This is a genomic window from Mesorhizobium sp. BR1-1-2 (assembly GCF_020165435.1).
In the GTDB taxonomy this organism is placed as follows: domain Bacteria; phylum Pseudomonadota; class Alphaproteobacteria; order Rhizobiales; family Rhizobiaceae; genus Mesorhizobium.
The window spans coordinates 1-110260 of record NZ_JAIUID010000004.1; the positions used below are offsets into that span (position 1 = coordinate 1).

The 110260-nt window shown below is 63.8% G+C and carries 116 protein-coding genes, 2 tRNA genes and 1 riboswitch (1 of these 119 cut by a window edge); of the genes, 60 read left to right on the forward strand and 58 right to left on the reverse strand.

What is annotated here, in order from left to right:
- A partial coding sequence (locus LB551_RS09555) for a hypothetical protein (RefSeq protein ID WP_224659023.1) occupies nt 1-259 on the forward strand: 259 nt, incomplete at its 5' end.
- A gap of 142 nt (nt 260-401) precedes the next feature.
- On the opposite strand, the gene LB551_RS09560 is transcribed toward LB551_RS09555, so the two are convergent.
- Together LB551_RS09560 and LB551_RS09565 are read right to left on the reverse strand one after the other, a co-directional pair.
- Nucleotides 402-478, reverse strand: a tRNA-Arg gene (locus tag LB551_RS09560).
- Nucleotides 479-563: 85 nt separating this feature from the next.
- Nucleotides 564-1727 carry a M20 aminoacylase family protein gene (locus LB551_RS09565; protein WP_224659024.1) on the reverse strand — a complete coding sequence of 388 codons (1164 nt, stop codon included), beginning with the start codon at nt 1725-1727 and terminating at the stop codon, nt 564-566.
- A 201-nt stretch (nt 1728-1928) separates the two neighbouring features.
- Between LB551_RS09565 and LB551_RS09570 the strand changes: the two genes are divergently transcribed.
- Both LB551_RS09570 and LB551_RS09575 read left to right on the forward strand, forming a co-directional pair.
- A complete protein-coding gene (locus LB551_RS09570; RefSeq protein ID WP_224659025.1) occupies nt 1929-3089 on the forward strand; it encodes a D-alanyl-D-alanine carboxypeptidase family protein in 1161 nt (386 codons plus the stop codon).
- A gap of 67 nt (nt 3090-3156) precedes the next feature.
- Nucleotides 3157-4254, forward strand: coding sequence for a CobW family GTP-binding protein (locus LB551_RS09575; RefSeq protein ID WP_224659026.1), 1098 nt, complete (start codon nt 3157-3159; stop codon nt 4252-4254).
- A 12-nt stretch (nt 4255-4266) separates the two neighbouring features.
- Here the strand turns inward: LB551_RS09575 and LB551_RS09580 are convergent, their stop codons facing one another.
- The 5 genes from LB551_RS09580 to LB551_RS09600 form a co-directional block, all read right to left on the reverse strand.
- Nucleotides 4267-4497, reverse strand: coding sequence for a sulfurtransferase TusA family protein (locus tag LB551_RS09580; protein ID WP_224659027.1), 231 nt, complete (start codon nt 4495-4497; stop codon nt 4267-4269).
- 11 nt (nt 4498-4508) lie between these two features.
- Complete coding sequence (locus tag LB551_RS09585) at nt 4509-5816, reverse strand: L,D-transpeptidase family protein (protein WP_224659028.1); 1308 nt, start codon at nt 5814-5816, stop codon at nt 4509-4511.
- 253 nt (nt 5817-6069) lie between these two features.
- Nucleotides 6070-7020 (reverse strand): acetyl-CoA carboxylase carboxyltransferase subunit alpha, encoded by a 951-nt coding sequence (locus LB551_RS09590; protein WP_140500751.1) that lies wholly within the window; start codon nt 7018-7020, stop codon nt 6070-6072.
- Between the two features lie 98 nt (nt 7021-7118).
- Entirely contained in the window at nt 7119-8036 is a 918-nt protein-coding gene (locus LB551_RS09595) for a site-specific tyrosine recombinase XerD (protein ID WP_140553340.1), read from the reverse strand.
- Nucleotides 8037-8058: 22 nt separating this feature from the next.
- Entirely contained in the window at nt 8059-8211 is a 153-nt protein-coding gene (locus tag LB551_RS09600; protein ID WP_140553359.1) for a histidine kinase, read from the reverse strand.
- Between the two features lie 207 nt (nt 8212-8418).
- On the opposite strand from LB551_RS09600, the gene LB551_RS09605 reads away from it, so the two are divergent.
- The 3 genes from LB551_RS09605 to LB551_RS09615 are packed head-to-tail and all read left to right on the forward strand — an operon-like array spanning nt 8419 to nt 11122.
- Nucleotides 8419-9030 carry a shikimate kinase gene (locus LB551_RS09605; protein ID WP_140553339.1) on the forward strand — a complete coding sequence of 204 codons (612 nt, stop codon included), beginning with the start codon at nt 8419-8421 and terminating at the stop codon, nt 9028-9030.
- A complete protein-coding gene (aroB, locus tag LB551_RS09610) occupies nt 9027-10232 on the forward strand; it encodes a 3-dehydroquinate synthase (protein WP_224659029.1) in 1206 nt (401 codons plus the stop codon). Before LB551_RS09605 ends, aroB begins: the two co-directional genes overlap by 4 nt.
- Complete coding sequence (locus tag LB551_RS09615) at nt 10229-11122, forward strand: HlyC/CorC family transporter (protein ID WP_224659030.1); 894 nt, start codon at nt 10229-10231, stop codon at nt 11120-11122. The genes aroB and LB551_RS09615 overlap by 4 nt, the downstream gene beginning before the upstream one ends.
- 89 nt (nt 11123-11211) lie before the next feature.
- On the opposite strand, the gene LB551_RS09620 is transcribed toward LB551_RS09615, so the two are convergent.
- The 3 genes from LB551_RS09620 to LB551_RS09630 are packed head-to-tail and all read right to left on the reverse strand — an operon-like array spanning nt 11212 to nt 16046.
- Nucleotides 11212-12756, reverse strand: a complete 1545-nt coding sequence (locus tag LB551_RS09620; protein WP_224659031.1) for a SpoVR family protein — start codon at nt 12754-12756, stop codon at nt 11212-11214.
- Nucleotides 12757-12766: 10 nt separating this feature from the next.
- On the reverse strand, nt 12767-14077 hold the full coding sequence (locus LB551_RS09625; protein ID WP_224659032.1) for a YeaH/YhbH family protein: 1311 nt from the start codon (nt 14075-14077) through the stop codon (nt 12767-12769).
- A 19-nt stretch (nt 14078-14096) separates the two neighbouring features.
- Nucleotides 14097-16046: a PrkA family serine protein kinase gene (locus LB551_RS09630; RefSeq protein ID WP_140500854.1), complete on the reverse strand. Its 1950-nt coding sequence runs from the start codon at nt 16044-16046 to the stop codon at nt 14097-14099.
- Between the two features lie 340 nt (nt 16047-16386).
- Here LB551_RS09630 and LB551_RS09635 point away from each other — a divergent pair, with 340 nt between their 5' ends.
- On the forward strand, nt 16387-17193 hold the full coding sequence (locus tag LB551_RS09635; protein ID WP_224659033.1) for an alpha/beta hydrolase: 807 nt from the start codon (nt 16387-16389) through the stop codon (nt 17191-17193).
- 48 nt (nt 17194-17241) lie between these two features.
- On the opposite strand, the gene LB551_RS09640 is transcribed toward LB551_RS09635, so the two are convergent.
- On the reverse strand, nt 17242-17544 hold the full coding sequence (locus tag LB551_RS09640; protein WP_224659034.1) for a BolA family protein: 303 nt from the start codon (nt 17542-17544) through the stop codon (nt 17242-17244).
- A gap of 183 nt (nt 17545-17727) precedes the next feature.
- On the opposite strand from LB551_RS09640, the gene LB551_RS09645 reads away from it, so the two are divergent.
- The 4 genes from LB551_RS09645 (at nt 17728) to LB551_RS09660 (ending at nt 22393) form a co-directional block, all read left to right on the forward strand.
- A complete protein-coding gene (locus LB551_RS09645) occupies nt 17728-18348 on the forward strand; it encodes a J domain-containing protein (protein ID WP_140553331.1) in 621 nt (206 codons plus the stop codon).
- A 123-nt stretch (nt 18349-18471) separates the two neighbouring features.
- Nucleotides 18472-19458 carry a cobaltochelatase subunit CobS gene (cobS, locus tag LB551_RS09650; protein ID WP_140500761.1) on the forward strand — a complete coding sequence of 329 codons (987 nt, stop codon included), beginning with the start codon at nt 18472-18474 and terminating at the stop codon, nt 19456-19458.
- An 11-nt stretch (nt 19459-19469) separates the two neighbouring features.
- Nucleotides 19470-21368 carry a cobaltochelatase subunit CobT gene (cobT, locus tag LB551_RS09655; protein WP_224629299.1) on the forward strand — a complete coding sequence of 633 codons (1899 nt, stop codon included), beginning with the start codon at nt 19470-19472 and terminating at the stop codon, nt 21366-21368.
- The gene (locus LB551_RS09660) at nt 21365-22393 is read left to right on the forward strand and encodes an esterase-like activity of phytase family protein (RefSeq protein ID WP_224659035.1); all 1029 of its coding nucleotides are present in this window, start codon (nt 21365-21367) and stop codon (nt 22391-22393) included. The genes cobT and LB551_RS09660 overlap by 4 nt, the downstream gene beginning before the upstream one ends.
- Before the next feature lie 15 nt (nt 22394-22408).
- Here LB551_RS09660 and LB551_RS09665 read toward each other — a convergent pair whose 3' ends face one another.
- The 3 genes from LB551_RS09665 to rpmB all read right to left on the reverse strand — a co-directional run bounded on the left by LB551_RS09665 (nt 22409) and on the right by rpmB (nt 24289).
- On the reverse strand, nt 22409-23080 hold the full coding sequence (locus tag LB551_RS09665; RefSeq protein ID WP_224659036.1) for a spermidine synthase: 672 nt from the start codon (nt 23078-23080) through the stop codon (nt 22409-22411).
- Between the two features lie 65 nt (nt 23081-23145).
- Nucleotides 23146-23829: a queuosine precursor transporter gene (locus LB551_RS09670; protein ID WP_224629305.1), complete on the reverse strand. Its 684-nt coding sequence runs from the start codon at nt 23827-23829 to the stop codon at nt 23146-23148.
- 163 nt (nt 23830-23992) lie between these two features.
- Nucleotides 23993-24289 (reverse strand): 50S ribosomal protein L28, encoded by a 297-nt coding sequence (gene rpmB, locus LB551_RS09675; RefSeq protein ID WP_140500766.1) that lies wholly within the window; start codon nt 24287-24289, stop codon nt 23993-23995.
- 251 nt (nt 24290-24540) lie between these two features.
- Between rpmB and LB551_RS09680 the strand changes: the two genes are divergently transcribed.
- From LB551_RS09680 to LB551_RS09690, 3 genes are read left to right on the forward strand one after another with little or no spacing between them, the layout of a single operon-like run.
- The gene (locus tag LB551_RS09680; RefSeq protein WP_224659037.1) at nt 24541-25329 is read left to right on the forward strand and encodes a DUF3108 domain-containing protein; all 789 of its coding nucleotides are present in this window, start codon (nt 24541-24543) and stop codon (nt 25327-25329) included.
- Nucleotides 25330-25356: 27 nt separating this feature from the next.
- On the forward strand, nt 25357-26307 hold the full coding sequence (locus LB551_RS09685; protein WP_224659038.1) for a DMT family transporter: 951 nt from the start codon (nt 25357-25359) through the stop codon (nt 26305-26307).
- Nucleotides 26304-26978, forward strand: coding sequence for a lysoplasmalogenase family protein (locus LB551_RS09690; protein WP_224659039.1), 675 nt, complete (start codon nt 26304-26306; stop codon nt 26976-26978). The genes LB551_RS09685 and LB551_RS09690 overlap by 4 nt, the downstream gene beginning before the upstream one ends.
- On the opposite strand, the gene LB551_RS09695 is transcribed toward LB551_RS09690, so the two are convergent.
- Together LB551_RS09695 and gloB are read right to left on the reverse strand one after the other, a co-directional pair.
- The gene (locus LB551_RS09695) at nt 26975-27415 is read right to left on the reverse strand and encodes a cupin domain-containing protein (RefSeq protein ID WP_224659040.1); all 441 of its coding nucleotides are present in this window, start codon (nt 27413-27415) and stop codon (nt 26975-26977) included. The genes LB551_RS09690 and LB551_RS09695 overlap by 4 nt on opposite strands.
- Before the next feature lie 23 nt (nt 27416-27438).
- The gene (gene gloB, locus LB551_RS09700) at nt 27439-28206 is read right to left on the reverse strand and encodes a hydroxyacylglutathione hydrolase (RefSeq protein WP_224659041.1); all 768 of its coding nucleotides are present in this window, start codon (nt 28204-28206) and stop codon (nt 27439-27441) included.
- 151 nt (nt 28207-28357) lie between these two features.
- Here gloB and LB551_RS09705 point away from each other — a divergent pair, with 151 nt between their 5' ends.
- The 4 genes from LB551_RS09705 to LB551_RS09720 all read left to right on the forward strand — a co-directional run bounded on the left by LB551_RS09705 (nt 28358) and on the right by LB551_RS09720 (nt 32508).
- Nucleotides 28358-29146: a class I SAM-dependent methyltransferase gene (locus LB551_RS09705; RefSeq protein ID WP_140553315.1), complete on the forward strand. Its 789-nt coding sequence runs from the start codon at nt 28358-28360 to the stop codon at nt 29144-29146.
- Nucleotides 29147-29283: 137 nt separating this feature from the next.
- Nucleotides 29284-31107 carry an ABC transporter ATP-binding protein/permease gene (locus tag LB551_RS09710; protein WP_224659042.1) on the forward strand — a complete coding sequence of 608 codons (1824 nt, stop codon included), beginning with the start codon at nt 29284-29286 and terminating at the stop codon, nt 31105-31107.
- Nucleotides 31108-31203: 96 nt separating this feature from the next.
- Entirely contained in the window at nt 31204-32007 is an 804-nt protein-coding gene (locus LB551_RS09715) for a DUF1194 domain-containing protein (RefSeq protein WP_224659043.1), read from the forward strand.
- A gap of 180 nt (nt 32008-32187) precedes the next feature.
- The gene (locus LB551_RS09720; RefSeq protein WP_140553310.1) at nt 32188-32508 is read left to right on the forward strand and encodes a DUF1330 domain-containing protein; all 321 of its coding nucleotides are present in this window, start codon (nt 32188-32190) and stop codon (nt 32506-32508) included.
- An 11-nt stretch (nt 32509-32519) separates the two neighbouring features.
- On the opposite strand, the gene metW is transcribed toward LB551_RS09720, so the two are convergent.
- A complete protein-coding gene (gene metW, locus LB551_RS09725; protein ID WP_140553308.1) occupies nt 32520-33134 on the reverse strand; it encodes a methionine biosynthesis protein MetW in 615 nt (204 codons plus the stop codon).
- 58 nt (nt 33135-33192) lie between these two features.
- Nucleotides 33193-34362: a homoserine O-acetyltransferase MetX gene (gene metX, locus LB551_RS09730; protein ID WP_140513895.1), complete on the reverse strand. Its 1170-nt coding sequence runs from the start codon at nt 34360-34362 to the stop codon at nt 33193-33195.
- 109 nt (nt 34363-34471) lie between these two features.
- A riboswitch (SAM riboswitch) is annotated at nt 34472-34549 on the reverse strand.
- A 135-nt stretch (nt 34550-34684) separates the two neighbouring features.
- Between metX and hisC the strand changes: the two genes are divergently transcribed.
- Both hisC and LB551_RS09740 read left to right on the forward strand, forming a co-directional pair.
- Nucleotides 34685-35794, forward strand: coding sequence for a histidinol-phosphate transaminase (gene hisC, locus LB551_RS09735; RefSeq protein WP_224659044.1), 1110 nt, complete (start codon nt 34685-34687; stop codon nt 35792-35794).
- 6 nt (nt 35795-35800) lie between these two features.
- Nucleotides 35801-36736, forward strand: coding sequence for a prephenate/arogenate dehydrogenase family protein (locus LB551_RS09740; protein ID WP_224659045.1), 936 nt, complete (start codon nt 35801-35803; stop codon nt 36734-36736).
- On the opposite strand, the gene LB551_RS09745 is transcribed toward LB551_RS09740, so the two are convergent.
- Together LB551_RS09745 and LB551_RS09750 are read right to left on the reverse strand one after the other, a co-directional pair.
- Entirely contained in the window at nt 36733-37662 is a 930-nt protein-coding gene (locus LB551_RS09745) for a sugar kinase (RefSeq protein WP_224659046.1), read from the reverse strand. The genes LB551_RS09740 and LB551_RS09745 overlap by 4 nt on opposite strands.
- 109 nt (nt 37663-37771) lie before the next feature.
- The gene (locus LB551_RS09750; RefSeq protein ID WP_224659047.1) at nt 37772-38770 is read right to left on the reverse strand and encodes a DUF2125 domain-containing protein; all 999 of its coding nucleotides are present in this window, start codon (nt 38768-38770) and stop codon (nt 37772-37774) included.
- A 138-nt stretch (nt 38771-38908) separates the two neighbouring features.
- Here LB551_RS09750 and LB551_RS09755 point away from each other — a divergent pair, with 138 nt between their 5' ends.
- From LB551_RS09755 to LB551_RS09765, 3 genes are all read left to right on the forward strand, one after another.
- On the forward strand, nt 38909-39430 hold the full coding sequence (locus LB551_RS09755; RefSeq protein ID WP_224659048.1) for a gamma-glutamylcyclotransferase: 522 nt from the start codon (nt 38909-38911) through the stop codon (nt 39428-39430).
- A 118-nt stretch (nt 39431-39548) separates the two neighbouring features.
- Nucleotides 39549-40496, forward strand: a complete 948-nt coding sequence (locus tag LB551_RS09760; protein WP_140553296.1) for an aldo/keto reductase — start codon at nt 39549-39551, stop codon at nt 40494-40496.
- Between the two features lie 86 nt (nt 40497-40582).
- Nucleotides 40583-41209, forward strand: a complete 627-nt coding sequence (locus LB551_RS09765; protein ID WP_224659049.1) for a LysE family translocator — start codon at nt 40583-40585, stop codon at nt 41207-41209.
- A gap of 38 nt (nt 41210-41247) precedes the next feature.
- Here the strand turns inward: LB551_RS09765 and LB551_RS09770 are convergent, their stop codons facing one another.
- Entirely contained in the window at nt 41248-42036 is a 789-nt protein-coding gene (locus LB551_RS09770) for a lysophospholipid acyltransferase family protein (protein ID WP_224659050.1), read from the reverse strand.
- Nucleotides 42037-42157: 121 nt separating this feature from the next.
- The gene (locus LB551_RS09775; protein ID WP_224659051.1) at nt 42158-43060 is read right to left on the reverse strand and encodes a LysR family transcriptional regulator; all 903 of its coding nucleotides are present in this window, start codon (nt 43058-43060) and stop codon (nt 42158-42160) included.
- A gap of 113 nt (nt 43061-43173) precedes the next feature.
- Here LB551_RS09775 and LB551_RS09780 point away from each other — a divergent pair, with 113 nt between their 5' ends.
- Both LB551_RS09780 and LB551_RS09785 read left to right on the forward strand, forming a co-directional pair.
- On the forward strand, nt 43174-43644 hold the full coding sequence (locus LB551_RS09780; protein ID WP_140553291.1) for a DUF1348 family protein: 471 nt from the start codon (nt 43174-43176) through the stop codon (nt 43642-43644).
- Between the two features lie 25 nt (nt 43645-43669).
- On the forward strand, nt 43670-44296 hold the full coding sequence (locus tag LB551_RS09785) for a pyridoxamine 5'-phosphate oxidase family protein (RefSeq protein WP_140553289.1): 627 nt from the start codon (nt 43670-43672) through the stop codon (nt 44294-44296).
- A gap of 18 nt (nt 44297-44314) precedes the next feature.
- On the opposite strand, the gene LB551_RS09790 is transcribed toward LB551_RS09785, so the two are convergent.
- The 3 genes from LB551_RS09790 to ftsE form a co-directional block, all read right to left on the reverse strand.
- The gene (locus LB551_RS09790; RefSeq protein ID WP_140553287.1) at nt 44315-45028 is read right to left on the reverse strand and encodes a YdcF family protein; all 714 of its coding nucleotides are present in this window, start codon (nt 45026-45028) and stop codon (nt 44315-44317) included.
- Nucleotides 45029-45127: 99 nt separating this feature from the next.
- Nucleotides 45128-46114 carry a cell division protein FtsX gene (locus tag LB551_RS09795; protein WP_140553285.1) on the reverse strand — a complete coding sequence of 329 codons (987 nt, stop codon included), beginning with the start codon at nt 46112-46114 and terminating at the stop codon, nt 45128-45130.
- The gene (gene ftsE / locus LB551_RS09800) at nt 46107-46766 is read right to left on the reverse strand and encodes a cell division ATP-binding protein FtsE (protein ID WP_224659052.1); all 660 of its coding nucleotides are present in this window, start codon (nt 46764-46766) and stop codon (nt 46107-46109) included. Before ftsE ends, LB551_RS09795 begins: the two co-directional genes overlap by 8 nt.
- 296 nt (nt 46767-47062) lie before the next feature.
- On the opposite strand from ftsE, the gene LB551_RS09805 reads away from it, so the two are divergent.
- From LB551_RS09805 to LB551_RS09815, 3 genes are all read left to right on the forward strand, one after another.
- A complete protein-coding gene (locus tag LB551_RS09805; protein WP_224659053.1) occupies nt 47063-47701 on the forward strand; it encodes a hypothetical protein in 639 nt (212 codons plus the stop codon).
- 88 nt (nt 47702-47789) lie between these two features.
- A complete protein-coding gene (gene hpt / locus LB551_RS09810; protein WP_023677924.1) occupies nt 47790-48332 on the forward strand; it encodes a hypoxanthine phosphoribosyltransferase in 543 nt (180 codons plus the stop codon).
- A 109-nt stretch (nt 48333-48441) separates the two neighbouring features.
- Nucleotides 48442-48813: a response regulator gene (locus tag LB551_RS09815; RefSeq protein ID WP_224659054.1), complete on the forward strand. Its 372-nt coding sequence runs from the start codon at nt 48442-48444 to the stop codon at nt 48811-48813.
- Here the strand turns inward: LB551_RS09815 and LB551_RS09820 are convergent, their stop codons facing one another.
- Nucleotides 48814-49755, reverse strand: coding sequence for a DMT family transporter (locus tag LB551_RS09820; protein ID WP_224629358.1), 942 nt, complete (start codon nt 49753-49755; stop codon nt 48814-48816).
- Nucleotides 49756-49977: 222 nt separating this feature from the next.
- Here LB551_RS09820 and LB551_RS09825 point away from each other — a divergent pair, with 222 nt between their 5' ends.
- Complete coding sequence (locus tag LB551_RS09825) at nt 49978-50859, forward strand: LysR family transcriptional regulator (protein ID WP_224629360.1); 882 nt, start codon at nt 49978-49980, stop codon at nt 50857-50859.
- Here the strand turns inward: LB551_RS09825 and LB551_RS09830 are convergent.
- The 3 genes from LB551_RS09830 to LB551_RS09840 all read right to left on the reverse strand — a co-directional run bounded on the left by LB551_RS09830 (nt 50838) and on the right by LB551_RS09840 (nt 54913).
- Nucleotides 50838-51209 carry a glyoxalase superfamily protein gene (locus LB551_RS09830; RefSeq protein WP_224629362.1) on the reverse strand — a complete coding sequence of 124 codons (372 nt, stop codon included), beginning with the start codon at nt 51207-51209 and terminating at the stop codon, nt 50838-50840. The genes LB551_RS09825 and LB551_RS09830 overlap by 22 nt on opposite strands.
- 49 nt (nt 51210-51258) lie before the next feature.
- Nucleotides 51259-53853 carry a TIGR02302 family protein gene (locus tag LB551_RS09835; RefSeq protein WP_224659055.1) on the reverse strand — a complete coding sequence of 865 codons (2595 nt, stop codon included), beginning with the start codon at nt 53851-53853 and terminating at the stop codon, nt 51259-51261.
- Nucleotides 53854-53971: 118 nt separating this feature from the next.
- Nucleotides 53972-54913: a threonine/serine dehydratase gene (locus LB551_RS09840; protein WP_224659056.1), complete on the reverse strand. Its 942-nt coding sequence runs from the start codon at nt 54911-54913 to the stop codon at nt 53972-53974.
- A gap of 50 nt (nt 54914-54963) precedes the next feature.
- Here LB551_RS09840 and LB551_RS09845 point away from each other — a divergent pair, with 50 nt between their 5' ends.
- Entirely contained in the window at nt 54964-55266 is a 303-nt protein-coding gene (locus tag LB551_RS09845; protein ID WP_224659057.1) for an ArsR/SmtB family transcription factor, read from the forward strand.
- Nucleotides 55267-55284: 18 nt separating this feature from the next.
- On the opposite strand, the gene lysA is transcribed toward LB551_RS09845, so the two are convergent.
- The 3 genes from lysA to argH form a co-directional block, all read right to left on the reverse strand.
- Nucleotides 55285-56553: a diaminopimelate decarboxylase gene (lysA, locus tag LB551_RS09850; RefSeq protein WP_224659058.1), complete on the reverse strand. Its 1269-nt coding sequence runs from the start codon at nt 56551-56553 to the stop codon at nt 55285-55287.
- Between the two features lie 68 nt (nt 56554-56621).
- The gene (locus LB551_RS09855) at nt 56622-56828 is read right to left on the reverse strand and encodes a lipoprotein (RefSeq protein WP_140500798.1); all 207 of its coding nucleotides are present in this window, start codon (nt 56826-56828) and stop codon (nt 56622-56624) included.
- Nucleotides 56829-56941: 113 nt separating this feature from the next.
- Entirely contained in the window at nt 56942-58342 is a 1401-nt protein-coding gene (gene argH / locus LB551_RS09860; protein ID WP_224659059.1) for an argininosuccinate lyase, read from the reverse strand.
- A gap of 37 nt (nt 58343-58379) precedes the next feature.
- On the opposite strand from argH, the gene tlpA reads away from it, so the two are divergent.
- On the forward strand, nt 58380-59060 hold the full coding sequence (gene tlpA, locus LB551_RS09865) for a thiol:disulfide interchange protein TlpA (RefSeq protein WP_224629376.1): 681 nt from the start codon (nt 58380-58382) through the stop codon (nt 59058-59060).
- Nucleotides 59061-59271: 211 nt separating this feature from the next.
- Here tlpA and LB551_RS09870 read toward each other — a convergent pair whose 3' ends face one another.
- Nucleotides 59272-60000, reverse strand: a complete 729-nt coding sequence (locus tag LB551_RS09870; protein WP_224659060.1) for a Crp/Fnr family transcriptional regulator — start codon at nt 59998-60000, stop codon at nt 59272-59274.
- Between the two features lie 289 nt (nt 60001-60289).
- Between LB551_RS09870 and LB551_RS09875 the strand changes: the two genes are divergently transcribed.
- The 7 genes from LB551_RS09875 (at nt 60290) to LB551_RS09905 (ending at nt 67865) form a co-directional block, all read left to right on the forward strand.
- Entirely contained in the window at nt 60290-60613 is a 324-nt protein-coding gene (locus tag LB551_RS09875; protein WP_140553265.1) for a circadian clock KaiB family protein, read from the forward strand.
- Complete coding sequence (gene kaiC / locus LB551_RS09880) at nt 60597-62093, forward strand: circadian clock protein KaiC (protein ID WP_140553263.1); 1497 nt, start codon at nt 60597-60599, stop codon at nt 62091-62093. The genes LB551_RS09875 and kaiC overlap by 17 nt, the downstream gene beginning before the upstream one ends.
- Nucleotides 62090-63199: a two-component system sensor histidine kinase NtrB gene (locus tag LB551_RS09885; RefSeq protein WP_224659061.1), complete on the forward strand. Its 1110-nt coding sequence runs from the start codon at nt 62090-62092 to the stop codon at nt 63197-63199. The genes kaiC and LB551_RS09885 overlap by 4 nt, the downstream gene beginning before the upstream one ends.
- A 318-nt stretch (nt 63200-63517) precedes the next feature.
- A complete protein-coding gene (gene ugpB / locus LB551_RS09890; RefSeq protein WP_140553261.1) occupies nt 63518-64822 on the forward strand; it encodes a sn-glycerol-3-phosphate ABC transporter substrate-binding protein UgpB in 1305 nt (434 codons plus the stop codon).
- 244 nt (nt 64823-65066) lie between these two features.
- Entirely contained in the window at nt 65067-65951 is an 885-nt protein-coding gene (gene ugpA / locus LB551_RS09895; RefSeq protein WP_140553259.1) for a sn-glycerol-3-phosphate ABC transporter permease UgpA, read from the forward strand.
- Between the two features lie 8 nt (nt 65952-65959).
- A complete protein-coding gene (gene ugpE, locus LB551_RS09900) occupies nt 65960-66808 on the forward strand; it encodes a sn-glycerol-3-phosphate ABC transporter permease UgpE (protein ID WP_140553257.1) in 849 nt (282 codons plus the stop codon).
- Nucleotides 66809-66815: 7 nt separating this feature from the next.
- Nucleotides 66816-67865 carry a sn-glycerol-3-phosphate import ATP-binding protein UgpC gene (locus LB551_RS09905; protein WP_224659062.1) on the forward strand — a complete coding sequence of 350 codons (1050 nt, stop codon included), beginning with the start codon at nt 66816-66818 and terminating at the stop codon, nt 67863-67865.
- A gap of 44 nt (nt 67866-67909) precedes the next feature.
- Here the strand turns inward: LB551_RS09905 and LB551_RS09910 are convergent, their stop codons facing one another.
- The 3 genes from LB551_RS09910 to LB551_RS09920 all read right to left on the reverse strand — a co-directional run bounded on the left by LB551_RS09910 (nt 67910) and on the right by LB551_RS09920 (nt 71745).
- Nucleotides 67910-68992: an ABC transporter ATP-binding protein gene (locus LB551_RS09910; RefSeq protein WP_224659063.1), complete on the reverse strand. Its 1083-nt coding sequence runs from the start codon at nt 68990-68992 to the stop codon at nt 67910-67912.
- Nucleotides 68989-70620, reverse strand: coding sequence for an ABC transporter permease (locus LB551_RS09915; RefSeq protein ID WP_224659064.1), 1632 nt, complete (start codon nt 70618-70620; stop codon nt 68989-68991). Before LB551_RS09915 ends, LB551_RS09910 begins: the two co-directional genes overlap by 4 nt.
- Nucleotides 70621-70737: 117 nt before the next feature.
- Nucleotides 70738-71745, reverse strand: a complete 1008-nt coding sequence (locus LB551_RS09920) for an iron ABC transporter substrate-binding protein (protein ID WP_140553251.1) — start codon at nt 71743-71745, stop codon at nt 70738-70740.
- Nucleotides 71746-72051: 306 nt separating this feature from the next.
- Between LB551_RS09920 and LB551_RS09925 the strand changes: the two genes are divergently transcribed.
- From LB551_RS09925 to LB551_RS09935, 3 genes are all read left to right on the forward strand, one after another.
- Nucleotides 72052-72603 carry a sigma-70 family RNA polymerase sigma factor gene (locus LB551_RS09925; protein WP_140513867.1) on the forward strand — a complete coding sequence of 184 codons (552 nt, stop codon included), beginning with the start codon at nt 72052-72054 and terminating at the stop codon, nt 72601-72603.
- Between the two features lies 1 nt (nt 72604).
- Nucleotides 72605-73243 (forward strand): NrsF family protein, encoded by a 639-nt coding sequence (locus LB551_RS09930; protein ID WP_140553249.1) that lies wholly within the window; start codon nt 72605-72607, stop codon nt 73241-73243.
- A gap of 210 nt (nt 73244-73453) precedes the next feature.
- Nucleotides 73454-75379 (forward strand): PAS domain S-box protein, encoded by a 1926-nt coding sequence (locus LB551_RS09935; RefSeq protein WP_224659065.1) that lies wholly within the window; start codon nt 73454-73456, stop codon nt 75377-75379.
- A 34-nt stretch (nt 75380-75413) separates the two neighbouring features.
- On the opposite strand, the gene LB551_RS09940 is transcribed toward LB551_RS09935, so the two are convergent.
- From LB551_RS09940 to LB551_RS09970, 7 genes are all read right to left on the reverse strand, one after another.
- Nucleotides 75414-76292: a 3-hydroxybutyryl-CoA dehydrogenase gene (locus tag LB551_RS09940; RefSeq protein WP_140500869.1), complete on the reverse strand. Its 879-nt coding sequence runs from the start codon at nt 76290-76292 to the stop codon at nt 75414-75416.
- 119 nt (nt 76293-76411) lie between these two features.
- Nucleotides 76412-77341: an electron transfer flavoprotein subunit alpha/FixB family protein gene (locus tag LB551_RS09945; RefSeq protein ID WP_224629398.1), complete on the reverse strand. Its 930-nt coding sequence runs from the start codon at nt 77339-77341 to the stop codon at nt 76412-76414.
- A 20-nt stretch (nt 77342-77361) separates the two neighbouring features.
- Complete coding sequence (locus LB551_RS09950) at nt 77362-78111, reverse strand: electron transfer flavoprotein subunit beta/FixA family protein (protein WP_140640286.1); 750 nt, start codon at nt 78109-78111, stop codon at nt 77362-77364.
- A 189-nt stretch (nt 78112-78300) separates the two neighbouring features.
- Nucleotides 78301-79101 (reverse strand): rhomboid family intramembrane serine protease, encoded by an 801-nt coding sequence (locus LB551_RS09955; RefSeq protein WP_224659066.1) that lies wholly within the window; start codon nt 79099-79101, stop codon nt 78301-78303.
- A gap of 31 nt (nt 79102-79132) precedes the next feature.
- A complete protein-coding gene (locus LB551_RS09960; protein WP_224629400.1) occupies nt 79133-79714 on the reverse strand; it encodes a cob(I)yrinic acid a,c-diamide adenosyltransferase in 582 nt (193 codons plus the stop codon).
- Between the two features lie 24 nt (nt 79715-79738).
- The gene (locus LB551_RS09965; RefSeq protein WP_140553239.1) at nt 79739-79930 is read right to left on the reverse strand and encodes a twin transmembrane helix small protein; all 192 of its coding nucleotides are present in this window, start codon (nt 79928-79930) and stop codon (nt 79739-79741) included.
- Nucleotides 79931-79955: 25 nt separating this feature from the next.
- On the reverse strand, nt 79956-80822 hold the full coding sequence (locus tag LB551_RS09970; RefSeq protein WP_224659067.1) for an SDR family oxidoreductase: 867 nt from the start codon (nt 80820-80822) through the stop codon (nt 79956-79958).
- A 58-nt stretch (nt 80823-80880) separates the two neighbouring features.
- Between LB551_RS09970 and LB551_RS09975 the strand changes: the two genes are divergently transcribed.
- Nucleotides 80881-81732, forward strand: coding sequence for a YihY/virulence factor BrkB family protein (locus LB551_RS09975; RefSeq protein ID WP_140500876.1), 852 nt, complete (start codon nt 80881-80883; stop codon nt 81730-81732).
- 101 nt (nt 81733-81833) lie between these two features.
- Here the strand turns inward: LB551_RS09975 and LB551_RS09980 are convergent, their stop codons facing one another.
- Together LB551_RS09980 and gluQRS are read right to left on the reverse strand one after the other, a co-directional pair.
- Nucleotides 81834-82721 carry a DMT family transporter gene (locus LB551_RS09980; RefSeq protein WP_224659068.1) on the reverse strand — a complete coding sequence of 296 codons (888 nt, stop codon included), beginning with the start codon at nt 82719-82721 and terminating at the stop codon, nt 81834-81836.
- A 150-nt stretch (nt 82722-82871) separates the two neighbouring features.
- Nucleotides 82872-83741, reverse strand: coding sequence for a tRNA glutamyl-Q(34) synthetase GluQRS (gene gluQRS / locus LB551_RS09985; RefSeq protein WP_224659069.1), 870 nt, complete (start codon nt 83739-83741; stop codon nt 82872-82874).
- Between the two features lie 73 nt (nt 83742-83814).
- On the opposite strand from gluQRS, the gene LB551_RS09990 reads away from it, so the two are divergent.
- On the forward strand, nt 83815-84456 hold the full coding sequence (locus LB551_RS09990; RefSeq protein ID WP_140553231.1) for a DNA-3-methyladenine glycosylase family protein: 642 nt from the start codon (nt 83815-83817) through the stop codon (nt 84454-84456).
- A gap of 130 nt (nt 84457-84586) precedes the next feature.
- Nucleotides 84587-85144, forward strand: coding sequence for an HNH endonuclease (locus LB551_RS09995; RefSeq protein ID WP_023677956.1), 558 nt, complete (start codon nt 84587-84589; stop codon nt 85142-85144).
- A gap of 161 nt (nt 85145-85305) precedes the next feature.
- On the opposite strand, the gene LB551_RS10000 is transcribed toward LB551_RS09995, so the two are convergent.
- Together LB551_RS10000 and LB551_RS10005 are read right to left on the reverse strand one after the other, a co-directional pair.
- Nucleotides 85306-85824: a disulfide bond formation protein B gene (locus LB551_RS10000; protein ID WP_224659070.1), complete on the reverse strand. Its 519-nt coding sequence runs from the start codon at nt 85822-85824 to the stop codon at nt 85306-85308.
- An 82-nt stretch (nt 85825-85906) separates the two neighbouring features.
- The gene (locus tag LB551_RS10005; protein ID WP_224659071.1) at nt 85907-86494 is read right to left on the reverse strand and encodes a YqaA family protein; all 588 of its coding nucleotides are present in this window, start codon (nt 86492-86494) and stop codon (nt 85907-85909) included.
- A 324-nt stretch (nt 86495-86818) separates the two neighbouring features.
- Here LB551_RS10005 and LB551_RS10010 point away from each other — a divergent pair.
- Both LB551_RS10010 and LB551_RS10015 read left to right on the forward strand, forming a co-directional pair.
- A tRNA-Leu gene (locus LB551_RS10010) sits at nt 86819-86903 on the forward strand.
- 295 nt (nt 86904-87198) lie between these two features.
- The gene (locus tag LB551_RS10015) at nt 87199-87408 is read left to right on the forward strand and encodes a hypothetical protein (protein WP_140553353.1); all 210 of its coding nucleotides are present in this window, start codon (nt 87199-87201) and stop codon (nt 87406-87408) included.
- A 62-nt stretch (nt 87409-87470) separates the two neighbouring features.
- Here the strand turns inward: LB551_RS10015 and LB551_RS10020 are convergent, their stop codons facing one another.
- A complete protein-coding gene (locus tag LB551_RS10020; RefSeq protein WP_224629414.1) occupies nt 87471-87674 on the reverse strand; it encodes a hypothetical protein in 204 nt (67 codons plus the stop codon).
- Between the two features lie 332 nt (nt 87675-88006).
- Here LB551_RS10020 and LB551_RS10025 point away from each other — a divergent pair, with 332 nt between their 5' ends.
- Nucleotides 88007-88240, forward strand: a complete 234-nt coding sequence (locus LB551_RS10025) for a polymerase (protein ID WP_224659072.1) — start codon at nt 88007-88009, stop codon at nt 88238-88240.
- 584 nt (nt 88241-88824) lie between these two features.
- On the opposite strand, the gene LB551_RS10030 is transcribed toward LB551_RS10025, so the two are convergent.
- The 5 genes from LB551_RS10030 to LB551_RS10050 all read right to left on the reverse strand — a co-directional run bounded on the left by LB551_RS10030 (nt 88825) and on the right by LB551_RS10050 (nt 93136).
- Nucleotides 88825-90105, reverse strand: a complete 1281-nt coding sequence (locus LB551_RS10030) for a GNAT family N-acetyltransferase (protein WP_140553222.1) — start codon at nt 90103-90105, stop codon at nt 88825-88827.
- The gene (locus LB551_RS10035; RefSeq protein WP_224659073.1) at nt 90105-91505 is read right to left on the reverse strand and encodes a lipopolysaccharide biosynthesis protein; all 1401 of its coding nucleotides are present in this window, start codon (nt 91503-91505) and stop codon (nt 90105-90107) included. The genes LB551_RS10030 and LB551_RS10035 overlap by 1 nt, the downstream gene beginning before the upstream one ends.
- A gap of 176 nt (nt 91506-91681) precedes the next feature.
- Entirely contained in the window at nt 91682-91888 is a 207-nt protein-coding gene (locus LB551_RS10040; RefSeq protein ID WP_224659074.1) for a DUF1127 domain-containing protein, read from the reverse strand.
- A gap of 57 nt (nt 91889-91945) precedes the next feature.
- Entirely contained in the window at nt 91946-92443 is a 498-nt protein-coding gene (locus LB551_RS10045) for a hypothetical protein (RefSeq protein WP_411970939.1), read from the reverse strand.
- 420 nt (nt 92444-92863) lie between these two features.
- Nucleotides 92864-93136: a DUF4242 domain-containing protein gene (locus LB551_RS10050; protein ID WP_140553214.1), complete on the reverse strand. Its 273-nt coding sequence runs from the start codon at nt 93134-93136 to the stop codon at nt 92864-92866.
- Nucleotides 93137-93349: 213 nt separating this feature from the next.
- Between LB551_RS10050 and LB551_RS10055 the strand changes: the two genes are divergently transcribed.
- Nucleotides 93350-95938 carry a helix-turn-helix transcriptional regulator gene (locus LB551_RS10055; RefSeq protein WP_224659350.1) on the forward strand — a complete coding sequence of 863 codons (2589 nt, stop codon included), beginning with the start codon at nt 93350-93352 and terminating at the stop codon, nt 95936-95938.
- Nucleotides 95939-95995: 57 nt separating this feature from the next.
- Here LB551_RS10055 and secA read toward each other — a convergent pair whose 3' ends face one another.
- Nucleotides 95996-98728 (reverse strand): preprotein translocase subunit SecA, encoded by a 2733-nt coding sequence (gene secA / locus LB551_RS10060; protein WP_140553212.1) that lies wholly within the window; start codon nt 98726-98728, stop codon nt 95996-95998.
- 260 nt (nt 98729-98988) lie between these two features.
- Here secA and LB551_RS10065 point away from each other — a divergent pair, with 260 nt between their 5' ends.
- Nucleotides 98989-99894, forward strand: coding sequence for a peptidylprolyl isomerase (locus tag LB551_RS10065; protein WP_224659075.1), 906 nt, complete (start codon nt 98989-98991; stop codon nt 99892-99894).
- Nucleotides 99895-99957: 63 nt separating this feature from the next.
- On the opposite strand, the gene LB551_RS10070 is transcribed toward LB551_RS10065, so the two are convergent.
- Entirely contained in the window at nt 99958-100557 is a 600-nt protein-coding gene (locus LB551_RS10070; protein WP_140553209.1) for a TetR/AcrR family transcriptional regulator, read from the reverse strand.
- A 384-nt stretch (nt 100558-100941) separates the two neighbouring features.
- On the opposite strand from LB551_RS10070, the gene argJ reads away from it, so the two are divergent.
- The 5 genes from argJ (at nt 100942) to LB551_RS10095 (ending at nt 104158) form a co-directional block, all read left to right on the forward strand.
- A complete protein-coding gene (gene argJ / locus LB551_RS10075; RefSeq protein WP_224659076.1) occupies nt 100942-102183 on the forward strand; it encodes a bifunctional glutamate N-acetyltransferase/amino-acid acetyltransferase ArgJ in 1242 nt (413 codons plus the stop codon).
- Nucleotides 102184-102212: 29 nt separating this feature from the next.
- Nucleotides 102213-102965, forward strand: coding sequence for a GNAT family N-acetyltransferase (locus LB551_RS10080; protein ID WP_140553350.1), 753 nt, complete (start codon nt 102213-102215; stop codon nt 102963-102965).
- An 8-nt stretch (nt 102966-102973) separates the two neighbouring features.
- On the forward strand, nt 102974-103396 hold the full coding sequence (locus LB551_RS10085; protein ID WP_140553205.1) for a (deoxy)nucleoside triphosphate pyrophosphohydrolase: 423 nt from the start codon (nt 102974-102976) through the stop codon (nt 103394-103396).
- A gap of 158 nt (nt 103397-103554) precedes the next feature.
- The gene (locus LB551_RS10090; RefSeq protein ID WP_224629422.1) at nt 103555-103869 is read left to right on the forward strand and encodes a hypothetical protein; all 315 of its coding nucleotides are present in this window, start codon (nt 103555-103557) and stop codon (nt 103867-103869) included.
- Between the two features lie 109 nt (nt 103870-103978).
- Nucleotides 103979-104158: a Flp family type IVb pilin gene (locus tag LB551_RS10095; protein WP_140500916.1), complete on the forward strand. Its 180-nt coding sequence runs from the start codon at nt 103979-103981 to the stop codon at nt 104156-104158.
- Between the two features lie 27 nt (nt 104159-104185).
- Here the strand turns inward: LB551_RS10095 and LB551_RS10100 are convergent, their stop codons facing one another.
- Complete coding sequence (locus LB551_RS10100) at nt 104186-105058, reverse strand: methyltransferase domain-containing protein (RefSeq protein WP_224659077.1); 873 nt, start codon at nt 105056-105058, stop codon at nt 104186-104188.
- Between the two features lie 65 nt (nt 105059-105123).
- Between LB551_RS10100 and LB551_RS10105 the strand changes: the two genes are divergently transcribed.
- Genes LB551_RS10105 through LB551_RS10120 form a run of 4 tightly spaced genes read left to right on the forward strand, consistent with a single transcriptional unit; the run spans nt 105124 to nt 107514 of the window.
- Nucleotides 105124-105924, forward strand: coding sequence for a ComF family protein (locus tag LB551_RS10105; RefSeq protein ID WP_224659078.1), 801 nt, complete (start codon nt 105124-105126; stop codon nt 105922-105924).
- Nucleotides 105925-105951: 27 nt separating this feature from the next.
- Nucleotides 105952-106221, forward strand: a complete 270-nt coding sequence (grxC, locus tag LB551_RS10110; RefSeq protein ID WP_224629427.1) for a glutaredoxin 3 — start codon at nt 105952-105954, stop codon at nt 106219-106221.
- 10 nt (nt 106222-106231) lie between these two features.
- Nucleotides 106232-107092 (forward strand): carbon-nitrogen hydrolase family protein, encoded by an 861-nt coding sequence (locus tag LB551_RS10115; protein WP_224659079.1) that lies wholly within the window; start codon nt 106232-106234, stop codon nt 107090-107092.
- Complete coding sequence (locus tag LB551_RS10120) at nt 107089-107514, forward strand: DUF1178 family protein (protein WP_140553196.1); 426 nt, start codon at nt 107089-107091, stop codon at nt 107512-107514. The genes LB551_RS10115 and LB551_RS10120 overlap by 4 nt, the downstream gene beginning before the upstream one ends.
- A gap of 4 nt (nt 107515-107518) precedes the next feature.
- Here LB551_RS10120 and LB551_RS10125 read toward each other — a convergent pair whose 3' ends face one another.
- Nucleotides 107519-108004, reverse strand: a complete 486-nt coding sequence (locus tag LB551_RS10125; protein WP_140558165.1) for a MarR family winged helix-turn-helix transcriptional regulator — start codon at nt 108002-108004, stop codon at nt 107519-107521.
- 98 nt (nt 108005-108102) lie between these two features.
- On the opposite strand from LB551_RS10125, the gene LB551_RS10130 reads away from it, so the two are divergent.
- Nucleotides 108103-109017 carry a DMT family transporter gene (locus tag LB551_RS10130; RefSeq protein ID WP_224659080.1) on the forward strand — a complete coding sequence of 305 codons (915 nt, stop codon included), beginning with the start codon at nt 108103-108105 and terminating at the stop codon, nt 109015-109017.
- A 6-nt stretch (nt 109018-109023) separates the two neighbouring features.
- Here the strand turns inward: LB551_RS10130 and ubiG are convergent, their stop codons facing one another.
- Nucleotides 109024-109773 carry a bifunctional 2-polyprenyl-6-hydroxyphenol methylase/3-demethylubiquinol 3-O-methyltransferase UbiG gene (gene ubiG, locus LB551_RS10135; RefSeq protein ID WP_224659081.1) on the reverse strand — a complete coding sequence of 250 codons (750 nt, stop codon included), beginning with the start codon at nt 109771-109773 and terminating at the stop codon, nt 109024-109026.
- A gap of 212 nt (nt 109774-109985) precedes the next feature.
- Between ubiG and LB551_RS10140 the strand changes: the two genes are divergently transcribed.
- Nucleotides 109986-110260, forward strand: partial view of a putative glycolipid-binding domain-containing protein gene (locus LB551_RS10140; RefSeq protein WP_224659082.1) — the 5' portion only. 298 nt of this gene lie beyond the right edge of the window; 275 of the gene's 573 nt are visible here — the first part of the coding sequence; the start codon lies at nt 109986-109988; its stop codon lies beyond the right edge, outside the window.

Here is a 110260-nt window from a genome sequence, read left to right on the forward strand (position 1 = left end):
CGGCAAGGGTGGGGGCAAGGGTGGAAGCAAGGGGTCAAATCGTGACGGTGCGATGGAGATCGAAACCGGGCTGATCCCCAGTTCAGTCAACGCAACAAACCCTACTCAGGTAAGATCTTTCAAAATTTTCGAAGGCAAAGGATGTCGCCGCGACTACGCACGGTTTTGCCCGACGAAACCGATGGGTAAATGCGACCTTGAAAGCCAGATCGAACGGCTATCACCTGCATGCAGAGCTTTCGTCGAGAAGCATCGGTGAAGTTGATCTGTGACCGGGGCGGATTTCCAGTGTCGGCCGGACATCGTGTTCTTCGAGAGTGCGCTCCACGCGCCTAGAGGTCTCGGCGGAGAATCACCGCGCGGCACTCTCGGTGCCGTTCCACCTAAACATTTGAAAATGCTGGTGATCCCGACAGGAATCGAACCTGTGACCTACAGATTAGGAATCTGCCGCTCTATCCTACTGAGCTACGGGACCACGCGGCCCGACACATAGCCGCTTCCGATCGTTTCGCCAAGGGGCGGGCCGAACACAATCGGCCGGCCCCTGCCACCGCCAGGCCTCAGGCGGCAAGCGCGGTTTCGGCCAGCTTCACCCAGTAGCTCATGCCGTGCGGGATGGCCTCGTCGTTGAAGTCATAGGCCGGGTTATGAAGACCGGCGGTATCGCCATTGCCGATGAAGATGAAGGCGCCGGGCCGGGCTTCGAGCATGTAGGAGAAGTCCTCGCCGCCCATCACCGGCTGGATGGCGCGGTGCACATGGGCGTCGCCGGCGACGTTTGCCGCGATATCGCTGGCAAAGACCGTCTCTTCCGCATGGTTGAAGGTTACGGGGTAGTTCGCCTGGTAATCGACCTCGATCCTGGCTCCGAAGGCCGTGGCCAGCCCGTCGCAGATGGCGCGGATGCGCTCTTCCGACTTCTTGGCGATTTCCTTGCGCAAGGTGCGCACCGTGCCGGCGATCTCGGCCGATTCCGGGATGATGTTGTAGGCGTCGCCGGCATGGAACTTGGTCACCGACACCACCACGGCTTCGACCGGGTCGGTGCTGCGCGAGGCGATCGTCTGCAGGGCGCCGACCAACTGGCTGGTGATGACGATCGGGTCTATCGTGCCGTGCGGCATCGCCGCATGGCCGCCGCGGCCCTTCACGGTGATGGTGAATTCCGCGGTCGCCGCCATGATCGGGCCTGGACGGATGGCGAACTGGCCGACCGGCAGGCCCGGCATGTTGTGCATGCCGAACACTTTCGCGATGTCGAAACGCTCCATCATGCCGTCCTTGACCATCTCGTTGCCGCCGCCGCCGCCTTCCTCGGCCGGCTGGAAGATGACCGCCACCGAACCGGCGAAATTGCGCGTCTCGGCGAGATATTTCGCCGCACCCAAAAGCATCGCCGTATGGCCGTCATGGCCGCAGGCATGCATCTTGCCGGGAACGGTCGAAGCATAGGGCTTGCCTGATATCTCGTTCAGCGGCAGCGCGTCCATGTCGGCGCGCAGGCCGATGGTGGCGCCTTCGCCCTGGCGGCCGCGAATGATGCCCACGACGCCGGTCTTGCCCAGGCCCGTCACCACATCGTCGCAGCCGAAGGCCTTCAGCTTCTCGGTGACGAAGGCGGCTGTCTTGAAGACGTCGAAATTCAGTTCCGGGGTCTGGTGCAGATGTCGTCGCCAGCCGGCAACCTCGTCCTGCATTTCGGCGGCACGGTTCAGGATTGGCATGATGGTTCCATCTCGCTGTTGGGGCAGGTCCGCTGCCTTGCAATTGTGATCGTCAGGCACTTTGCCATGTTGACGTCACATAGGGTAAATAGCACCGCAACAATGCGGTCCGTTTTTGAGGGCGGACTCATTTTGCTGGCGATCGCGTAAATCTTACGGAGCCAGGGGCGACTACGGCAAGAGGCGATTTCGGATTTGATCATGCGGCACAGGCATTTCCTCAAGCTATTCTGCGCGGGCGCCGCGGCGTTCTCGGCGCTGGCCGGGCCAGCGCTGGCCAATCCGGTCGTGCTGTTCGACCTGAACAGCGGCAGGATCCTCGAACATCAGGACGCGTTCAAGCGCTGGTACCCGGCATCGCTGAGCAAGCTGATGACGGCTTATGTGACCTTCCGGGCGATCGCGGCCGGCGAGGTCCGGCTCGATTCGCCGATCAAGGTGACGAAACATTCCGCCGCCGAGCCGCCGAGCAAGATGGGCTTCAAGCCAGGCTCGGTGATGCGGCTCGACAATGCACTGAAGATGATGCTGGTCAAGTCGGCGAACGACATCGCCATGGCCGTCGGCGAGAATGTCGGGGGATCGCAGGCAGCCTTTGCAGAGCGCATGAACGCCGAAGCGGTCCGGCTCGGCATGAACGGAACGCATTTCGTCAATCCGAACGGGCTTTTTTCGCCGGACCAGTACACCACAGCGCGCGACCTGGCCGTGCTGGTGACGGCGATCCGCCGCGAGTTTCCGCAATATGCGCCGTGGTTCTCGATCGAGGGGCTTGCAGTCGGCAAGAAGGCGATCCCCAACTACAACCTGTTGATCGGCCGCTATCCCGGGGCCGACGGCATGAAGACGGGCTTCGTCTGCCCCTCCGGCTTCAATATGATCGGTTCGGCGACCCGCAACGGCCGCACGCTGGTGGCGGTGGTGCTCGGCGAGAAATCGGCGATCACCCGTGCCGAGGCCGCGGCCAAACTGCTCGACCAGGGTTTCGATACGCCTGCCGCCGGCTCGGCCACCATTGCCACGCTGGCACCCTACGGCGACACCATCTCGCCCAACGACATGCGTGACGAGATCTGCAAGAAGAAGGCGCCGGCCGAGCAATCGGAGGCACCGCCCGCTGTCGCCAAGAACGTGCCGAAATCGCCCTATCAGGAAAAGCTCGACCATGTGCCGACGCTGGTTGCGGTGGGGCTTGGCGGCGCGACCGGTCCGACGCCGATGGCCATGCTCGCCCAGGGCGGCCAGGAATATGCCGACGTGCCCATTCCGACCTGGCGTCCGGACAGACCGGCGCCCGGCGCCGGTCCGACGGTGGCGGGCTCGGCTGCCCAGGGCGACCAGCCGGTCAAGGTCGCGAACTGAGCATGATCCCGAAAAGTGGAGTCCGGTTCTCGGAAAAGATCATGCTCAAACATAAAGACAGAATCCGATGAGCGGTTTTCCCATCCCCGTTTCCGTGCTGACCGGTTTTCTCGGCGCCGGCAAGACGACGCTGCTCAACCGGCTCCTGAAGGACCCGCCGCTGGCCGACACCGCCGTCATCATCAACGAATATGGCGAGGTGGCGATCGATCATCTGCTGGTCGAACAGGCGTCCGACGGCATCATCCAGCTTTCGGACGGCTGCCTGTGCTGCACGGTGCGCGGCGAACTGGTCGACACGCTGGCCGATCTGGTCGACCGGCTGCAGACCGGCCGCATAGCCCGCCTTGCTCGCGTCATCGTCGAGACCACCGGCCTTGCCGATCCGGCACCGGTGCTGCAGTCGATCATGGCGCATCCCGCCCTGGTCCAGGCTTTCCGGCTCGACGGCGTCATCACCTTGGTCGACGCGGCCAACGGCAATGCCACGCTCGACGCCCATGTCGAGGCGGTCAAGCAGGTCGCCGTTGCCGACCGCATCGTGCTCTCCAAAACCGATCTGGTCGCTGGTCCGGATGGATTGGAAGCGCTGCGGACGCGGCTGCGGCAGATCAATCCGGGCGCCGAACTGCTGGCCGTCGACGATGCGAAAACGGGTGTCGCGGCGCTGTTCGACTGCGGCCTCTACAACCCAGCGACCAAATCCGCCGACGTGCGGCGCTGGCTCGGCGAGGAAGCGATGCATGATCATGATCATGACGGGCACGGGCACGACCATGACCACGGGCACCGGCACGATCAGCGCATCCGCACCCACTCCCTGGTGCATGACGGCCCGGTGCCGTTCTCGGCCATCGAGATGTTCCTCGACCTTTTGCGCTCCACGCATGGCGAGCACTTGCTGCGCATGAAGGGCGTCATCGAACTCAAGGAGGATCCGTCGCGACCGCTGGTGGTGCATGGCGTGCAGAAAATCCTGCATCCGCCGGCTCGATTGCCGTCCTGGCCGGACGGCCAGCGCGGCACCCGGCTGGTGCTGATCACGCTCGACATGCCCGAAGATTATGTAAGGCGACTGTTTGCCGCCTTCACCAATCGGCCGTCGATCGACACGCCCGACCGCGCGGCGCTGGAGAACAATCCCCTGGCGATCGCGGGACGCTGATCCTTACGACAGCTATTCGCCGCGCTCGACCAGGAAGCGGTGACCGCCTGATATGGCGGATGTCTCTACGAGATGATGGCCAGAGTCGGCGCAGAACGCCGGAATGTCGATAACGGCGAGCGGATCGGTCGTTTCCAGCCAGAGCCAGCTGCCGGGCCGCATCCCGGCCAGCCGCTTCTTCGCCTTCAGCACCGGCAAAGGGCAGTTCAGCCCCTTCAGATCGTAGACGGTGTCGTCGGTCACGTTGAAAAATGTCAGCCGCCGAACATGCCGAGCAGCTTGTTCTTCAGCCTCGTCACGCGGCTCTCGTCGGCACTCGCGGCCTGCGTTTCGGGCTCGGCCGGCGCTTCGATCGTCGCGGTGGCGACAGGGGCTTCCTTGGCGGTCTTGGCCGCTTCCTTTTCGGCCAGCGCCTGCACCTTGGCGGCTTCCTTTTCGGCCAGCGCTTGCGCCTTGGCCTGCTTGGCAGCTTCTATGGCGGCCAGCCGCTGCTCCTCGGCCTTTTGCTTCGCGGCCTTTTCGGCGTCGAGCGCGGCCATCTTGCGGCCGGCGGGCGAATCGATGCGGCCCATACGCGTCGTCTCGGTGACCGAGCCGTCCGAATTGAGCGATGGCGGGTCGATCGGCACGCGCTCGCCGCGCGCACGGCGCTTGGACCAGTCGGAGACGATGCTGGCTTCCTTGATGCCGGCGATGGTGGGCTTGGGTGCCGGCGTGCTTGCCTTGAGGGCGCCGTTGAACGCAGCCTCATACGTGCTCTGATAAGCACTGTAGGCGCTTTTCAGCGAATCCGGCTGCGTGGACGCAGGGCAGGGGCCGGTCGGATTGAATGTGGTGCCTTCGGGAGCCACCTGGTTGAAGACGTAGCGCTTCTCGCAAACGTCGACTTTCGGCGGTACCTTGGTGATCTCGAAATTGTCGTAGCCGACCTTCAGCATCTTCCAGAATTCGTAGTTCGGGTCGTTGCGGTAGCGCGCCATGTTGGCTGCCGTCATGCGGAACGGGAAGGCCTGGATCTGGAACTCGGTCTGGCCGCCCTGGAAGGCATCGCGGCCGAACGCATAGATCTGCTCGATCTGGGCATCGGTCATCGAATAGCAGCCCGAAGACGAGCAGGCGCCGTGCACCATCAGGTTGGAGCCGGTGCGGCCGTTGGCGCGGTCATAGGCGTTGGGATAGCCGATGTTGAAGGACAGATGGTAGTTCGAGCGCGGGTTCATCTGCGCCGGACGCACGGTATAAAAACCTTCCGGCGCCTGGCGGTCGCCCTCGGTGTATTTCGGCCCGAGCTTGCCCGACCATTTGCAGATATCGTAGCTGGCGACCATGTCGTAGCGGCCGTTGGTCTTGGCCTTCCAGATTTCGAGCTTGCCCTCTTCCTTGAAGATGCGCGCCATCACCGAGGAGGTGCGCACCATGCCCTTGGCCTTCATGTCGGCCAGGATCTTGTCGGGCAGAGGCTTGTTGGCCTCCGGGGCAAAATCCTTCATCGACGAATCATTGCAGCCGGCGACGGCTATCGCGGTGATGAGAATTCCGGTGCGGGCAAGCTTGGCAAACATGGATAAGGCTACGTCTTCTCTTTCGGGCCAATGGCTTCGAAACGGCCGAGCCCGCATGCTGAACACAGACGGACCGTAAGCCCGTTAACCTTGAAAATTCCTTACCGCAAGCCTCGGCCACCCCTCGCGGCAATTCCATTGAACCGAATCCGGCGGCATTTTTGTGGCGAAATTGCTCATCGCCGCCACATTGCCGTGGAGCGTTGCCGTGGAGGCGGCTTGCCGCGGCCCGGTTGCGCCGCCAAAGGGGCGTTCAGAGGCTGCGGCCCATTGCAAGATACTTCTCGCGGCGCTGCTCGCGAAAATCCATGTTGGCGCCGGCAAAATCCTTCATCGTCCTGGCGATGAGATCGCCCGTGGCGGCAATGACCGTTTCGGGCGCGCGCTGGGCGCCGCCGATCGGCTCGGGAATGATGGCGTCGATGATCTTCAGTTCCAGAAGGTCCTGGGCGGTGATCTTCATGTTGGTCGCCGCGTCCTTGGAGCGCGTCGTGTCGCGCCACAGGATGGAGGCCGCGCCCTCGGGCGAGATCACCGAATAGATGGCATGTTCCAGCATGTAGACGCGGTTGGCGGTGGCGATGGCAATGGCGCCGCCCGAACCGCCTTCACCGATGACAACCGAAATCGACGGCACCTTGAGCGCAAGGCAGGCCGAGGTGGAACGGGCGATGGCTTCGGCCTGGCCACGCTCCTCGGCGCCGACGCCGGGATAGGCGCCGGCCGTGTCGACCAATGTCAGCAGCGGGATCTTGAAGCGGTCGGCAAGCTCCATCAGCCGCACGGCCTTGCGATAGCCTTCGGGGCGCACCGAGCCGAAATTGTGCTTCAGCCGGCTCGCCGTGTCGGAGCCCTTCTCCTGGCCGAGGATCGCTACCGGTTCGCCGCGGAACCGGGCAAAGCCGCCGACGATCGCCTGGTCCTCGCCGAAATTGCGGTCGCCGGCGAGCGGCGTGAAATCGCTGAACAGGCCCTTGATGTAGTCGACGCAGTGGGGCCTGTCGGAGTGGCGCGCCACCTGCACCTTCTGCCAGGGCGTCAGTGCCTTGTAGAGATCGCGCAGCGCATCGCGCGACCGCTTCTCGAGCCTGCTGATCTCGTCGGCGACATCGACCGCCTCGCCGTTCTCGGCAAGCTTCTTCAGTTCCAGGATCTTGAGTTCCAGATCCTGCACCGGCTTTTCGAAATCGAGGTAATTGTACATGCTTGGGCGGACCGATACGTCGGAAGCAAAGACTGGCGGGACCCTGAAATCCGGGGCTCCGGGCGATGGAACGTCGCCTTCACATAGCGATATGAGGTCTAGTCGGCAAGCGGGTGATGATCGTTGACCAGCCGCACCAATCGCTCCTCCAGCACATGGGTATAGATCTGCGTCGTCGATATGTCGGCATGGCCAAGCAGTTGCTGCACGGCTCTGAGATCGGCCCCGTTCTGCAAGAGATGGCTGGCGAAAGCATGGCGAAGCACATGCGGCGAGACCTTGGCCGAGGCAATGCCGGCCCGGGCCGCCAGCCCCTTGAGGTCGCGAGCGAAGACCTGGCGCGAGAGGTAGCCGCTGTCCGACGCGGCAGGAAACAGGAAGGCGCTGTCGGCGAAAGCGGGGACCCTGGCCCGGGCGGCGAGCCAGGCCCGCATCGCTGCGCGCGCCTTGGCCGACAGCGGCACCATGCGCTCCTTGTCGCCCTTGCCGCGCACCATGAAGAAACGGTCGTCGCGTTGCGCCACCGTCACCGGCAAGCCGACCAGTTCCGAAACACGCAGGCCTGTCGCATAAAGCACTTCGACCAGCGCGTGCAGACGCAGCGCCGCCAGCCTGTCGCTGTCGCCGAGCCCGGCATCGCGGGCCTCCTGCGCGGCGCGGTCGATCAGCCGGCCGGTGTCGGCCTCGCTCATGGTCTTCGGCAGCGGGCGGCCTTTTTTCGGGCTGTCCAGCGTGCCGGTCGGGTCGTCACCGCGCAGGCCTTCGGCGTAGAGGAATTTGAAGAACTGGCGGATCGCCGACAGTTTGCGTGCCTGCGATGTCGGTGCGAAGCCACGTGCGGCGATGTCGTCGAGATAGGCGCGGATGTCCGCGGCGCCGGCGCCGGCAAGACCGCCAGGGATCTCCTGCGAAGCGTCATCGAGGTCGCGGCGATAGGAGGAAAGCGTGTTTTCGGCGGCACCCCGCTCGGCGCTCATCATCTCCAGAAAGGCTTCGATGCGGGCAGCGCTGTTCATTTCCTGAAGTTTTTCTTCGGGCTCAGTTTTTCTTTGGGTTCAGCTTTTCCGCAGGGATGCGCACGCTCATTTCCGCCTTTTTCGGCTCGACGAACATCACCAACGCGAACATCGTACCATAGGCGATGCCCGCCAGAATCGCTGATATCACGACAAGGCGAAACAGTGTCGGCATCAATCTTCGCCCGTCTTCTTGTTCTGCGTTTCCAAACCCTGTGCCCTTATGGGACGCCAATCCGGCCAATTCAAGCAAGAAGCTGAAGCGCGCCGGCAACTTCCAATGCAGCCGGTCCCCCGCCCGCGGGAAGCCAGCCTGCCTCAGTGCGCTTGACGCAACCGGGCTTTTCATGTCGATACGCCGGCAAAGAGGGCTTCGAGGCTGATGAACGCGCTACCAGCAAATCCTCCGGGCGGGAGCCATGCCGCGCTGCTGGGCAGGCTTGGCGGCCGCTCCATCGTCTTTGTCGGCCTGATGGGCGCCGGCAAGACCGCGATCGGTCGCAAGGTCGCCACCGTGCTGGCGCTGCCTTTCATCGACAGCGACCAGGAGATCGAAAGCGTCTCGCGCATGACCGTTCCGGAACTGTTCGAGCGCTATGGCGAAACCGAGTTCCGGGCGCTGGAGCAGCGCGTCATCCTGCGTGTGCTGGAAAACGGCCCGCAGGTGTTGTCGACTGGCGGCGGTGCCTTCATGAACGCACAGACGCGCGAGGCGATAGCGGCACATGGCGTGTCGGTATGGCTGAAGGCCGAACTCGACCTTTTGATGGACCGGGTCTCCAAGAAACAGAACCGGCCGCTGCTGAAGAGCCCCGATCCGCGCGGGGTGCTCGAGCGGCTGATGAGCGAGCGCTATCCGGTCTATGCGACATCGGACGTCACCGTGCCGACCCGCGACGACCGCAAGGAAGTCATCGCGGCCGAGGTGGTGGAGGCGCTGTGCCGGCATTTCGATATCGTCCAGACCACTCCCGCGGGCGAGGTCGAACCATGAGCGCCTCTGCTGCCGTTGCCGTCGAAGTCGGACTTGGCGAGCGGGCCTACGACATCCTGATCGGGCCGGGGCTTCTGTCGCGCGCCGGCGCCGAGATGTCGCGCCGCCTGCCGGGCCGACGCGCCGCGGTCGTGACCGACACGAACGTCGCGGCGGCGCATCTCGATGCGCTGAAGGCCGGCCTGCTGGAGAGCGGCATCGAGCCCGCCGTGATCACGCTGCCGCCCGGCGAGAAAACCAAGAGTTTCGCGCATCTCGAAGAGGTGGTGGACGGCGTTCTGGCCGCGAAGCTGGAACGCGGCGACGTCGTCATCGCCCTCGGCGGCGGCGTCATCGGCGACCTGGCCGGCTTTGCCGCCGGCATCGTGCGCCGCGGCATGAACTTCGTGCAGATCCCGACCTCGCTCCTGGCGCAGGTCGATTCCTCGGTCGGCGGCAAGACCGGCATCAACAGCGCCCGCGGCAAGAACCTGGTCGGCGTCTTCCACCAGCCGAAGCTGGTGCTGGCCGATACCGGAGTGCTCGATACGCTGCCGATCCGCGAATTTCGCGCCGGCTACGCCGAACTCGTCAAATACGGGCTGATCGACCGACCCGAATTCTTCGCCTGGCTGGAGAAGAACTGGGCCAGTGTGTTCACCGGCGGACCGGAGAGGGTGGAGGCCATCGCCGAGGCCTGCCGCGCCAAGGCCGATGTCGTTGCCCGCGACGAGTTCGAGACCGGCGACCGCGCGCTGCTCAATCTCGGCCACACGTTCGGCCATGCGCTGGAGGCCGCCACCCGCTATGACGGCGCCCGCCTCGTGCATGGCGAGGGGGTCGCCATCGGCATGGCGCTGGCGCATCGCTTCTCGTCGCGGCTCAATCTGGCCAGTCCCGACGCCGCAGCGCGCGTCGAGGCGCATCTCAACACGGTGGGTCTGCCGTGGCGGATGGCCGACATTCCCGGCGAACTGCCCGACGCCGATGCTCTGCTTGGCTTCATCACCCAGGACAAGAAAGTATCGCGCGGCGCGCTGACCTTCATCCTGACGCGCGGCATCGGAGAGGCCTTCATCGCCAGGGATGTGCCGGCGTCGGAGGTGCTGTCGTTCCTCAGGGAGAACCACCCGAACGCGACGGAAAGCCGTCCGGGCCGGCAAGGAAGCCGTCCGGACAGGCAAGGAGGCCGTCCGGACAGGCAAGAGAGCCGTCCGAAATGAACGGGGCCGGCTGGATCGTCGTTGCTGCCCTTGCCGTCCTCATCCTGCTGGCCGTCGCCATGCGCACGCGCCTGCTTGCCGCTTTCGGCTATGAACTGTCGCGCATCGAGCCGCAGCGTTCGAGCGGGGACGAGCTGCGCGGCGCCGTCGACGATTTCCGCCGCGACGGCCAGGTGGTGCGCGAGGAGCGCGACCGCATCGGCGGGTTGTTCGACCTCGAGGAGCTCGAAGTCTCCGACGTCATGGTCCACCGCACCAACATGCGCTCGGTCAATGCCGACAATGCGCCGGAAGCCGTGGTGCGCGAGATCCTGCAGAGCCCGCACACCCGCATGCCTTTGTGGAAGGGGTCGCTCGACAACATAGTCGGCGTGCTGCATGCCAAGGACCTGCTGCGCGCGCTCAACGATGTCGGCAACGACTTCTCCAGAATCGATGTGATGAAGATCGCGTCAAAGCCCTGGTTCGTGCCCGACACGACGACATTGCAGGAACAGCTCAACGCCTTCCTGCGCCGCAAGGCGCATTTCGCCGTCGTCGTCGACGAGTATGGCGAGGTCGAGGGGCTGGTGACGCTGGAGGACATCATCGAGGAGATTGTCGGCGAGATCGCCGACGAGCACGATGTCGACATACAGGGCGTCAAGCAGGAGGCGGATGGTTCCGTCGTCGTCGACGGAACCGTGCCGATCCGCGACCTGAACCGGGCGCTCGACTGGGACCTGCCGGACGAGGAGGCAACCACCATCGCCGGGCTGGTCATTCACGAGACGCAGTCGATCCCCGAGGAGAAGCAGGCCTTCACCTTCCACGGCAAGCGTTTCATCGTCATGAAACGCGACAAGAACCGCGTCGCCAGGCTCAGGATCAGGCCGGCAGGCGACAGCTGAACGGTTCATCCTGTCGCGGACGCGTCATCTCATTGTTCATGCAATTGCGGACGGCAGCCGTTTCGAGGGTCGAGGAACCGCCCTGATGCTCAACAGTCCTTGGTCGAGCGTTCGCCGACCATTGCGTCGGTGTCGGCGTCGACGGCCGCCAGGCTGACTTCATAGCCCCAGAGGCGCCGGATATGACGAAGGGTCGCGTCGCGGCTGTCATTCTCCAGCACGACGCCATTCTTCACCTTGTGCTGGAGCCGCAAATGCCGGTCGCCGAGCAGGTCCACGTCCACAACCTGGATGTCGGGCCGGCTCGCCCCCACATCATAGCTGTGGGCCAGCGCGGCGCGGATGTTGTTGTAGCCGCGCTCATTGTGGATCGATGCGACTTCGTAGTGCGGCTGGTCGGCTCCATCGGCCAGCACGAAGAGCCGCCATTTTCGTATCAGGTTCGGGCTGAGATACTGGCGAATGAAGGATTCGTCGCGGTGGTTGGCCCAGGCGTCGAGCAGCGTCTCAAGCCAGTCGCCACGGCCGGCTATGTCCGGGAACCAGTCGCGATCTTCGGCTGTCGGCTCGGTCGAGATGCGCTGGATGTCCTGCATCATGTCAAGCCCGAGCGCGTAGGGGTTGATGCCGGAAAACCGCGGGTCGTCGAAGGACGGCTGGAAGATCACGTTCGAGTGGTTGCGCAGGATTTCGAGCATCGCGCCTTCGGTGATCCGGCCACGGTCGAACAGCATGTTCATGAGCGTGTAGTGCACGAAAGTGGCGCAGCCTTCGTTCATCACCTGGGTTTGCCGCTGCGGGTAAAAATACTGCGCAATGACACGGACGATCCTGAGGATCTCGCGCTGCCAGGGTTCGAGGACAAGGCTGTTCTTCTCAAGGAAATAGAGCAGGTTTTCCTCGGGCAGATGGAGCGATTTCTTCCGTTCCGACACGCCTTCATCGCCCGCTTCGGAGTTGCCGGCGTCCTGCGTGGGCGGCAGGGTGCGCCATAAGTCATTGTAGGAACGCTCCTCATATTCGAGGCGCTCGCGAAGTCCCTCGCGCTGCTGCTCCGACGACAGTTTCGGCGGCCGGTGATACCGGAACACGCCTTGCTCCATCAGCGCGTGAGCGGAATCGAGAATGGCTTCCACGGCGGCCAGGCCGTGCCGCTCCTCGCACCGGGCGATGTAGCCCTTGGCGAAGTCCAGATAGCTCAGGATCCCTCCGGCATCCGTCCATTGGCGGAAAAGGTAATTGTTCTTGAAGAAATGATTGTGTCCAAGTGCTGCATGGGCGGTCACCAAGGCCTGCAGCGCCATGGTGTTTTCCTCCATCAGGTAGACGATGCAGGGATTGGAATTGATGACCAATTCATAGGCCAGCCCGCGACCGCCCTTGCGATAGAGAAGCTCGTTGTAGAGGAAATGCTTGCCGAACGACCAATGCCGGTACATCAGCGGCATGCCGACCGACGAGTAGGCGTCGAGCATCTGCTCGGAAGAGATGACCTCCATCTGCACCGGATAGGTGTCGAGATGAAGCTGGTCGACCGCAATCGCCTCGATCTCGTCATAGACCCGCGAAAGCTTTTTGAAATCCCAGTCGGACCCGGAAAAAAGCAGCCCCGATTTGTTGGCCTGGCCAGCCATCCGGCACCCCTTACGCGCTCTTGGCCATAGCCGGCTGCCTGGCGAAAAGCTGGCGAAATACCGGGTAGATATCGGCCGGAGCGGCGATGCGCCTCATCTGGAAGTTCGGCCATTTTTGCTCGACGGCGCTATAGGCGCGCCAGAGCGAGGTGCCATTTTCGGTCGAGCCGAAAATATGACTTTCGCGTTCGTCGATGATCTCCACATAGGCGAAATACTGGCACAGGCGCATGAGCTTGCCGTGGAGCAGTTCTATGCAGCGCTGCGAGTCGGTGGCGAAATTGTCACCGTCCGAAGCCTGGGCGGCATAGATGTTCCACTCCGTGGCCGGATAACGTTGTTCTATGATGCGTTGCATTTCCTCGAGCGCGGTGGAAACGACCGTGCCTCCGCTTTGGGTGCAGTAGAAGAATGTCTCCTCGTCCACCTCCTGGGCCTCGTGGGTGTGGCGGATGAAGACGATCTCCGTGCGCTCATAGCGTCGGGTCAGGAACAGGTGCAGCAGCACGAAGAAGCGCTTGGCCAAATCCTTCTCGCGCTCGCCCATCGACCCGGAGACGTCCATCAGGCAGAACATGACGGCGCTGGCATTCGGCACCGGCTGCGGGTCGAAGCGGTTGAAGCGGATGTCGACGGGATCGACATAGGCGATGCGCTTTCGGCGGCGCTCCAGCCGCTTGAGCTCCTCCCGCAAAGTCAAGATGCTTTCGCGGGTCGCGGCATCTGGCGGCGTCGATTCCAATTTGGCGAGCTGAAGGAGGATCGCATCCAGCTCCGGCTGCTTCGGACGCCCAAGCGCGATACGGCGGGCGTGACTGTTTCGCATCGTGCGCCCGACATTGATGTTGGTCGGTGATCCGGTTGCCGCAAAACCTGCCCGCCTCGGCTTGAATGCAAGTATCTGCTTGAGATTGAGCTTGACCAGATCCGGCAGTTCGAGATCCTCGAAAAAGAGGTCGAGCACTTCCTCGCGCGACAGCACAAAGCGAAAATCGTCCTCGGAGGCCGTATTTCCCGGCGACGAGGACCCTGCGCCGCCCTGCCCGGGCTTGGGCACCAGATCTCCGGGAATGAACGTTCTGTTTCCCGGCAGGATGTGCTGGCGCCGGCCGCTGTCCCTGGCATCGCTGAAGGTCGGTTCGCCGGTGCCTCTGTGGGGCATCGGCACGGCATGCCCGCTGTCCACGTCGGCGATCCGGCCCGTCCTTATCTGGTCACGGATGCTCCGCTTGAGTTCTTCCCGCGCGCGCCTGAGAAAGCGCTGGCGATTGCCCAGGTTCTTGTCCTTCGGATTGAGGCGGCGGTCGATGAAGATCGGCATGGAACCATCCGGGCTTTTCTCAGCCCGCCTTGTTCACGCGCATGTACCAGTCGACCAGCCGTCGTACCTGCCGTTCGGTGTAGCCGCGTTGCACCATGCGCTGCACGAATTCATTGTGCCGCTTTTCCGTGACGCTGTCCTGCTTGGAGCCGAAACTGATCACCGGCAGAAGATCTTCGACCTGGCCGAACATGCGCTTCTCGATAACCTCGCGCAGCTTTTCGTAGCTTGTCCATGACGGGTTGCGGCCGTGGTTGCGTGCCCGGGCACGCAGCGTGAACTTGACCACTTCGTTGCGGAAATCCTTGGGGTTGGCGATGCCGGCCGGTTTTTCGACCTGCGACAACTCCTTGTCCAATATCTCGCGATTGAGGATCTGGCCCGTATCGGGATCCTTGTAGTCCTGATCTTCGATCCAGGCATCGGCATAGGCGATGTAGCGGTCGAATAGGTTCTGGCCATACTCGCTGTATGATTCCAGATAGGCCTTCTGGATCTCGTGGCCGATGAACTCGGCATAGCGCGTCGCGAGTTCCGACTTGATGAATTCGAGATAGCTCGCTTCCGTCTCCTTTGGGAACTGCTCGCGCTTGATCGCCTCTTCCAGGATGTACATCAGGTGCACGGGATCCGCCGCGACCTCGTTGGTGTCGTAGTTGAATGTCTGCGACAGGATCTTGAAGGCGAAGCGCGTGCTTACGCCGGTCATGCCCTCGTCGACGCCGGCGGCGTCGCGATATTCCTGAACCGATTTGGCCCGGGGGTCGACCTCCTTGAGGTTTTCGCCGTCATAGGCGCGCATCTTGGTGTAGAGCGGCGAATTGTCGTGCTCGGCAAGACGGGTCGAGACCGTGAACCGGCTGAGAATATCCAGCACTTCGGGTGCGCAGGGGCTGCCGGCCAGCTCGCTCTCGCGCAACAGTTTCTCATAGATATGCCTCTCCTCGGTGATCCGAAGGCAATACGGCACCTTGACCACCAGGATGCGGTCGAGAAAGGCCTCGTTGTTCTTGTTGTTCTTGAACTGTTGCCATTCCGATTCGTTGGAATGGGCGACGATGATGCCCTGATAGGGAAACGCGCCGAAATTCTCGGTGCCGTTGTAGCTGCCTTCCTGGGTCGCCGTCAGCAGCGGATGCAGGACCTTGATGGGCGCCTTGAACATCTCGACGAATTCGAGCAGGCCCTGCGTGGTCCGGTTCAGCCCGCCGCTGTAGGAATAGGCGTCCGGATCGGACTGGCTGAAATCCTCCAATTGCCTGATATCGACCTTGCCGACCAGCGCCGAGACATCCTGATTGTTCTCGTCGCCAGGCTCCGTCTTGGCGATGGCGATCTGGCGCAGCCGCGAGGGCATCAATTTCACCACGCTGAATTTGGAAATGTCGCCAGACAATTCATCAAGCCGCTTGGCCGCCCAGGGCGAGATAATGCCGTTGAGGCGACGCCGGGCTATGCCGTATTTGTCCTCCAACAGGTCGCCCATGCGATCGGGATGGAACAGGCCAAGCGGCGATTCGAAAATCGGACTGATCTGATTGCCGGCCTTCAGCGTGTAGATCGGGCGTTCCTCCATCAGTTTCTTCAGCCGTTCGGCCAGGGAGGACTTGCCGCCGCCGACAGGGCCGAGGAGATAGAGGATCTGCTTGCGCTCCTCGAGCCCCTGGGACGCATAGCGGAAATAGCCGGCGATGCGTTCGATCGTATCCTCCATTCCGTAGAAATCGGAAAAGGTAGGATACACCTTGACCGTGCGGTTGGAGAAAATGCGGCCGAGCCGCTCGTCCTTGCTGGTGTCGACCAGGTTTGGCTCGCCGATTGCCTCGACCATCCGTTCCGGCGCCGAGGCATACATTGACTTGTCTTCCCGGCAGGCAAGGAGATATTGCTGGAGGCTTATTTCCTCCTGGCCCGCGTTCGCATAAATCTCCGAAAACAGATCGAAGACGTCGGACTGGTTCTCACCCATGATGGTTGCCCTCAGAGCCATTCTGGCTGCCGCCCGGCTCATCTTATTCAACTACCGGGATGCATTGTGGTTCCCTCCACATTGGAGAGAGCGTTGTATTTGCATCGAACCTGGACAGCACACTGTTGCAATGCTCGTCTGACATCTCAGGTGGTGATGGCCAGAGGAGACCGTCAAGGGCAAATATCGATTTCGTGAACCGAACGGCAAAGCGAGTGCATTTGATGCGGCTGGTATGTTGTTGAATCAGACCTTTTGAGCACTCCCAAAGCCAACAGGATGCTCGTGGCGCGCGGGCATTCCTGGTCTACATATCGAGCCCAACAATCGGGAGATTGCGATGATCGATCGACGAAGCTTTATTCTGGCCTTCGCGGCGGCGATGTTGCCATTGGGCACATCGACCGCATGGTGCCAGCGCCAACCCGCGCCGACAACCTTCGGCTACGGGCCGGCCAAGCTCGATATCTATACACCGGATGGCGCACGCGGATTGCCGGTCGTCTTCTTCGTCCATGGCGGCGCCTGGCGGTCCGGCAAGCGCTCGCAGGTCAACGCGAAGCCGGCCTTCCTGCTCGCCAACGGCTTCTGCCTGGTCTCCATCGACTATCGCATGCTGCCCGAAGCCGAGGTCGCCACCCAGGCCGGCGATGTCGAAAAGGCCTATGCCTATGTCCGCGCCAACATTGCCCGGCATGGCGGCGATGCCGGGCGGATCGTGGCCATGGGCCATTCGGCCGGTTGTCACCTCGTTGCGCTGACCGGCATGCGCGGCGGTCTGCCAGGTGTGGCCGCACTGCTTCTCGACGACACCAGGGCCTATGACCTCACCGCGCTTGCAAGGAATGGCGGCATGGCGCGGGCTTATGCGCGGGCCTTCCCCGATCCCGCGCAATGGGCGGCGTTGTCGCCGGCCAGTTATGTAGACGGACGCAAGCACCCGCCGACCTTCATCGCCTACTCAGGCGCTTCGGGCCGGGGCGAGGACTCCAAGGCCTTTGCCGAGCGCTTGCGCGCCACCGGCACCAAGGTGACGCTGTTCGACGGCAGCGCCTACACGCATATGTCGATCAACCGCGATTTCGGCGAGGATGGCGACGCCTTGACCGGCGCGGCACTGGCATTCCTGAAATCGGCGGTTGGGTGATTCCGACATCGAAACGGAACCCTGAACGTCACCGCGAGGAGGACCGGCCTACCAGCGCGTCTTTTCGCCCGGAGCCGCCGGTTCGATCGCCAGCGCGTGCAGGCCTGCCTTCAATTCATCGGCCAAAAGCGCGTTGACCGCGCGGTGGCGCTCGATGCGGCTCATGCCGGCAAAATCCTGCGAAACAATGCGGACGCGGAAATGCGTCTCGCCGGTGCCGTCGAACGTAGCCTGATGGCCAGATTCCAGATGATGATGGCCGGCGTGCAGATGGCTTTCGTTAATCACGGCCAGCCGCTCCGGCGAAAATGCCTTTTTCAGCTTGTCTTCCATGGTTGCCTGTATGGACATTGCCGTCTCCCTTCACCACATATCGCCAGCAGGATCGCGGAAGCCGAACCGACTTCGTTGCATGCCGCGCTTCAACAAAATCGGTCCTTCGCCCGCTTTATGCCGCGATTCAGCGGTTAGGGCGATCATCGCGAAAATGTCAATTCTTGTTTCGCATCTGCGAACGCCCCATAAATGGGTTAGATGAAGCCGTATCCCAAATATTTCGAGAAGATCCGCATCCGCCAGGAGAAGGACGCGGAGCTGAAGTCGCACGCGCCGGTCTGCCAGTGGGATGGCTGCAAGGAGGCGGGCACCCACCGCGCTCCGGTCGGGCGCATGAAGGAGGGCGAGTATTTCCGCTTCTGCTTCGACCATGTGCGCGAGTACAACAAGGGTTTCAACTATTTTTCCGGCGTTCCGGACACCGAGGTCGCCCGTTTCCAGAAGGAGGCGATGACCGGCCATCGGCCGACCTGGAAGATGGGCGTCAATGGCGCCTCGACGCGCTCGTCGCCCGATATGGCGCAGATGCGCTCCGGCCGCGCCGGCTACTACAACCGCATGCGCGACCCGTTCGACCTGTTCAAAGGGCCGAAGGATCCGCGCGAGGTGCGCGAGCGCAAGGCCAAGCCGCTTGAGGCCAAGGCGCTGGAAACGCTTGGCCTTGATACAAAGGCGACTGGCAAGGAGATCAAGGCGCGCTATAAGGAACTGGTGAAGCGTCACCATCCGGATGCGAATGGCGGCGACAGAGGTTCGGAAGACCGGTTCCGCGATGTGCTCCAGGCCTATCGCGTGCTCAAGCAGGCGGGTTTGTGCTGAGCAACCCAACGGTTCGTGTCGTTTTCCAACTTTCATAAGGGTGGAAAAGGCTCTAAGACCGCCCCCGGACAAAATCGATTGCCGGCGAAATCAGTCGTTTCGCCCGTGGAGACGTGGATAGAGATGAACAAGGTCGACCGCGATATCGCCAACCTGCCCGACACCACGGTGTCGGTGAAGGACAAATTCGGCTTCGACTCCAAGATGGTGGTGCCGGCCTATTCGGTCACCAGCGAACATGTGCCCGACATCGATCCCGACTATCTTTTCGACAAGGCGACGACGATGGCGATCCTCGCCGGCTTCGCCTACAACCGGCGCGTCATGGTGTCGGGCTATCACGGCACCGGCAAGTCGACCCATATCGAGCAGGTCGCGGCCCGCCTCAACTGGCCTTGCGTGCGCGTCAATCTCGACAGCCATGTCAGCCGCATCGACCTCGTCGGCAAGGACGCGATCGTGGTCAAGGACGGCTTGCAGATCACCGAATTCCGTGACGGTATCCTGCCATGGGCCTACCAACACAATGTGGCGTTGTGCTTCGACGAATACGACGCCGGCCGTCCGGACGTGATGTTCGTCATCCAGCGCGTGCTGGAATCGTCTGGCCGGCTGACGCTGCTCGACCAGAGCCGCGTCATCCGTCCGCACCCGGCGTTCCGGCTGTTCTCGACCGCCAACACGGTCGGGCTCGGCGACACCACCGGCCTCTATCACGGCACCCAGCAGATCAATCAGGCGCAGATGGACCGCTGGTCGATCGTCACCACGCTGAACTACCTGCCGCACGACAATGAGGTGAACATCGTGCTGGCCAAGGCCAAGCACTATCGCGACGGCAAGGGCAAGGACATCGTCAACAAGATGGTGCGCGTCGCAGACATGACGCGTTCGGCCTTCATCAACGGCGACCTGTCGACCGTGATGAGCCCGCGTACCGTCATCACCTGGGCGGAGAATGCCGAGATCTTCGGCAATATCGGCATGGCGTTCCGGCTGACCTTCCTCAACAAATGCGACGAACTGGAGCGCTCGGTGGTTGCCGAGTTCTACCAGCGCGCCTTCGGCGAGGATCTGCCGGAGAGCGCCGCCAATGTGGTGCTGGGCTAAGCAGAGCCTCGATGGCGGGTCCGGGCGACAATACGCGCAACAAGTCGAAGACGGGCTCTGAAGCCGACAGCTTCAAGCGCGCCGTCACCGTCTGCATGCGCGCCATCGCCGGCGACAAGGAAATGGAAGTCGGCTTCGCCAAGGACCGCCCGGCGCTCGCCGGCAGCCGCGCCCGGCTGCCGGAATTGCCCAAGAAGGCGTCCAAGACCGACATAGCCATCACCCGCGGCCTCGGCGATTCCATGGCGCTCAAGCGCGCCTGTCATGATGTGCGCATCCACACCAGGCTGGCGCCGGAAGGCAAGGCGGCCCGCGCCATCTACGACGCGGTCGAGCAGGCGCGCGTCGAGGCGATCGGCAGCCGCGCCATGCAAGGGGTCGCCGACAATATAGGCTCGATGCTGGAGGACAAATACGCCAAGGCCAATCTCGTCGACGTCAAGGACAAGGCCGACGCCCCGATCGAGGAGGCGCTGGCGCTGATGGTGCGCGAGAAGCTGACCGGCCGGCCGGTCCCCAAGAGCGGCGAGCGGCTGGTCGAGCTCTGGCGCCCCTGGGTCGAGGAAAAGGCCAGCGCCGACCTCGACGGGCTGTCGTCCAAGCTCGACGACCAGCAGGCCTTCGCCCGCGTCGTGCGTGAAATGCTCGCCTCCATGGAAATGGCCGAGGAACTCGGCGACGAGCAGGAGACCGAAGACTCAGAGGACAATGACGACAACCAGCCGCAAGGCGAGGAACAGAGCGAGGAAGGCGGCGAGGACGATTCCGGCTCCGAACAGTCGCAATCCGAGGATGCCGAGGCTTCCGCTGACGACGAGCAGTCGGCCGAGACCGAAGCCTCCGACGCCACTGCCGACGATTTGTCCGACGATGACGATGCCGATGCCGAGACGCCCGGCGAGGCGCGCCGCAACGACAACCCCTTCACCAACCTGCCGAAGGAGATCGACTACAAGGTCTTCACGTCAGCTTTCGACGAGACGGTGGGGGCGGAGGAGCTTTGCGAGGAAGAAGAACTCGACCGGCTGCGCGCTTTCCTCGACAAGCAACTCGCCAACCTGTCCGGCGTCGTCGGCCGGCTGGCCAACCGTTTGCAGCGCCGCCTGATGGCGCAGCAGAACCGGTCGTGGGATTTCGACCTGGAAGAGGGCTATCTCGACCCGGCACGGTTGGTGCGAGTCGTCATCGATCCGATGCAGCCGCTGTCCTTCAAGCAGGAGCGCGACACCAAATTCCGCGACACCGTGGTGACGCTGGTGCTCGACAATTCGGGTTCCATGCGTGGCCGGCCGATCACCGTCGCCGCCACCTGCGCCGACATTCTGGCGCGCACGCTGGAACGCTGCGGCGTTTCGGTCGAGATTCTGGGCTTCACCACGCGCGCCTGGAAAGGCGGGCAGGCCCGCGAGAAGTGGCTGAAGGACGGCAAGCCGCCGAATCCGGGCCGGCTGAACGACTTGCGCCACATCATCTACAAGTCGGCCGACCATCCCTGGCGGCGGGCACGGCGCAATCTCGGACTGATGATGCGCGAGGGCCTGCTCAAGGAAAACATCGACGGCGAGGCGCTGCTGTGGGCGCATAACCGGCTGATCGCGCGACCCGAACAGCGCAAGATCCTGATGATGATCTCGGACGGCGCGCCGGTCGACGATTCGACGCTGTCGGTCAATCCGGGCAATTATCTCGAGCGCCATCTCCGCGCCGTCATCGAGCTGATCGAGACGCGTTCGCCGGTCGAGCTGCTTGCCATCGGCATCGGCCATGACGTCACCCGCTATTACCGGCGCGCCGTCACCATCGTCGATGCCGAGGAACTGGCCGGTGCCATGACCGAGCAATTGGCTTCGCTGTTCGCCGAGGAAAGCGCACGCGATACACGGCGCGGCGGCATGCGGCGCGCCGGATGATCTTTTCGCGCGGCGGATTTCGACAAGCACTTTTCGCCGCCATCGCCCTGTTTGCCGGTGCAGCCCCGGTGCCATCCAGTTCGGCCGGCGCGACCTCGGTTGAACCGGTCGAGGTTTCGGCCCGCCCGATCACCGAATTCCGTATAGGCCGTACCGACAGGCAATTCGGTCCGCTCGAATTCGTCGGCGGGCTCGAGATGACGTCGCCGTCGCGCGATTTCGGCGCCCTGTCGGCCTTCCGTTTCCTGAAAGGCGGTCGCGACTTCGTCGGCGTCGCCGATACCGGCTTCTGGTTCTTCGGCACCGTGACCCATGATGCGGACAAGCGCCCGTCAGGCATCCGGGACTTCCGCATGGAACAGATGGTCGATGCATCGGGCCAGCCGATCGACGAGAAATCGAAAGTCGATGCCGAGGGGCTTTCCGTCAAGGATGGCATTGCCACCGTGGGTTTCGAGCGCAACCATCGGGTCGCCCAGTTCAGAATAAACCCCGACGGTATGAAGGCGCCCTTCAGGCAGATGGATTTCCTGGTTCCGGCATGGGAGCTGCGCCGGAACCGAGGCTTCGAGACGGTCACCCACGCCAATGCCAATGGCCGCCACCAAGGCGGCCTGGTCGTGGTGTCGGAAAAGAGCCTCGACAAGGCCGGCAACATCTATGCCGCCATCATCGAAGGTCCGCACAAGGGCGTCTTCACCGTCAAGCGCAACGGCGATTTCGACATCACCGATGGGGCCTTCCTGCCGGATGGCGACCTTCTGCTGCTGGAGCGCAGTTTCACGATGGCAGGAGGCCTCAAGATGCGGCTGCGGCGCATCGATGGCGAGACCGTGGAGAAGGGCGCGGTCGCCGACGGTCCGGTGCTGCTGGAAGCCGATATGGGCTACCAGATCGACAATATGGAAGGGCTCGACGTCTGGACGCGCGAAGACGGCGCGCTGATGGTGTCGCTGATCTCCGACGACAACCACTCGATCCTGCAGCGCAATCTCTACCTGGAATTCATTCTGCACCAGGACTGAGGAAGGCCGCTGCGATCAGGGCCTTGTGGCGATCCAGATGACATGGCGCGCGCCGCGCTTGCCGTTGGCGCGCGTGCTCACCTCCTCGACCGCGAAACCTGCCTGCTTCAGCCGCCGGGTGAAGCCGCTGTCCGGCCCTTGCGACCACACGGCAAGCACGCCGCCGGGCTTCAGTGCGGTGCGCGCTGCCGCCAGGCCCTGCAGGCTGTACAGCGCGTCGTTGGATTTGTGAACGATGCCGTCCGGGCCGTTGTCGACATCGAGCAGGATGGCGTCCCAGACCACGGGCCGGGATCTTATCAACTGCCCGACATCGGCCTCCCGCACGATGACGCGCGGGTCGTCGAGACAGCCACCAAACAGCTCGGCCATCGGCCCTCGCGCCCACGCGACGACCGCCGGCACCAACTCCGCGACAACGATTTCAGCAGTCTCGCCCAACTCGGCGAGAGCGGCGCGCAGCGTAAAACCCATGCCAAGCCCGCCGATCAGCATTCTCGGCTGTCTGCGGCCGGCGATCCTCTGACAAGAGAGCTTCGCCAGCGCCTCTTCCGAGCCGCTGAGGCGGCTGTTCATCAACTCGTTGGTGCCCAGCATGATCGAGAATTCGGAACCGCGCCGCTTGAGCCGAAGCTCCTGCGCGCCATCCGGGATTTTCGCGGAGTCCAGCTGGATCCAGGGAATCACGCGCCACCTCTCTTCTTGGCCGTGATCTGATCCGAAAACCGGATTCCAGTTTTCGGGATCACGGCCTAGACCGCGGCAACAGCCGGCTGGCTCCAGCGGGCGGCGAGCAGCCGATAGGGGATCAATGCCACGACGGCGATGATCAGCTTCACGCTGAGGTCGCCAAGCGCCCAGGAGACCCAACGCATGGCCTCGACCGGCAACACGCCCATCAGCGGCGCCGTTTCCAGCGCAAAACTGTCGCTTGGGCCAACGAAGGCGAAAGCCGCGGAGAAAGCGACACTGAAGAACACGACGGTGTCGAACACCGAGCCGACCAGCGTGCCGACGATCGGCGCCCGCCACCAGCTCTGTCGGCGCAGACGGTTGAACACGGTCACGTCGAGCAATTGCGCGGTGAGGAAAGCCGCGCCGGACGCCGCCGCGATGCGCGCCAGCCGGTCGGCGGCGGTCTCGAATTCGATGAAACCATGGCGGAACAGGAAGGGCGGCACGAGGACCGAGCAGACCACCGCCGTCATGAAGCCGACAAAGACGATCCGGCGCGCCACGGCAGGCCCGTAGCGGCGATTGGCGAGGTCGGTGACGAGGAAGGAGAACGGATACGTAAAGGCGCCCCAGGTCAGCAAGTCGGCCAGCGACAAGCCGCCGATCTGGCCGTGCATCGGGAACTGCACGAGGATGTTCGATGCCACGACGACAAGCGCCATGGCGGCCACGAAGGGCAGGTATCGCGAGAAGGAAGTCATTTTTTTATCCTGGGTAATGGAACCAGCGGAGCGTCATGCCGAAACCGGATCGCGCTCGCTTTGTTCGAGCACCGGATTTCCGAAACCGCCTTGCGGACGGTGATCCGATGCTCAAGCCAACAAGAGATTGGCCAGGGCGGTCGTCCCCCGCCTGAAAGACAGTTTACGCGGCGGCCTGCTCGGCGAGCTTCTTGGCGATCTGCTTCTTCAAGAGGCGCGCGCGCTGCGACAGTTCCTTGACGTCAGCCTTGGCCAGGAAGGCATCGAGACCGCCGCGATGCTCGACCGAACGCAGCGCGTTGGCAGAGATGCGCAGGCGCACATTCTGGTTCAGCGCCTCCGAAATCAGCGTCACGTTGACGAGGTTCGGCAGGAAGCGACGCTTGGTCTTGTTGTTGGCGTGGCTCACATTGTTGCCGGTCTGGACTGCCTTGGCAGTGAGTTCGCAGGTGCGGGACATGGTTCTAACCTTCAGTTCTCTCGGGGACCTGCCAAACCTTCGTGCCCACGCCGGGTGGCGCGCGGTTCTGGTCAAGCGGCCTTATGGAAAAAGTTGGCGTTCCATAGTTGCATTTCGCCGATGCGTCAAGCTCCAGCCTGGCCCAGCGGCATTTCACATTAAGGCCGGAATTCGTCGTATAAGCGGTTCCATAGGGACATGCCAGACCGGAGTTGTCCGCCTCCGGCTGAAATCAAGGACCCGATCGCGCCATGCTTCGCTTGCCCCATGCCCTTGCCGCCGCGCTGGCCGCCGCCTCACCGTCGGCCGCGACGGCCGCCGCGCCGCAGTCCTTCAAGGGCGAATACACAGTGTCGTTCCTCGGCCTTTCCATCGCGAAATCGAGCTTTTCAAGCCATTATGAGAACGGCGTCTATTCGATCAACGGCAGCGTTTCCGCGGCTGGTCTGGCCAAGCTGTTCGACGATACGCGCGGCACGATCTCGTCCAAGGGTACGATCTCGGGCCAGAAGATGGTGCCGCAGGCGTTCCGCGCGGACTACACTTCCGGCAAGAAAGCCTCCGCGATCGACATCCGTTTTGCCAATGGCAACGTCACCTCGACGACGGTCGTTCCCGCGCCGGAAAAGCGCGATCCCGACAGTTGGGTGCCGCTCGGCGCCGGCGACCTGGCATCGGTGCTCGATCCGATGGCGGCGACCGTCATCCATGCCGACAGCCTCGACAAGGTCTGCGGCCGCACGGTGAGGCTCTATGACGGCGAGATGCGCGCCGACCTGACGCTGAGCTACGCTTCGAAAGGGTCGATCTCGGTGCCCGGCTACAAGGGCGACACGGTCACCTGCCGGATGGGTTTCGAGCCGGTGGCGGGCTACCGCAAGGGCCGCAAGGCGCTCAACTACCTCAAGAACAAAAGCCGGATGATGGTGACGTTTGCACCGCTTGGCCAAACCGGGGTATATGCGCCGATCCGCGCGACGGTCGGGACGCAGATCGGCACCTTGACGATCAGCGCCAGGCGGTTCGAAGCAATACAATAAGGCGCCACGCGCGCCGCTGGAGACAGAATGGGGCGCGCGACACTGATCGGCTTTTCGGCCGTCGCCATGTGGGCACTGCTGGCGTTGCTTACGGACGCATCCGGCAAGGTGCCGCCGTTCCTCTTGTCGGCGATCACCTTCTCGATCGGCACCGGGGTCGGGCTTTTCGCGCGCCTTTTCATGCCGGCCGCTGATAAAAGCCAAAAGATACCTCGCCAGGTTTGGGTGATCGGCATTGCCGGCCTCTTCGGGTACCATTTCTTCTACTTCACCGCGCTGCGCAACGCGCCGGCGGTGGAGGCGAGCCTGATCGCCTATCTGTGGCCGCTGCTGATCGTGCTCGGCTCGGCACTGATGCCGGGCGAGCGGCTGGCCTGGAACCATATCGTGGGCGCGCTGCTCGGCCTTGCCGGCACCGTGCTCATCGTCACCAAGGGCGGCGGCCTCGCCTTCGACGGGCGCTATGCCTTCGGCTACGCCATGGCTGCCGTCTGCGCCGTGCTGTGGTCGTCCTATTCGCTCCTGTCGCGGCGTTTCCCTTCGGTGCCGACCAGCATCGTCACCTGGTTCTGCGCGGCGACCGCGCTGCTGTCGCTTGCCTGCCATCTGGTGCTGGAAGAAACGGTGCTGCCCGCGAGTGCCGGGCAGTGGCTTGCCGTGCTCGGTCTCGGCCTGATGCCGGTCGGGGCAGCCTTCTATGCCTGGGACGTCGGCGTCAAGCGCGGCAACATCCAGGTGCTGGGCGCGGCAAGCTATGCCGCGCCGCTCCTGTCGACGCTGGTGTTGATCGCGGCCGGCGTCGCAGAGCCGTCGCTGCGCATTGTCGCGGCCTGCGTGCTCATCACCGGCGGGGCCGCACTTGCGGCAAAGTCGCTGCTCCTGCGCAAGCCCACCGAAGGCGGAGCCCGGGCATCCGACAGCGGAGCCGGGGCATCCGAAGGCGGAGCCGGGGCATCCGAAGGCGGAGCCCGGGCATGACGATGCCGTTTCCAGGCGGCATCGACGGCAACGCCAATGCGACGCTGATCTTTTCGCTGGTGGCGGCGGTCGTCTACGCCTTCATATCAGGCATGGCGCCGACGCTCGCCCGTTCGGCGGCAAAAACGCTCGCTGTCGCCATGCTTGCCGTGCTGGCGGCGATGCAGGGCGGGCCGCTGCTGCTGGTCGCCGCCCTTGCACTGAGCGCCATCGGCGACGCCTTCCTGTCGCGCGATGGCGAAAAGATGTTTCTGGGCGGGCTGGGCAGCTTTCTCGCCGCGCATATCGTCTATGTCGTGCTGTTCCTGCGCAGCGGCGAGGGGTTGGGAGTGCTGGCGGCCGAACCCTGGCGCGTGGCAATCACACTTGTCATGGCGGTGTTCGTTATCCTCATGCTGGCGGCGCTGTGGCGCCGCATCGGCCCGGCCCTGCGGGCCCCGGTCGCGGGCTATGTGGTAGCCATCCTCGCCATGGGCATTTCGGCGCTGACGACGAGCAGTGCCGCTGTTATCGGCGGCGCCGTGCTGTTCATGGCCTCAGACGCGCTGCTGGCCACGGAACGGTTCCTGGCGGCCGCCATTTCGCCGCATCGCGCCTGGATGCGTTTGGCGGTCTGGGGCCTCTACTACGCAGCCCAACTCGCGATCACGCTTGGTTTCCTACTGCGTTAAGGCTGTTTTGGCCGCCAGCCGGGCTCCGCCAGTTCAAATGCAGCAAAGTCGAAGCCGGGCGCCACGGTGCAGCCGACCAACGTCCACTCGCCCAGGCTGCGCGCCGATTGCCACCAGCCCGCCGGCACGACGATTTGCGGCCGCTCGCCGGCGGCGAGCTCGATGCCGAGCACCTGCTCGATCACCCGGTTAACCCTTGGGCCGCCTTCTTCCCATATCGACAACGCCAGCGGCGCGCCGGCGTAGAAGTGCCACGCCTCGGCGGCATCCCTGACCCGATGCCAGGCGGAAACCTGGCCCTGCTCCAGCAGAAAATAGATCGCCGTCGAATGGCCTCGGGCTCCGCCGCCACCGTCGCGAAAGGTTTCCGTGTACCAGCCGCCTTCCGGGTGCGGCTTCATGCCAAGGAGGGCGATGATTTCTGCGGAACTCGTCATGGTTTCGACCAGTGTCGATTGGCCTAGAAATTATCCTTGCGCTTGCGGATCTCGGCAAAAACCTCGACGTCCGACGCCTTCTCCATGCCGAGATGCCCGCGGATTGCCGGATCGTGCCAGCGCAGGAAAGGGTTGGTCGACAATTCCTCGCCGATCGTGGTCGGCAGCGTCGGCTTGTTATCGGCGCGCAGCGCTTCAATTTTTGCCGCGCGTTCCTTCAATGCCGAATTGGTCGGGTCGACGCTCAGCGCGAAACGGGCGTTTGCGAGCGTGTATTCGTGCCCGCAATAGATCACGGTCGCGGCAGGCAGTGCCGCGAGCTTCTTCAGGGATTCAAACATCACCGGCGGCTTGCACTCGAACAGCCGCCCGCAACCGAGCGCGAACAGTGTGTCGGCGGTGAACGCCACTTTCGATGCCGGCAGGTGATAGGAGACGTGGCCGGCGGTGTGGCCGGGGGTGGCGATCACTTCGATACGTTCTTCGCCGAGATGCAGGACCGAACCGTCCTCGACCGTGTCGTCAATGCCGGGGATCCTGGCCTTTTCCGCTTCGGGACCGACGATGCGCAGCTTGAACCGCTGCTTCAGCGCCAGATTGGCCTCGACATGGTCGACATGGTGATGCGTGGTCAGGATGACAGTCGGCGTCCAGCCGGTGCGCTTGACCGCGGCCAGGATCGCCGCCTCTTCCGGCGCATCGATAAGCGCGGTCTGACCGCTTTTGGGGTCATGCACCAGCACGCCGAAATTGTCGCTGCGGCACATGAACTGTTCGATTTCGACCGCCATCGCATCTCTCCATCTTCGCCGCAGACATAGGACGCCGACGCGCAGATGTCATCCCGAAGATGACTGATGTCAGGATGCCATTCGACATCCGGGATCTTGGGACGTCGCGGCCTTTGTTGAAACGCGCCGATATCGCGGCTACATCCCTGACATGCATTCCGACATCGTCGATCTCCGCTCCTTCTATTCGACAGCGCTCGGTCGCTTCGCCGAGCATTCGATCACCATGGCATTGTCATCGATATGGGCCACCGTCCCCAATGAGCGGCTGGTGGGGCTCGGCTACACCTTGCCGTGGCTGGAACGGTTCGGCAGCGACGCCGAGCGGGTGTTCGCCTTCATGCCGGCGACGCAGGGCGCCGTGGTCTGGCCGGCGACGGGGCCGACCGCGACGGCTCTGGTTTTCGACGAGGAACTGCCGCTGGTCGATTCCTGCATCGACCGCATGCTGCTCGTGCATTCGCTCGAACATGTCGAAAACCCCCGCGAAACGCTGAACGAGATCTGGCGCGTGCTGTCGCCGGCCGGCCGGGTGGTCATCGTCGTGCCCAACCGGCGCGGCGTCTGGGCGCGGTTCGAGCACACGCCGTTCGGCAATGGCAGGCCCTTCTCGCGCGGTCAGCTCACCGAATTGCTGCGCGAGGCGAATTTCACGCCCGCCGCCTGGTCCGACGCCCTGTTCTTTCCGCCATCGCGGCGGCGTTTCATGATGCGCTTCCACAATATGCTGGAGCGTGCCGGCCGGCGGCTGTGGCCGATCTTTTCCGGCGTCATCGTGGTCGAGGCGCAGAAGCGGCTCTATCAGGGCGTGCCGGCCGCCCAGCGCGCTTCCCGACGGGTTTTCGTGCCGGTGCTTTCGCCGCACGCAGCAACGCGGCTCGGCCGGCGGATAGAGACCGGGGCCGCGACATCACCGGGTTCGCGAATGACACCTTCGTGATCATGCTGGAAACTTGCGCCCGACGGCATTTCGGGACCTATCTGTCGCTGACGGGCTCGCAGCCTGGCTGAGGACCGATGCCGTCACTGCTCTCCATCCGGTTTCAGCGCCGCCTCTGAATGCAAGGACTTCAGCTCATGGCCGATCATCCGGACAACGATGCCTCTGCCCGGCCTATCGCGGCGGTCGAAGCCTCGAGCCTTCCTGATCAGGTGGCGGCGATCAAGCTGGCGCTTGCCGGATCGCCGGTCCGCAAAGGGCTACGCTGGGCTTCCATCGGGATGGTTGCCGTCATTGTCGCGACCTCGATCGGCCAGGTTCTGCTCAACCGCTGGAACCAGCCTTTCTACGATGCGCTTGCACGCCGCGACATGCAGGCCTTCCTGCACCAACTCGCCATTTTTGCCGCCATTGCGGGTGGGCTCCTTGTGCTCAATGTCGGCCAGACCTGGCTCAATCAGACGATCCGGCTGAAGCTGCGCGAGGCGCTGACGCTCGATCTGATCGATGGATGGATGCGGCCGGCGCGCGCCTTTCGCCTGGCGCATGCGGGCGCCATCGGCGTCAATCCCGACCAGCGCATGCAGCAGGATGCGAGCCATCTTTCCGACCTGTCGACGGATCTTGGCGTTGGCCTGCTGCAATCCTTAATCCTGCTCGCCTCCTTCGTCGGCGTGTTGTGGGAACTGTCCTCGGGCTTCGTCTTCCATATCGGCGCAACGTCGCTCGCCATACCGGGCTACATGGTGTGGGCGGCCATCCTCTATGCCGGAACGGCTTCCTGGCTGAGCTGGCTGGTCGGACGGCCTCTGATCCGCCTCAACAGCGACCGTTACACACGCGAGGCGGAGCTGCGTTCCTCGATGGTGCGCGTCAACGAGAACATCGATGCCATCGCGCTCGCCCGCAGCGAGCCCGACGCCAGGCGGCGGCTGGAAATCGATCTCAGCACCGTGCTCGGGGCCATGCGGCGCATCTACAGCGCGCAGATCAATCTCGCCTGGGTGACAGACACCTATGGCTGGATCACCGTGGTGGCTCCCATCCTGGTCGCTTCGCCGGTCTATTTCGCCGGCGACATCAGTTTCGGCGGGCTGATGATGGCGGTCGGCGCCTTCAATCAGGTCCATTCCTCATTGCGCTGGTTCATCAACAATATCGGCAGCATCGCCGATTGGCGCGCGACGCTGATGCGCGTCGCCGATTTCCGCATTGCGCTGGATGAGACCGATGTGCTGCACGACCAGGAAAGGCGCATCGAATTCGGCGAGAATGCAAACGGCAAGCTGACCTTCGAGAAACTCGAAGTGGCCTCGCCCGAGGGGCGCACGAGGATCGCCGAGCAGCATGTCGAGATCCACGCCGGCGAACGCGTCCTGCTCACCGGCGAGCCGGGCGCGGGCAAGACGCTGTTCTTTCGCGCCATTGCCGGCCTGTGGCCGTGGGGGAGCGGGCGCATCGGTATGCCGGCGGGAGAGATGCCCATCTTCGTGCCGCGCACGCCCTACTTTCCGACCGCCACGCTGCGCGAAGTGCTCGACCACGTCGACGGCGTTGCGCCGGCAAGCGATGCTGATATTTCGGCCGTGCTGGCCGAGATCGGCCTGGAGCGCCTGTCGTCGTCGCTCGACCGTAGCGCGCGCTGGGAGCATGAGCTGGCCGACGACGAACTGCGCCTGCTGGCTTTCGCTCGGCTCGTGCTGCGGCACCCGAAATGGGTGATCATCGATGAGGCTCTCGATGCCTTCGACGGACCGACGCTGCGGCGGGTGCTGTCGATGCTGGAGAAGCGGCTGGCCGGGGCGACGATCCTCAATATCGGGCGCGGCCAGCACGACAGTCAGTTCTTCCCGCGCGCACTGACCATCGTGAAGGCGTCCGGCATGCCGGCCCTGAAGCCCGCACGCATAAGGGCGGGCGCGATCGAGCCGCCGCCGGCAGCTCCTCGCCGTAAGAAATAGCATCTCTCGGGCCTGGCCCCCGCCACGCCATGCGGCAGCTTTATTTCGCCGTGATCGCGAGGGAAGATCGCAGCGGAAACACAGCTTGAGCCGGCCATGCTTGATGCTCTCAGCCTGCTTGCCTGCCTGGCCTGCACCGAGGCCGCCGTGACTGCGCCTGCGCCGGATAGTCTGGCCGTTGACGTCGAGCTGGTGCTGGCGGTCGACATCTCATTGTCGATGGACGAGAAGGAGTTCGCCCTGCAGCGCGCCGGCTATGTGGAGGCGCTGCGTCATCCCGACTTCATCAAGGCGGTCCGCGCCGGGAACGCCGGTCGCATCGCGCTCACCTATTTCGAATGGGCCGGTACCGTGCGCGACGACGCGCTCATCGGCTGGCAGGTTATCGACGGCGCCGAGAGCGCCAACGCTTTTGCCGAGAAAATTGCGGCCCGTCCGTTCCGCAGCTTCCGGGGCACGTCGATCTCCGGCGCGCTCGCCTTCGGCGCGGGGCTTTTCGACCGCACCGCTTTCGAAAGCGAACGCAGCGTCATCGATATTTCCGGTGACGGACCAAACAATATCGGGCCGCCCGTCACCGCCACGCGGGATGCGGCAAACGCCAGAGGCATCGTCATCAACGGCCTGCCGATCCTGATCAATCCATCGCCCACCTTCAGCCATCTCGACCGGTACTACGCCCAGTGCGTAACCGGCGGGCCGGGCTCCTTCGTGCTGCCGATTTATACAGCCGCCGAATTTTCGACGGCGATCCGGCGTAAGCTGATCCTCGAAGTAAGTGGCATTCGGGACAGGCCCGCAATCACCCGCGTCGACGCCGACCCGCCGGTCGACTGCCTGCTTGGGGAGCGGGACAGGCGGTTTCTGTCGGATCCCTATTTCCCGGAACTTGACCGATGAGCATCTGAAGCATCCGGCGGACGAAGCCCAGACCTGTCTTCAAGGCCAAGCCGAAGACAGCGTTGCCTGCCTCGGGTCGCAGCTATTCGATGACCTCGGAGGTAATCGCATCCTGGCCGATGGTTGGGCAGATTGCCTTGCGCGGCCGGTCGTCGGCCTCGAACCGAAGGGAGTTACGCCATGACCGCTTATGCCGTTGCTCACATGCGCCGGGTCAAGATGGGCCCGCAGATTGTCGAATACCTGCAGAAGATCGATGCCACGCTGGAACCTTTCGGCGGCCGGTTCCTGGTCCATGGCGGCGATGTGGAGATGATCGAGAATGACTGGCCGGGGCATCTCATCATCATCGAATTTCCGGACAAACAACGTGCGCGCCGCTGGTACGATTCAGCTGCCTATCAGGCGATACTGCCGCTGCGGACGGACAATTCGACCGCCGATGTGGTGTTCGTCGACGGCGTCGAACATCCACACAAGGCCACGGATGTCCTGGAATGAAGCGGCGTGCCTTATCGCTTCAACAAGAACACCGCTTGCTGGCCGAAGAAATTCCAGAACCACCACGGCATCGACAGGCCGATCTTCTGGCCGTTGGCGTCGAGCGCGGTTGCCCTTTCCACGCTCGCGCCAAGCTCCTCGCACAAATTGACGAAGTCGCGGATGGTGCAGAAATGGATGTTTGGCGTGTCGTACCAGGAATAGGGCAGGTCCTTGGTCACCGGCATGCGGCCTTTGACGAACAGCGACAGGCGCACCCGCCAGTGGCCGAAATTGGGGAAGGACACGATGGCGTGTTCGCCGATCCTGAGCAGTTCGTCGAGAACGAGCTTCGGGTTGCGGGTCGCCTGCAAGGTCTGCGACAGGACGACGAAGTCGAAACCCTTGTCGGGATAGAATTCAAGATCCTTGTCGGCGTCGCCCTGGACGACGGAGAGGCCGCGCGCCACGCATTCGTTGACACCGCGCTGCGACAGTTCCAGTCCGCGGCCGTCGATCTGCTTGGTCTCCTGCAAAAGCTCGAGCAGCGAGCCATCGCCGGAACCGACGTCCAGCACCCGCGATTGCGGCGGGATCAGACCGGCGATTACCTCGAGATCGACGCGTTGGGCGCGGTTGACGCTCATGGCTTGCCCCTTGTCGTGGCGCGTGATCCGTGACCGACAGGTCTGCAATTCTGCGGGATCATGCGCCGAGCCCTCTCGCTCGCGCGGCCGAGCCGATGAAGCCGTTGATGGCGGCGAACAGTTCCGGCTCGTCGAGCAGGAAGGCGTCGTGCCCGCGATCGGTCTCGATCTCGACGAAGGACACCGACGCACCGGCGGCATTCAGCGCATGGACGATCGAGCGGCTCTCCTCGGTCGGAAACAGCCAGTCCGAGGTGAACGACACCAGGCAAAAGCGGGTCTTGGTGCCCGCAAAAGCGTCAGCCAGCCTGCCGCCATGGTCGGCGGCGAGGTCGAAATAATCCATGGACCGCGTCATGTAGAGATAGGAATTGGCGTCGAAACGGTCGACGAACGTCATGCCCTGGTGACGCAGATAGCTCTCGATCTGGAAGTCGGCGTCGAAGCCGAAGGTCAGAGCTTCGCGGTCCTGCAGGTTGCGGCCGAACTTCCGGTGCAAGGCTGCTTCCGACAGGTAGGTGATGTGGGCGGCCATGCGCGCCACGGCGAGCCCCTTTTCCGGGCGTTTGCCGTGGTCGAAATACTTGCCGCCATGCCATTCTGGGTCGGCCATCACGGCCTGCCTGCCGACCTCGTGGAAAGCGATGTTCTGCGAGGAATGCCGCGCGCCGGTGGCAATCGGCAGCGCCGAGAAAACACGTTCCGGATAGCTCGACGCCCATTGCAGCACCTGCATGCCGCCCATCGACCCGCCGAGCACGCAAAACAGTTTTTCGATGCCGAAATGGTCGATCAGCATCTGCTGGGCACGCACCATGTCGCGGATGGTGATGACCGGAAGGTCGAGCCCATAGGGCTTGCCGGTAGCGGGATTGGTGGAGGCCGGACCGGTGGAACCGAGGCAGCCGCCGATCACGTTTGAGCAGATGACGAAGAAGCGGTTTGTGTCGATGATCTTGCCGGGGCCGATCAACACTTCCCACCAGCCCGGCTTGCCGGTCACCGGATTGGTGCTGGCCACATGCTGGTCGCCGGTCAATGCGTGGCATACGAGAATGGCGTTGGAACGGGCGTCGTTCAGCGTGCCGTAGGTCTGGTAGGCGATCTGAAACGGCGACAGCAGCGTGCCGGCGTCGAGCTTGAGCGGCTTGTCGGCGCCGAAGCGCACGACCGGGCTCGACGGTTGGTCTGCCTCGTTGTTGGTTCTGCCAGCGCGCTGAGCGGCCATCGCATCCTCTTACATCGCACGACGTGTCTGTCGGAAACCGAATACGGGCCCGACACTGTCCGGCCGGCCGCGGACAATAAAAAACCGGCAATGCCTTCGCAAAGCCGGTTACGTCACGCAAACGGCCCTTTAGCGAATTGTTTAACGTGGCTGCAAGCCGACCGGCCAAATCACCACGGAACTGTTGCTGCCCTTCTAGAACTCACCTGCCTCGCCGTCAATGCCGCCTGCTGGCACCACTGCCACCTCTCGACATTGCGAGCCATGGCTTGTATTTCCGCAGCGGCTTCCAGGACGGAAGCGTTCTCGACGGATTTGTGATATGAGCCAGACCCCGGACAAGGCACGTCCAACCCCGCGCGCGGGCATCATGGACATCGAGGCCTATGTGCCGGGCAAGAGCGCGGCCCCCGCCGGGGTGGACAAGGTCCACAAGCTGTCGTCGAACGAGAACCCGCTCGGCCCCTCGCCGAAGGCAATCGAGGCCGCGCGCGAGGTCGCCGCCAAGCTCGACGTCTATCCCGACGGCACCGCCCGGCGCCTGCGCGAGGCAATCGCCGAGGTGCATGGGCTCAACGCACAGAACATCATCTGTTCCAACGGCTCCGACGAGATCCTCGGCCTGCTGGCGCAGACCTATCTCGCGCCCGGTGACGAGGCCATATTCACCGAACATGCCTTCATGGTCTACAAGATCTACATCCAGTCGGCGGGTGCGACGCCGGTCGCGGTGAAGGAGACCGAGGAGCGCGCCGACATCGATGCGATCCTAGCGGCCGTAACGCCACGTACGAAGATCGTGTTCCTCGCCAATCCCAACAATCCGACCGGCACTTACGTGCCGTTCCAGGAGGTGCGCCGCCTGCATGCCGGCCTGCCGAAGAACGTGCTTCTGGTGCTCGACGCCGCCTATGCCGAATATGTCAGGCGCAACGACTACGAGGCCGGCATCGAGCTGGCGGGCAGCTCGCAGAACGTGGTCATGACCCGCACCTTCTCCAAGATCGGACTTGGCGGGGCGCGGATCGGATGGATGTATGGGCCGATGCACATCGTCGATGCGATCAACCGCATACGCGGCCCCTTCAATGTCAATGCGACGGCGATCGAGGCCGGCATCGCCGCCGTGCGCGACCGCGCCCATGTCGAGCGCAGCGTCGCGCACAACGAGACCTGGCTGGCCTGGCTGAGCGAACAGATGACCGGGCTCGGGTTGCGGGTAACGCCAAGCGTCGGCAATTTCCTCCTCATTCATTTTCCCGACGACGGCAAGCATTCGGCCGCGGCGGCGGACGATTATCTCACCCAGCGCGGCTACATACTGCGGCGTGTTTCGGGCTACGGATTTCCCAACGCGCTGCGCATGACCGTCGGCACCGAAGAGGCCAATCGCGGCGTTGTCGCGGCACTCACGACATTCCTGAAAAGCTAGAACGCCATGGCATCACCGATGTTCGAAAAGATCGCGCTTGTCGGTATCGGCCTGATCGGCTCGTCGCTGGCACGGGTCATCAGCCGCGAGGGCCTGGCCGGCCATGTCGCCATCTCGACGCGCAGTGCCGCAACGCTGGCGCGGGCGCAAGAGCTTGGGCTGGGCTCCTCCTACACCATCGATGCCAAGGAAGCGGTCCGCGATGCCGACCTGGTTATCGTCTCGGTGCCGGTCGGCTCGTCCGGCGCGGTGGCGCAGGAGATCGCGCCGGCGCTGAAGAGAGGCGCCATCGTCACCGATGTCGGCTCGACCAAGGCTTCCGTGATCGCACAGATGCAGCCGCATATACCCGGCGGCGTGCATTTCATTCCCGGCCATCCGCTGGCCGGCACGGAGAAATCAGGGCCCGATGCCGGTTTCGCCGATCTGTTCGACAACCGCTGGTGCATTTTCACGCCGCTGCCGGGCACGGATACGGACGCGCTGGAAAAGCTGTCCGAGTTCTGGCGCCGTTGCGGCGCCAACATCGACACGATGGATCCGCAGCATCACGACATGACGCTGGCCATCGTCTCGCATTTGCCGCACATCATCGCCTACAACATCGTCGGCACCGCTGATGACCTGGAATCGGTGACCAAGACGGAAGTCATCAAATATTCCGCTTCCGGTTTCCGCGACTTCACGCGTCTCGCCGCCTCCGATCCGACCATGTGGCGGGACGTGTGCCTGCACAACAAGGATGCGATCCTGGAAATGCTGGCACGGTTCTCGGAGGATCTGGCTTTTCTGCAGCGGGCGATCCGCTGGGGCGACGGCGACAAGCTGTTCGACCTGTTCACCCGTACCCGCGCCGTGCGCCGCTCGATCATCGAGGCCGGCCAGGACATCGACGTGCCGGATTTCGGCCGCCAGGCGGTCGAGCATCCGGCGAAAAACTAGGCTCCTTCAGGCCAGGTCGCCGTCATCATCGCCAGCGTCTCGGCCTCGTTCGGCGCGCCCAACCTGCCGCCGAAGCGCTGACATTTGAGCGCCGCGGCCGCGCTGGCAAAGCGCAGCGCCTGCTCGATCGGCATGGCTTGCCCCAACCCCGCGGCGAAGGCACCATGAAAGACGTCGCCGGCTGCCAGCGTATCCACCACCTTGACCTTTGGCGCAGCGACGTGGCGCACGCAACCGGCGTGCCTGTCATGCCACCAGGTTCCGGCGCCGCCAGCGGTTACCGCGACGAAAGCGTCGGTGCGCGACGCAAGGTAGGCGCATGCGGCCTGCGGGTCCGCCGCCTGGCCGCAGACGATGCGCGCCGCCGGTTCGGAGGCGACGATGTGCGAGGCGAGCGGCAACAGCCGCTCCAGCACTGCCAATGGCGCGGTGTCGGCATCGAGAATCCCGGGGCGGCGGGCAGCGCGCGCAGCGCTGAGCGCCAGCGCTGCCGCACCCGGCCAGCGCACATCGACCAGCACGGCATCGAAAGCGGTGAGATCGGCGACCGGCAAGCCGTCGGGATCGGCCTGGGCGCGCTGATCGTAGAAAGGCACGATGATGCGCTCGCCATGGCCGTCGACAAGGATCGCGGCCAGCGCCGAGCGCGCTCCGGCGACGCGACGGACGAGACTGCAATCGACGCCCTCCGCCTCGATGCCCGATATCAGCTGGTCGCCGACCTGATCATCGCCGGCGCTCGTCCAAAGCCACACTTCGGCGCCCAGCCGGCGTGCGGCGCAGGCGGCACTCGTGGCCATGCCGGAAGCGATCTGCACGCCATCGGCGGCCATGTACTTGCCCTGATGGAGAGGAAGCGTTTCGACGCGAAGTATGGTGTCGAGCGTCAGCGCGCCGACGCTCAGGAGTTTTGCCGGTCTGTCCATTGGGGATGCTTAGCGCAGTTCACCGTTTCACGGAAACGGCGAACTGCTCTACCTCTTTGTTTGACGCAATTCCGGACGGAAAACCGTCCACACTTTTCCTGGAATTGCTCTAGTCGACCGGCTTGATCTTGCCCAGCGGGATAAAGCCGAGCGAGGCCTTGCCCTTGACCACCTTGAGCGGCATCGACGGTTCGTTGCCGAGCAGCGCCAGGGCGGCAAAGCCTTGTTCGATCTGGTTCTTCTGCTCGGGTATGGCGGCGCCGAGAATGGCGGCCACGGCTTTCGGGTCTTTCAGTCTGATCATCAGATCGGCATCGACCAGGCCCTCGGCGTCGACCGACAGCGGCCCGGAAACGGCGACGTGCGCCGTGCCCGACGACAAATCGAGCCTGCGGATCTCGATAGCCTGGCCGCGCAGGCTTTTCAGTTGCGTTCCGATCAGTGCCAGGCCGTTCTTCAGCGTCGCCTCGCCACTGGCGTCGAGCGGCGGCAGGACGCGGCCCCCAATCGCATCGGGGTCGATCTCCAGATCGCCGAAGCTGCCGATATAGTCGATATCCCTGCCGTTCGGCTGCAGCTGGCCCGCCGCCCTGCCGGCGCTGAACAGTTGCACCGGATCGGTGTCGTCGGCCGGATCGGTCTGGCCGGACAGGCCCTCGGCCGTGAGCGAAATGCGCCGCGGCAGCGGCCATGAGAGCTTGACGTTGGCCTGGAGATCATCCCAGTCGATCCACAGCGGCACCATGCCCGGAACCGAGGTCCTGAGCGGACCGCGCAGGTCCGCGACCGGCGACAGCGGCTGGATGATCTGGGCTACGGCGTTGAAGGAGCCGGCGGAGGCGGCAACGTTCTTGGCGTCGTCCTCATAGGCAAGATTGTCGCAGGAGACGGCGAAGCTCAGGGGATAACCGCTGACCTGGAGATTGGCGCAGCCGGCCTCGATGCCACTTTTGTTGAGCGTGGCGACCGCCTTGTCGGCTTCGCTCCGGACCCTGTCGGCGAGATAGAACCAGCCGCCGCTGTAGATGGCGAACAGCGCGATGACAAACGCTGCAAGCCAGAACAGGCGGCGGCGATGCTTCGGCTGGCGTTCGTCAGTGGACGTCATGCTGCGGTTCTCGTTCACGCATGGGGGGCTGTGGGCGGGCTGTCGATTCTGGCAACGACAATAGGTAGACAGAGATGGACGGAAAAAACACCGATTCCGGTGTGGTGTTGCCATTCTTACGCAATCAGGCACGGCGATATGGGCGATTTTTGGGTGTTTGGCTATGGTTCATTGATATGGCGGCCGGGGTTCGCGCATGTCGAGACAAGGCGGGCGCGCCTGCATGGCTATCGTCGCGCGCTGTGCGTCTATTCCTTCGTCCATCGCGGCACGCGGGAACGTCCGGGGCTGGTGCTCGGCCTTGACCGCGGGGGCTCCTGCGTCGGGCTGGCTTTCCGGGTGCCGGGCGAGTTGCGGGACGAGGTCGTCGCCTATCTGCGTGAGCGCGAGCTGGTCACCAATGTCTATCTCGAGCGCATGCTCAACGTCCGCCTCGACGGCGGCGGCACGGCCGAGGCCGTGGCTTATATCGTCGACCGCGACCATGAGCAGTATGCCGGTGCGCTCGATGCCGCCCATGCCGCTGCTGTGGTGCGCGGCGCTGTCGGCCAGTCCGGCAACAACGAGGACTATGTGTCGAGCACGCTGGACCATCTCCGGGCGCTCGGCATTCGCGATCACTGGCTGGAAGACGTCGCCAGGCGGATCGCGCCTTTGTGAAGCGCTGGCTCTGCGGAAAAGCCCGGTGAGGCCTTTGACCTCGATGCGGCAAGACCTAGCTTAGGCCTCGAACCCGCAATGGGCGGCAGCCGCCCAATCCCACCCACGGAGATCAGCCTTGCAGAAACGCCGTCTCGGTCGCACCGACCTTTCCATCGCGCCCCTGGTCCTGGGCGGCAATGTCTTCGGCTGGACCGCCGACGAAAAGACGTCGTTCGACCTGCTCGACCGCTTCGTCGGCGCTGGCCTGAACGCGGTCGACACAGCGGACGCCTATTCGCGCTGGGTGCCCGGCCACCAGGGCGGCGAATCAGAAACCATCATCGGCAAATGGATGAAGGACCGCGGCAACCGGGACAAGGTCGTGGTGATCACCAAAGTCGGCTCGGACATGGGACAGGGCCACAAGGACCTGTCCGCCGCTTACATCGAAAAGGCCGTCGATGCATCGCTGAAGCGGCTGCAGACCGAGTTCATCGATCTCTATCTGTCGCACTGGCCGGATCCGACCACGCCCTATGAGGAAACCCTCGGCGCCTATGAAAAGCTGCTCGCCAAGGGCAAGATCCGCTACGCCGGCTGCTCCAACCTAGACGCCGCCCAGCTGCGCGCCGCACTTGACGTGGCGAGCCTGCGCAGCCTGCCGCGCTACGAGGTGCTGCAGCCGGAATACAATCTCTACGACCGCTCGTCGTTCGATGGTCCGCTACGCGATCTCTGCATGGCCGAGGATATCGGCGTCATTACCTATTTCAGCCTGGCCAAGGGTTTCTTGAGCGGCAAATATCGCAGCGAGGCGGATCTCGGCAAAAGCGAGCGCGGCGGCGGGGTGAAGGACTACCTCAATGCGCGCGGGATGCGCATCCTCGCGGCACTCGACGCGGTGTCTGCCAGGCACTCGGCCAAACAGGCGGAAGTGGCGCTTGCCTGGGTCATTGCCCGGCCGGGCGTCACCGCGCCGATCGCCAGCGCCACCAAGCCTGAACAGATGGACAGCCTGATCAAGGCGGCGTCGCTGGAGCTGAACGCCGACGACATGGCCGAGCTCGACAAGGCGAGCGGCTGAGCCGCCAACAGCGCGCACGATCGTCCAAGACGATTTCCCCGACCTTGCCATACCGTCATTGACGCTTGGCAAGACAGGAGGCGCGGATGGCCGGCTCGTTTTTTTCGCAGCCGGATCTGTGGCGTCAGCTCGCTGCGCTGATGCTTGCCGCCATGGTCGTCATGGGCAGCCCGGGACCGGCGACGATAAGCGTTACCGCCGTCGGCGCCGCTTTCGGCCTGCGCCATTCCCTGAGCTACGCTTTGGGAGTGATCGTGGGCACGATCGCCGTGCTTCTGGTCGTGGCAAGCGGAATGAGCGCGATGCTTGCCGCGATGCCGCGGCTTGCTCCGCTGCTCGTCGTCGCGTCCGCGGCCTACATCCTCTACCTCGCATACAGGATCGCGACGGCGCCGCCGCTGGCGGCGCATGCCGGCGAGGCCGCGCGCCCGACATTCGCCGGCGGCTTCCTGCTGGCGGTGGCCAACCCCAAGGCCTATGTGGCCATCGCCGCAGTGTTCGCCGGCGCGTCCGTGGACTCGGGCGCCGGCGGCATCGGCACCGGACTGACGCTGACGGCCCTCGCGTTCATGATCGTCGCCATCCATGCCGTGTGGCTGCTTGCGGGCGCCGCTTTCGCGCGCTTCCTGCGCAGGCCGGTGGCCTCGCGCATCATCAATCTAGTCTTTGCCGCGACGCTGGTGCTGACGACCGCACTGGCCGTGTTCGCTTGAACGTTGCGCGAGCGGCCGTCGGCGCCGATGGCCGCACTTCAGGCTTTGGCGCCGAGCTCCCGCAGCCGCTTCACTGCCGTCGGCGGCAAGGCGGGCGGATTGGGCGCACGGGACGCGTCGATAAGGAACTGGTCGCAGGCGGTTTCGGTTTCCCCGATCAGCCGCCGCATGAATTCCTCCTTGTCCAGGCCCGGCGGGATCGGCGGCAGGAAGCGCGCCTTGATGGTGCCGGGATAGCGCAGGAACTTGCGGCGCGGCCAATAGAGGCCGGCAACATGGGCGACCGGCACCACGGGAATGCCGAGCTGTGCATAGATTTCGACGATGCCGTATTTGTAGGCGGGTTCGTCGCCGGGCGCGCGGCGGGTGCCTTCGGGATAGATGATGAGCTGGCGCGGGTTGCGCGCGATTTCTTCCTTTGTCGCCGCAACCACCGCCTTCAGCGCCTTTGAGCGGCTGCCACGGTCAACCGGGATCATGCGCATTTTCAGGATGTACCAGCCAAAGAACGGAATCCAGGTCAGCTCGCGCTTCAGGATGTAGAGCGGATCCTGGAGATAGGGGAAGAAGGCGATCGCGTCCCAGAAGGACTGGTGCTTGGGCGCCAGGATGAAAGAGCCTTCGGGCAGATTTTCCAGCCCGGTGATCTCGCTCTTCGTCCCGGCGATCTTGTCGTAGAGCCACATCGAGGTGCGCGACCAGAACTTCGGCACGAACCAGGCGCGATGGCGCGGCGACAGGAAATAATAGGGAGTCCAGAGGATCATCTGGACGATCAGATTGACGTAGAAGACGAAGTTGAACGCCAGCGATCGGACTTGGAGCATTGGGGGAGGCCCGGTAAAGAGGTGTGCGTTGGTTACACCAAGCGGGCGCAAAAAGGAAATGGCCGAAGATGCCCCGAATGGCGCCGAAAAGCGTTTCGGCTCGCCTGAAGGTCCAGCCGCGCTACATCAGCCGCGCCAGTCTTTCTTTCAGGCGCGGGGCGGCGAAATCGAGAAATGCGCGCAGCTTGACCGGCAGCAGACCGTGGCCTGCGTGCACCAGGCTTACCGGCCAGGGTTCCGGTTCGAACTCCCGCAGCAGCACGCGCAGCGCGCCTGACCGCACCGCCGCGTCGATCTGGTAGGACAGCACCCTCGTCAGCCCGACGCCGGCGAGCGCGGCATCGATGGCCGCTTCGGCGGTGTTGACCTGGAGCCGCGAGCGGATCCGAACCGGCATCTCGGTCTTGCCGGCGGTGAAGCTCCATGTCGAGAGCGCGCCCGGCCCTTCGAAGGTGATGCAGCTGTGGGCCTCGAGGTCCGCAAGCGTCGTCGGGGTGCCGCGTTCGGCCAGATAGCCGGGGCTCGCGCAAACGACATGGCGGATCATACCGATCCGCATGGCGACAAAACTGGAGTCGGGAAGCCGGCCGATGCGGATGGCGAGGTCGAAATGGTCCTCGACCAGCTGGGTTATGCGGTCGGCCAGCGTCAGGCGGATGTCCACGTCGGGATAGGCGGCGAGGAAGCCGGTCACGACCGGCAGCACGTGCAGGCGGCCGAAGACGACCGGCGCGGTGATGGCCAGTTCGCCCGTCGGGGCGCTGTATTCGCCGGCCGCCATGCGCTCGGCCTCGCCGACCTCGCCCAGGATGCGGCGGCAGGCGGCCAGATAGGCCTGGCCGGCATCGGTCAGCGTAAGCCGGCGCGTCGAGCGGTTCAGAAGGCGGGTCTTGAGATGCCGTTCCAGGTCGGAAACCTTGCGGCTGACCGTCGCCAGTGGAATGCGAAAACGGCGCGCGGCGGCAGACAGGCTGCCGGCCTCCGCCGCGGCGACAAAAAGCGACATGGCTTCGAGCCGGTCCATGGTTTCTTCCGGAAATTGGAAGGATAGATTACAAATATGGCATCTACATCTGCTTGATGGAAGCCTCCATATTGGCCGTGACGCAGACGGCCTGGGTCGAGAAAGGAATTGTCATGTCGCAAGACCGCCCGCCGCTGCCGCCATTCACCGCGGAAACCGCCGCGCAGAAGGCGCGCATGGCTGAGGATGCCTGGAACTCGCGCGATCCAGCCCGTGTCGCGCTTGCCTATACGGCAGACAGTCGCTGGCGTAACCGTGCCGAGTTCCTGCAAGGGCGCGATGCCATCCAGGCTTTCCTGACGCGCAAATGGAGCCGGGAACTCGACTACCGGCTGATCAAGGAGGTCTGGGCTTTCCATGCCAACCGTATCGCCGTGCGTTTCGCCTATGAGTGGCATGACGACAGCGGCTCCTGGTTCCGCAGCTATGGCAATGAGAACTGGGAATTCGACGAACATGGGCTGATGCGGCTGCGCATCGCCAGCATCAACGACCTGCCGATCGGCGCTGCCGACCGTAAATACCACTGGCCGCTCGGCCGGCGGCCGGACGACCATCCGTCGCTGTCGGAACTCGGGCTTTAACCCTTCCGGGCAAGAAAGGCTATCGATGGGCGCGCATGCTTTCACCAGCGACGTCGCTTTCACACCGACCGTTAAGGCGATCCAGGCCCGCAAGGGCTCGCGCCAGGCCTATTCCCGGGTCGAGGAGCGCGGTGGTTGGCAATCGGGGATTACATCGGACCTTGCCGCCTTCATCGAGATGCAGACCAGCGTCTTCCTGTCGACGGCCAACGGTGTTGGCCAGCCCTATATCCAGCATCGCGGCGGGCCGGCTGGCTTCCTCAAGGTGCTCGATGAAAAGACGATCGGCTTCGCCGATTTCGCCGGCAACAGACAGTTCATCACCCAGGGCAATCTCGCCGACAATCCGCAGGCCTTCCTGTTCCTCATCGACTATGCCCATCGCCGGCGCGTCAAGATCTGGGGCAGCGCGCGCGTGGTGGAAGGCAACGCCGAACTGATGGCGAGGCTGATGCCGCGGGATTATGCGGCACGGCCCGAACAGGTCATCCTGTTCACCGTGGCGACCTGGGATGCCAATTGTCCGCGGCACATTCCGCAGCGTTTCGAGGCCGCCGATGTGGCGGCGGCGCTGGCCGAACGGGACAGGCGGATCGAACGGCTCGAACAGGAAGTCGCTCGCCTGCGGCAGGCGCCGGTCGTCACCAAATGATGAGGTGCCGAGGCAGGTTCAGCTGCCGGCGGCGATCTCGGCCAACGCGATGCCGTCCGGCGTCGGCTTCACCGGAACGATGCCGCGCGCCAATGCCAGCAGATATTTGTTGTATTCGGTGAACAGAACGCGCAGTGCCCGCGGCTTGGTCAGCCAGCCGCCATTGTCGAGATTGCTGTTGACCACCGGATAGGGTTCGAGCTTGGCCTTGTGCAGCAGCCGGCCCATTTCGAGCAGGCTGCGCGGCATGTGGTAATTGTTGGTGACGAGGATCACCGTGCCATAGGCATGGCTCTCGACCCATTTGGCGCTTTCCTCGGCATTGCCGATCGTGTCGAGCGCGGCGCGGTCGATGTCGACGCAGCAGGAAAACAGCCTGCTGTCGCCGCCGGTCGCGGCCTGAAGCTGACGTCGGCTGGCGGAGGGATGCACACCGCTGATCAAAAGCCGCGCGCCCTTGCCCGACGCCAGCAGCTCCATCGCCGCATCGAGGCGCGATTGGCCGCCGGTCAACACGATGATCGCGTCGGCCCTGGCCGGGTTGGCAGGGGTGGTCAGATGACTGACAGTGTTGGCGAACCAGCCGAAGCCGCCGGCAAATAGGGCGACCAGGGTAAGCAAGGCGAAAGAAGAAACGCGCAGCACGGCCGAAACCCGGTCGCGTCCATGCGGACGCGCCGCCAACGCCGGCATCGGTCCAACGGTACTGGTCGAGTCCCGCACCTCCATCATGGCATGGTTAATCCCGAAATGCGGCCTTTGGTAGGAAAAAATTGCAATTTGCGTTACGGCAGTTCTTCATGCGTGATCGATCCTGGTTATTCGACGTCGTCATGCTTCAGGCTGGCGGACGTCGATGTCGCTGAGATAGGCGACGACGGTGGCGTGCGAGGTTGCGGCCGTCAGCGCGCCGATGACCAGCACCATCAGCACGACACCGAGATAGCCGGCCGAGCCGATGGCGAAGTTGCCGAATAGCGCAGTCGCCTGGTCGGCCTGCGGGGTCGCCATGTTGCGCGAGGACCACCAGGAAAAGACGATGAAGACGGCGACCGCGGCGGCTCCGCCGGCGGCCGCGCCCTTCATGCCGGTGATCAGGAAATGGCGGCGGAACTCGCGGGCGATGAAACGCGCTTCGGCGCCGACGAAATGGAGTACCTCGATGATGTGGCCGTTGCCGGCCATGGCGCCGCGCGTGGCGAACACCACTGTCAGCACCGTCGCCGAGAGCATCAGCGCCAGCACCGCGATACCGATGGTCACCGTGGTGCGGGCCATGGCCACCAACCGGTCCACCCAGGTGCGGTGATCGTCAAGCGATGCGCTCGGCAGCTTCGGCGTGATCGCGGCGCGCATGGCGGCGAAATCGGGCGGGTTGTTCTCGTCGATGGTGACGATGATCAGCCGCGGCACCGGCAGTTCGTCGATGTTGAGGCCCGAACCCAGCCATGGCTCCAGCAATCTGGCGGTGGCGTCGCGGTCGATGATCCTTGTCGCCTTCACGCCGGGGAATTCGCCGGCGATCTGCGAGGCCTGGGCCAGGGCTGCCTCCATGTCGAGGCCGTCGACCGGCTTGATCTGGATCGTCGCCTCGCGCGAGATCTGGTTTTCCCAGACCGAGGCGGTGTCGCGCACCAGCGTAACCGCGCCGAAGGTCAGGCAGGAAAGGAAGGTCATGATGGCGATGACCAGCACGAGGGCGCGGCCGGCGATGTTCTGCGCCGGCACGATGGGCGCCATCTTGCGCTGGACGCGCGGCCTCGGCGCGGCCGCTTCGTCGGCCTGTGCGTCGAGGTGTTCGGCGGAAAGCTCAGTCATAGATGTCAAGCCTCCCGCCGGCCAGGATCATGCGGCGCGCATCGACCTGCTCCATCAGGCCGAGATCGTGGGTCGCGATTACCACGGCGGTGCCCAAGCGGTTGAGTTCGATGAAGAGCCTGAGCAGGCGTCGCGCCAGCGGCGGATCGACATTGCCGGTCGGCTCGTCGGCCAGCAAGATCTCCGGCTGTTCGATCAGGGCGCGGGCGATCGCGGCCCGCTGCTTCTCGCCGCCCGACAGGACCGGCGGCAGCACATGCATGCGTTCGCCGAGCCCGACCCATTTCAACAGCTCGGTCACGTCGGTGCGGTAGCTCGTTTCCTCGCGCCCGCGCACGCGCAAGGGCAACGCGACATTCTCATAGGTGGTCATGTGGTCGAGCAGGCGGAAATCCTGGAACACCACGCCGATGCGGCGCCTGAGATGCGGCAGTTCGGTGCGCGAGATGCGGGAGCGGTCCTTGCCGAAGATGGTGATCAGCCCGCGCGTCGGCTTCAGCGACAGGAACAGAAGGCGCAGCAATGTCGTCTTGCCGGCACCCGAAGGCCCACTCAGGAACTGGAAGGAGCGCTCCGGTATGTGCAGGGAGATGTCGCGGAGGATTTCCGGACCCATGCCATAGCGGAGGCCGACATTTTCGAAGCGAATCAATTTCGGCGACCTGAAATTCCTAGAGCGTGATGCCGAAAAGTGTGAGACGGTTTTCGGGCGACATCATGCTCTATCACTCTAATTCGGAGGCGGATTCAGATTTCAGGTCGATTTGACCTGAAATCGGAATCCGTCGGCGGCGAGCCGGCCTGGGAAAAGACCATCGGCCGGCATGGTTAACCGGCGGTTAATCGGTGGGTTGTTTCGGCTCGTCACGAGGACTCCGGTGGGGAAGCGTTAACCATTTCCCTTTACGCAAAAGAAACGAAAAGCGAACGTGCAGCAATGCTGGGGCCATGATGGCTGAGGATCGAACCGCGCGCCCGGTTTCCGGCGAAATCATGACCGATCCGCCGGCAAATGCCGCGCCGGAGCATGTCCTGCGCGCCGGCGCGGCGGATATCGTCGATGCCGACTATGTGGTGGTGCCACGCGCCGCGCCCCGTGCCGAAGCTATTTCGCCGCCGCTGCGTGTCATGTCCATGCCATCCCTCGAAGGCATGGACATGCTGCGCAAGCCCGAGCCGCCGGCGGAGCGGCCACCGGCGCCGCGCGGCGGGCCGATCTTCTGGATCGCCGGCATCGGCGCCGCCTTCGCTGCTTTCTGGGTCTCCGGCGGCCATGCACTGGTGCGCCAGGCGCCGCTCCTCGCGGGCGGACCGGCATCGGCATTGAGCATTTCAGGGGTCACGTCACGCGTGGACGCGTCCGGAGCCGTGCTGTTCGTCGATGGCGAGGCCGCCAATGACGGTGCGAATCCGGCGACGCTGCCGCCGCTCGAGATCCGCGTCACCGGCAACGACGGGCGCACAACGCGCTATACTTTGGGGACATCCAGCCGCTCATTGGCGCCAAGTGAAAGATTCGGCTTTGCCAGCCGGCTCGACGTGCCTAGAAACGGCGTAAGGACGGTGTCGGTCACCTTCGCGGAATAGCATGTGCGACAGGTGAGGCCGGCCCGCAAACGGCTGATGTCAGCGCTTCCGGTGCGCGAAGGCCTTAAAAGTCTTGAAGGGACGAAGCATGCCAGTTGTGCGCGGCAAGGACATCGAGGTCCTGTTTTCGGCGTCGGCCATCGCCCGGCGCAATCTCGAACTCGCCAAGGAGATCGCCGGGCACGACTATCACGATCTTCTGGTGATCTCGGTGCTGAAGGGCTCGTTCATCTTCGCCGCAGACCTTATCCGCGCCATGCATGATGTCGGCCTGTCGCCAGAGGTTGAGTTCATCTTCATCTCCAGCTACGGCGCCGGCACCACAAGCGGCGAGGTAAGGGTGCTGCGCGACATCGACAACGAGGTCGCCGGCCGCGACGTGCTTCTGATCGACGACATTTTGGAGTCGGGCAAGACGCTGAGCTTCACCCGCGACCTGATGCTGTCACGCGGCGCCAGAAGCTGCGCCATCGCGGTGCTGCTCGACAAGCGCATGCGCCGCCAGACCACCCTCAATGCCGATTATGTCGGCTTCGACTGCCCGGATTATTTCGTCGTCGGCTACGGCATGGATGTCGCGCACGCCTTCCGCGAACTGCCGTTCGTCGGCGTCGTCAAAGGCGATGCGTGAGGCAGCGGCAAAGACTGAAAAAGGCCTTAACGGCTTCAAGAAAATAACCCCTGCCGGAGCGCCGGGACCTTCAGAAAAAGTCAACGTTTGCTCGCCAAACATGCCGGCCATGGCAAAGCTTCTGATCGTCGAGGACGATGAGTCCGTCCGCACCCTCGCAGCCCGGGCGCTCGAACGCGCCGGGCACGCAATCGACATCGCCGCCGACGGCGCGCAAGGACTGGCGCTGATACGCGCCGCGAAGGGCGGCTATGATCTCGTCGTCTCCGACATCCGCATGCCCGAGATGGACGGCATCGAGATGGCGATTGCAGCTTCGGCACTTTTCCCGTCGATGAAGATCCTGCTGATGACCGGCTATGCCGATCAGCGCGAGCGCGCCGAGGAGTTGAACGGCATCATCCTCGACGTCGTGCAGAAGCCGTTCACGCTGGCCGAAATCCGTTCACGCGTCGAACGTGCGCTGAGCATTTTCGCCTGATCAGGCAGGATCGGCAGCGACGAGCACGGGGGGCTTGCGCCGTTCGGTGTTGAGCGCCAAGAGGCCAGCTCCGATGATAAGGGCGGCGCCGATCACGGTTGTCGACCGCGGCACTTCGGCGAAGAACAGAAAACCCCACAGCGGCGACCACAGGATGCCGGTGTATTCGAAGGTGGCGACGCGGTTTGCCGGCGCCATCCGGTAGGCTTGCGACAGCAAGATCATGCCGGCGGAAGCGACGAAGCCGCAGGCGGCCATCTTGAGGAAATCCGGCATTGTCGGCCACAGCCAGGGGCGCACCAGGAATTCCAGGCTGGGATGGGCCGCATGATTGATGCCGGCAAGCCAGAACAGGCTTGCGACCAGTGCCGCACCGGCGAGATAGGCACCGTTCTGGTAGAAGGCCATCACGGTCGAGGATTCGGTGTCGCCGATCTTGCGCGCCATCAGTTGCGAGAAGCCGTAGAGCACCGCGGAGCCCAGCGATAGCAGCGCCGCCCAGTCGAACAGTCCCGCACCCGGGCGCAGCATCACGACGACGCCAAGCAGCCCGATCAACACGGTCGCCAGCGCCTGCCAGGAGACCCGTTCGCCAAGATAGGGCCCGGCCAGCACCATGATGCACAGCGGGGCCATGAAATAGAGCGCCACGGCATCGGCCAGGGGCAAGGCGGCGATGGCGAGGTAGTACATGGTGTAGGAGGTGAACTGAATGAAGGCGCGCATGGTCAGCATGCCGAACCGCCGCGACAGGATCGCTCGCAGCCCGACATCGGCATGGACGAGGACGATCAGGATCGGCAGGGCGACGATCGCGCGGATGGCCATCACCTCGGTCACGGGGTAGCCGCCCGACACCGCCTTGACGAGCGGGTCTTGCAGCGAGAAGACCAACACGCCCAGGCACAGGCTCAGCATGCCGAGCACCATCCGATTGCGCATGAGGATCCCAAGCTCCCGTACCAGGGCGCAAGCAAGCTTGCAGCAAGCTAAAAAGAACCCGCCACCGTTTCGGGCAGCGGGCATGAGTGAGGACTCTTGATTGGTCCGTGGCCGAATCCTCAGCCACATATCCAATGGGTGAAGCAACTATCATCCCGTGTTTGACATGTTGCAAACGAATTGGAATGATACCAGCAATCAAAATTCCTTATGGCGGACGGGATGCGGCCCACCCTCGACAGCGATCTCCTGCGCACCTTCGTGGCCATTGTCGAAGCAGGCAATTTCACCAAGGCGGCCGAGCAGGCCGGTCGCACCCAATCGGCGGTTTCGATGCAGATGAAGAAGCTCGAAAGCGTCATCGGCGACAGCCTGTTCGAGCGCGGGTCGCGCGGCGTGGCGCTGACGCGGCGCGGCGGCGAGCTGATTGTCAATGCTCGCCGCATCGTCTCGCTGCTCGACGAGACGGCAGCGTCGATGGCGGCGGCGCCGCTCGGCGGGCCGGTGCGGATCGGCATTCCGGAGGAATACGGCCATGCCATCCTGTCGCGTGCGCTCGGCGCGTTCTCGAAGCGTCACACCAAGGTCGAGGTCACCGTGCGCTATGCCCATTCGGGGGCGCAGATAGCGGCGCTTGCCGCCGGCGAGCTCGATCTTTGCGTGGTGTTCGAATGGCAGGATCCTTCAGGCGGCGAAGTGCTGATGCATGATCCGACGGTGTGGGTGACATCGGTCCTGCATAACATGCATGAGGAGCGTCCGGTGCCGATCGCTCTCTATAACCGGGCCGGCTGGTGCAAGGATTTCGCCATCAAATCGCTCGAGCAGCGCGGGCTTGGCTACCGTGTCGCCTACACCAGCGACACGACAGGCGGGCTGAAGCTTGCCGTGACCTCGGGACTGGCGATCGCACCGATTTCGCGCAGCAACATTCCGGACGGCTGCCGGGAGTTGACGTCGGCCGACGGGTTCGGTGACATCGATTCCTCGAATGTGGTGATGCATCGCAACCCGAATGCGTCGGGCGAGGCGATCGACGGGATGCAAGAGGCGATCCGCGAGGCGTTCGTCAACAGGCAGACTCAGCCGGCCGCATCCTCGTAGAAATGCAGCCGGTTGCCGAACGGATCGGCAACCGACACCTCCCGGGTCTTCCACGGCGTCTCTTCCAGGCCCGGTCTGGCGAAACGGTATGCTTTGCCGATCAGCTCGCGATGCAGGGCGGCGATGTCCTCGACCTTGATGCGCATGGCGATGCCGGGCACGCCGTCGCCATGGTGTTCGCTCAGATGCAGGACGCAGCCGTCACGGCCGAGCGCCATGTAAAGCGGCGCGTTGTCGTCGAAGCGGTGCTCCCACAGCACCTCGAAGCCGAGGAAGCCGACGTAAAACTCATGGGCCTTGGCAATGTCGAATATGCGCAGGATGGGCGTCACTGTGCCGAATTTGGGCATGATGTTGCAGCCGCTCCCGAATTGCAGGCCGATGCCGCGGCGGCGATCCCTATTTCAGTTCCAGCAGCCGTTCCAGATAGCTGCGCTCGATGTCGGGGCTGAGCGCATTGCCGAGCCGTTTGCGGATCGCTTCCAGGATCTGGCGGGCGCGCTGCACGTCGATCTCGTCCGGCACCTTCACCGAATCGCCGAAATCGGGACCCTGGCTGGCGCGCGGCCGGCCGAGCGGATCGCGATCGGCGTTCTGCTGGCGACCGCCTTCCTCGCTGCCGCCTTCGTCGCCCTGCATCGCCTGCATCTGCTTCATCATGTCCTTGGCGCCCTTGCGCAGCGCCTCCAGCGCGCGGCCTTGGTGACCGACGGCCTGATCACCGTCACCATCGCCCAGGGCCTGCTCGGCATTGCCCATTGATTTGCCGGCCTCGCCGAAGCCTTCATTGGGCTCCATGCCCATCCCTTCCAGCCCCTTCTTCAACTGCTCGAGGTCGTTCTTCAGCTGGCCTTGGCCTTCCTGCAACTGCTTCAGCGCGTCGGCGAATTCCTGCGGCGTCATCGGCTTTTGCCCGGCGAGCGGATCGCGGTTCTCGCCTGCGCCCGGCCTGTCCTGATCCTCGCCGCCGCCTTCGCCGAGCTGTTCATCGCGGTTCTGGCCGCGCTGGCGCTCGCCGCGTTGCATCTGGTCCATGCGGAAGGTGTCGTTCATCATCTCCTGCTGGCGCCGCAGGATGTCGCCGAGCTTGTCCATCTGCTGGCGCATCTGGCTGTCCTGCTGGCCACCCTGCTGCTGGCGGCCGGCCTGGAGGTTGTTCATCATGTCCTGCAGCTGCGACAGCAATTGCTGCGCCTTGTCGCGATCGCCGGACTTCGCCAGGTTCTCGATCTGGTCCATCATGCGGTCGATGTCGCTCTGGCGCAGTTCCTGGCCGTTCTGCTGCATCTGCGGGGCATTGGGATTCTGCTTGGCGCGCTCGGCGAATTCCTGCAGGAACTGGTTCATCGCCTCGCGCAGTTCCTTCATCGCCTTTTCGATCTCCGCGTCGCTGGCGCCATTCTTGATGGCGTCCTGCAAAGCCTGCTGCGCCTGGCGCAGCCGCTTCTCGGCGGCCGAGAGATTGCCCTCCTCGATGCCGAGCGCGATTTCCCAGAGATAGGAGACCTCGTTGCGCAACTGGTCGTCGCTGTCGGCCATCTTCAACCGGCTGCGCGCGCTCATGATGGCGAGGTAGTGGGACATGTTGTCGAACGTGTCCTCGGGCCGCAGCGTGATCGCATCCATCAGGTCGAGCACGCGCGGCTTGGCGTTGGCGTCGAGCGCCAGCAGGCGGCGCTGCTCGATAACGGCCCGCGCCAGCGGATTGGAGAACGGCCGCTCCGGCATCACCAATGTCTTGGTTTCGCTGCTCGCCGTATGCCCGGCATCGTCGGTGGCGACCAGCGTCAACTTGATCTCGGCGCCAGCCCAGACGTGCTCGGTCAGGTCCTTCGAGGTCCGGGCGGCATTCGCCTTGCCGCCGCGGCGCGGCAGCGTCAGCGGCATGTCGGGCGGACCGTAGAGCGGACGCGCATCGGGCACCTGCGGATCGGCGAGCGCGAACACGGCCTTGGCGTTGGCGGCGCCATAATCGTCGTCGATCTGGTAGTTGAGCTCGAAAGCGCCGTTGACAGCGCGCTTCGGCTCGCCGACGAAACGGATCTGCGGCGGCTTGTCCGGGATCACTGCGAAGGCCCAACGGCCGAGTTCGTCCTCGCCCGACTTCAGCGTCAGCGTGCCATCGCTCGTCAGCTTGCCGATGAACTGACGCACTTTGGACTGCGCTGCCGGGCTTGCCGCCGGCTTGGCCGCAGCGGCCTGCGGGTCGGCGGGATCGATGGCGCGGGCATTGCCATTCTTGTCGGCATAGGCAAGTGTCTCCTCGCCCGTGCCGCCTGTGACGCGCAGCGAAACGTCGCTGCCTTCGGGAACGTGGAAGGCCGGCGCCGCCTGGTTGGCATCCGCGGTCAGGAAGATCGGGGGCTTGCCGGTATAAGCGGGCGGCGTCACCCATGCATCGATGCGCGGCGGCACGGCGTCATGCGCGTCCCGGGCGCTGAACGCGTCGGCTACCCGGCCACCGGTCGGTCCGAAGGAAAAAGCGAAGGCGGTGACGAGCAGAAGCGCCGCCACGGCGCGCAATCCCCAGGGATCGCGTTCCGGCACGCGCGTGCGCGGCACGTCGGCGCCGAGGCTGTCGAGCCTGTCGGCCATGCGCTTCTGGTGCTCGCGCCACAGCGCCTGCGAGAAGCTGCTTTCGCGGCCGCTCGGCCGGTCCGTCTGGGTCTGGACGGGGTGGTGCAGCAAATGGTTGCCCGCCTCGATGCGGCGGTCGATCTCGGCGCCGCCCGGCATGCGGAAAAAGCGTAGCGGGTAGAGCGCAGCCAGTGTCGCGACGCCGAAGGCGGCGACCAGCCCGATGCGCGCCGCATCGGGCAGGCGCGGGAAGAGCCCTAGCCAGGAAATGCTGAGAAACAGGCTGGCGACGACGAGAAGCGGCAGCAGGAGCGGCCAGCCCCGTTCGACCATCATCGACACCCGCGTCGCCAGCCGGCTGAGCGCCAGGCGCCCGGCGAGACCGCGATCGCTGCTGAAGATCGGTCGTTCCGTCATCGGCCCTTCCACGGGAGCGGGCGGGATGGCCCGAACCTCACGACTCGAAGAATACCCAGCAAACGCGGCGAAGGCGAGGCAGTTCCTGAAAAACGTGAGCGAGAGAAAGGCGCAGCGATCAGAATTTCGCCGGATTTGCGTTCGCGCCGCAGACCAGGACGGCAACCCGTTCGCCGGGTGCCGGCGCATAGCGGCCAGACAGGATGGCGCCGAAAGCCGCGGCGCCACCGGGTTCCGAGATGATCCGCACCCGGTCCCACAGCGCCTTCTGGGCGGCGACGATGTCGTCGTCGCTGACCAGGATGGAGCGTTCCACGAAGGCCTCGGCGATCGGGAACATCATCTCGCCGACACGTTTGGGCGCCAGGGAATCGGCGGCGATGCCCTCGGCCGGCGCATCGACCGGATGGCCGGCCTCGAGGGCGCGATAGAGTGTCGGCGCGCCCTCCGGTTCGACGGCGACGATGCGGATACGGCCGGCGAACCAGGCGGCGATGCCACCGATCAGGCCGCCGCCGCCGACGGCGACCAGCAAAGTATCGATCTGAGGCAGGTCGTTCTCGATTTCCAGTCCGAGCGTGCCTTGCCCGATAAGCGTTTCCTCCTGGTTGAAAGCGTGGATCTGCAAGGCGCCGGTTTGCTCGGCGAAACGTTCGCTGGCGGCCAGCGCCTCGGCATAGCGGGCGCCGCCGACGACCAGTTCGGCGCCGTAGCCGCGGATGCGCTCCAGCTTGGCCGGCGGGCTCACCTCCGGAACGAAGATGGTCGCCCTGTGGCCGAGCCGCATGGCGGCATACGCCACCGCCGCGCCATGATTGCCGCCCGAGGCGGCGACGACACCGGCCTCTGGGACCGGCCGCTCGAGAAGGTTGGTGAAGGCACCGCGCGCCTTGAACGAGCCGGAATGCTGCAGGCATTCGAGTTTGAGGTCGAGCGCCAGCGGCGGCCGGTCGAAATCGGCCATGTCGACGCGCAGCACCGGCGTGTGGCGCACATAGGGGCGGATGCGCGGTTCCATCGCGGCGATGCGTTCGCGCGTTATGGTGCTGCCGTCGGTCATGGCCATCTCCTTGGGATTGACAGTAATCAGTAACTTGGCAAAATGGCTAAATGCAAGAGGTTGATGTGTTCAAGGCGATCGCCAACGAACGAAGGCTGCGGATCCTCGATTGGCTGAAGGATCCGCGCGCGCATTTCCAGGCCCAGGCGGATGGCGATCTGGTCGAGGACGGCGTCTGTGCACTGCTGATCGCTGAAAAGCTCGGCATTACGCAGGCGACGCTCAGCGAGCACATGCGTGTGCTCACCCAGGCAGGGCTGTTACGGACCAGGCGCATCAAGCAATGGACCTTCTACCGCCGCGACGAGGACAAGATCGCCGAGACAAGAGCGCTCATCCAGAAGCGGCTATAGGGCCGCCGTCGGCGGCTTCTATGCAAGCCAGTCGGGCATCGAATCCAGGCCGATCAGCTCGTCATAGGTCTGGCGCGGGCGCACGACGTGGAAACGATCGCCGTCGACCAGCACCTCCGGTACCAGCAGGCGGGTATTATAGGTGCCGGCCTGCACCGCGCCATAGGCGCCAGCGGTGGCGATGGCGACCAGGTCGCCGGACTTGAGCCTTGGCAGGTCGCGGTCGAGGCCGAGATAGTCGCCGGTCTCGCAGACCGGGCCGACGATATCGACCGTCATGCGCGGCGCGTCGGCGAGCGGCAGCACCACCGGTCTTACGTCGTGAAAAGCGTCGTAGAGCGTCGGCCGGATCAGGTCGTTCATGGCGGCGTCCACGACGAGGAAATTCTTGGCATCGCCTTCCTTCGCGAAGATCACTTGCGAGACGAGGATACCGGCATTGCCAACGATCAGCCGGCCCGGCTCGAACATCACCTTCAAGCCGAGCTTGGTGACGTGCTTGCGGACGATCTGCGCATAGGCGTCGGGGAGCGGTGGCGGGTTGTTGTCGACGCGGTAGGGAATGCCGAGACCGCCGCCGAGATCGACATGCTCGATGGCATGGCCGTCGGCGCGCAGCGCGCCGACCAGTTCCACCAAAAGCGCGAAGGCATCGTCGAAGGGTTGCAGCTCGGTGATCTGGCTGCCGATGTGGGTGTCGATGCCGGTGACCTTGATGCCCGGCAATTCAGCCGCGCGCGCATAGACCTGACGCGCCTTCTGCCATGGGATGCCGAACTTGTTCTCGGCTTTGCCTGTCGAGATCTTCTTGTGCGTCCTGGCGTCGACATCCGGATTGATGCGCAGCGAGACCGGCGCCACCTTGCCCAGGGCAACGGCGCGCGAAGAGAGCAGGTCGAGTTCGGGCTCGGATTCGACGTTGAAGCACAGGATGCCTGCCGCCAGCGCAAAGTCCATTTCACGCGCGGTCTTGCCGACGCCGGAGAACAGGATCTTGTCGGCCGGGATGCCGGCTGCCAGCGCGCGCCGCAACTCGCCTTCCGACACCACGTCGGCTCCGGCGCCGAGCCTGGCCAAGGTCCTCAGCACCGCCTGATTGGAATTCGCCTTCATGGCGTAGCAGACTAGTGCATCAAGCCCGGAAAAGGCCTGGGCGAAGACGCGGTAGTGCCTAGTCAGCGTGGCCGTCGAATAGCAGTAAAACGGCGTGCCGACGGTTGCGGCGATATCCGTTATCGCCACGTCCTCGGCATGAAGCACGCCGTCGCGGTAGTCGAAATGATTCACGAGAGTGGTTCCGAAAAGTTGGAGCAGGGTAGGAGCGGTTTTAGCACTCTAAACCGCTCTCACCGGCTCTAGAGCAGCGGGTCGAGAATGAACTTCTTGTCCGCGACCGGTTTTTCCGGCTCCGGCGGCACAGGTTGGTGGGCCTTCTCGGCGTCCTTGCGTGCCTGCACGGCCGCCTCGTAAGGCGTGTCGAGACCGGACCTTCTGCCGCAAGCCGTAACGGCGGCAACCGCCGCAAGCAGCGTCAGTGTCACCAAAATCCTGCTTCCGGTCATCGATCCATCCGTCCGAAACTTTTTCCGCCGCTGCTTTTAGCCGAGTTCTCGGCGCATTGCACCCTGGATATTGCCGTTGATATCCGGGATATTGCCGGTCGCAATATCCGGCGTCACGCCTTGGCCAGCCGCTTTTTCCAGTAGCGGATCTGCTTCCTGACTTCGGCCGGCGCGGTGCCGCCGAAGGAGGTGCGGCTCTTCACCGAATTCTGCACGGCCAGCACCGAAAAGATATCCTGGGTGATGCCGGGATGGATCGACTGCAAGTCTTCCAGCGCAAGCTTCTCCAGGCTCAGCTTCTTCTCTTCGGCCAGCGCCACCGCCCGTCCCGTGACATGATGCGCCTCGCGGAACGGCAGGCCGAGCGTGCGCACCAGCCAGTCGGCAAGGTCGGTCGCGGTCGCGTGGCCGGAGCCGGCGGCCTTCTTCATCGCCGCCGCGTTCACCGTCATGTCCGAGACCATGCCGGTCATCGCCGCCAGCATCAGGTCGAGCGTCTCGGCGGCATCGAACACCGATTCCTTGTCTTCCTGCATGTCCTTGCCATAGGTCAAAGGCATGCCCTTCATCACCGTCAGCAGACCGACCAGATGGCCGGTGACGCGGCCGGTCTTGCCGCGCACCAGTTCGGCGGCGTCGGGGTTCTTCTTCTGCGGCATGATGGAGGAGCCGGTGGAGAAGCTGTCCGATAGCCTGATGAAGCCGAATTGCGGCGTCGACCAGATGATGATTTCTTCCGCCAGCCGCGACAGATGCGTGGCGCATATCGACGCCAGCCCAAGGAATTCCAGCGCGAAATCGCGGTCCGAGACGCTGTCCAGCGAATTGCGCATCGGCTCGCGGAAGCCGAGCGCACCGGCGGTCTGGTGGCGGTCGATCGGAAAGCTGGTGCCGGCAAGGGCGGCCGCACCCAGCGGGCTTTCGTCCATGCGTTCGATGGCGTCGCGCACCCGCGACAGGTCGCGCGAAAACATCTCGACATAGGCCATGCAATGGTGGCCGAAGGTCACCGGCTGCGCCGCCTGCATATGGGTGAAGCCCGGCATCACCGTCGCGGCGTGCTGCTCGGCCCGCTCCAGCAACGCACCGATCAGGCCTTTCAAGGCCTCGGCGACGCGAAAGCACTCGTCCTTGACCCAGAGCCGGAGATCCACTGCAACCTGGTCGTTGCGAGAGCGGGCCGTGTGCAGCCGGCCGGCGGCCGGACCGATCAGCTCGGCGAGACGGGCCTCGACATTCATGTGGATGTCTTCCAGCCTGGTCGAGAATTCAAACGTGCCCGTCTCGATCTCTTTCAGGATCGTGTTCAGGCCGTGAGCGATTTTTTCTTGATCGGCCGCCGAAATAATGCCCGTTTGCGCCAGCATCGCGCTATGGGCGATCGAACCTCTGATGTCCTGCGCATAGAGTTTGCGGTCGAACGAGATCGACGCGTTGATCGCTTCCATGATCGCGGCCGGACCCGAGGCAAATCGTCCGCCCCACATCTGGTTGCTGGTCTTCTTGTCGCTCATGGCTATAAAACCCGTGCTTCGGAGCAGTTTTGAGAAAATGGCAGACGGAAACAGATTTTTCCCGGCCCCGCGCCTGATCCTCGCCGCCCTGGTGGCGGGAGCGCTGGCCGGCGCGGTCGCGGTATATGTCAGCGAGAGCCGGTCTGGCAACAACGCCGCGCCGCAAGTCGCCGCCGGCGACAGCAAGGACGATGTCGCCTGCGCCGCCAAGAGCGAACGCGCCAAGAAGATCGCCGCTGCCGCCACCGGCGAGGTCGCGGCCCTCTTGCCCGCCGATCCGCCGCAATCGATGAAGAGCCTCGCCTTCAACGGCCCGGACGGCAAGCCGATGACCATCGCCGACCATGCCGGCAAGACGGTGCTGCTCAATCTGTGGGCGACGTGGTGCGCGCCATGCCGCGCCGAAATGCCGGCGCTGGACGCTTTGCAGAAGGAGAAGGGCAGCGATACGTTCCAGGTCGTCGCCGTCAATGTCGATGCCGGCGACGACGTGAAGCCGAAGAAGTTCCTTAGGGACACCGGCGTCGAGGCGCTCGGCTATTACCGGGATTCGACGATGGCGCTGTTCAACGACCTCAAGACGCGCGGCCTGGCGCTCGGCCTGCCCGTCACCATGCTGATCGACGGCGAAGGCTGCCTGATCGCTCATATGAACGGCCCGGCCGAGTGGTCGGGGCCGGACGCCAAGCGGCTTGTCGAGACAGCGCTCGGGTCGTGACGGAACTGGAGTCGGGCTGAGCGCAATCGCGGCTTGAGCACCGCGAGGCGCCCGCCCTGCTCATTGGCTTCGGCCGGAACCGTCGTAACGAAGTCGGTCAATTCGTCGAATGCCTCGATCGGCGGCGGCTTGCCGGATAGTAGCCCTGGCCGATCTCGCAGGCCCCGGCGTCCGGGAACTCACCTCAACGACATATGGCGAGCCGCTTCTGTTAGCGGCCAGACGAGCCGTTGTTTGGCAGGGGATACACGCCCTTCAATACTTCGTGGAAGTGATGACTGACCGCCGCGTTGCACTCGCAAGCAAGCGACCGCAGGCCGTCGACCCTGCGAACGGCGATCCGGGCACGGCGCGTCTCAATGAGGCCGCCTTCTTTCAGATCGCGTATGACGCGGCTCAAATAACTTCGGCCGACTCCGAGCATTACGGCGAGCTGTTCCTGTGTCAGCGCCAGATCGGGAGTGCCTGTCCGATCGATGGCGGCCAGCAGCCATTTTGCTGTCCTTTGCTCGATCGAATGCGCGGCATTGCAGGCGACGGATTGGAACATCTGCGCCATCAGGCAGTCAGCGTACCGCGCGAACAGGTTCCGCAACGTCGACGAGCGGGACTTCGCCTCTTCAAGGTTAAGCAGGTTAATGCGAAAGAACGAACCTCCCAATTGTACTTCAGCGCGAGCGTAAGCTGGAAGCCTGCCTTGGCTGACAACTCCGCCTATCGCTCCTTCTCGTCCGACCAGAGCCGTCTCGATCGCACGTCCGTCGCTCAGCACGACGAGATAGGAGATCAGGCTTGGGCCTCGCGGGAAGTATGCATGGCGAACGGTGTCGCCAGGTTCATAAAGCAGTGTTCCGGTGGGGGCCGACCATTCCTCGAGCCAAGGCTGGAGAATGCCCCAATCTTCCGCTGTGAGTGCCCGCAGAAGATTGTTGCCGATCATGCTGGAGTCTGTGTGGGCGCGGACTTCCATAACAATCCTCTGAACAATCGCTTGCGGCCCATATCCCAATAACCGGAGAAATGTCCACTAGTGCGCAGACGAGCAGAGCGCGAATGTCTAAAAAGTGACAGGGGTGCTGATCCAGGCCCCATCGAGCGCGAGCTGTGGCGCGTCGGCTCCAGGCGAAATGCTAGACGATCGCCTGGGCGGACAACAAAGCCCGGCGGTTGAATTCCTGGCGTGTCGCGTTCTGCACGCCGATACTGAACCCGTGCAACCAGCGTGAGATATGAACCCGGAACAACCGCCCGCTTCAGGGGCCAATCCCCTTCTCCGGCTCTACATCGCCGGAGACACGCCCGGTGCTCGTCGGGCGTTGGAAAGCCGCCTGAAAATAATCGAGGAGATGAGCGCAACCATTGAAATCCAGATTGTCGATATCCTGAAGCACCCTCATGAGGCGGAACGAGCAGGTATACTGGCAACACCGACGCTCTCCGACGAATCCGCCGATCCTCCGCGTCGTCTGGTGGGCGATATCAGCAATATCGTTCAGGTTCTCGACTATTTCGGTTTTCGCAAGAAGGGTGATATTCATGACCGCGACGGATGAGATCTCTATCGACCCGGTTCTCGAACGCGTCAATACAGGGATCGAGGCTTTTGACGACTTGGTGATGGGTGGCTTGCCGCGCGGGCGCACCACTATCGTGGGGGGCACGCCCGGCAGCGGCAAGACCGTGTTCGCCACGCAATTCCTGGCGCATGGCATCACCGATCTCAATGAAGCCGGTGTCTTCGTCACTTTCGAGGAGTCGCCAACCGAGATCGAGGTCAATATGGCGAGCTTCGGCTGGGACATCCGCGGCTGGCGAGCGGCGGACAAGCTTGTCTTCGTCGATGCGAGCCCGCGCGATCAGGATCAGGTGATTGTGGGCGATTTCGATCTCGCCGGTCTCCTGACCCGCATTCTGCACGCCAGCCGAAGCGCCGGGGCAAAGCGCATCGTGCTCGATTCGGTTACTCAACTTTTCGATCATTTCGTAGCCGAGCGAACGGCAGTGCGCCGCGAACTGCTGCGTATTGCGACCGCGCTGAAGAAAGAAGGGCTGACGGTCCTTATGACCGCCGAGCGCAACAGTGAATATGGTGAAATCTCCCGCCACCGAATAGAGGAGTTCGTCGCAGACAATGTCGTGATCCTTCGCAATGCCCTTGATCGCGAGCGCCGTCGACGGACCATAGAAGTCCTGAAAATGCGGGGCAGCCGTCACGTCGAGGGCGAAGTGCCCATAACGCTGGTCGCCGAACAGGGCATTGTGGCCGTGCCTTTGTCATCGTTGCGTCTGGAGCAGCAATCAAGCACGAAACGGGTCACCAGCGGCAATTCCGAACTCGACAAGATGTGCAGCGGCGGGTTCTTTCGCGACAGCGTAACCCTTGTCAGTGGCGCCACAGGCACCGGAAAGACTCTGCTGGTTACCAATTTTCTTGCGGGCGGAGTGGCTGCGGGCGAACGCGCCTTGCTCGTCGGCTATGAGGAGAGCCGCGGCCAGCTCTTCCGCAACGCGCGCAGTTGGGGCGTCGATTTCGAAGCCATGGAGGCGGATGGTCGGCTAAAGGTAGTCTGCCTTTATCCGGAAGCGCAGAGTTTGCCGGATCACCTTCTGATGATCCGCGAACTGGTGGCGGAGTTCAAACCCGATCGCATGGCAATAGACAGCCTGTCGGCATTGGAGCGCATCGCGCCGGAAACCGGTTTCCGGGAGTTCCTGATCAGCGTCACCTCCTTCATAAAGAAGCGCGAAATTGCCGGCCTTTGCACCGCTACCAACAAATCGCTTGTCGGTGGCCAGAGCGCTAGCGAGCAGCATATCTCCACGCTCACAGACTCAATCATTCTGCTGCGCTACATTCAGCAGGAAGAATTCATGCACCGCGGCATGATGGTGTTGAAAATGCGCGGCAGCGAACACGACAAGCAGATACGGCGCTTCACCATCGACAGCGGCGGCATGCATCTCGGAATGCCCTTTGACGGCGCGCCCGATGTATTCGGCGACTCCGCCTTGGCTAGCGCGCCGTCGACATGAAAAATGCCTTGAGCGTGGCGCAAAACGTCACCGAAATGCTGGAACCGTCCGGAGATACGTCTCTGGCCGGCATCAGCCAGCTCAGCTTTCGCCAGTTGATCGAAAATACCGCCGACGGGATGCTGGTGGTCGATTTGGACGGCACGGTGCTCTATGCCAATCCTGCGGCAGCCATAATTTTTGGACAGCCGCTTGATGAACTCCTGCACGTTCCGCTTGGCCGGCCGGTCGTCTCTGGAGAGATCGCCGAGATCACCGTTCACCGTTCCGGCCGCAAGCCGGCAGAAGTGGAAATGCGCACGGTCGAGGTTACCTGGGACGGCAGGCCGGCATTACTTGCCAGCCTGCGCGATGTCTCGGCTCAGCGATCAAGAGAAGAGAACGCACGTCAGTCACAAAAGCTCGAAGCCATTGGACGCCTCGCGGCCGGCATCGTCCATGACTTCAATAACCTGCTCGCCGTTTTCGAGTCTGGCCTTCGGCTTCTGCAGAGACAGATCGCTAAAGATCCCGCGGATGAGAAAGTCACTCCGCTGGTCGAGGAGATGCTCAGGCGGATCGAAAATGGAGGAGCGCTGACACAGCAACTGCTTGCCTTTTCCCGACGCCAATCCCTGGTTCCGGAACAGATTGATCTCAACGAACGAATCAAGGGGCTGACCACGCTGCTGGAACGGACGTTGGGGAGCGGAATCCGCGTGCAATGCAATCTGGATCCGGCCTTGGGCCCCGTCCTCATCGATGCCAACCAGCTCGACATCGCCGTTCTTAACCTTGCCGTGAACGCCCGGGACGCAATGAATGGCAGTGGCACCCTCACGATTGAGACCAGCAATTTTCCAAATGATCTGGAGGATTTGCGTGCAGCGGCGGCTTCATTCGTTCGCGTGACAATACACGATACCGGCTGCGGAATGAGCAAGGACACCCTGGCGCGCGTTTTCGAGCCATTCTTCACAACAAAATCGGAAGGGCAGGGTACGGGACTGGGGCTAAGCCAAGTTTACGGCTTCATCAAGCAATCCGGCGGGCATGTCCGAATCGATAGCGAAATCGGCCGGGGAACAAGCCTGCATCTCTACTTGCCCCGCGCTTCTGGAAGCTGAGGGGAGGCAGACCTGGCGCTCAACCCGTCAGGCTGAGCGGGCGTTGTCATGTCAGTGTTGTCATGTGCTGTTAGACACCGTCCGTCGGTGAGGTCGCTGACCGTCTCGATACAGGTCCCTGGTACATCAATTCAAACAACAAGCCGCCATGCAATCCTTTCCGGGTCACTTCCATCGGGAAGTGAACGCTACTTTAGCCGGAAGTGAAGTGCGCTTGCCCGCAACAAAACCGTTGTCCGCTGCGCGCGAACGACACATAGTGCCATTGCGGGAGTGTCCCTTTCGCCAATGACAAGCAATGAAAACGGGAGACGAAACATGAAGTTCTTTGGCTTCGCGGCCGGTGTCGCCGTGACCCTGCTTTCCACAACCTCCGCCTTCGCCGTCACGCAGATCAGCTGGTGGCACGCCATGACCGGCGCCAACGCAGAGGTCGTCGACAAGATTTCCAAGGATTTCAACGCCAGCCAGGGCGACTATCAGATCGTTCCGGTTTTCAAGGGCACCTATCCCGAAACGCTGAATGCCGGCATCGCCGCCTACCGCGCCGGCCAGGCGCCCGACATCATCCAGGTGTTCGATGTCGGCACCGGCGTGATGATGGCGGCCCGGGACGCGATCAAGCCAGTGGCCGAGGTGCTGACCGGCGCCGGGATGAACTTTGACAAGAGCCAGTATCTGCCAGGCATCGTCGGTTATTATTCGACGCCGGACGGCACCATGCTGTCCTTTCCCTACAACTCCTCCTCGCCGATCCTCTACTACAACAAGGACATCTTCCAGAAGGCGGGGCTCGACGTGAACAACCCACCCAAGACCTGGAACGAGGTGTGGGAGGATGCCAAAAAGATCAAGGCGAGCGGCGCCGCCGCTTGCGGCTACACCTCGACCTGGCTGACCTGGATTCACCTGGAAAACTTCGCGGCGTGGAACGATGTGCCGTGGGCCACGCAGCAGAATGGCCTGGCCGGCGGTGATGTCGAACTCAAGATCAACGCGCCGATCTTCGTCAAACATTTCCAGGCGCTCGCGGATCTGGCCAAGGACGGCACCTTCAAATATGGCGGGCGCACCTCCGAAGCCAAGCAGATATTCCTCGCCGGCGAATGTGGCATCTTCACCGAATCCTCGGGCGGCCTGGGCGACATCGTCAAGTCGGGCATGAACTACGGCATTGGCCAGTTGCCCTATGACAGCGACGCCAAGGGCGCGCCGCAGAACACGACGCCGGGCGGCGCCAGCCTTTGGGTCTTCGGCGGCAAGTCCGACGAGGAATACAAGGGCGTCGCGGCCTTCTTCGCCTATCTGTCCAAGACCGATGTGCAGGAATATCTACACCAGAAATCGGGATACCTGCCGGTGACGCTCGCCGCCTATGAGGCGACGAAAAAGTCCGGCTTCTACGACAAGAATCCCGGGCGCGAGACGCCGATCCTGCAGATGACGGGCAAGGCGCCGACCGACAATTCGAAGGGCGTGCGATTGCCAAACCTGCCGCAGGTGCGTGACATCCAGAACGAGGAGTTCGAAAAGATGCTTGCCGGCCAGGAAACCGCCCAGCAGGCGCTCGACAATGCCGTCACGCGCGGCAACGCGGCGATCAAGGAAGCGCTGGGGAATTAGGGCGCGGCGAGCCTATCGAGTTATAGTCCTTGCTTTACGAGGCCCTCCTCCGCCCTGCCGGGCATCTCCCCCTCAACGGGGGAGATCGGCTGTCGCGACCGTTTTCGGAAATTGCCAAGGCTGGAGCATGGCAGCCGTCGCAGGAACTGCCGATCTTCCTACAAGAGGAGGAGATGCCCGGCAGGGCAGCGGGGGGCGCGGTAGCGTGCCGCTCGGCTGATTATTTCTATGCCGGAGCGGCGCATTGACCCCGCGCGTCGTCTTTCCCAACAAGGTCTTGCCCTACCTCCTGGTGGCGCCGCAACTTGCCATCACGCTGGTGTTCTTCTATTGGCCGGCCGGGCAGGCGCTCTACCAGTCGATGCTGCGGCAGGATCCGTTCGGGCTGAGGAGCAGGTTCGTCTGGTTTGCCAATTTCCGCAAGGTGCTTGCCGATCCGGCCTATCTCAACTCGATCAAGGTCACAGTGGTGTTTTCGCTTGCGACCGTGATCGTTGCCATGGGCGTGGCGCTGCTCCTTGCCGTCATGGCGGAAAAGGTGGTGCGCGGCAAAGGCCTCTACCGCACGCTGATGATCTGGCCCTACGCGGTGGCGCCGGCGATCGCCGGCATGCTGTGGCTGTTCCTGTTCAACCCATCGATAGGCTCGCTGTCCTATCTGCTGAGACGTTTCGGCGTCGCCTGGGATCCGCTGCTCAACGGCACCGACGCCATGATCCTTCTGGTGGCGGCGGCCGCCTGGAAGCAGATCAGCTATAATTTCCTGTTCTTCGTCGCCGGGCTGCAGGCGGTGCCGAAAACGCTGATCGAGGCGGCGGCGATCGACGGCGCCGGCGAAACCAAGCGCTTCTGGACCATCGTCTTTCCGCTTTTGGCACCGACGACGTTTTTCCTTTTGGTCGTCAACACCGTCTATGCCCTGTTCGACACGTTCGGCATCGTCCACGCCGTCACCGGCGGCGGGCCGGGCAAGGCCACCGAGACATTGGTCTACAAGGTCTACAATGACGGCTTCGTCAATCTGATCCTCGGCGATTCGGCGGCGCAGTCGGTCATCCTGATGGTCATCGTCATCGCGCTCACCGCTATCCAGTTCCGCTACGTGGAACGCAAGGTTCATTACGGCTGAGGAGCGCGATGATCGGCCAATCCCCGTTCCGCATTTTCCTCGCACATGCCGTGCTCATCCTCGGCATACTGATCGTCGCCTTTCCGATCTACTACACGTTCGTTGCCTCGACGCAGACGCTGCAAACCATCCTCAGGCCGCCACTGCCCTTCCGGCCGGGCAGCGAGTTCTGGAACAATTACGGCGAGGCGCTATTCGGCGGCGTCGGCCGCATCGGCGGGCTCGGCGTCGGCAGGCTGCTCCTCAACTCCACGATCATGGCGCTCGGCGTCGCGGTCGGAAAGATATTCATCTCGATCCTGTCGGCCTACGCGATCGTCTTCTTCCGTTTTCCGCTGCGCATGACTTTCTTCTGGCTGATCTTCATCACCCTGATGCTTCCCGTCGAGGTGCGCATCCTGCCGACCTACAAGGTAATGGTCGATCTCGGCATGGTCGACACCTATGCCGGACTGATCATCCCGCTGATCGCCTCGGCCACCGCAACGCTGTTGTTCCGCCAGTTCTTCATGACCATCCCGGGCGAATTGGTGGAGGCGGCGCGCGTCGACGGCGCCGGCCCATGGCGCTTCTTCTTCGATATCCTGTTGCCATTGTCGCGCACCAATATCGCGGCGCTGTTCGTCATCCTTTTCATCTACGGCTGGACGCAGTATCTGTGGCCGCTGCTGGTCACCAACAGCAACGATATGAACACCATCGTCATCGCACTGAAGAAGATGGTCTCCTTCGCCGATGCCGACACCCAATGGCATTTGGTCATGGTCACGGCGATCCTGGCAATCTTGCCGCCAATCCTGGTCGTGGTGCTGATGCAGCGCTGGTTCGTGCGCGGACTGGTCGACACCGAAAAGTGAGAAGCCGATGGCGACGGTCGATCTGAGGGACGTGAAGAAGGTCTATGCCGGCGGCGTCGAAGCCGTGAAGGGCGTCTCCATCGCCATTCCCGACAAGGAACTCTGTGTGCTCGTTGGGCCGTCCGGCTGCGGCAAGTCCACGCTTTTGAGGATGATCGCCGGGCTGGAAACCATATCTTCCGGCACGGTCGCTATCGACGGCAAGATTGTCAACACGATTGGCCCGACCGAGCGCGACATCGCCATGGTGTTCCAAAACTATGCGCTCTATCCGCATATGAAAGTCTACGACAACATGGCTTACGGGCTACGCAATCGCGGTACGCCCAAGGACGAGATCGACAGCAGGGTTCGTTCAACCGCCAAGGTGCTGGAGCTTTCCGCGCTGCTTGACCGGCGCCCGCGCGAGCTTTCCGGCGGTCAGCGCCAGCGCGTCGCCATGGGCCGCGCCATCGTGCGCAATCCGAAAGTCTTCCTGTTCGACGAGCCACTCTCCAATCTCGATGCCAAGCTGCGCGGCCAGATGCGGGTCGAAATCAAGAATTTGCAGCGCTCGCTCGGTGTCACCTCGGTCTACGTCACCCATGACCAATTGGAAGCGATGACGTTGGCCGATATCCTCGTCGTCATGAATGGCGGATTGGTCGAGCAGACGGGCGCGCCACTCGACATTTACGAAAAGCCGGCCTCGACCTTCGTCGCCTCTTTCATCGGCGCACCGCCGATGAATCTTCTGTCCCTTTCGGGTCTGGCGCTGACCAGCGGCAAGACGACCGACTTTGCGCCTGCGAATGCCGTCACGCTCGGCTTCCGTCCCGAGGATGCCGATGTCGCCTTGGCGGCCGAGGCACCGTCCGGTGCGCTCGTGCTGCCGACAATGGTGGAGGCGGTCGAGCCGGTGGGAGCCGACAGCTTTCTTCACTGTGCGGCAGGCGACGACCGCATCGTCGTGCGTGTGGCCGCGCGCGCAACAGCCAAGCCCGGCGACCAGTTGCGCGTCGTGGTCAAGGCCGAGAAACTTCACTGGTTCGATCAGGCTGCAAAGAGGGTCGACTGACGCCAATCTTGCATGCTGATTAGCGGACTGCGGACCGTCGGCCGTCAGGCGAACACATGCGCCTGTCCCGACACGGTCAGCCGGACGATCTCACCGACCGTGGGCGCGTCCATGCCGGACTTGCGCAGGATCAGCGGCGTGCTGCCGATGGCGGCGGCGTCCGGCGGGTCGGGGCTGTTGAGCAATCGCACCGCGACCGTGCAGGTCGAGCCGGCGAATTCGGATTCCGTTACCTCGCCAAACAGCATGTCCGGCGTGCCCGACATGCCCTCGCGCGACGTTCGCTTCAGCCCGATCTGCTCCGGCCGCAACATGATGCGGGCGACATCGCGGCTGTCCGACGTGTCGACGGCGATGCGGCCAAGCGGCGACGTGGCGAAGCCGCCCGCTATCTTCGCCGGCAGGATGATGGCCTCGCCGAGGAACTCGGCGATCATCCTGTCCTTCGGCTTGAGATAAAGTTCGCGCGGCGTGCCGACCTGCGAGAACCGGCCGTCGCGCATCACGGCGACCTGACTGGCGAAGGACAGCGCCTCGGCCTGGTCGTGCGTCACCAGGATGGTGGTGATGCCGGCGGCTTCGAGCAGTTCCGCCACGGCCTTGCGCATGGAGGCGCGCAGGCCGGTGTCGAGCGCCGAGAACGGTTCGTCGAGCAACATCAGCCGCGGCTTCATCGCCATGGCGCGGGCGAGCGCCACGCGTTGCTGCTGACCGCCGGAGAGTTCGTGTGGCCGGCGCTTCAGGATCGCCTTGTCCAGCCCAACGATATAGGCCAGTTCGACGATGCGTTCGGAGCGTTTGTCCAGCCTGCGGTCCATCCCGAAACCGATATTGTCGCCAATCGTCAGGTGCGGAAACAGGGCGCCGTCCTGTGCAACCAGGCCGATACCGCGGCGGTGCGCCGGAACGGCGCCGCCGCTGTCGGCCAACACCTTTCCGTCAAGCACAATGCTGCCCTGGTCGGGCGCCTCGAAACCGGCGATCAGCCGCAGCAAGGTGGTCTTGCCGCAGCCGGACGGCCCGACGATGGCCGTGCGGCTGCCGCTGGCAACGTCGAGATCGATGCCGGCAAGCGCCGCGACCGGGCCGTAATGCTTGTGCAAGCCCCTGAGTTCGAGAAAGCTCATCGTCCAGCCATCCGTTTTGACTGGACATAGAGCAGCCAGGTCAGGGGCAGCGACATCGCCACCATGATGAAGGCGTAAGGTGCTGCCGAAGCGTAGTCGATCTCGCCGCTGTAGGACCAGAACGCCATCGCCAGCGTGCGGGTGCCGTTCGGCGCCAGCATCTGGGTCGCGGTCAGCTCGTTCATGATGCCGAGCGCCACCAGCGCCATGCCGGCGGCGGCACCCGGCGCCGACAGGCGGATCGTCGTCGACCACAATGCATGGAGCGGCGGCCGCCCGAGGCTGGATGCGGCGCGCTCGAGCTCCACCGGAGCCTGGGCGATCGACGCCCGCAGGCTGATCAGGGCGCGGGGCAGGAACATCAAGGCATAGGCAACCAGGATGGTGAACAGGGTCTGATAGAGCGGCAGCGCGATGCGCACGGTGATGGTGACCAGCGCCAACGCGATCACGACCCCGGGCAGCGATCCGACGATGTAGTTGCAACCCTCCAGCAAGCGCTGCAGAGGCCCCGGCGCGCGGATCGAGATCCAGGCCATCGGCATGGCGGCAACGGTGGCGAGCAGCGCGCCGGCGAGCGCCAGGAACAGCGTCTGGCCGAGCGCCAGGCCGATCTCGTCGAGCCGCCAGACCTCGGCGCCGCCGGCGGCAAGCCAGCGGCCTATGGTGACGAACGGCACGCCGAGCGCCAAAAGCGTGGTGGCGGCAAGCAGCAGCAGGCAAGGCACGGTCGCCCGGCCGAGCGGCGCGCGCTGCTGGTGGCGCGCCGCGCCCGAACCGACGCGGGCATAGCGCTCCTCGCCGCGCACCAGTACCTCCAGCCCGAGCAGCACGAAGCAGCAACTCACCAGCACCCCGGCCAGCATGTTCGCGGCCGGCCCGTTGAAGGTCGACTGGAACTGGTCGACGATCGCCGTGGTGAAGGTGTCGAAGCGGATGAAGACGTAAAGGCCGTATTCGGCCAACAGGTGCAGGCCGACCAGCAATGCGCCGCCACAGATGGCAAGCCTGAGCTGCGGCAGCACGACACGCCAGAACACGCGCCAGGGACCAAGGCCGAGTGCGGCGGCGGCGTCTTCGAGCGCGGGATCGAGCCGGCGCAGGGCCGCCGATACCGGCAGGTAGAGGAACGGGAAATACGCTATGACAGAGACAAGCACGCCGGCCCACAAGCCGTGCAGCCCGGGTACCATGGTGATCCAGGCATAGCTGTGCACGAAGGCGGGAATGGCGAGCGGCGCCACGCATAGCCAGGCCCACAACCGTGCGCCGGGCAGGTCGCTGCGCTCGGTCAGCCAGGCCAGCGTCACGGACAGGATGATGGCGATCGGCACGGCGAGCGCGACAAGCAGGACGGTGTTGGCCAGAAGCTCGCCGACACGCGGCCGGAAAACCAGCGCCGAGACGGTTTCCCAGCCGGTCTGCACGGCGACCCAGACGATGAAGGCAAGCGGCAGCAGCGCCAACAGCGAAACGAAGATAGCGGCGGCAACGATCCATGACGCAGCGCGCCGGCGCGCCCTACGGCGCGTCCTCGACGGCAGGCCCGGGTTTGCGATGTCGGCCGCGAACTGCATCGGCTCAGACTTCGCGCCCTTGCCGTCTGGCGGCGGCAATCGAAAGACCATGATCATGGTCGGGAATACAGCGTGTCGTCATCGACGAATGCCATCTCGAAAAAACAAAACGCTCCCGCGGAATTCCCGCGGGAGCACGGCCGGTGTCCTTATTAGGACGAACGGCAACTAAAGCAAGCCGGCCGCCGTCATCAGGTCGGTGGCCTTCTTGGAGTTCAGCGTCGCGGCATCGATCTTCGGCGCCTGCAGGTCGGCCAACGGCACCAGCTTCGGATTGGACTCTGCGCCCTTGCCGACCGCGTATTCGAAGGACGTTCCGTTCTTCAGCACGTCCTGGCCGCCCTTGCCGGTCACCCACTTCAGGAAAGCCTGGGCTTCCTTCGGATGCTTGCTCGAAGCCAGCACGCCGCCGCCGGAGGTCGAGACGAAGGCGCCCGGATCCTGGTTCTTGAAATAATGCAGCGCAACGTTCTTGCTGTTTTCGCCGGTCTTGGCCTGATCGCCGAAGTAGTAGTAGTGATAGATCACGCCGCCTTCGATTTCGCCGGCATTGACCGCCTTCATCACGGTGCTGTTGCCCTTGTAGGCGGTGAAATTCTCCTTCATCGCCTTCAGCCAGTCCGCCGTCGCGGCTTCGCCCTTGAGCTGCAGCAGCGCGCTGACGATCGCCTGGAAATCGGCGCCCGACGGCGAGGCCGCCCAGCGGCCTTTCCAGCTCGGATCGGCAAGGTCGAGCAGCGACTTGGGCAACTGGTCGGCCTTGAGCTTGGTGGTATTGTAGGCAAAGACGGTGCTGCGCGCGGCAACGCCAACCCATTTGCCGCTCGCTGCCTGATAATCCTGCGGAACCTGCGCCAGCGTGTCCGCATCGACCGGCGCGAACAGGCCGGCATTCTCGACCAGCACCATGGCCGGCGAATTCTCGGTCAGGAACACGTCGGCGGGCGAGGCGGTGCCCTCCGCGACGATCTGGTTGGAGAAATCGCTATCGCCGCCATTGCGCAACGTGACCTTGATGCCGGTTTCCTTGGTGAAGCCGTCGGCCCATTCCTTGGCGAGGCTCTCGTGCTGGGCATTATAGACGATGATGCCTGTATCCTCGGCCATCGCCTGGCCAGCGATCAGGCTGACCGCCACCGCCGCGGCGCCGGCAAGGGTGGAAAGAGCGTATTTCATGGCATCGTCCTCGATCTCGTTGAACTGGCACGCAGCACCTACCGATACATGACAGGTGTAGTCAACATTTTTGGCCTGCTTCAATCGGCCGCTGACGGCATAGGCCCTATGCCAGGCGGACAATTCCGCGTGATGGCCGCGCGGGATCGCGGGATCGACGGTTCGGGGTCGCCGTCAACGGTCCGCGCGCCCAGCCCGCATTCGTCCGCAATCTTTCGTGACTTGCCGGTAGTTTGCCTTGGACATTATTTCGCCGGCCACGTAACAAATCAGCGCCGAGGCGCGAAGATCGGGGAGTGAACTCTTGTGAGCGGCAAGGATGAGGCCGAGCTTTCCCGGCTGATGCGAGCCGCGATCGCGGGAGATGAAAGGGCCTATGCCGACTTTCTGCACCGGACGGCCGCTCTGGTTCGCGGTTTTGCCAGGCGCAAGATCGTCAAAGGCGGGGTCGATCCCGAGGATGTCGTGCAGGAAACCTTGCTGGCCATTCATGTGAAACGGCACACCTGGCGTCAGGACGCACCTGTGCTGCCCTGGGTCTATGCCATCGCGCGCTTCAAGCTGATCGATGCGTTCCGGCGGCGCGGACGGCGCATCGAGATCGATGTGGACGATATTGCCGAAACCTTCGCCGAGCCGGAAACGGAAACCGTCAGCGAACGCGACATCAACCGGGCACTCGACGGCCTGCCGCCGGCACAGCGCTCCGTGGTGTCGTCCGTGTCGGTGGAGGGGCGCTCGATCGGCGACACGGCGGCCAAGTTCGGCATCAGCGAAACAGCGGTGCGGGTTTCCTTGCATCGCGGACTTGCAGCCATTGCCAAGCGGTTCGGGCAGGGGCGGTTTGGGCGGGAATGACATGAGGACCGAAGATCTCATCAAGGCGCTTGATGCCGACGCCCGCAGCAAGGCGATGCCGCTGCGCTCGGCCTGGTGGCTGGCTGCCGGCGGGGCCGCCGTGATCGCGGGCGCGGTTTTCATGATGACGATCGGTCCGCGCCCCGACTTCATGGCTGCCGCGCATACGATGCGCTTTCTTTCGAAGTTCCTGTTCACCATCGTGCTCGCCGCCAGCGCCTTCGCCTTCGTCAGGGCATTGTCGACACCGGGAGCATCGACAGGCAAGGCGGCGGCCTGGATGGCGGCTGCGCCCGTGCTCGTCGCGGCGGCCGTGGTGCTGGAGCTCTACGCCGTGCCCGAGGCCGACTGGGGCAGGCGGCTCGTCGGTTCCAACATGATGGTCTGCATGGGGCTCATCCCGCTGATCGGCATCGGCCCGCTGGCCATCTTCCTGTGGATGCTGCGCTATGGCGCTCCGACACGGCCGGTGCTGGCCGGCACGGCCGCGGGCCTGCTCGCCGGTGGGCTGGCGGCGACCTTCTATGCCGCGCATTGCTTTGATGATTCGCCGCTTTTCGTCGCCACCTGGTACACGATCGCGATCGCTGCGCTGGCGCTGCTAGGCGCACTCGGCGGCCGGTTTTTCGTGCGCTGGTAGCGCGACGCCCGCTCCTGCATCCCGCGCATACCGATCCTTAATCATGCCGGCAAATGTTTGCCGGCCGGCGACATCCCCGATACCCGCGACGCAACCTTTCCTTAAAACCGATCCGTCAGGATTTTCACGGGAAATGCGACTGCCCACGGGGTGGTACAAATCGTGGCAATACGAAGGATCATCGGGCCGGCGCCGCACAGACATGCGGGGTTGGCTTTGCTCGTGGGCGGGACAGCGGCGATTGCAGTATCGGTCCTGCTGTCGCGACTCAACCCCGGCGTCGAGACGCTCGAATTATGTGTGCAGGCGTCGGTCGGTGTGGCGGCCGGCGCACTTCTCCTGGCCGGCCTGTTCGCGCGCGTCATCCGCGAAGGCCGCCGTCAGATCGCCGAGAGCGAGCAGCGCTTCCGCCGTGCCATGGAGGATTCCTCGATCGGCGTCGCCATCGTCGGCCTCGACGGGCGCATTCTCGAGGCCAACCCTGTCTTCGCCGCCATGCTCGACTACAGCCGCGAAGAGATTGAGGCGCTGACGTTCATTCAGATCACGCATCCCGACGATCATCAGATCGGGCGGGAGACGATGGAGAGCCTGAAGGCCGGCAAGATCGATTCCTTTCATTTCGAGAAGCGCTATCTCAAGAAGGACGGCACGCCTGTCTGGGCCCGGCTGGCCGGTTCTGTCATTTGCGACGGGAACAGCGGCCAGCCGCTGTATCTTGTCTCGCAGATAGAGGACATCGACGCGCGCAGGCAGGCAGAGGCGCGCATCGCAGAGGCCGAAACGCGCTGGAACTTCGCGCTGGCCAGCGCCGGCCAGGGCGTCTGGGACTTCGATATGCGCAAGGGCGGCACCACCTATTCGGCGACCTGGGTCAAGATGCTGGGTTACGACGATGGCGAACTTGACGGTGACCCCGATCGTTGGCTGGCGATGATTCATCCCGACGACCGCGAGGCCGTGGCCGAGGCGGACCGTATCCATCTCGAAGGCCGCACACCGTTCTTCGAGGCCGAATTCAGGATGCGCCACAAGGACGGCCACTGGATATGGATCCTCGACCGCGGCAAGGCCATCGAGCGTGACGAAGAGGGGCGGCTGATCAGGGCGATCGGCAGCCTGACCGACATCACTCGGCGCAAACAGGCCGAAGAACGCCTTACGGTTTCGTCGGCGATGCTGGCCGACGAAAAGGAGCGCCTCAAAGTGACGCTGCAGTCGATCGGCGATGCCGTCATCTGCACCGATGCCGCGAACCGCATCACCTTCATGAATCCTGTCGCCGAAAAGCTGACCGGCGTCTCCTGCAATGATGCCCTCGGCAAGACGCTTGGCCATGTCTATTGGGCAGTCGACGAGGAGACCGGCCACAGGATCGGCGTGGCGCGGCCTGCGATCGGCGGCGAGGCAGCCGACGACCAGAACAGCCGCGCGGTCCTCATCCGGCGCGACGAGACGCGCTGCAGCATCCGGCAGGTCGTGTCGCCGATCATGAACGAGCGCAACGAATTCTGCGGACTGGTCATCGTCTTCCAGGACTTCACCGATGCGCGCGCGCTGCAGCGCCAGCTTGCCCACGCCGCCGCGCATGATGCGCTGACCGGCCTTGCCAATCGCGCGAGTTTCATCCGCGCCATGGAAGACCTGGTCGATCAGGCCCGCAAGGATGGGATCGGACATCAGTTCATGTTCATCGATCTGGATCATTTCAAACTGGTCAACGACACAGGCGGCCACGCGGCGGGAGACGCATTGCTCAAGCGCGTTGCCGAGGCCGTGCGTGGCGTGCTTGGTCCGCAGGACATGGTCGCGCGCCTGGGCGGCGACGAATTCGCGGTCATTTTGAAGTCGGGCTCGGCCGCCGGGGCCAGGATCGCGGCGCGATCCATCATCGATGCGATACAGGGCCTCGACTTCACCTGGGAAGGCCGCTCTCATTCGATCGGCGCCAGCATCGGACTGGCTCCTATCAATGCCGATTGTGGTGCGGTCGACGAGATCATCGCCAGGGCAGACGCCGCCTGCTACGTGGCCAAGGCTGCGGGTCGCGGATGCGTGTCCATGGCGCCGGAGAACGATGCGAAGGACGACAGGGTCGAAATCGAGACGCCCAAGCCCCTGGCCGCCGCGTCGTAAACCCGCGCGGCCAGGCCGTGATCAGTCTGGCGGGTCAGCGTGTCGGAACCGGATGCTCGCCGCGATAATCGTAGAAGCCGCGACCGGTCTTGCGGCCGAGCCAGCCGGCCTCGACATATTTGACCAGCAACGGGCAAGGGCGGTACTTCGAGTCCGACAGGCCGTCATGCAGCACCTGCATGATCGATAGGCAGGTGTCCAGGCCGATGAAATCGGCCAGCTGCAGCGGCCCCATCGGATGGTTGGCGCCAAGCCGCATGGCGGTGTCGATCGCATCGACCGTGCCGACGCCTTCATAAAGCGTGTAAATCGCTTCGTTGATCATCGGCAAAAGGATGCGGTTGACGATGAAGGCCGGAAAATCCTCCGAGACCGTGATCGTCTTGTCGAGCTGCTTCACATAGGTCTTCGCCGCCTCGAAGGTCTGGTCCTCGGTGGCGATGCCGCGCACCAGTTCGACCAGTTTCATCAGGGGAACCGGGTTCATGAAATGGATGCCGATGAAGCGCTCGGGGCGGTCGGTCTGCGCGGCTAACCGCGTGATCGAGATCGACGAGGTATTGGTCGCCAGTATGGCCTCGGGATTGAGCTGCGGACAAAGCTGGGCGTAGATCTTGCGCTTGACCGTCTCGTCCTCGGTCGCCGCCTCGATGACCAGGTCGGCACCGGCGAGATCGGCCATGGACGGTGCCGCCGCGATGCGCGCCATCGCCTGGTTGCGGAGCTTCTCGTCGAGCTTGCCGGACCCCACCTGGCGGGCCATGTTGCCGCTGACGGTGGCGATGCCCTTCTCGATGCGGTCGGGCGATATATCGTAGATCAGCACCTTGTAGCCCGAAAGCGCGGAGACATGGGCGATGCCGCCGCCCATCTGGCCCGCGCCGATGATGCCGATCGTTTCGATCTTGCTCATTACACCGATCCCGTCGAAAAAGGCCTTTGCGGCCTGCTTTTTGTGCGGTGCAAACTAAAAGGGCGGGGCGACTTCGTCTACCCCACCCCTCACAATTTAATACGCTTTGCGGCAGGGCGTCAAAGCGCCTTCTGCAACTCCGGCAGGACGACGAAGAGGTCGCCGACGAGGCCATAGTCGGCGACCTGGAAGATCGGCGCTTCCTCGTCCTTGTTGATGGCGACGATGACCTTCGAGTCCTTCATGCCGGCGAGGTGCTGGATGGCGCCGGAGATGCCGACGGCGATGTAGAGGTCAGGGGCGACGACCTTGCCGGTCTGGCCGACCTGCCAGTCGTTCGGTGCGTAACCGGCATCGACGGCAGCACGGGATGCGCCGACGGCAGCGCCGAGCTTATCGGCGACCGGCAGGATGACCTCCTGGAACTTCTCCGAGGAGCCGAGCGCGCGGCCGCCCGAGATGATGATCTTGGCCGAGGTCAGTTCCGGACGATCGGTCTCCGACAGCTTGTTCTCGACGAAGGAGGAGAGGCCCGGATTGGCCGCAGCGCCGACGGTTTCGACAGCGGCCGAACCGCCCTCGGGCGCCGCCTGGAAGGAGGCGGTGCGCACGGTGATGACCTTTTTGGCATCGGTCGACTGTACCGTCTGGATGGCGTTGCCGGCATAGATCGGCCGCTTGAAGGTATCCGGCGAGACCACTTCGATGATCTCGGAGACCTGCGCCACGTCGAGCAAAGCGGCCACGCGCGGCGCGACGTTCTTGCCCGACGAGGTCGCCGGCGCGACGATGGTGTCATAGGAGCCGGCCAGCGACACGACGAGCGCCGCGGTCGGCTCGGCGAGACGCTCGGCAAGCTCGTCGGCTTCGGCGAGCAGCACCTTGCTCACGCCCTTCAGCTTGGCGGCGGCGTCGGCTGCGCCCTTGGCGCCCTTGCCGGCCACCAGCACATGCACGTCCGAGCCGATCTGCAGCGCGGCCGACAGCGCCTTGGCAGTCTGATCCGAAAGGGTTGCGTTGTCGTGTTCGGCGATGAGGAGAATGGTCATTTTATCTGTTCCTTCCGATCTCAGAGCACGCCGGCTTCGTTCTTCAGCTTGTCGACCAACTCGGCGACGCTCTTGACCTTGACGCCCGCCTTGCGGCCGCCCGGCTCCTCGGTCTTGATGACCTTCAGCCGCGGCTTGACGTCGGCGCCGTAGTCGGCCGGGCTCTTCTCGTCGAGCGGCTTCTTCTTGGCCTTCATGATGTTGGGCAGCGAAGCGTAGCGCGGCTGGTTGAGGCGAAGGTCGGCGGTGACGATCGCCGGCATCTTCAGCTCAACCGTCTGCAGGCCGCCGTCGACCTCGCGGGTCACCCTGGCCTTGTCGCCCTCGAGCACCACCTTGGAAGCAAATGTGCCCTGCGCCCAGCCGAGAAGGGCTGCAAGCATCTGGCCGGTCTGGTTGGAATCATCGTCGATCGCCTGCTTGCCGAGGATGACCAGGCCGGGCTGCTCGGCCTCGACCACGCCCTTCAGCACCTTGGCGACGCCCAGCGGCTCGGTCTGCTCGTCGGTCTTGACCAGGATGGCGCGGTCGGCGCCCATGGCCAGCGCGGTGCGAAGCGTCTCCTGCGCCTGCTGCGGGCCGATCGACACGACGATGATCTCTTCGGCCTTGCCGGCTTCCTTGAGTCGGATCGCCTCTTCGACCGCGATCTCGTCAAACGGGTTCATCGCCATCTTGACGTTGGCCAATTCCACCGCCGAACCGTCAGCCTTGACGCGAACCTTCACATTCGCATCCACAACCCGCTTCACGGGCACAAGGATCTTCATTTTCCTGTCACCTCTCTTGAGATAGTGGGGCGCGCTATACCAGCGTGAACCCCGTCAGAGTTGTCGAAAGCCGACATTCCGGATGGAAATTCTGCTCTTCAACCGCCTAAGGCGGGCGGAAACGCTTCCGTAGTTGCGGCAAACCCGCACGTCAATATGCCAGGGCATCGGGCAATTCACTCAATCGGTTCAGTCGGGGCCGGGGACACTTCGCCGACCCCAGCGTGGCGCAGGCTGCGCCGCAATCGGTTCGCGCACGGCCGGATCGACGGCGATGGCGGGCTGGTCGGCCGGTGCGACCTCTTCGTCCGCCCCCGCAAGAAGCGGCACGCCGCGGCTGCGCAGCACAAGCACCAACACGGCGCCGGCGATGATGCCGCCTATGTGGCAGGCCCAGGAAATCTGGTCTTCACCACCGGCGGCGAACATGACGATCTGGAACAGTACCCACAGGAGAAGGGGGATGAAGGCCGGGATGCGCAGCGGAATGCGAGCAAAGGCCAGCACCCAGACCTTCACCCTGGGATAGAGGATCAGGTAGGCGACGACCACGCCGGCGATGGCGCCGGAGGCGCCGATCAGCGGCACCTGCGAGTCCCACGCGATGAGGCCCTGGAAGGCGGCTCCGGCGATGGTGCACAGGAGGTAGAAGATGAGATAGCGGATATGGCCGAGCGCGTCCTCGACGTTGTCGCCGAACACCCACAGGAACAGCATGTTGCCGCCAAGATGGAAAATGTCGGCATGCAGGAATGAGTAGGTGAGATAGCTCAGGCTTTCGGGAATGACGATAAAGCGCGGGTCGAGCTCTGCCGTGTCATGCACCACGGAGGGGATGAAGCCGAGGCCGAGCACGGCTGCATTGGTGAAATTCTCACCCCCGAGCGCGGTGGCGCAATAGACCAGCGCGTTGGCCAGGATCAGGGCGATCGTCACATATTGCAGCCTGATGTGCCGCAGCCTGTTGGTATCGTAGAGCGGGATAAACATACGTGCCTGGCCTCTCCCGCCTTGGCATAGTTCAGCGGTTCTTGCCAGGAACCCATAACACGTCGGCATTTCCATTGTCATTGACCGCCCTGGCGGCGACGAACAGGAAATCGGAGACGCGGTTGATGTATTTCAGCCCGTCGCGGTTGACGTGCTCATCAGGATGCTGTGCGAGCGCCACCATCAGCCGCTCGGCCCGCCGTGCCACCGTGCGGGCGAGATGGAGCGCGGCGGCGGCCGGCGTGCCGCCGTTCAGCACGAAGGATTTGAGTGGCTGGAGGTCGTTGTTGAGGAGATCGATGTCGTGTTCGACGCGCTCGGTCTGCGCGGCAACGATGCGCAGCGGTTCGTAGCCGAGCGGCTTGCCGTCGTCGGGCACAGCCAGATCGGCGCCGAGGTCGAAGAGATCATTCTGGATGCGGGCAAGCATGGCATCAATCGCCGGGTGGCCCGGCGCGGTGTGAACACGAGCCATGCCAATGCAGGCGTTGGCTTCGTCGACGGTGCCGTAGGCGTCTACCCTGAGATCGGACTTCAGCCGCCGCTCACCCGTGCCGAGCCCGGTGGTGCCGTTGTCGCCCGTGCGGGTGTAGATCTTGTTGAGCTTGACCACGTCGCCTCCGAACGGCCGGCGTCCTCATTTGCGGGTGAAATACACGGCCAGCAGGATCAGCGCCAGCGCCACGGCCTGCAGCACGACGCGCGTCTGCATCAGCTTGTTGGAGGTGATGCCGGAACCGCCGCGCATCATGTTGATCAGACCCCGGACCAGCACGATCACCACGGCGACCATGACCAGGATGGCAAGGATGTTGAAGACGGATGCCATTTTGCGTTTCCAGTCCTTTTCTTGTTCAGGCGCGTTTGGCGAGCAGGCGGTGAAGCATCGATGCCGGAAGGATGCGTTTGAGCATGGCGCCGAACCTTGCCGGCACTGTTACCACATAGTGCGGGCGCGGGCGCCGCGACAGAAGTGCATGGCGAAGCGCTTTGTGGACCACTTCCGGGCCGGGCTTCAGCGCCGATTGGCTGCCGCCGGTGCGCATGCGTTCCAACTGCGCCTCATAATCGGCGCGATGCACGGAATTCTCATGGTCGATATTCCTGAGGAACCAGGCGAGGCCATTGCTGGCGATCTTCGATTTAACCGGCCCCGGCTCGATCAGCGAGACATGCACGCCGCTGCCGGCCAGTTCCTGGCGCTGACAGAGCATCAGCGCCTCCAAAGCGTGTTTGGATGCCGAATAGGCGCCGCGAAAACGTACCGGCACCAGGCCAAGGATCGACGAGCAATGAACGATCCGGCCACCGCCCTGGCGGCGCATCACAGGCACGAGCCGGCGGGTCAGGTCGTGCCAGCCGAAGAAATTGGCCTCGAACTGCTCCCGCAAGGCGGCCACCGGCAGATCCTCGACCGCGCCCGCTTGCGCATAGGCGCCGTTGTTGAACAACGCATCGATCCTGCCGCCGGTCCGCTCCAGCACTGAAGCCGCCAGCGCTTCGATGGAGGCAGGTTCGCGATAGTCGAGATAGAACGCCTCGATGCCATCCTTTTCCAGGGCCGCGATGTCCTCGGGCTTGCGCGCCGTGGCGAACACCTGCCAGCCTTCCGCCTTGAGCGCCCGCGCGCAATAAGCGCCTATGCCCGACGACGCGCCGGTGACGATGATGACGCGCAACGCGCGCGCCGGCGGATTCGTCTTATGACCAAGGGTTGCCATTTGCCGCATTCCCTTCCCATATTCGCGGCGTCGAGACAATCGAAGGGGAGCGCGGTTCTTGTTGCGGAATATCGTCGCCCTGCGCCGCGTACTTTACGACGCGATCGGTCATTTCAACACCGATGACGGCTGGGCGATGGCCAGCCATTTGGCAATCACCTCGCTGATGGCGCTGTTTCCGTTCCTGATCTTCGCCACCACGCTGGCGAGCTTCCTCGGCGCGCAAGCCTTCGCCGACACGGCCGTGCATCTGGTCTTCGACACCTGGCCGGAGCAAATCGCCAAACCGATCGCGCGCGAGGTGCTGAACGTGCTCACCGTGCGACGATCGGATCTGCTCACCTACGGCGTGCTGCTGGCCGCTTATTTCGCCTCGAACGGCATCGAGGCGCTGCGCACCTCGCTCAACCGGGCCTATCGCGTCACCGAGACGCGCGGCATCATCTATCGCCGTGTGCAGAGCATCTTCTTCGTGCTGATCGCCACGGCAGGCTTCCTGGCGATCAGCGTGCTCCTGGTCTTCGCACCATTGCTGGCGCGGCTGGCCGAGGCGCATTTCGAGTGGATAAAACCCTATACGGGCACCATCACGCTGTGGCGCTACGTCATCGCCTCGACCGTCATCGTCGGCGGTCTGTTTTCAGTGCATTACTGGCTGCCGGCCGGCAAGCGCCGTTTCGTCTCGCTGATCCCCGGCATCGTCTTCACGCTCGCCGCATGGCTGATCGGCTCGACCATTTTCGCCACCTATCTCGACCATTTCTCGTCCTATGTGACGACCTATGCCGGGCTTGCCTCGATCATGATCGCGGTGGTCTTTCTTTACATCGTGTCCGCGATCTTCATTCTTGGCGGCGAACTCAATGCAGCGATCAGCCGCTATCTCGAGGCGCGCGCGCGTGTCGGCTGAGTCGATACCGGCCGGATCGAAGAACTGAGGAATTGAAGAACTGGAGAACTGGAGAAGAAGAAGCACACAGCGCCAGGCATGTCCGCTTTTCCCTCAATTCCTCAGTTCTTCAATTCCTCCCTTGCCTGCCGGGCAGTAGCCAGACCAACGCCCAACGTGGCAATCGCCATGCCGGCAATCTGAAGCGCGTTGAGCTGCTCGTCGAACAAGGCCCAGGCGATGACGGCCGTCACCGCCGGCACCAGATAGAACAGCGAAGCGACCTTCGACATCTCGCCGTCGCGGATCATCACCATCAGAAGGAAGATGGCGCCGATCGACAGCACCAGCACCAGCCAGGCCATGGCGAAGATCAATTCGCCGTTGATGACGACCGTGTGGGTCTCGAAGGCCAGTGAAGCCAGGATCATCACCGAAGCGCCGCCGACATATTGCCACATGGTCGCGGCGACAAGGTCGCCGCCGGAAGCAAAACGCTTCTGCCATATGGTGCCGGCGCTCATGCCGAGCACCGAGACGAGCGAGGCTGTCAGCGTGGCTGACGTCACGCCGCCGCCGAGCGCACCGAGCTTTGGCCAGAGCACGATGACAACGCCGGCCAGGCCGACCGCGAGACCGGCCCAATGGCGTGGCAGGATCGCCTCGCCGAGAAATTTGCCGGCGAGCACCGCCGTGATCAGCGGCTGCAGGCCGACAATCAGCGCCGACAGCCCGGCGGGCATGCCCCTGTGGATAGCCCAGAAGACCGCGCCGAGATAGACGCCATGCATCAGAATGCCGGCCCCGGTGGCGTGCAATGCCTCTTCGCGGGAGGCTCTCTTGGAGCCAAGCACGACGACCAGGCCGGCGAACAACGCCGCCGCCAGGACGAAGCGCGCGGCCAGGAACGTAAACGGTTCGGCCCACGGCATGGCATAGCGGGCGCCGATGAAGCCGGTTGCCCACAGGACGACGAAAGTGGCGGGGATGAGCCGCTTGACGCTGTGCATTTTCCGGGAACCGTGCTTGATGAGAATTGAGCCGTGGCGAAGCTCTAGTCCGGTTCAAGCCGGCGCGCAAAACGAAACGATTGATCCATGCATCACCGGAATTCAACCGGCCGTGTTTTCTGCAAGCTGCCCCTTCGGCCTTCGTCAGCGTCAGAGACCGACCATCCGCCTGACATCGTGAGCCGACACGCCCGCTTCGCGCAAGACGGCAAGGCCGGTGTCCTTCAGGCTTTTCGACAGCTTGCGTCCGTCGGGTCCCAGGATCAGCCGGTGATGGAAATAGGCTGGCTGCGGCAGGCCAAGCAGTTCCTGAAGCAGCCGCTGTATCCCGGTGGCGGGGTAGAGATCCTGGCCGCGCACGACATGGCTCACGCCCTGCAGCGCATCGTCGACGACGACGGCAAGATGGTAGCTGGTCGGGATTTCGCGGCGCGCCACGATCACGTCGCCCCAATCGCGCGGGCGGGCCTCGACGATGCGCGTCGCGGAGAGCGATTCGTCTGAAAATTCATTCCATGACAAATCCTTGCCGACGCGTGCCATCGCCGTATCGACATCCAGCCGCCAGGCGAAGGGAGCGCCCTCGGCAATGCGGCGCCGGCGTTCCTTCGCCGGCAGCGCCTTGTCGACGGCGGGATAGACCGGCACGCCATCGGGATCGCGCGGCCAGTCGCGCTTTTCGCTGTCGGCGATGAAAGCCCGGATTTCGCTTCTGCTCATGAAGGCGGGATAGACGAGATCCTCCCGGATCAGCCGGTCAAGCACCGTCTCATAACAGGCAAAGTGCTCGGATTGCCGTCGCACCGGCTGTTCCCAGGCAAGTCCGAGCCATTTCAGATCGGTAAAAATGCCCGCCTCGAATTCCGGCGAGCAGCGCGTGGTGTCGATATCCTCGATGCGCAGCAGCAGGCGGCCGCCGACCGCTCGCGCCAGTTTCTGGTTGAGCAGCGCCGAGAAGGCATGGCCGAGATGCAGTTCGCCATTGGGACTGGGCGCGAAACGGAATGTCAGGAGCGTCATCTCTTGAGCGGCAATCGGGTTGTGCGGCGGTTTTGCCAATTGCTACCGTGCGGCCGGTTCAGGAACAAGAAACATGCAACGTATCGCCACATTGGACGACATCGCCCGGGGGCTCGACGCGCTTTGCGCAATCGACCCGAGATTGGAAAAGATCCGCGGCATGGCGGGCGAGGTGCCGCTACGGCTTTCCCAACCGGGATTCTCGAGCCTTGCCTCGATCATCGTCTCGCAGCAGGTGTCGCGCGCCAGCGCCGATGCGATCTTCGGCCGGCTGACGAAACTGGTCGACCCTTTGACGCCGCTGGCGATCCTTGCCGCCGGCGAGGACATGTTTCGCGAGGCGGGCCTGTCTCGACCCAAGCAACGCGGCCTCCTCGCCGCCGCCCGGGCGGTGGCGGACGGCCTCGACCTTCATCATTTGTGTTCGCTTGACGCCGGCGAGGCAATCACGACCATGACGGCCGTGCCCGGCATCGGTCCGTGGACGGCGCAGGTGTATCTGCTGTTCGCCGCAGGCCATCCCGATATCTTCCCGGCGCGCGATGTCGCGCTCCAGACCGCCGTCGGCCATGCGCTCGGCATCGACCCGCGTCCGCCGGAGAAAACACTGATCCACCTCGCCGAATCATGGAGCCCGTGGAGAGGTGTCGCATCGCGGCTTTTCTGGTCCTACTATCGCGAATTGAAGGGCAGGGATGCCGCACCCCCCGCCTGAAAGCGCGAAAAAGCATCAAAATCTCGTTTTTTTGTGCCTTCGGACGCGTGACAATCCGCTTCACATCCCTGTCATGTCGGGCTTACAGTATCCGCGCCATTCAGGTTAGAGAACCAAGGAGGCCAACGACGTGACGGTTGCCGTATCTCCGGATGGGCTTCCAGCGCTGGTGCTGAATGCGGATTATCGTCCGCTCAGCTATTATCCCCTGTCGCTCTGGTCGTGGCAGGACGCCATCAAGGCGGTGTTCCTCGAACGGGTGAACATCGTCGCCGAATACGAGCACGCGGTGTCCTCGCCGACCTTCTCGATGAAGCTGCCGAGCGTCGTCAGCCTGAAGGCCTATGTGAAGCCGTCGCGGCACCCCGCCTTCACGCGCTTCAACGTCTTCCTGCGCGACCGCTTCCAGTGCCAATATTGCGGCACGCCCGACGACCTGACCTTCGATCACGTCATCCCCCGCCACCGCGGGGGTGCTACGACGTGGGAGAATGTCGTCGCCGCCTGTTCCCCCTGCAACCTCAGGAAAGGTGGCATGATGCCGGCGCATGCCAAGATGTGGCCGTTGCAGAAGCCCTACCAGCCGACGGTGCACGACTTGCACAATAATGGCCGTCTGTTCCCGCCCAACCATCTGCATGAAAGCTGGATGGATTATCTGTACTGGGACGTCGAACTCGAACCCTGAGATCGTCCGACAATTCGGGAGGCTGGCCGTCTGAAGCGATTGTCTGCGCTTCCGATGCTCACGGACCAAATGTCCGCTCCGCTTCGGTTCTCGACAATCACTCCATACGACTCAGCCTGCCGAATTCTTGAACGATCTCGCGTCGGCGCTTTCGCGCTACCTCAGTCGCGCGAAAGCGCGCTGCGGAAGGCGACGGCGGCGAGCACGAAGCTGGCGATGGCGTTCCAGCCGGCGAGTGACAGGCCGAGGATGCGAAGCGCGGCCTTGTCACAGGAGGGGGGCACGAATTTGTCGAGCGCGTCGAGCACGCCTTTTCCGCCGGTGTCGACCTGGCCCGCGCCCGCGGCGCAATCGGCCGGGCCCTGCCACCAGGCCCACTCCACGCCGGCATGATAGATGCCGAGATAGAGGCCATAGAGCATCAGCAGGCCTCCGATGGCCAGCAAGCCGCGCACAGCCCATCCCGGCGCGTGCAGCGCCGATGCAAGCAGCGCCAGCAGCATCAGCGGCACGCCGATATAGTAGGGCGTGCGCTGTTCCAGGCAGAGATGGCAAGGGATATAGCCGCCGATGTACTGGAAGGCGAGCGCGGAGCCGACAGTGGCGGCCATGGCTACGGCAAGGAACAGGGCCGTCATGGCCCGCTGGCGTCCGGTGTTGGCAGTCATGCTCGCAGTCATGGGGTACTCGTCCGTTGTGTTCGCCGCCGGCTCAGTCTTTGGTCCATATTGCCGCGCCGCTACGCGGCTTGGGCGACATGAATCAGAAGGCGTATTTGACCAGGATATAGAGCAAAATCAGGGCGGCCGCCGCTGCACCTGCGATCAGGCCGAGGCGCTTTTCGATGAACTCGCGGATCGGCTCGCCATAGCGGCGAAGCAGCCAGGCCAGAAGCAGAAAGCGCCCGCCGCGCGCCACGGTTGCCAGCGCGATGAACAGAAAAAGATTGACGCCGATGACCCCCGACAGGATAGTCACCACCTTGATCGGCGGCAGATGGGCGGCGCCCGAGGTGATCAGCATCAGGATGATGAAGCCGATGCCCGAAGAGACGCGCAGCGCCTCGAACTCGTCATACTTGCCGTAAAATTCCAGGATCGGCTTGGCCAGCGCGTCGTAGGCGTAGTGGCCGATGAACCAACCGGCGATGCCGCCCAGCACGGAGGCGACGGTGGCGATCAGTGCATAGCGATAGGCGCGGTCCGGCCGCGACAGCGCCATCGGCAGATAAAGCACATCGGCCGGCACCAGGAACACGGAGCTTTCGACGAAGGCGATGAAGGCCAGCCACCATTCGGCGGATTTGCGCGCCGCCAGCGACAAGGTCCAGTCGTACAGTCCGCGAAGCATCGGCTCTCCTAATGTCGTAGATGACTACCGCACGCCGCCCACATGCACGGCGTGGGCATAAGGGTAGGCATGAAACCAGGGCATGGATGAAAACAGGGGCATGCGTGACACCAAGACCCGAAGCGCGCCGCGTTCCTTCTTCCGGACGCCAAGCGCTTCGACACGACGCCTGTCTAGAAAGATTTTCCGCGCCGCACAATGGCAGTGCCCGCAGGAAACCGAAAGGTGCGGTTTGGTCGCGGCTCCGCACGCTATCGGCAACAGGCCAGTTGACGAACAGGCCTCCAACCGTATAGTCCGCGCCATCCAGGCCGCCCGGCCTGAGCCCCTATGGCGGAATTGGTAGACGCGCTCGACTCAAAATCGAGTTCCGCAAGGAGTGCTGGTTCGATCCCGGCTAGGGGCACCATTTCATTCGCCACTTCGATGCGTCTGCCGCTGCTTTCCCGATCGGCGCTTCGGCAATGCGGTTATGGTGTTGGAGTCCGTCGTGAGCGGCCCCAGGCCGATATCGCAAGAGCGACATCCGGGAGCGGCTCGGCCGGGTGCAGGACTGCATCTTCGGCCTGTCGAATGCGGTAGCCGCTTTCGCGCTTCAGGACCTACGTTGGGCCCCCTGACCGTTCCTCGGTGTGGATATATTCCGGCGTTGAGATTGCCCCTTGCATCAGTTGTCGCTTATCTACCCGGAAAGGGAGGAACTCATGCCGATTCGTCAGAAAGCGCAGGAAGCTGGCGTCTTCGATTCCTCCGAAGTGGCCCTGCTTGGCCGCGTGTTCGACAGGCTGAAGCCTGACGCCCGATCGGCCCAGGAACGTGAAGCGATTTCATCCCGCATAATTGCGAATTACATGGCCGGGATCAGGGATGAGGACGAATTGGTTTCGGCATCCAAACAGCCGCTGGGACGCTAGCGCAATTCTGGTGCAAGTCGCGTCGAAACGATTCATCGACGAGCTTCGGAATTCATCCGGGTTCAACAGGGAAATCCCGCGAAGCTGAATTCGGCGATCGTGCCGTCCTCCGATCTGGTGACCCGAACAAACAGCGCACCTGGAATGCGGGGTTGCATCGGATGCCCGGTTGCCCGTCTGGCAGCCCCCGCGGGACTTGAAGCCGCCACCTCGTGCGTGCCGATAATTCTCTCGCCGAGGATTTCCTCCACCTTGTAGCTGGTCATTTTCCCCTTTGGGCGACGATCTTGACTATCGACAGAAGGAGCCCGGCCTGCTTTTGGCGGTAGGTTCGGCACTTGGCGAGCAGGCCGGGCTGTGCTCCGGCCGTCAGGTACCTTGGTGGAGGGCTTAGCCGGTGCGAAGGCAGACTGTCTCCTTCTCCTCGGACCCGCAATTGGGACTGAAGTCCGAAGCATCGACGCATTGGTCCTAAACCCTGAACATAAGCCGCCGTTCCTCATTGGCGTGGAAGCCGTCGAGTAAAGTCCCTTCATCGACGGTCCGTGGACGCCCGCCGTTGCTGCGAGCGGCGGGTGTCCGACCCGGGGGAGAAAACATGCAGCTTGGCGAGATCATCGCGAACACCTTCGCCGTCCTACTGCTGATTTGTTTTCTCGCGATCGTGTTCTTCCTGTTTGGAAAGCCGCTGTGGCCGGACCACTATGCCCGTATGTCCGTTATTCTCCCGGTCGACGCGATGACCACGGCTTCGGTGAGGCGGGCCGGCGAGCATCCTCACCTGCCGGACACTTTCGACATGGCCCAGGCTCGCCCAAGGCCGTCCCCATAGGCTCGGTGGCGGGCTTTTATGGGTCCAGGATTCTGGCGCCGGCCGCTTTCTCGTTGGCGGCTTCCCGTTGAGTGCCCGCTGGTTCCGGCAAGCGGATTTCTTGCATTCAGCGCCTGTTCCTCGCGATCCGCGCGCAACCGCCGAAAGCGCCGGGGAAGGAAGAGGACAAGCGACTCAAGTCGGGCCCGGCCAGCCGTTTCAAGTTCCTGAAGAGCAATGAAGATTAGCCCCACACTCGCTGCCGGATTTCGTGAGATGGACCAAAGTCCCAGACTTCTGTCCCAAAGGTCTTATGTTACCACTTAGGTTCCGTGAATGTCCTTTATATGTTCGAATGAATTAGCTAATTCTGATGTCCGCCACGCGGAAAAGCACTGAAGAAAAATGGATGTGCCGTCGGCAAGCGACAGGAATTATACCCAAAATCGCATCACCTTTGTAACGCTTTGTTGAAAAACTGCGACTGTTGCTCAAGTAGCCGCTGGTGAATAAACGCTATCAATACAGTGACTGTTTGTCCCATGAAGCAACCAAACACTCAGGTTTGAAGCAAGCATCCACGCGTCCGGAAGATGCGAGCGCGTCTATCGTCTCTTGAGCAGGCTCTTCATCCGGTTGCGCAACAGGCGGGCCATGTTGCGGGTCTCCCGGTAGAGATGCAGTTGCGAGGCCGCCTGGCGGGCGAGGCGGTCGGCGTCCGGCGTCAGGCCGATCACCAGTGTGCCCATCGGCTTGCGCTCGGTCCACAGCCTGCTCATCACCGGATGGTCGGGCACGGCACAGGAATCGGTCATCATGATGTTGGGGTCGTCGAGATGCTGCCTGGTCACCTCGATCATCAGCAGCGTGCCTGGCGAATAGCCGGCCAGCGTTTCGTCGTAGGCCGTCTTCCAGGTGTAAGCGACGCCGGCTTCGACGAAGACGATCAGGCACGCAATGGTGCGGCCGTCGAGCGTCAGCGAATGGATGCGGCACAGGTCCTGTTCGGCCAGCCTGTGCACGGCCTCGCGGGCGAAGGCGGCGCGGTAGCGGTCGATCGCCATGGCCGTGCGCTCGCGGCCTTTCCAGCCGGCCGCCTCCAGCGTCAGGAAGCTCTCGATGGCGTGACGGATCTCGTCGGGGCCGCGCGCCACGACATGTTCAAGCTTGCCGAGGTCGCCCAGCCGCCGCTTGAGGCGGCGGAACTCGCGGTAATGGTGCGCGCGCAGCGAAGCCTTCAGATAGTCCTCGGCGTCGCGTTCGCTCTCGAGCAGCGGACGCTGGGCGTGACCGGTGGTGACCAGCATCAGGCCACGCGTCTCGGCCACCGTGGCAACCAGGCTCGCCACCGCGCCGTCGAGCCTGATGTCGGGCAGGACGAACACTTTCGGCAGCTTCAGATGCGGGCGCGACAGCATCGAGAAGAAATCCTCGACGACGCCGACCGGATCGTCGCGGTCGACCAACGGAGTGCCGAGCGGGCCGAACGGGCTCGACCATGTGCGCATGACGGGAACCCCGAGCGGCACCACCGGCCGCTCCACCGAGAACGGCACCAGAAGGCGTAGCCGGTTGCGGTATTCATCGCCGTCACGAATGACGGCCAGCCGCACCTCGCGGTCTTCCAGCCGGGGCATTGCGGGCGCCAGGAAACGCGGGTTGAAGAAGATGTTGGGCTCGATGGTGCGGGCGCACAGATAATCCAGCTCCTCGACGAGGTCGAACCCGGCCGACGCCGGATAGATGGCCAGTTTGCGCTCGGGCCGATTGTTGGCGAGGATCTCGATATGGGCCGGGTCGGTGTCGCGCCCCAGTCCGGCAAGGCCGGACACCATGGCGCCGGCGGGGCCGCCGCTGGTTTCCTCGAGCAAGGGGATGGCGGCCATCACGCGGCTCCTTTGGCTGGCACGAAGATCGCCATGACGATGCCGAGCTTGCGCCAGACCGTGAAAGACAGCGCACCGGCCTCGAAAATCATGGCGAAGGCGGTGGCCATGGCGGCGCCCCACAGGCCGAAAAGCGGGATCAGCACCACGTTGAGGCCAATGTTGAAGGCCAGCGTCATGGCATAGACGGCGGCGCAGACATTCTGGTTGCCGCTCATGGTGAGCAGGCTTTCGCACGGGCCGACGGCGGCGCGCGCCACGACGCCGAAGACGAGCAGGAACAGAAGCGGATAACCCGATGTGAATTCGGGGCCGAACAGCATCAGCATCGGTTTGCCAAGCGCCAGCACCAGCAGCGCCATGGCGAGTGATGGCCAGAAGGTCCACGACACCGTCTCGCGGGCAAAGGCGGCAAGCTTTTCCGGCTCGCCATGGGTGAACTGGGCATAGCGCTGTGCGACGCCTGCCTTGACGGCGAAGTAGACGAAATGCACCAACGCCAGTGTCTTGACCGTGGCGAAATAGACGGCGACGTCGTTGGGGTCCATATAGGCGCCGACCATCAGCACGTCGGCATTGGTGAGCAGGAAAAAGAAGCTTTCGACCAGGAAGATCGGCAGCGAGACGATGAACCATTGTGCGAAATGCACCTTCATCGGCCCGGCCGGAATCTGCCTTTCCATGCGCCGGGTGACGCCGATAAGCTGGGCGAGCGTGGTGACATAAGTGGCGGCGATCGAGGCGAAGATCGCGGTCTTCGCGTCGGGCGCGTAGCCGGCGAAAAGCATCAGCGCCATGAACAGCAGGATCAGCACAGGCCGTATCAGATAGGTCGGCGCCAGGGCGAACAGCGCCCAGCTGTTCGCCCTGGCCTGGCCTTGCAACAGATCCGACAGCGCTATCATCGGCAGGCAGATGACGCCGAGGATGAACGGCACGACATAGTAGTTTTCGGTCCATGACGAGGCGAGCCACACGCCGAGTGCGCCGAGCCCGGCGATGACGGTCGAAGCGATCAGCACGAACAGGCGGCTGGCCACGACGATGCCGCGCAACTCGTCGATCAGGCCGCGCTCGCGGTATTCGGGAATGAAGCGGATGACCGAGGTGTGGAAGCCGAGGCAGGCGAGATTGCCGACGATGACCATGGTCACCCAGACAAGGACGAAGATGCCGTATTCGAACGAGCCCATCCAGCGTGCCATCAGCACCTGGCTGACGAAGGCGATGACGGCGCTGACGATCCGGATGGAGAAGGCGATGACCGACATGCGGCCGGCCTCGCCGCGCTCGTCGGCGGTGAACAGCACGGCGTCGACGCGGCCAAGCAACGGCTCTACGCGCAGCGCCAAACGCTGCGGCAAGAACCGCCCGGCTGTCGTGGCCGCGGAAAAGCGCACCCCGATTGTTCTCCGTTTTCCGCTTCTTTTCAGGCTTTGGTGTAGCGGAGACACCTTAAGAAAGGGTGGGTGGGAGAGGCATGCACAATGGCAGCGGGGCGAGCAAGGACGACCGGTGTGGGTTCCATGCCGCAAGCAGGAGACAGGCGACCTGTCGTTCCAACTCCCAGCCAAGCCTAAGAGCGGCGGGCTTCGCCGTGAGTTGCGACATAGTCGATCTCGGAACGGCTGATGCCGATGTCTTTCAGCATGAAATCGGGCATGGCCTCCAAGTGACGCCGCTCATGTCGGAGGCGCCGTCTGCGCGCCAGCCAATCGAGGATGGCCATCAGCCGCCATGGTGGGGTGCGCAGCCTTGCCAGGAAGATAGCGATCTCGGTCATGACCTCTCCTCGCGACACGTGAAAGGCCTGCCGCTACTGTTCCGGCAGGCGGTGCCGTCAGTCGGCCTTTTTCATGGCGTCGCATGAGACATTCGGGTTCATGTCGGCGAAGGCGCCGGTCGGGTTCTGCTTCCAGGCCCAGACATGAAGTTCGTAGAAGGGGCCGAGGCCATAGCGGTTGGGGGCGCTGTCGAAGTTGAACAGCTGGCCTTCGAGCGACGCCGGACCCTTCGCGGTGATATATTCGACGGCTACCAGCTTCAGCGTGCCATCGGCCATCGGCTCGTACATCACGGCTTCCGGCTTGGCGAGGTCGACGCCATCGTCCTTAAGATAGGTGCTGTTGACGTAGTGAATGCCCATCGCGCCGCCGGTGATGCCGCTGGCGCAGGGAATCGGCGCATAGCCCTCGGAGGTGGCCGCCGCGACATTCGCGAAGCGGCCGTTGGCCGCCCGCACCTCGGCGGCCAGCCGATTGCCACTCTCCGCAAATGCGGCAGTGGCGGCGATTGCCATAGTGGACAGCGCGGCAAAGCGCCAGAAATTGGCGTTCATTTTATCCTCCATTGGTTGTTGGTGACGCGCAGGCGGGCAGGACCGGCCAGTAAGGCCCTGCTGCCATGCCTGCGCGTTGGATTGGCAATTGCGAGACGGGGTCCGATCCGTCCTTCTCTAACAGGGCGGCGGTCTCATTGATGCCACCACCAGTATTCCCAGTAGTCCCGCCGCATCTCGTGCTCCGGCAGACCGACGTCCCGCCTTAAATAATCGTCTTGCGGTGGCAGGCGCCTGCGCCGGCTTCGCAACGGCGCGAGCAGCGCGGACACAATCCGCGATGCGAGACCAAGCCGGGAGGGTGCATGGTCGAACGCCACGATGGTGGCTGCCGTTTCGGGAGGAAACAGCACGGAATGCCGACACCCATCGTTGCCCAGGACGATCTCACGCTCATTGTTCCATCCTTGGTCCATAGGGTCAGCGATAAAAGTAAGGGTCCAGGACCCTCACCTCCGTGATCTTGTCCACCGGTAGCGAATTCTTCTGCGCCGTGCTGCGGATCGCCTCCGGCGAGGGGGCGTCGTAGATGCAGAAACTCTTGTTCTTGTCGGGCGATACGAAGGAGTGTAGCCAGGTGACCCCCTTCTCGGCATTGCGCATGATGATGCCGCCGAGCGCCGTTGCGCCGACGTCGTTCGTCGGCACGTTGAGCCCGTCGGGGAATGTCCGTTCGATCAGATAGCGAGGCATGGAGTGGCTTCCTTTTGTGACTGATTCACGCTCGAAATGAGCGCGGTTGGAGAAAAATCACGATCGTTGAAAGCGCACATCGGAGCCTTTCCCCATATTGCGCGGGACGATTCCCTATGTTTTCGACGTTTGGTCTGGGAGCCACACTGCGGATACCGAAGCGGGGGTAATTTTGGAGAAGGGTCGAGCGACGACGAAACTTACGGGCCGGTGATGATACTTCTGGAGCGGCAGGCACAACTCGATCAATTGGAGGAACTGCTCGCGGAGGCCGCGAGCGGTCGCGGCCGCGTGGCGGCATTGCTGGGCGAGGCCGGGGCCGGAAAGACGGCACTCGTCGAGGCGTTCGTAACCGGTGCCGGGCAGCACGTTTCCATATTCCGCAGCGCTTGCGAGGACCTGTCGATTCCCGATCCGCTGGGACCCCTCTATGATCTGGCCCGGGACGCGCAGTGGGCACTCCCCCGGGCAATCGATGACCGCCAAGGTCAGCGGCTGCCCCTGTTTTCAGACGCTCTCGAGGTTTTCGAGGCGAGGTCTCGGCCGGGTTTGCTGGTCATCGAGGATATGCACTGGGCCGACGACGCGACCCTGGATTTCGTCCGTTTCCTGGGCCGGCGCATCACCAACACGCACATGCTGGTGCTGTTCACTGCGCGCACCGACCGCAGCGAAGGGCAGATGCGCGCGCGCCGAGTGCTCGGCGAAATTCCAGCCGGCAATGTCCAGCGCATCGAAGTGCCACTGCTCAGCGAAGCGGCGGTGTTGTCGCTTGCCAAAGCAGCCAACCGCGACGGCAACGCAATCTATCGCGCCACCGCGGGCAACGCCTTCTTCGTCACCGAATTGCTGGCTGCCGAAAGCGAGATGGTGCTGCCGGCCAGCGTCCGCGACGCCGTGCTGGCGCGTGCCGAGCGCCTGTCGCCGGGCGCGCGCTCGATGCTCGACGCCGTGTCGGTGTTTCCACGCCGCGCCGATGCCTGGGCGCTGCGCGGTCTCTGTGGGGTCGCCAGCGCCGGCCAACTGGCGGAATGTGTCTCGAATGGCTTGCTCGACGATCTCGGCGATGGCTACGCCTTCCGGCACGAGATCGCCCGTCGCGCCATCGAGATGGCGCTAACCCCGAGCCATCGGCGCGAATTCAACCAACGCGCGCTTTCCGCACTGCAGGAAAACGCCGAGGTGGCGACCGCGAGGCTTGTGCACCATGCGGTGGAGGCCCAGAATCTGGAAGCGGTGCGCGAGCTTGCCCCGCTAGCAGCGCGCGAGGCCTCCCGCGTCGGCGCGCATCGCGATGCCACCGGCTATTACGAAGTCGCCTTGCGGCATGCCGACAGCCTGCCGATGAGCGAGCGGGCGAGGCTTTACGAAGGATATGCGTTTGAATGCCATCTGATCGGCCGCATCGATGCGGCCATCGAGGCGCAGGGCCAGGCACGGCGATTGCAGCAGGCGCTGGGCGACACGCTCAGGGAGGGCGACAGCCTCAGATGCCTGTCGCGCTTTGCCTATCTGGTGGGTGACCGCGAACAAGCGGACCTGTTCGGGGCGCAGGCCGTGGAACTGCTGGAACAGGCGCCTGCCAGTCCGGAGCTTGCCATGGCCTATTCCAATCTCTCGCAGCTGGCGATGCTGGCCGAGAAACTCGACGAAACACTGCTGCTCGGCGGCAAGGCAGTCGCTCTGGCCGAACGGTTGAACAAGCCGGAGATAATCTGTCACGCGCTCAACAATCTTGGCTCGGCCGAGCAGTGGCTTGACCTGGCCAAAGGTCGGCTGCATCTCGCCCGCAGTCTTGAAATCGCGCTCGTGCAGAATTTCCAGGAGCACGCGGCACGCGGCTTCACCAATTGCGCCTGCGCCGAAATGAACCAGCTCGATCTTGTGCGGGCGCAATCCTTTCTCGATCGCGGCATTGCCTATTGCGTTGAGAATGACCTCGCGACCTGGCGCGACTATATGCGGGGCGTGCAGGCGCAGCTGCTTTTGCGACGCGGCCTTTGGGACGATGCGGCCGCCATGGCTCTCGACGTCATCGACGATGGCGCAACGACGGCTCTGGTGCGTTACCCCTCCTTGGTCGCGCTGGCGAAACTGCGCATAAGGCGAGGCGATCCGGCTGGGCCGGTGCTGGAGGAAATGAAGCGGTTCCTGGATAGGGGAATGGAGCTGCAGCGGCTGGCACCTTACACGGCGTCGATGGCCGAACTGGCATGGCTTGGGCAAGGCGACGCCACTGAGGCGCTTCGCCTGATCGATCTGGCAGAAAGCCTGTCGCCGACGAGAGCGATGTTTGCCGAGCTGGCCGTCTGGCGGCTGCTCTTGTCGCCTGAAAGCGACCCTGGCGATACGACCGGTATGGCGGAGCCTTATCGCCTGCTGCTCGCCGGCGACTGGAACGGTGCCGCAACGCTGTGGGCCCGGCTGGGCGCTCCGTTCGAGCAGGCGCTCGCCCTGCTGCACGGCGACGAGCCGGCCTTGCGCCTGGCCTTGGACTTGTTCGAGGGTCTCGGGGCCCGGCCGGTCGCCCAGCACGTCCGCGCCGTCATGCGGCAGAATGGCGTCAATAACATTGCAAGGGGACCGCGGCAGAGCACGCGCGCCAATCAAGCTGGCCTGACGCTGCGCCAGATGCAGGTTCTGCAGCTGATCGAACGCGGTTTCTCCAACAAGAGGATAGCCGAGCACCTGACCATCTCACCGAAGACCGTCGATCACCATGTCTCGGCGGTGCTGGGCAAGCTGGACGCCATTTCGCGTGGCGAGGCGACCGCCGCCGCGCGCGATTCCGGGCTGATCTGAGCAGGTAGGAACGCGCCCGGATCAGAAATCCGGGAACGTGAGCCGCGCAGGTTTTCCTTACGCGAAAGCGCCGTGGCAGTGCTTGTATTTCTTGCCGGAGCCGCAGGGGCACGCTTCGTTGCGGCCGACCTTGCCCCAGGTGGCGGGATTGTTGGGGTCGCGGTCTTCGGGGGCGACGATGGCGTTGCTTTCCTGGCGCACCAGAAGGGCGGTTTCGCCGCCTTCGAAATCGTTCTCGCCGGTGGTGCCGTCAATATGCGTGCCGAACATGTCGGGGGCTTCCGGCGGCGGGGCCTCGGCAGCCTGGCGGACCAGCTCGACGCGCATCAGCTGCGCGGTGACGGCCTGGCGCAGATTGCCCAGCATCGCCTGGAACAGCTCGAACGCCTCGCTCTTGTATTCCTGCAAAGGATCGCGCTGGGCGTAGCCGCGGAAGCCGACGACCGAACGCAGATGGTCGAGGTTGACGATGTGCTCGCGCCACAGATGGTCGAGCGTCTGCAGCACCACCGAACGCTCGACATAGGTCATCACCTCAGGCCCGAAGCGCTCGGCGCGCTCCTTGGCGGCGGCGTCGGCGGCTTGCGTGATGCGCTCGCGAATGTCGTCCTCGGCGATGCCTTCTTCCTTGACCCACTCCTCGATCGGCAGGTCGAGATTGAGGAACTCGGCGACCTCGGCCTTCAGGCCGGCGACATCCCACTGCTCGGCATAGGCGTTCTCGGGAATGGCCTTGGCGACGATCTCGTCGATGACGCCTTCGCGCATCTCGGCAATGGTCTCCGACAGGCCTTCGCCGTCCATCAATTCGATGCGCTGTTCGAACACAACCTTGCGCTGGTCGTTGGAAACGTCGTCATATTTCAGAAGATTCTTGCGGATGTCGAAGTTGCGCGCCTCGACCTTCTTCTGCGCCTTTTCCAGCGCCTTGTTGATCCAGGGATGTATGATGGCCTCGTCTTCCTTGAGGCCGAGCTTCTGCAGCATGCCGTCCATGCGCTCGGAGCCGAAGATGCGCATCAGATCGTCCTGCAGCGACAGGAAGAATTTCGAGCGGCCGGGATCGCCCTGGCGACCGGAGCGGCCGCGCAACTGGTTGTCGATGCGGCGTGATTCATGGCGTTCGGTGGCGAGCACGTAGAGGCCGCCGGCGGCCAGCGCCTTTTCCTTCAGGCGCTCGACGTCGGCATAGATTTCCTTTTCCCGCGCCTCGCGCTCGGGCCCTTCAGGCATGTCGCCCAGTTCCTCGGCGATGCGCATCTCGGCATTGCCGCCGAGCTTGATGTCGGTGCCGCGGCCGGCCATGTTGGTGGCGATGGTGATGGCGCCGGGCTTGCCCGCCTGGGCGACGATCGCCGCCTCGCGCTCGTGATGGCGGGCGTTGAGCACCTCGAAATCCTTAAAACCTTCCTTGCGCAGCCGCTCGGCCAGTTGCTCGGACTTCTCGATCGAGGTGGTGCCGACCAGCGTCGGCTGGCCCTTGGCGCTGGCTTCGCGGATCTCCTTGACGATCGCCTTGTATTTTTCCTCGACCGTCCGGTAGACCTCGTCGTCCTCGTCCTTGCGGATGACCGGCAGGTTGGTCGGGATCTCGGTGACTTCGAGGCCGTAGATGTTGCCGAATTCCTCGGCCTCGGTCAGCGCCGTGCCGGTCATGCCGGAAAGCTTCTTGTAGAGGCGGAAATAGTTCTGGAAGGTAACGGAGGCGAGCGTCTGGTTCTCCGGCTGGATCGCCACATGCTCCTTGGCTTCGAGCGCCTGGTGCAGGCCTTCCGAATAGCGGCGGCCGGGCATCATGCGGCCGGTGAACTCGTCGATGATGACGATCTCGCCGTTGCGCACGATATAGTCCTTGTCGCGCTGGAACAGGCGGTGCGCCTTCAGCGCATTGTTGACGTGATGGACGATGGCGACGTTCTCGACGTCGTAGAGCGACTCGCCCTTGAGCAGGCCGGCGTCGCGCAGCAGGTTCTCGAGCTTCTCGGTGCCTTCCTCGGTGAAGATCGAGGTCTTCTGCTTCTCGTCGATCTCATAATCCTGCGGCTGCAGCTGGATGATGAAAGTGTCGATGGTGTTGTACATTTCCGAACGGTCCTCGAGCGGACCGGAAATGATCAGCGGCGTGCGCGCCTCGTCGACCAGGATGGAATCGACTTCGTCGACGATCGCGTAGTTGTGACCACGCTGCACCATCTGGGCGCGCTCGTATTTCATGTTGTCGCGCAGATAGTCGAAGCCGAGTTCGTTATTGGTGGCATAGGTGACGTCGGCGGCGTAGGCGACGCGGCGCTCCTCGTCGGACAGGCCATGGACGATGACGCCGACCGAGAGGCCGAGGAACTTATAGACGCGGCCCATCCATTCGGAGTCGCGGGTGGCAAGATAGTCGTTGACGGTGACGACGTGGACGCCATTGCCGGCCAGTGCATTGAGGTAGACGGGCAAGGTCGCGACCAGCGTCTTGCCCTCACCGGTGCGCATCTCGGCGATGCCGCCATTGTGCAGCACCATGCCGCCGATCAGCTGGACGTCGAAGGGGCGCATGCCGAGCACACGGCGCGCCGCCTCGCGGGCGGTGGCGAAGGCCGGGACCAGCAGGTCGTCGAGGCTGGCGCCGTTGGCGATGTCCTGGCGGAATTTTTCGGTGCGGCCGGCGAGTTCTGCATCGGAGAGCGCCCGCATCTCGTTTTCCATGGCGTTGATCGCCTCGACACGGGGCCGGGTCGACTTGACCCTGCGGTCGTTGGAGGAGCCGAAAACCTTACGGGCGAGACCGCCGAGACTGACCATCCAATGGTCCTTTCGATAGAATTCTCAATCTTGAGACGAGCGCCGGCCGGCCCCATCAAATCCACGTGAATGCGCCGCCTGAATACGGGCAACGCAAAAAGCGCCCGGAAAACGGTTCTGGACGCAAAGTCGTTGGACAGATAAGAGGGGGCTCAACTGATGTCAACGCCGCGCCGGCCCTGCCGGTCGCGCCAAATTCGGCCACAATCTGGCTGATCTGGAAGCCTCCCGTCCTTCACATCCTCATCGGAGTCATCTTAATGTCCTTGTTGTTCCGCCGTGCGTCGCTCGCCAGCCTCGGCTTGGCCGTCGGCCTGTCGGCTCTTTGCCTGTCGCCGCTGATGGCGCAGGAAACCGCACCGGCCCAGCCGGCACCGGCCGCACCGGTCGATCCGAATACCGTGGTCGCAACCGTCAACGGCCAACCCCTCACCGAAGCAGATCTCGTGCTTGCCGAAGGCGAGCTGTCGCAGCAGTTCGCGCAACTCCCGGCCGAGCAACGCCGCGCCGCGGCGCTTTCGGCCGCAATCGAGATCCGCGTCATGGCCGCCAAGGCCGTCTCGACCGGTCTCGACAAGGATCCCGATTTCCAGCGCCGCATGGCCTTCCTGCAGCAGCGCGCGCTGCATGGCGAGATGGTCGAGAAAGGCGTCGTCGACAAGGTCACCGACGCCGAGATCCGCGCCCGCTACGACCAGGAGATCGCCAACACGCCGCCGGTCAACGAGGTGCATGCCCGTCACATCCTCGTGAAGACGAAGGAAGAGGCCGAGGCGATCATCAAGCAACTCGACGGCGGCGCCGATTTCCAGAAGCTCGCCAACGAGCACACCTCGGATCCGAGCGGCAAGACCAGCGGCGGCGATCTCGGCTGGTTCGGACCCGGCCAGATGGTGCCGGAATTCGACAAGGCCGCTTTCGCGCTTGAGGTCGGCAAATACACCGAACAGCCGGTGCAGTCACAGTTCGGCTGGCATGTCATCAAGCTCGAGGACAAGCGCACCAAGCAGCCGCCGGCCTTCGACGACGTCAAGGACCAGGCCAAGCAGGCGGTCATCCGCGACAAGTATTTCGCACTGGTCAAGTCGCTGCGCGCCGATGCCAAGGTCGAAATTCCCGACGCCAATTTGAAGAAGGCCGTCGATACGATGGAAAGCGCCAAGTAAGCCAGAACGGTTTCGAAAAAGGGGCGCGGCTGCCAAAGGGCGCCGCGCCCTTTTTGCGTCAGTTCAGCCGTTGGGCCCTTCTATGCCTCGCAGGAGGTAGGCGACCACCGTGCGGATCGTCGCCTCGTTCTCGTCGAGCCGGTTGGTCAGGAGCTGCCGCCAGGCATAGGAAGCCACCAGGTCGGCGGCCACACCCGGATCCACATAGGCCGCGACCTCGCCCCTTGCCTTGGCGCGCTCGATGATCTGGCCGGTGTAGGCCCGGCGCCCGCCTGTATAGCCGGCAAGGGCCGCGGCCGCCGTTTCGTCCGACTGCGCCTCGGCGATCAGCGACCTGAACACGCTGCCCGACGACGTCTCGCGCCAGTGCGCGAACAGGTTCTTGAGGAAGCCGACGAGATCCTCTTCCAGCCTTCCCGTATCGGGAACATCGACGCGTTTCTGGCGCTGGTAGACCTCCAGCAGCAGCGAGGCCTTGCTCGGCCACCAGCGATAGATGGTCGGCTTGCCGGCACGCGCCCGCCGCGCCACGGCCTCGATCGAGAAGCCAGCATAGCCGGCCTCGACCAACACCGCCTCGGCGGCATCGAGAATGGCTTCCGCGCTGTCGGGATTGCGCCGCGCACCAATGGATTTACGCGCCGTATCCGCCTCTTCGGCCATCCTGTCGCCCTCGCCGTCGGTTAGGCTGGCAATATAAGTGATCCGGGGATGAAACGAAACGGCTCGTTCTTGGCGGCTAACGCAGGAACATTTTGCCTGCCATGTCTCCTGCACGATGCGCAGGCGGTCATCGGTGCTGCCCAACTCCTGCCGCGCGCCCGCGCCGAGTCGCAACGGCTCCCAGAATACCAGGGCCAGGGTCAGAAGCTGCCCTTGGGAGGGATCGCAACCTGGGCAGGGCGGCGCCAACGAACTGCAACGGAGCCGGCTGCGAACCGGTCAAGGCCAATTCCGGTCCTCACGCGGCCACCAAAACGCCTTGCGTGGGCGCGCCGTATCGGGCAAACCGGCGTTTCTCCGCCGACTTTTCCCGTCCGAGGTTCCATGTCCACCACGATTTCGCCGCTCGCGCCGAAGAAATACCCCAAGATGCCTGAGATCGAGGGGGTGCGCATCGCCACCGCCGAAGCGGGGATAAAATACAAGAACCGCACCGATCTCCTGGCCATGGTCTTCGAGCCCGGCACGGCGGTCGCTGGCGTGTTCACAAAGTCGAAATGCCCCTCGGCGCCGGTCGATTTCTGCCGGAAGAACCTTGCCGCGGGCAAGGCCCGGGTGCTCGTCGTCAATTCCGGCAACGCCAATGCCTTCACCGGCAAGAAGGGCCGGGACTCCACCGCGCTGACGGGCGAAGCGGCGGCCAAGGCTGCCGGCTGCACGCCAGGCGAGGTGTTCCTGGCCTCGACCGGCGTCATCGGCGAGCCGCTTGACACAACCAAGTTCAGCCATCTGCTGGCTGGTCTGGTCAGCAACGGCAAGCCCGACCTGTGGACCGAGGCGGCCAAGGCCATCATGACCACGGACACTTATCCGAAGGTGGCGACGCAGACCGTCAAGCTCGGCGACACCGATGTCACCATCAACGGCATTTCCAAGGGCGCCGGCATGATCGCACCCGACATGGCCACGATGCTGTCCTTCGTCGCCACCGATGCGCCGATCACCGCCCCCGTGCTGCAGGATCTGCTGTCGCGCGGCACGGCCAAGACCTTCAACGCGGTGACTGTCGACAGCGACACCTCGACCAGCGACACGCTGCTGCTCTTCGCCACCGGAAAGGCCGCCAAACGCGGCGCACCGGAGATAACCGATCCCAAGGACGCCCGCCTCGGCGCATTCCGCCGTGCGCTCGGCAAGGTGCTGAAGTCGCTGGCGCTGCAAGTGGTGCGCGACGGCGAGGGCGCCCGCAAGCAGGTCGAAGTCACCGTCACCGGAGCGAAGTCGGCACGCTCGGCCAAGCGCATCGCACTCTCGATCGCCAATTCGCCGCTGGTCAAGACCGCGGTCGCCGGCGAGGACGCCAATTGGGGCCGCGTCGTCATGGCTGTCGGCAAGGCCGGCGAGCCGGCCGACCGCGACCGCCTGTCGATCTGGTTCGGCGATAACAGGCTGGCGCATGAGGGTGAGCGCGATCCGGCCTATTCGGAGGAAGCGACCTCGGCCTATATGAAGCGCGACGACATCCGCATCCGCGCCGATATCGGCATCGGCCGCGGCAAGGCGACCGTGTGGACGTGCGACCTCACCAAGGAATACGTCGCCATCAACGGCGACTACCGGAGCTGACGGACTTGGTTTCCAAACATCCGGCCAGCATGCTGGCGACAGTGCGCCGCTATGAGGCGGCCGGGTTCCGCGCCTGGCCCGCGGCGGCAGTCCATTATGATGGCACCTGGGTGGTGCGGCTGACGGCCGGACATCCGGCCAAGCGGCTGAACTCGGTCAATCCGCTCGATCCCGGCGACACCCAGCACATCGCTGACCGCATCGGCCGCGCCAGCCGCCGTTTCGATGCCTATGGCAGGCCGCTGACCTTCCGCATGTCGCCGCTATCGGGTCCGGATCTGGCCAGCCATCTCGACCGCGAGGGTTGGAGCCGGTTCGATGAATCGCTGGTGATGCGGCTGCCGCTGGCGGATGCGCAGCTCGACGCCGCCATGGACCAGATCCCATTGAAGGACATCAGCCGCTTCATCGGCGCGTCGCTCAAGGTCAGCGGCTCGGACGCGTCGCTGCGGCCAGGCCTGTCGGAGATCATCGGCGCCATCCAGCCCGAGGCCGGGTTGTTCGCGCTCGAGGCTGGAGCGGAACCACTGGCGACGCTGATCTGCGTCCATGATGGCGATCTCGCCGGCCTGTTCGAGGTCGCCACCGACAAGTCGGCGCGCAACAAGGGCCACGGCCGCAATCTGATCCTGTCAGCGCTGAAATGGGCGCGGCTGCGCGGCGCGCGGGAAGCCTGGCTGCAGGTCGAGGCCGGCAATGTGCCGGCGCTGGCGCTCTATCATTCGCTCGGCTTCAACGAAGTCTATCGCTATCATTACCGCCGGCCGCCTGTTCATGGGTGAAATCGGGCATGGATGATGTGATGATCGCCGGCAAGCGCCTGCTCCTGGTCGCCGCCTGCGCCCTGGTCGACGCCGACGGGCGCGTGCTCCTGGCGCAGCGGCCCGAGGGCAAGCAGCTTGCCGGGCTTTGGGAGTTTCCCGGCGGCAAGGTCGAGCCCGGCGAGACGCCGGAGCAATGCCTTATCCGCGAACTCTATGAGGAGATCGGCATCGAGACCGAGATCCCGTGCCTGGCGCCGCTCACCTTCGCCAGCCATAGCTACGACGATTTCCATCTTTTGATGCCGCTGTTCATCTGCCGCCGCTTTCGCGGTATCGCCCAGCCGAAGGAGGGGCAGGCGCTGAAATGGGTGCGGCCCAAGCAGATGCGCGACTACCCGATGCCGCCGGCCGACGCTCCGCTGATCCCGTTCCTGATCGACCTTCTGTAGGCGAAACAGACCCCCCGCCTGCGGCCGAGCGGCGCTGCGGGCCGCAACAGCCAGCATTGCCGCATGACGGTATTAATGGAAGATTTATCTCATCATGAAAAATTGATGCAAGGCTGCCTCGTCGCGGCCGTGCCGGCGATTTTCTGGGGAGCGACAGCATGAGCCTTGAAAGGGAATGGGACTCTATCCGGCCCGACCGCAGCTTTCGCGCCGCGGATGCGGGCATGGGCGTGCTGCGCGTCACGCTGCTGTTCGGTTCGGCCGCGGTGGCGCTGGCCCTGATCGCGACGCCCTTCCTGGACAGCCAGACGCGCTCGCAATCGGCTCGGAATTTTGCCGGCGGTCTCGACATGACAGCCACTGGTTCGATCACTCGTCGCGAAATCTATACCGTGCGCCGCAGCGTGCTGCAGCCGCAGCCCGATTCGGTCTGCATCATCCGATCCGACGGCGGGACCAGCGGCGACTGCTGATCGGGTCCAAGACATTTTCAGAGGCGGCGGTTTCATCGCCTATTAAGCCTGTGCCGTTAACCTTTCTTAACAGGTCGGCGGTATGGTTCCGGCAAGAGGGATCGACGTGATGAAAACAGTGCTGCTGCGTTTCCTGAACGATGAAAAGGGCGCCACGGCCGTCGAATACGGCTTGATCGTCGCCGTACTGTCGCTGACGATCGTCGGCGGCATCAGCCAGGTCTTCAACGCGATCACCTGGCTGTTCAGCGACAATGGCAGCAGGCTTGCCAACGCTTTCGCACCCTGATCTGGCTGTCTGCGTCCGCGGACACTGTCATTGCCCCTTGGGCTGCTCCAACACAGTCTTCAGCGAGATCTTGGCCGAACCCGGCTTGAGCGGCTTTTGCTGCGATGCATCGGGCGCCCAGCCGGACATCCAGACCATCGAAAAGCTTGCGCGGATGCGGCCGTCGGGATCCGAAAACCGCTCGGCGTAGATTTGCGCGGTGCGGGCGAACAGCTGGCGTGTGCCCGGCCGCCGGCTGCGATCGGCAAGCGCGCTGGTTTCGCCCATGGCGCGCAAATCGGCCATCAGGTTGAAAAGGCTGTCATAGCGCACCGTCACCGTCTCGACATCGGCGACCGGCAGAGCGAGGCCGGCGCGCTGCAGGAGCGCTCCCGCGTCGCGAACGTCGGTGAACGGAATGACGCGCGGGCTGGCGCCGCCGTAAAGCTCGGTCTCGGCCGCCAGCAGGCTTTCACGCAATTCGCCGAGCGTGCCGGCGCCGGCGAAGGCGCCGAGGAAAAGCCCGTCCGGACGCAGGGCACGGCGGATCTGCACCAGCATGCCGGGAATGTCGTTCATGGCCTGCAGCGACAGAAGCGACACCGCCAGATCGAGGCTTTGCGGCTCGAAGGGCACGGTTTCCAGCGGCGCTACCAAGCCGGCGGAATCGCCCAGGAAAGCCGCATCCGCCTCGACACGAACGATATCCGCCACCTTGCCGCTCGCGGCGAGGATGTCGGCCGCGGCCGACGTCTGGCAAAACAGCACCGCTGCCTTGCTAAACCTGCGCTCGACGGCACCCAGCCGGTCGGCAAGATCGTCGGCACTGCGCTGCATCAGGAAATCCGCGCCGCCGACCGGATGATCGAGCGCGCGCCGCTTGTGCGCCAGCCACAGTGAGGTTTCCATTATCGGCAGCAAACGGGAAGATCCTTGTTTGTCCATTCCTCGATGGAGTTGATATAGTCGCGCGCAACACCCACCACGTGGCCGATCCCATGCCCAAGATCAAGCCTCTGGACATCAGGAACCTTGCACGGTCGGCGGCGAACTGGCCGGCGCGCATCCTGTTCCCGCCGGTCTGTGCCGGCTGCCGCAGGCATGTCTCGCAGCCTGGCGTTCTGTGCGGGGTCTGCTGGCCGAAGCTGCGCCTCCTGGAGCGGCCCTGGTGCCCGGTGATGGGCACGCCCTTCACCCACCATATGGGAGAGGGCTTCCTGTCCGCCGAGGCGATCGCCGATCCGCCGCCGTTCGAGCGGGCGCGGGCGGCCGTCGCCTATTCCGGCGTCGCCCGCCAGATGGTGCAGGGGCTGAAATACCAGGATCGCACCGACCTTGCGCCATGGATGGCGCGCTGGATGCTGCGCGCGGGCGCCGACCTCATTGCCGAGGCGGATGTGGTGGTGCCGGTGCCGCTGCACTGGCGGCGTTTTTTTAGGCGGCGCTTCAACCAGTCGGCCGAACTGGCGCGCGCCGTTTGCGAATTGAGCGGCCTGTCTTTCGCACCTTCCGCCATGCGGCGGGTGAAACTCACCCGCCAGCAGGTCGGGCTGGAGCGGCAACAGCGCGAGGACAATGTGCGGGCCGCCTTTCGCGTGCCCGCCGAAGCGGAAATCGAGATCGCCGGCCGCCGCGTGCTTTTGATCGACGACGTCTACACCACGGGCGCCACGGTTCGCGCCGCCAGCACGGCGCTGAAAAAAGCAGGGGCCGGCGCCGTCGACGTGCTGACCTTCGCACGCGTGCTGCCGGGGGACTTTCGGGCCGACGAGTCCACGACTATATAAGTCGGCGACAAACAGTGGAAATTCGTCATGGTCGACGTCACCATCTATACACGCATGATGTGCGGCTACTGCACGGCCGCCAAGCGGCTGCTCGAGCGCAAGGGCATCGCCTATACGGAGCATGACGCGTCGTTTTCACCGGAACTGCGCCAGGAGATGATTTCGCGCGCCCGTGGCCGCACGACCTTTCCGCAGATTTTCGTCGGCGACACGCATGTCGGCGGCTGCGACGACCTCCACGAGCTGGAGGCGCAAGGCCGGCTGGACAAGTTGCTCGCCAATGGCTCGACGAATTGAGGATATGACGATGGGTATTTTCAAGGCGGCCGCGATCCAGATGCGTTCGGGCGAGAGGCCGGAGCGCAACGCAATCGAGCTCGAGCGGCTGGTGCGCGAGGCAGCCGGCCAGGGGGCCAGCTACATCCAGACACCGGAAATGACCGGAGCACTGGTGCGCGACAAGAAGGCCGCGTCTTTCACCTCAGAGGACAAGGACATCATCGTCGCGACCGCGCGCAGACTGGCGCGCGAACTTGGCGTCCACCTGCATATCGGCTCGACCGCCATCCTGCGCGCCGACGGCAAGCTCGCCAACCGCGCGCTGCTGTTCGGTCCGGACGGCGCCACGCTTGCCACTTATGACAAGATCCACATGTTCGACGTCGATCTCGACAATGGGGAGAGCTGGCGCGAATCCGCGACCTACGAGCCCGGCACCGAGGCGGTCGTCACGGCCCTCGAAGGCGCCAAGCTGGGCTTTGCCGTCTGTTATGACCTGCGGTTTCCGCAACTGTTCCGCGCCGAGGCGCTGGCCGGCGCCGACCTGCTTTCCGTGCCCGCCGCCTTCACCCGCCAAACCGGCGAGGCGCATTGGCACGTGCTGCTCAGGGCCCGCGCCATCGAGAACGGCGCCTATGTCGTGGCCGCTGCGCAAGGCGGCCTTCACGAGGACGGCCGCGAAACCTATGGCCATTCGCTGATCGTCGATCCCTGGGGCCGCGTCATCGCGGAGGCGGCGCACAATGAGCCGGCGGTGATCGTCGCCGAGATCGACCCGGCGCAGTCGCTGGCGGCGCGCAAGAAGATCCCCAATCTGAGAAATGCGCGGGATTTCGCTGTCAACGCCGGTTCGTCCGAGACATCGCGTCTCAGGGGAGCGGCCTCTTGATCCGCTTCTCCCTGACCTGCGAAAACGAGCACGAGTTCGAGGGCTGGTTCCGCAGCAATGACGATTTCGACACGCAGAAGAAGCGTGGCTTTGTCGATTGCCCGAGTTGCGGCTCGCACAAGGTGGAGAAAGCCCTGATGGCGCCGGCCGTGTCGACGGCGCGCAAGCAGGAAACGATAGCGCTCGCCATGGGCGAGGCGCAGAAGCAGGCGCTGGCGCAACTGAAGGCAATGGCCGAGAAGGTTCGCGAGAATGCCGATTATGTCGGCGACAAATTCGCCGAGGAAGCGCGCAAGATCCATTTCGGCGAGACCGACCCGCGCGGCATCTATGGCGAGGCGACGCTGGAGGAAGCCAAGAGCCTGGCCGAGGACGGCGTCGAGTTCATGCCGATCCCGGTGTTTCCGGAGGATCGGAACTGAGCGGTCAACTCACGCTGCCGATCAATTTTTCAAGCAGGCGCGAAAGCGTTTCCCGTTCGGCTTGCGTCAGGCCGGAAAGAATCTCGTGCTCGTTGGCGACATGGGCAGTAACGGCCTCGTCGATCAAAGCGAGACCTTTTTCAGTCAACCGCACGACGATGCCGCGCCGGTCGTTGGGATGCGGACCGCGCACGATCAGCCCTGAGGTTTCGAGCCGGTCGAGCCGGTTGGTCATGGCGCCCGAGGTCACCATCGTCGCCTCGTAAAGGGCGGTCGGGGTCAGCGCGTAGGGCGCGCCCGAGCGGCGCAACGTAGCCAGCACGTCGAATTCGCCGGCCTGCAATCCGTAGCGCGCAAACAACGGCGCGAGGCGCTCGCGGGCAATCAGCGAGGATGCTTCATTCAACCGCCCGATCACGCCCATCGGCGAGACGTCAAGGTCCGGCCGCTCCCTGTTCCATTGCTCGATCGCTTTTGCCGCCCTGTCCATCTGTTCCGCCATGTATCTTGACGTTAAGAATCTTTCTGGTATCTTATCGGAAAATGAAGTGGCGGCCAAGTGCCGGCGACGATGACGAGGACCATCAGATGAAATTTCTCTGGGATTCGGCACTTGGCCTGCTGGTCGTGACAGGCGGCCTGCTTGGCCTGACGCTGCCGTTCGGCAAGCTGGCGACCGCCGCCGGCGTTCCGGCCATGGTCTGGGCCTTCGTCATTTCGCTCGGCGCCGGCGGCGTGCTGTTGCTGGCTCTCCTGTTGCGTGGCGAGCGCATCAAGCTTACGGCGCGCAAGCTGCGCTATTTCTTCGTCACGGCGGCAGTGTCCTATGCCTTTCCAAACCTCCTGATGTTTTCGGCCATCCCGCATCTCGGCGCGGGATACACGGGCATCATGTTCACGCTGTCGCCGGTGATCACGCTTGTATTCTCGATCGTGCTTGGCGTGCGGCGCCCCAACCTGATCGGCGTGATCGGCATTGCCGTCGGCTTCATCGGTGCGGTCATGGTCGCGCTCACACGCGGCGAGGCCGGCCAACCGGCCGATTATTTCTGGGTGACGATCGGATTGCTGATCCCGGTCAGCCTTGCCGCCGGCAACATCTACCGCACCGTCGACTGGCCCGAAGGAACCGGCCCGATCGAGCTTGCCGTGGGCAGCCATCTGGCGTCGGCGACCTTGCTTCTCGTCGGCATCCTGACGCTTTTCGGCTGGCAAGCGTTTGTTCCGCTGGGCGCGGTACCGCTTGTGGTCGTCGCGCAGATGGCGTCGGCTTCGGCAATGTTCGCGTTCTTCTTCCGGCTCCAGGCGGTGGGCGGCCCGGTCTATCTCAGCCAGATCGGCTATGTGGCGGCGGCCATCGGGCTGTTTGCCGGCACGATCTTCCTCGGCGAGCACTATCAGCTGCTGACCTGGGCAGGCGCTGTCATCATCACGGCCGGCGTGTTCATCACCACCAAGGCGCAAAGCCGGACCAGCGCGAGGGCGCAGAGTCAGGCGGCGTGAGCCGGTTCAGACCGTGCCCTTTTCCGCCAGCACCATGTAGTTGACGTCCATGTCTTTCGACCGCTGCCAGCGGTCGGCGAGCGGGTGGTAGACGACGCCGGTGCGGTCGATGACGGTCAGGCCCGCGCCGCCGAGCGCCTTTTCCAGCTCTTCCGGGCGCACCAGCTTGCCGAACTGATGAGTGCCGCGCGGGAGCCAGCGCAGCACATATTCGGCGCCGATGATGGCCAGCCCTAGCGCCTTCAGCGTGCGGTTGATCGTGGCCACGAACATGATGCCGCCGGGCTTGACCATCTCGCCGCATTTGGCGACGAACAGGTCGATGTCGGCGACATGCTCGACCACTTCCATATTGAGGATAACGTCGAATTTTTCGCCGGAGTCGGCCAGGTCCTCGGCCGTGGTGGCGCGGTAGTCGATCGTCACGCCGACTTCGGCGGCGTGCAATTTGGCCACTTCGATATTGGTGGCGGAAGCATCGGCGCCGACCACTTCGGCGCCAAGCCGCGCCATCGGTTCGCACAGCAGGCCGCCGCCGCAACCGATGTCGAGAAAGCGCAGACCTTCGAATGGCCGTGCCGCGCGCGGATCGCGGCCGAAGCGCGCTGCCACCTGGTCGCGTATATAGGCAAGACGGACCGGGTTGAACTTGTGCAGCGGCCGGAACTTGCCGTTCGGGTTCCACCATTCGGCGGCAAGGGCGGAAAAGCGCTCCACTTCTCCGGCATCGATCGTCGATCGTCGGGGTTCTGGCATCGATTGGTCTCCTCGGACGCTAGCAAGTCGGGCGTGGGGGAGGGAAAGTCAAGGCTGCATTTTCGCCTGCTGACAGTGCGAGGCCGGCACCGCAGACAAGCGCCCTGTATTGCCGGCGGCTCTCTGTCAGGACATGTCAGCTCGGGGGCACCTCGGCCGAAACAAAAAAGCGGCGGCGTGCGAAAAAAGGAAAATCGTGTGGAAAAAAGGAGATGGCCGTGATTCAGACCGCATCGATCCTTTGGCGCAGGCTCGACCTTGAAGGTCACGATTCCTGCATGCTCTCGCAGCGGCCCGGCGGGCCCGGCCTGAAGGGGCAGGCCATCTTCCTGCAAGACGACAAGCCGTGTTGCATCGCCTATGAGGTGGATTGCGATGCCGGCTGGCATACGCGCTCGGCACGGATCGAGGGCTTTCTCGGCCCGCAAGAGCTTTCCCTGGGGATCGAGCGCCATACTGACGGCTCCTGGGCGCTGGATGGCGAGCC

Bases quoted from the DNA above. Each gene is read 5' to 3' on its own strand.
- LB551_RS09565 (WP_224659024.1), bottom strand. From the start codon at position 1,727: ATGCCAATCCTGAACCGTGCCGCCGAAATGCAGGACGAGGTTGCCGGC.
- LB551_RS09570 (WP_224659025.1), top strand. From the start codon at position 1,929: ATGCGGCACAGGCATTTCCTCAAGCTATTCTGCGCGGGCGCCGCGGCG.
- LB551_RS09575 (WP_224659026.1), top strand. From the start codon at position 3,157: ATGAGCGGTTTTCCCATCCCCGTTTCCGTGCTGACCGGTTTTCTCGGC.
- LB551_RS09585 (WP_224659028.1), bottom strand. From the start codon at position 5,816: ATGTTTGCCAAGCTTGCCCGCACCGGAATTCTCATCACCGCGATAGCC.
- LB551_RS09590 (WP_140500751.1), bottom strand. From the start codon at position 7,020: ATGTACAATTACCTCGATTTCGAAAAGCCGGTGCAGGATCTGGAACTC.
- LB551_RS09595 (WP_140553340.1), bottom strand. From the start codon at position 8,036: ATGAACAGCGCTGCCCGCATCGAAGCCTTTCTGGAGATGATGAGCGCC.
- LB551_RS09600 (WP_140553359.1), bottom strand. From the start codon at position 8,211: ATGCCGACACTGTTTCGCCTTGTCGTGATATCAGCGATTCTGGCGGGC.
- LB551_RS09605 (WP_140553339.1), top strand. From the start codon at position 8,419: ATGAACGCGCTACCAGCAAATCCTCCGGGCGGGAGCCATGCCGCGCTG.
- aroB (WP_224659029.1), top strand. From the start codon at position 9,027: ATGAGCGCCTCTGCTGCCGTTGCCGTCGAAGTCGGACTTGGCGAGCGG.
- LB551_RS09615 (WP_224659030.1), top strand. From the start codon at position 10,229: ATGAACGGGGCCGGCTGGATCGTCGTTGCTGCCCTTGCCGTCCTCATC.
- LB551_RS09620 (WP_224659031.1), bottom strand. From the start codon at position 12,756: ATGGCTGGCCAGGCCAACAAATCGGGGCTGCTTTTTTCCGGGTCCGAC.
- LB551_RS09625 (WP_224659032.1), bottom strand. From the start codon at position 14,077: ATGCCGATCTTCATCGACCGCCGCCTCAATCCGAAGGACAAGAACCTG.
- LB551_RS09630 (WP_140500854.1), bottom strand. From the start codon at position 16,046: ATGGGTGAGAACCAGTCCGACGTCTTCGATCTGTTTTCGGAGATTTAT.
- LB551_RS09635 (WP_224659033.1), top strand. From the start codon at position 16,387: ATGATCGATCGACGAAGCTTTATTCTGGCCTTCGCGGCGGCGATGTTG.
- LB551_RS09640 (WP_224659034.1), bottom strand. From the start codon at position 17,544: ATGTCCATACAGGCAACCATGGAAGACAAGCTGAAAAAGGCATTTTCG.
- LB551_RS09645 (WP_140553331.1), top strand. From the start codon at position 17,728: ATGAAGCCGTATCCCAAATATTTCGAGAAGATCCGCATCCGCCAGGAG.
- cobS (WP_140500761.1), top strand. From the start codon at position 18,472: ATGAACAAGGTCGACCGCGATATCGCCAACCTGCCCGACACCACGGTG.
- cobT (WP_224629299.1), top strand. From the start codon at position 19,470: ATGGCGGGTCCGGGCGACAATACGCGCAACAAGTCGAAGACGGGCTCT.
- LB551_RS09660 (WP_224659035.1), top strand. From the start codon at position 21,365: ATGATCTTTTCGCGCGGCGGATTTCGACAAGCACTTTTCGCCGCCATC.
- LB551_RS09670 (WP_224629305.1), bottom strand. From the start codon at position 23,829: ATGACTTCCTTCTCGCGATACCTGCCCTTCGTGGCCGCCATGGCGCTT.
- rpmB (WP_140500766.1), bottom strand. From the start codon at position 24,289: ATGTCCCGCACCTGCGAACTCACTGCCAAGGCAGTCCAGACCGGCAAC.
- LB551_RS09680 (WP_224659037.1), top strand. From the start codon at position 24,541: ATGCTTCGCTTGCCCCATGCCCTTGCCGCCGCGCTGGCCGCCGCCTCA.
- LB551_RS09685 (WP_224659038.1), top strand. From the start codon at position 25,357: ATGGGGCGCGCGACACTGATCGGCTTTTCGGCCGTCGCCATGTGGGCA.
- LB551_RS09690 (WP_224659039.1), top strand. From the start codon at position 26,304: ATGACGATGCCGTTTCCAGGCGGCATCGACGGCAACGCCAATGCGACG.
- LB551_RS09695 (WP_224659040.1), bottom strand. From the start codon at position 27,415: ATGACGAGTTCCGCAGAAATCATCGCCCTCCTTGGCATGAAGCCGCAC.
- gloB (WP_224659041.1), bottom strand. From the start codon at position 28,206: ATGGCGGTCGAAATCGAACAGTTCATGTGCCGCAGCGACAATTTCGGC.
- LB551_RS09705 (WP_140553315.1), top strand. From the start codon at position 28,358: ATGCATTCCGACATCGTCGATCTCCGCTCCTTCTATTCGACAGCGCTC.
- LB551_RS09710 (WP_224659042.1), top strand. From the start codon at position 29,284: ATGGCCGATCATCCGGACAACGATGCCTCTGCCCGGCCTATCGCGGCG.
- LB551_RS09715 (WP_224659043.1), top strand. From the start codon at position 31,204: ATGCTTGATGCTCTCAGCCTGCTTGCCTGCCTGGCCTGCACCGAGGCC.
- LB551_RS09720 (WP_140553310.1), top strand. From the start codon at position 32,188: ATGACCGCTTATGCCGTTGCTCACATGCGCCGGGTCAAGATGGGCCCG.
- metW (WP_140553308.1), bottom strand. From the start codon at position 33,134: ATGAGCGTCAACCGCGCCCAACGCGTCGATCTCGAGGTAATCGCCGGT.
- metX (WP_140513895.1), bottom strand. From the start codon at position 34,362: ATGGCCGCTCAGCGCGCTGGCAGAACCAACAACGAGGCAGACCAACCG.
- hisC (WP_224659044.1), top strand. From the start codon at position 34,685: ATGAGCCAGACCCCGGACAAGGCACGTCCAACCCCGCGCGCGGGCATC.
- LB551_RS09740 (WP_224659045.1), top strand. From the start codon at position 35,801: ATGGCATCACCGATGTTCGAAAAGATCGCGCTTGTCGGTATCGGCCTG.
- LB551_RS09745 (WP_224659046.1), bottom strand. From the start codon at position 37,662: ATGGACAGACCGGCAAAACTCCTGAGCGTCGGCGCGCTGACGCTCGAC.
- LB551_RS09750 (WP_224659047.1), bottom strand. From the start codon at position 38,770: ATGACGTCCACTGACGAACGCCAGCCGAAGCATCGCCGCCGCCTGTTC.
- LB551_RS09755 (WP_224659048.1), top strand. From the start codon at position 38,909: ATGGGCGATTTTTGGGTGTTTGGCTATGGTTCATTGATATGGCGGCCG.
- LB551_RS09765 (WP_224659049.1), top strand. From the start codon at position 40,583: ATGGCCGGCTCGTTTTTTTCGCAGCCGGATCTGTGGCGTCAGCTCGCT.
- LB551_RS09770 (WP_224659050.1), bottom strand. From the start codon at position 42,036: ATGCTCCAAGTCCGATCGCTGGCGTTCAACTTCGTCTTCTACGTCAAT.
- LB551_RS09775 (WP_224659051.1), bottom strand. From the start codon at position 43,060: ATGGACCGGCTCGAAGCCATGTCGCTTTTTGTCGCCGCGGCGGAGGCC.
- LB551_RS09780 (WP_140553291.1), top strand. From the start codon at position 43,174: ATGTCGCAAGACCGCCCGCCGCTGCCGCCATTCACCGCGGAAACCGCC.
- LB551_RS09785 (WP_140553289.1), top strand. From the start codon at position 43,670: ATGGGCGCGCATGCTTTCACCAGCGACGTCGCTTTCACACCGACCGTT.
- LB551_RS09790 (WP_140553287.1), bottom strand. From the start codon at position 45,028: ATGATGGAGGTGCGGGACTCGACCAGTACCGTTGGACCGATGCCGGCG.
- LB551_RS09795 (WP_140553285.1), bottom strand. From the start codon at position 46,114: ATGACTGAGCTTTCCGCCGAACACCTCGACGCACAGGCCGACGAAGCG.
- LB551_RS09805 (WP_224659053.1), top strand. From the start codon at position 47,063: ATGATGGCTGAGGATCGAACCGCGCGCCCGGTTTCCGGCGAAATCATG.
- hpt (WP_023677924.1), top strand. From the start codon at position 47,790: ATGCCAGTTGTGCGCGGCAAGGACATCGAGGTCCTGTTTTCGGCGTCG.
- LB551_RS09815 (WP_224659054.1), top strand. From the start codon at position 48,442: ATGGCAAAGCTTCTGATCGTCGAGGACGATGAGTCCGTCCGCACCCTC.
- LB551_RS09820 (WP_224629358.1), bottom strand. From the start codon at position 49,755: ATGCGCAATCGGATGGTGCTCGGCATGCTGAGCCTGTGCCTGGGCGTG.
- LB551_RS09825 (WP_224629360.1), top strand. From the start codon at position 49,978: ATGCGGCCCACCCTCGACAGCGATCTCCTGCGCACCTTCGTGGCCATT.
- LB551_RS09830 (WP_224629362.1), bottom strand. From the start codon at position 51,209: ATGCCCAAATTCGGCACAGTGACGCCCATCCTGCGCATATTCGACATT.
- LB551_RS09835 (WP_224659055.1), bottom strand. From the start codon at position 53,853: ATGACGGAACGACCGATCTTCAGCAGCGATCGCGGTCTCGCCGGGCGC.
- LB551_RS09840 (WP_224659056.1), bottom strand. From the start codon at position 54,913: ATGACCGACGGCAGCACCATAACGCGCGAACGCATCGCCGCGATGGAA.
- LB551_RS09845 (WP_224659057.1), top strand. From the start codon at position 54,964: ATGCAAGAGGTTGATGTGTTCAAGGCGATCGCCAACGAACGAAGGCTG.
- LB551_RS09855 (WP_140500798.1), bottom strand. From the start codon at position 56,828: ATGACCGGAAGCAGGATTTTGGTGACACTGACGCTGCTTGCGGCGGTT.
- argH (WP_224659059.1), bottom strand. From the start codon at position 58,342: ATGAGCGACAAGAAGACCAGCAACCAGATGTGGGGCGGACGATTTGCC.
- tlpA (WP_224629376.1), top strand. From the start codon at position 58,380: ATGGCAGACGGAAACAGATTTTTCCCGGCCCCGCGCCTGATCCTCGCC.
- LB551_RS09870 (WP_224659060.1), bottom strand. From the start codon at position 60,000: ATGATCGGCAACAATCTTCTGCGGGCACTCACAGCGGAAGATTGGGGC.
- LB551_RS09875 (WP_140553265.1), top strand. From the start codon at position 60,290: ATGAACCCGGAACAACCGCCCGCTTCAGGGGCCAATCCCCTTCTCCGG.
- kaiC (WP_140553263.1), top strand. From the start codon at position 60,597: ATGACCGCGACGGATGAGATCTCTATCGACCCGGTTCTCGAACGCGTC.
- LB551_RS09885 (WP_224659061.1), top strand. From the start codon at position 62,090: ATGAAAAATGCCTTGAGCGTGGCGCAAAACGTCACCGAAATGCTGGAA.
- ugpB (WP_140553261.1), top strand. From the start codon at position 63,518: ATGAAGTTCTTTGGCTTCGCGGCCGGTGTCGCCGTGACCCTGCTTTCC.
- ugpE (WP_140553257.1), top strand. From the start codon at position 65,960: ATGATCGGCCAATCCCCGTTCCGCATTTTCCTCGCACATGCCGTGCTC.
- LB551_RS09905 (WP_224659062.1), top strand. From the start codon at position 66,816: ATGGCGACGGTCGATCTGAGGGACGTGAAGAAGGTCTATGCCGGCGGC.
- LB551_RS09910 (WP_224659063.1), bottom strand. From the start codon at position 68,992: ATGAGCTTTCTCGAACTCAGGGGCTTGCACAAGCATTACGGCCCGGTC.
- LB551_RS09915 (WP_224659064.1), bottom strand. From the start codon at position 70,620: ATGGTCTTTCGATTGCCGCCGCCAGACGGCAAGGGCGCGAAGTCTGAG.
- LB551_RS09920 (WP_140553251.1), bottom strand. From the start codon at position 71,745: ATGAAATACGCTCTTTCCACCCTTGCCGGCGCCGCGGCGGTGGCGGTC.
- LB551_RS09930 (WP_140553249.1), top strand. From the start codon at position 72,605: ATGAGGACCGAAGATCTCATCAAGGCGCTTGATGCCGACGCCCGCAGC.
- LB551_RS09940 (WP_140500869.1), bottom strand. From the start codon at position 76,292: ATGAGCAAGATCGAAACGATCGGCATCATCGGCGCGGGCCAGATGGGC.
- LB551_RS09945 (WP_224629398.1), bottom strand. From the start codon at position 77,341: ATGACCATTCTCCTCATCGCCGAACACGACAACGCAACCCTTTCGGAT.
- LB551_RS09950 (WP_140640286.1), bottom strand. From the start codon at position 78,111: ATGAAGATCCTTGTGCCCGTGAAGCGGGTTGTGGATGCGAATGTGAAG.
- LB551_RS09955 (WP_224659066.1), bottom strand. From the start codon at position 79,101: ATGTTTATCCCGCTCTACGATACCAACAGGCTGCGGCACATCAGGCTG.
- LB551_RS09965 (WP_140553239.1), bottom strand. From the start codon at position 79,930: ATGGCATCCGTCTTCAACATCCTTGCCATCCTGGTCATGGTCGCCGTG.
- LB551_RS09970 (WP_224659067.1), bottom strand. From the start codon at position 80,822: ATGGCAACCCTTGGTCATAAGACGAATCCGCCGGCGCGCGCGTTGCGC.
- LB551_RS09980 (WP_224659068.1), bottom strand. From the start codon at position 82,721: ATGCACAGCGTCAAGCGGCTCATCCCCGCCACTTTCGTCGTCCTGTGG.
- gluQRS (WP_224659069.1), bottom strand. From the start codon at position 83,741: ATGACGCTCCTGACATTCCGTTTCGCGCCCAGTCCCAATGGCGAACTG.
- LB551_RS09990 (WP_140553231.1), top strand. From the start codon at position 83,815: ATGCAACGTATCGCCACATTGGACGACATCGCCCGGGGGCTCGACGCG.
- LB551_RS10000 (WP_224659070.1), bottom strand. From the start codon at position 85,824: ATGACTGCGAGCATGACTGCCAACACCGGACGCCAGCGGGCCATGACG.
- LB551_RS10005 (WP_224659071.1), bottom strand. From the start codon at position 86,494: ATGCTTCGCGGACTGTACGACTGGACCTTGTCGCTGGCGGCGCGCAAA.
- LB551_RS10015 (WP_140553353.1), top strand. From the start codon at position 87,199: ATGCCGATTCGTCAGAAAGCGCAGGAAGCTGGCGTCTTCGATTCCTCC.
- LB551_RS10020 (WP_224629414.1), bottom strand. From the start codon at position 87,674: ATGACCAGCTACAAGGTGGAGGAAATCCTCGGCGAGAGAATTATCGGC.
- LB551_RS10025 (WP_224659072.1), top strand. From the start codon at position 88,007: ATGCAGCTTGGCGAGATCATCGCGAACACCTTCGCCGTCCTACTGCTG.
- LB551_RS10030 (WP_140553222.1), bottom strand. From the start codon at position 90,105: ATGGCCGCCATCCCCTTGCTCGAGGAAACCAGCGGCGGCCCCGCCGGC.
- LB551_RS10040 (WP_224659074.1), bottom strand. From the start codon at position 91,888: ATGACCGAGATCGCTATCTTCCTGGCAAGGCTGCGCACCCCACCATGG.
- LB551_RS10045 (WP_411970939.1), bottom strand. From the start codon at position 92,443: ATGAACGCCAATTTCTGGCGCTTTGCCGCGCTGTCCACTATGGCAATC.
- LB551_RS10050 (WP_140553214.1), bottom strand. From the start codon at position 93,136: ATGCCTCGCTATCTGATCGAACGGACATTCCCCGACGGGCTCAACGTG.
- LB551_RS10055 (WP_224659350.1), top strand. From the start codon at position 93,350: ATGATACTTCTGGAGCGGCAGGCACAACTCGATCAATTGGAGGAACTG.
- secA (WP_140553212.1), bottom strand. From the start codon at position 98,728: ATGGTCAGTCTCGGCGGTCTCGCCCGTAAGGTTTTCGGCTCCTCCAAC.
- LB551_RS10065 (WP_224659075.1), top strand. From the start codon at position 98,989: ATGTCCTTGTTGTTCCGCCGTGCGTCGCTCGCCAGCCTCGGCTTGGCC.
- LB551_RS10070 (WP_140553209.1), bottom strand. From the start codon at position 100,557: ATGGCCGAAGAGGCGGATACGGCGCGTAAATCCATTGGTGCGCGGCGC.
- argJ (WP_224659076.1), top strand. From the start codon at position 100,942: ATGTCCACCACGATTTCGCCGCTCGCGCCGAAGAAATACCCCAAGATG.
- LB551_RS10080 (WP_140553350.1), top strand. From the start codon at position 102,213: ATGCTGGCGACAGTGCGCCGCTATGAGGCGGCCGGGTTCCGCGCCTGG.
- LB551_RS10085 (WP_140553205.1), top strand. From the start codon at position 102,974: ATGGATGATGTGATGATCGCCGGCAAGCGCCTGCTCCTGGTCGCCGCC.
- LB551_RS10090 (WP_224629422.1), top strand. From the start codon at position 103,555: ATGAGCCTTGAAAGGGAATGGGACTCTATCCGGCCCGACCGCAGCTTT.
- LB551_RS10095 (WP_140500916.1), top strand. From the start codon at position 103,979: ATGAAAACAGTGCTGCTGCGTTTCCTGAACGATGAAAAGGGCGCCACG.
- grxC (WP_224629427.1), top strand. From the start codon at position 105,952: ATGGTCGACGTCACCATCTATACACGCATGATGTGCGGCTACTGCACG.
- LB551_RS10115 (WP_224659079.1), top strand. From the start codon at position 106,232: ATGGGTATTTTCAAGGCGGCCGCGATCCAGATGCGTTCGGGCGAGAGG.
- LB551_RS10125 (WP_140558165.1), bottom strand. From the start codon at position 108,004: ATGGACAGGGCGGCAAAAGCGATCGAGCAATGGAACAGGGAGCGGCCG.
- LB551_RS10130 (WP_224659080.1), top strand. From the start codon at position 108,103: ATGAAATTTCTCTGGGATTCGGCACTTGGCCTGCTGGTCGTGACAGGC.
- ubiG (WP_224659081.1), bottom strand. From the start codon at position 109,773: ATGCCAGAACCCCGACGATCGACGATCGATGCCGGAGAAGTGGAGCGC.